The organism is Paenibacillus sp., assembly GCF_031177825.1.
In the GTDB taxonomy this organism is placed as follows: Bacteria; Bacillota; Bacilli; order Paenibacillales; family YIM-B00363; genus Paenibacillus_AE.
The window spans coordinates 115,344-230,686 of the sequence record NZ_JAPSKE010000007.1 but is presented as its reverse complement, the minus strand read 5'-3'; the positions used below and the strand labels follow the sequence as shown (position 1 = coordinate 230,686).

General features: G+C 56.9%; 98 protein-coding genes and 1 other RNA gene (2 of these 99 cut by a window edge). 28 read left to right on the top strand and 71 right to left on the bottom strand.

Annotation, left to right across the window (positions count from 1 at the left end):
- From RIN49_RS11190 to RIN49_RS11170, 5 genes are all read right to left on the bottom strand, one after another.
- Positions 1-2,483, bottom strand: the 5' portion of a protein-coding gene (locus RIN49_RS11190; RefSeq protein WP_309120251.1) for a dockerin type I domain-containing protein. It extends 700 nt beyond the left edge of the window; 2,483 of the gene's 3,183 nt are visible here — the first part of the coding sequence; it begins with the start codon at positions 2,481-2,483; its stop codon lies off the left edge, out of view.
- Positions 2,484-2,499: 16 nt separating this feature from the next.
- On the bottom strand, positions 2,500-5,640 hold the full coding sequence (locus tag RIN49_RS11185) for a cohesin domain-containing protein (protein WP_309120250.1): 3,141 nt from the start codon (positions 5,638-5,640) through the stop codon (positions 2,500-2,502).
- 13 nt (positions 5,641-5,653) lie between these two features.
- Complete coding sequence (locus RIN49_RS11180) at positions 5,654-6,226, bottom strand: cohesin domain-containing protein (protein ID WP_309120249.1); 573 nt, start codon at positions 6,224-6,226, stop codon at positions 5,654-5,656.
- Between the two features lie 311 nt (positions 6,227-6,537).
- Positions 6,538-7,161, bottom strand: coding sequence for a TetR/AcrR family transcriptional regulator (locus tag RIN49_RS11175; RefSeq protein WP_309120248.1), 624 nt, complete (start codon positions 7,159-7,161; stop codon positions 6,538-6,540).
- The gene (locus tag RIN49_RS11170) at positions 7,158-7,763 is read right to left on the bottom strand and encodes a hypothetical protein (RefSeq protein WP_309120247.1); all 606 of its coding nucleotides are present in this window, start codon (positions 7,761-7,763) and stop codon (positions 7,158-7,160) included. The genes RIN49_RS11175 and RIN49_RS11170 overlap by 4 nt, the downstream gene beginning before the upstream one ends.
- 139 nt (positions 7,764-7,902) lie before the next feature.
- Here RIN49_RS11170 and RIN49_RS11165 point away from each other — a divergent pair, with 139 nt between their 5' ends.
- Positions 7,903-8,052 (top strand): hypothetical protein, encoded by a 150-nt coding sequence (locus RIN49_RS11165; RefSeq protein WP_309120246.1) that lies wholly within the window; start codon positions 7,903-7,905, stop codon positions 8,050-8,052.
- A 356-nt stretch (positions 8,053-8,408) separates the two neighbouring features.
- Here the strand turns inward: RIN49_RS11165 and RIN49_RS11160 are convergent, their stop codons facing one another.
- The 8 genes from RIN49_RS11160 to RIN49_RS11125 form a co-directional block, all read right to left on the bottom strand.
- The gene (locus tag RIN49_RS11160) at positions 8,409-9,407 is read right to left on the bottom strand and encodes a phosphotransferase enzyme family protein (RefSeq protein ID WP_309120245.1); all 999 of its coding nucleotides are present in this window, start codon (positions 9,405-9,407) and stop codon (positions 8,409-8,411) included.
- On the bottom strand, positions 9,385-9,858 hold the full coding sequence (locus tag RIN49_RS11155) for a P-loop nucleotide/nucleoside kinase family protein (RefSeq protein ID WP_309120244.1): 474 nt from the start codon (positions 9,856-9,858) through the stop codon (positions 9,385-9,387). The genes RIN49_RS11160 and RIN49_RS11155 overlap by 23 nt, the downstream gene beginning before the upstream one ends.
- 17 nt (positions 9,859-9,875) lie before the next feature.
- Complete coding sequence (locus tag RIN49_RS11150; RefSeq protein ID WP_309120243.1) at positions 9,876-10,343, bottom strand: SRPBCC family protein; 468 nt, start codon at positions 10,341-10,343, stop codon at positions 9,876-9,878.
- A gap of 151 nt (positions 10,344-10,494) precedes the next feature.
- Positions 10,495-12,198, bottom strand: coding sequence for an ABC transporter permease (locus RIN49_RS11145; protein ID WP_309120319.1), 1,704 nt, complete (start codon positions 12,196-12,198; stop codon positions 10,495-10,497).
- Positions 12,199-12,216: 18 nt separating this feature from the next.
- Complete coding sequence (locus RIN49_RS11140; RefSeq protein ID WP_309120242.1) at positions 12,217-13,227, bottom strand: ABC transporter ATP-binding protein; 1,011 nt, start codon at positions 13,225-13,227, stop codon at positions 12,217-12,219.
- Positions 13,228-13,326: 99 nt separating this feature from the next.
- Positions 13,327-14,451, bottom strand: a complete 1,125-nt coding sequence (locus RIN49_RS11135) for an extracellular solute-binding protein (RefSeq protein ID WP_309120241.1) — start codon at positions 14,449-14,451, stop codon at positions 13,327-13,329.
- 45 nt (positions 14,452-14,496) lie between these two features.
- Positions 14,497-15,315 carry an MBL fold metallo-hydrolase gene (locus RIN49_RS11130; protein ID WP_309120240.1) on the bottom strand — a complete coding sequence of 273 codons (819 nt, stop codon included), beginning with the start codon at positions 15,313-15,315 and terminating at the stop codon, positions 14,497-14,499.
- Complete coding sequence (locus RIN49_RS11125) at positions 15,312-16,466, bottom strand: GntR family transcriptional regulator (RefSeq protein ID WP_309120239.1); 1,155 nt, start codon at positions 16,464-16,466, stop codon at positions 15,312-15,314. Before RIN49_RS11125 ends, RIN49_RS11130 begins: the two co-directional genes overlap by 4 nt.
- 238 nt (positions 16,467-16,704) lie before the next feature.
- On the opposite strand from RIN49_RS11125, the gene RIN49_RS11120 reads away from it, so the two are divergent.
- Positions 16,705-17,250: a hypothetical protein gene (locus tag RIN49_RS11120; RefSeq protein WP_309120238.1), complete on the top strand. Its 546-nt coding sequence runs from the start codon at positions 16,705-16,707 to the stop codon at positions 17,248-17,250.
- Between the two features lie 80 nt (positions 17,251-17,330).
- Here RIN49_RS11120 and RIN49_RS11115 read toward each other — a convergent pair whose 3' ends face one another.
- The 6 genes from RIN49_RS11115 to RIN49_RS11090 all read right to left on the bottom strand — a co-directional run bounded on the left by RIN49_RS11115 (position 17,331) and on the right by RIN49_RS11090 (position 21,089).
- On the bottom strand, positions 17,331-18,164 hold the full coding sequence (locus RIN49_RS11115) for an alpha/beta hydrolase (RefSeq protein ID WP_309120237.1): 834 nt from the start codon (positions 18,162-18,164) through the stop codon (positions 17,331-17,333).
- A gap of 119 nt (positions 18,165-18,283) precedes the next feature.
- Complete coding sequence (locus RIN49_RS11110) at positions 18,284-19,078, bottom strand: C40 family peptidase (protein WP_309120236.1); 795 nt, start codon at positions 19,076-19,078, stop codon at positions 18,284-18,286.
- A 295-nt stretch (positions 19,079-19,373) separates the two neighbouring features.
- Complete coding sequence (locus tag RIN49_RS11105) at positions 19,374-19,475, bottom strand: sporulation protein YjcZ (protein WP_138192075.1); 102 nt, start codon at positions 19,473-19,475, stop codon at positions 19,374-19,376.
- Between the two features lie 78 nt (positions 19,476-19,553).
- Positions 19,554-20,102: a thermonuclease family protein gene (locus RIN49_RS11100; protein ID WP_309120235.1), complete on the bottom strand. Its 549-nt coding sequence runs from the start codon at positions 20,100-20,102 to the stop codon at positions 19,554-19,556.
- A 5-nt stretch (positions 20,103-20,107) separates the two neighbouring features.
- The gene (locus RIN49_RS11095; RefSeq protein WP_309120234.1) at positions 20,108-20,596 is read right to left on the bottom strand and encodes a hypothetical protein; all 489 of its coding nucleotides are present in this window, start codon (positions 20,594-20,596) and stop codon (positions 20,108-20,110) included.
- Between the two features lies 1 nt (position 20,597).
- Positions 20,598-21,089, bottom strand: coding sequence for a hypothetical protein (locus tag RIN49_RS11090; RefSeq protein ID WP_309120233.1), 492 nt, complete (start codon positions 21,087-21,089; stop codon positions 20,598-20,600).
- A 146-nt stretch (positions 21,090-21,235) separates the two neighbouring features.
- Between RIN49_RS11090 and RIN49_RS11085 the strand changes: the two genes are divergently transcribed.
- Complete coding sequence (locus tag RIN49_RS11085) at positions 21,236-22,792, top strand: ABC-F family ATP-binding cassette domain-containing protein (RefSeq protein WP_309120232.1); 1,557 nt, start codon at positions 21,236-21,238, stop codon at positions 22,790-22,792.
- Positions 22,792-23,562 (top strand): GNAT family N-acetyltransferase, encoded by a 771-nt coding sequence (locus RIN49_RS11080; RefSeq protein ID WP_309120231.1) that lies wholly within the window; start codon positions 22,792-22,794, stop codon positions 23,560-23,562. The genes RIN49_RS11085 and RIN49_RS11080 overlap by 1 nt, the downstream gene beginning before the upstream one ends.
- A gap of 99 nt (positions 23,563-23,661) precedes the next feature.
- Here the strand turns inward: RIN49_RS11080 and RIN49_RS11075 are convergent, their stop codons facing one another.
- The 6 genes from RIN49_RS11075 to recQ form a co-directional block, all read right to left on the bottom strand.
- Entirely contained in the window at positions 23,662-23,931 is a 270-nt protein-coding gene (locus tag RIN49_RS11075) for a hypothetical protein (RefSeq protein WP_309120230.1), read from the bottom strand.
- Positions 23,928-25,583, bottom strand: coding sequence for an ATP-binding protein (locus tag RIN49_RS11070; protein WP_309120229.1), 1,656 nt, complete (start codon positions 25,581-25,583; stop codon positions 23,928-23,930). The genes RIN49_RS11075 and RIN49_RS11070 overlap by 4 nt, the downstream gene beginning before the upstream one ends.
- A gap of 41 nt (positions 25,584-25,624) precedes the next feature.
- Positions 25,625-26,470, bottom strand: coding sequence for a CheR family methyltransferase (locus RIN49_RS11065; protein ID WP_309120228.1), 846 nt, complete (start codon positions 26,468-26,470; stop codon positions 25,625-25,627).
- Complete coding sequence (locus RIN49_RS11060; RefSeq protein WP_309120227.1) at positions 26,467-29,184, bottom strand: response regulator; 2,718 nt, start codon at positions 29,182-29,184, stop codon at positions 26,467-26,469. Before RIN49_RS11060 ends, RIN49_RS11065 begins: the two co-directional genes overlap by 4 nt.
- An 82-nt stretch (positions 29,185-29,266) precedes the next feature.
- Entirely contained in the window at positions 29,267-30,349 is a 1,083-nt protein-coding gene (locus tag RIN49_RS11055) for a DNA alkylation repair protein (protein ID WP_309120226.1), read from the bottom strand.
- Positions 30,350-30,365: 16 nt separating this feature from the next.
- Positions 30,366-32,159: a DNA helicase RecQ gene (gene recQ, locus RIN49_RS11050; protein WP_309120225.1), complete on the bottom strand. Its 1,794-nt coding sequence runs from the start codon at positions 32,157-32,159 to the stop codon at positions 30,366-30,368.
- Between the two features lie 237 nt (positions 32,160-32,396).
- On the opposite strand from recQ, the gene RIN49_RS11045 reads away from it, so the two are divergent.
- Positions 32,397-32,732, top strand: coding sequence for a winged helix-turn-helix transcriptional regulator (locus tag RIN49_RS11045; RefSeq protein WP_309120224.1), 336 nt, complete (start codon positions 32,397-32,399; stop codon positions 32,730-32,732).
- On the opposite strand, the gene RIN49_RS11040 is transcribed toward RIN49_RS11045, so the two are convergent.
- Entirely contained in the window at positions 32,720-33,670 is a 951-nt protein-coding gene (locus RIN49_RS11040) for a helix-turn-helix transcriptional regulator (RefSeq protein ID WP_309120223.1), read from the bottom strand. The genes RIN49_RS11045 and RIN49_RS11040 overlap by 13 nt on opposite strands.
- Before the next feature lie 124 nt (positions 33,671-33,794).
- On the opposite strand from RIN49_RS11040, the gene RIN49_RS11035 reads away from it, so the two are divergent.
- Positions 33,795-34,682 carry an SDR family oxidoreductase gene (locus RIN49_RS11035; RefSeq protein WP_309120222.1) on the top strand — a complete coding sequence of 296 codons (888 nt, stop codon included), beginning with the start codon at positions 33,795-33,797 and terminating at the stop codon, positions 34,680-34,682.
- Here RIN49_RS11035 and RIN49_RS11030 read toward each other — a convergent pair.
- Positions 34,657-35,532, bottom strand: a complete 876-nt coding sequence (locus RIN49_RS11030; protein ID WP_309120221.1) for a hypothetical protein — start codon at positions 35,530-35,532, stop codon at positions 34,657-34,659. The genes RIN49_RS11035 and RIN49_RS11030 overlap by 26 nt on opposite strands.
- A 122-nt stretch (positions 35,533-35,654) precedes the next feature.
- Here RIN49_RS11030 and RIN49_RS11025 point away from each other — a divergent pair, with 122 nt between their 5' ends.
- From RIN49_RS11025 to RIN49_RS11015, 3 genes are all read left to right on the top strand, one after another.
- Positions 35,655-35,861 (top strand): hypothetical protein, encoded by a 207-nt coding sequence (locus RIN49_RS11025; protein ID WP_309120220.1) that lies wholly within the window; start codon positions 35,655-35,657, stop codon positions 35,859-35,861.
- Positions 35,862-35,976: 115 nt separating this feature from the next.
- Positions 35,977-37,665, top strand: a complete 1,689-nt coding sequence (gene ilvD, locus RIN49_RS11020) for a dihydroxy-acid dehydratase (RefSeq protein ID WP_309120219.1) — start codon at positions 35,977-35,979, stop codon at positions 37,663-37,665.
- Positions 37,666-38,157: 492 nt separating this feature from the next.
- Complete coding sequence (locus RIN49_RS11015; RefSeq protein ID WP_309120218.1) at positions 38,158-39,072, top strand: helix-turn-helix domain-containing protein; 915 nt, start codon at positions 38,158-38,160, stop codon at positions 39,070-39,072.
- 109 nt (positions 39,073-39,181) lie between these two features.
- Here the strand turns inward: RIN49_RS11015 and RIN49_RS11010 are convergent, their stop codons facing one another.
- Entirely contained in the window at positions 39,182-42,376 is a 3,195-nt protein-coding gene (locus tag RIN49_RS11010; RefSeq protein WP_309120217.1) for a discoidin domain-containing protein, read from the bottom strand.
- Positions 42,377-42,854: 478 nt separating this feature from the next.
- Between RIN49_RS11010 and RIN49_RS11005 the strand changes: the two genes are divergently transcribed.
- The gene (locus RIN49_RS11005) at positions 42,855-45,386 is read left to right on the top strand and encodes a discoidin domain-containing protein (RefSeq protein ID WP_309120216.1); all 2,532 of its coding nucleotides are present in this window, start codon (positions 42,855-42,857) and stop codon (positions 45,384-45,386) included.
- Positions 45,387-45,470: 84 nt separating this feature from the next.
- On the opposite strand, the gene RIN49_RS11000 is transcribed toward RIN49_RS11005, so the two are convergent.
- From RIN49_RS11000 to RIN49_RS10950, 11 genes are all read right to left on the bottom strand, one after another.
- On the bottom strand, positions 45,471-46,853 hold the full coding sequence (locus RIN49_RS11000) for an ABC transporter substrate-binding protein (protein ID WP_309120215.1): 1,383 nt from the start codon (positions 46,851-46,853) through the stop codon (positions 45,471-45,473).
- A gap of 139 nt (positions 46,854-46,992) precedes the next feature.
- Positions 46,993-47,925 carry a carbohydrate ABC transporter permease gene (locus RIN49_RS10995; protein WP_309120214.1) on the bottom strand — a complete coding sequence of 311 codons (933 nt, stop codon included), beginning with the start codon at positions 47,923-47,925 and terminating at the stop codon, positions 46,993-46,995.
- Positions 47,922-48,839 (bottom strand): carbohydrate ABC transporter permease, encoded by a 918-nt coding sequence (locus tag RIN49_RS10990; RefSeq protein WP_309120213.1) that lies wholly within the window; start codon positions 48,837-48,839, stop codon positions 47,922-47,924. The genes RIN49_RS10995 and RIN49_RS10990 overlap by 4 nt, the downstream gene beginning before the upstream one ends.
- Positions 48,836-51,112 carry a DUF5696 domain-containing protein gene (locus RIN49_RS10985; RefSeq protein WP_309120212.1) on the bottom strand — a complete coding sequence of 759 codons (2,277 nt, stop codon included), beginning with the start codon at positions 51,110-51,112 and terminating at the stop codon, positions 48,836-48,838. The genes RIN49_RS10990 and RIN49_RS10985 overlap by 4 nt, the downstream gene beginning before the upstream one ends.
- Positions 51,105-53,183 (bottom strand): YIP1 family protein, encoded by a 2,079-nt coding sequence (locus tag RIN49_RS10980; protein WP_309120211.1) that lies wholly within the window; start codon positions 53,181-53,183, stop codon positions 51,105-51,107. The genes RIN49_RS10985 and RIN49_RS10980 overlap by 8 nt, the downstream gene beginning before the upstream one ends.
- Positions 53,184-53,194: 11 nt before the next feature.
- Positions 53,195-54,061, bottom strand: coding sequence for a carbohydrate ABC transporter permease (locus RIN49_RS10975; protein ID WP_309120210.1), 867 nt, complete (start codon positions 54,059-54,061; stop codon positions 53,195-53,197).
- A gap of 3 nt (positions 54,062-54,064) precedes the next feature.
- A complete protein-coding gene (locus tag RIN49_RS10970) occupies positions 54,065-54,985 on the bottom strand; it encodes a carbohydrate ABC transporter permease (RefSeq protein ID WP_309120209.1) in 921 nt (306 codons plus the stop codon).
- A 26-nt stretch (positions 54,986-55,011) separates the two neighbouring features.
- Positions 55,012-57,972 (bottom strand): extracellular solute-binding protein, encoded by a 2,961-nt coding sequence (locus RIN49_RS10965; RefSeq protein ID WP_309120208.1) that lies wholly within the window; start codon positions 57,970-57,972, stop codon positions 55,012-55,014.
- Positions 57,969-59,093, bottom strand: coding sequence for an ABC transporter ATP-binding protein (locus tag RIN49_RS10960; protein ID WP_309120207.1), 1,125 nt, complete (start codon positions 59,091-59,093; stop codon positions 57,969-57,971). The genes RIN49_RS10965 and RIN49_RS10960 overlap by 4 nt, the downstream gene beginning before the upstream one ends.
- An 85-nt stretch (positions 59,094-59,178) precedes the next feature.
- Positions 59,179-61,068, bottom strand: a complete 1,890-nt coding sequence (locus RIN49_RS10955) for a beta-N-acetylhexosaminidase (protein WP_309120206.1) — start codon at positions 61,066-61,068, stop codon at positions 59,179-59,181.
- A gap of 75 nt (positions 61,069-61,143) precedes the next feature.
- Entirely contained in the window at positions 61,144-62,154 is a 1,011-nt protein-coding gene (locus RIN49_RS10950; RefSeq protein ID WP_309120205.1) for a glycoside hydrolase family protein, read from the bottom strand.
- A gap of 142 nt (positions 62,155-62,296) precedes the next feature.
- Here RIN49_RS10950 and RIN49_RS10945 point away from each other — a divergent pair, with 142 nt between their 5' ends.
- Positions 62,297-63,193, top strand: coding sequence for an AraC family transcriptional regulator (locus RIN49_RS10945; RefSeq protein ID WP_309120204.1), 897 nt, complete (start codon positions 62,297-62,299; stop codon positions 63,191-63,193).
- Between the two features lie 58 nt (positions 63,194-63,251).
- Here the strand turns inward: RIN49_RS10945 and RIN49_RS10940 are convergent, their stop codons facing one another.
- From RIN49_RS10940 to RIN49_RS10890, 11 genes are all read right to left on the bottom strand, one after another.
- Positions 63,252-65,900 carry a family 78 glycoside hydrolase catalytic domain gene (locus RIN49_RS10940; protein ID WP_309120203.1) on the bottom strand — a complete coding sequence of 883 codons (2,649 nt, stop codon included), beginning with the start codon at positions 65,898-65,900 and terminating at the stop codon, positions 63,252-63,254.
- A 52-nt stretch (positions 65,901-65,952) separates the two neighbouring features.
- The gene (locus tag RIN49_RS10935) at positions 65,953-67,731 is read right to left on the bottom strand and encodes a glycoside hydrolase family 2 protein (protein ID WP_309120202.1); all 1,779 of its coding nucleotides are present in this window, start codon (positions 67,729-67,731) and stop codon (positions 65,953-65,955) included.
- 87 nt (positions 67,732-67,818) lie between these two features.
- Positions 67,819-69,393 (bottom strand): ABC transporter substrate-binding protein, encoded by a 1,575-nt coding sequence (locus RIN49_RS10930; protein ID WP_309120201.1) that lies wholly within the window; start codon positions 69,391-69,393, stop codon positions 67,819-67,821.
- 54 nt (positions 69,394-69,447) lie between these two features.
- Positions 69,448-70,335: a carbohydrate ABC transporter permease gene (locus RIN49_RS10925; RefSeq protein ID WP_309120200.1), complete on the bottom strand. Its 888-nt coding sequence runs from the start codon at positions 70,333-70,335 to the stop codon at positions 69,448-69,450.
- A gap of 31 nt (positions 70,336-70,366) precedes the next feature.
- Positions 70,367-71,299, bottom strand: a complete 933-nt coding sequence (locus RIN49_RS10920; protein ID WP_309120199.1) for an ABC transporter permease — start codon at positions 71,297-71,299, stop codon at positions 70,367-70,369.
- A gap of 112 nt (positions 71,300-71,411) precedes the next feature.
- Positions 71,412-73,211, bottom strand: a complete 1,800-nt coding sequence (locus RIN49_RS10915) for a sensor histidine kinase (RefSeq protein ID WP_309120198.1) — start codon at positions 73,209-73,211, stop codon at positions 71,412-71,414.
- Positions 73,192-74,766: a response regulator transcription factor gene (locus tag RIN49_RS10910; protein ID WP_309120197.1), complete on the bottom strand. Its 1,575-nt coding sequence runs from the start codon at positions 74,764-74,766 to the stop codon at positions 73,192-73,194. Before RIN49_RS10910 ends, RIN49_RS10915 begins: the two co-directional genes overlap by 20 nt.
- A 544-nt stretch (positions 74,767-75,310) precedes the next feature.
- Complete coding sequence (locus RIN49_RS10905) at positions 75,311-76,120, bottom strand: pyruvate, water dikinase regulatory protein (RefSeq protein WP_309120196.1); 810 nt, start codon at positions 76,118-76,120, stop codon at positions 75,311-75,313.
- Positions 76,121-76,144: 24 nt separating this feature from the next.
- On the bottom strand, positions 76,145-76,423 hold the full coding sequence (locus RIN49_RS10900) for a YciI family protein (protein WP_309120195.1): 279 nt from the start codon (positions 76,421-76,423) through the stop codon (positions 76,145-76,147).
- A 153-nt stretch (positions 76,424-76,576) separates the two neighbouring features.
- Positions 76,577-77,680 (bottom strand): P-loop NTPase family protein, encoded by a 1,104-nt coding sequence (locus tag RIN49_RS10895; protein ID WP_309120194.1) that lies wholly within the window; start codon positions 77,678-77,680, stop codon positions 76,577-76,579.
- A gap of 48 nt (positions 77,681-77,728) precedes the next feature.
- Positions 77,729-78,478, bottom strand: coding sequence for a pseudouridine synthase (locus RIN49_RS10890; RefSeq protein ID WP_309120193.1), 750 nt, complete (start codon positions 78,476-78,478; stop codon positions 77,729-77,731).
- Between the two features lie 105 nt (positions 78,479-78,583).
- On the opposite strand from RIN49_RS10890, the gene RIN49_RS10885 reads away from it, so the two are divergent.
- Both RIN49_RS10885 and RIN49_RS10880 read left to right on the top strand, forming a co-directional pair.
- Positions 78,584-79,132, top strand: coding sequence for a thioredoxin family protein (locus RIN49_RS10885; protein WP_309120192.1), 549 nt, complete (start codon positions 78,584-78,586; stop codon positions 79,130-79,132).
- Positions 79,129-79,638, top strand: coding sequence for a PCYCGC motif-containing (lipo)protein (locus RIN49_RS10880; RefSeq protein WP_309120191.1), 510 nt, complete (start codon positions 79,129-79,131; stop codon positions 79,636-79,638). The genes RIN49_RS10885 and RIN49_RS10880 overlap by 4 nt, the downstream gene beginning before the upstream one ends.
- A gap of 62 nt (positions 79,639-79,700) precedes the next feature.
- Here RIN49_RS10880 and RIN49_RS10875 read toward each other — a convergent pair whose 3' ends face one another.
- The 3 genes from RIN49_RS10875 to RIN49_RS10865 are packed head-to-tail and all read right to left on the bottom strand — an operon-like array spanning position 79,701 to position 82,084.
- Positions 79,701-80,147 (bottom strand): DUF309 domain-containing protein, encoded by a 447-nt coding sequence (locus RIN49_RS10875; protein ID WP_309120190.1) that lies wholly within the window; start codon positions 80,145-80,147, stop codon positions 79,701-79,703.
- Positions 80,144-80,950 (bottom strand): GTP diphosphokinase, encoded by an 807-nt coding sequence (gene yjbM, locus RIN49_RS10870; RefSeq protein ID WP_309120189.1) that lies wholly within the window; start codon positions 80,948-80,950, stop codon positions 80,144-80,146. The genes RIN49_RS10875 and yjbM overlap by 4 nt, the downstream gene beginning before the upstream one ends.
- Before the next feature lie 45 nt (positions 80,951-80,995).
- Entirely contained in the window at positions 80,996-82,084 is a 1,089-nt protein-coding gene (locus RIN49_RS10865) for a quinone-dependent dihydroorotate dehydrogenase (RefSeq protein ID WP_309120188.1), read from the bottom strand.
- 162 nt (positions 82,085-82,246) lie between these two features.
- Between RIN49_RS10865 and RIN49_RS10860 the strand changes: the two genes are divergently transcribed.
- Positions 82,247-82,387: a hypothetical protein gene (locus RIN49_RS10860; RefSeq protein ID WP_309120187.1), complete on the top strand. Its 141-nt coding sequence runs from the start codon at positions 82,247-82,249 to the stop codon at positions 82,385-82,387.
- A 208-nt stretch (positions 82,388-82,595) separates the two neighbouring features.
- Here RIN49_RS10860 and RIN49_RS10855 read toward each other — a convergent pair whose 3' ends face one another.
- The 5 genes from RIN49_RS10855 to RIN49_RS10835 all read right to left on the bottom strand — a co-directional run bounded on the left by RIN49_RS10855 (position 82,596) and on the right by RIN49_RS10835 (position 88,784).
- Positions 82,596-84,158 (bottom strand): stalk domain-containing protein, encoded by a 1,563-nt coding sequence (locus RIN49_RS10855; protein WP_309120186.1) that lies wholly within the window; start codon positions 84,156-84,158, stop codon positions 82,596-82,598.
- A 19-nt stretch (positions 84,159-84,177) separates the two neighbouring features.
- Complete coding sequence (locus tag RIN49_RS10850) at positions 84,178-86,547, bottom strand: Ig-like domain repeat protein (protein WP_309120185.1); 2,370 nt, start codon at positions 86,545-86,547, stop codon at positions 84,178-84,180.
- A gap of 155 nt (positions 86,548-86,702) precedes the next feature.
- Positions 86,703-86,939, bottom strand: coding sequence for a ferredoxin (locus tag RIN49_RS10845; protein WP_309120184.1), 237 nt, complete (start codon positions 86,937-86,939; stop codon positions 86,703-86,705).
- Between the two features lie 73 nt (positions 86,940-87,012).
- Entirely contained in the window at positions 87,013-87,501 is a 489-nt protein-coding gene (locus RIN49_RS10840; RefSeq protein WP_309120183.1) for a molybdopterin-guanine dinucleotide biosynthesis protein B, read from the bottom strand.
- The gene (locus RIN49_RS10835; protein ID WP_309120182.1) at positions 87,498-88,784 is read right to left on the bottom strand and encodes a DNA polymerase IV; all 1,287 of its coding nucleotides are present in this window, start codon (positions 88,782-88,784) and stop codon (positions 87,498-87,500) included. Before RIN49_RS10835 ends, RIN49_RS10840 begins: the two co-directional genes overlap by 4 nt.
- Positions 88,785-88,965: 181 nt before the next feature.
- Here RIN49_RS10835 and cimA point away from each other — a divergent pair, with 181 nt between their 5' ends.
- Complete coding sequence (gene cimA, locus RIN49_RS10830; RefSeq protein WP_309120181.1) at positions 88,966-90,588, top strand: citramalate synthase; 1,623 nt, start codon at positions 88,966-88,968, stop codon at positions 90,586-90,588.
- Between the two features lie 65 nt (positions 90,589-90,653).
- Here the strand turns inward: cimA and RIN49_RS10825 are convergent, their stop codons facing one another.
- The gene (locus RIN49_RS10825) at positions 90,654-91,190 is read right to left on the bottom strand and encodes a TlpA family protein disulfide reductase (protein ID WP_309120180.1); all 537 of its coding nucleotides are present in this window, start codon (positions 91,188-91,190) and stop codon (positions 90,654-90,656) included.
- A 154-nt stretch (positions 91,191-91,344) separates the two neighbouring features.
- Between RIN49_RS10825 and RIN49_RS10820 the strand changes: the two genes are divergently transcribed.
- Positions 91,345-92,670, top strand: a complete 1,326-nt coding sequence (locus tag RIN49_RS10820; protein WP_309120179.1) for an MFS transporter — start codon at positions 91,345-91,347, stop codon at positions 92,668-92,670.
- A gap of 68 nt (positions 92,671-92,738) precedes the next feature.
- Here RIN49_RS10820 and RIN49_RS10815 read toward each other — a convergent pair whose 3' ends face one another.
- The 3 genes from RIN49_RS10815 to RIN49_RS10805 are packed head-to-tail and all read right to left on the bottom strand — an operon-like array spanning position 92,739 to position 95,937.
- The gene (locus RIN49_RS10815; protein WP_309120178.1) at positions 92,739-93,476 is read right to left on the bottom strand and encodes an exonuclease domain-containing protein; all 738 of its coding nucleotides are present in this window, start codon (positions 93,474-93,476) and stop codon (positions 92,739-92,741) included.
- Entirely contained in the window at positions 93,473-94,540 is a 1,068-nt protein-coding gene (locus tag RIN49_RS10810) for a DUF294 nucleotidyltransferase-like domain-containing protein (protein WP_309120177.1), read from the bottom strand. The genes RIN49_RS10815 and RIN49_RS10810 overlap by 4 nt, the downstream gene beginning before the upstream one ends.
- A gap of 50 nt (positions 94,541-94,590) precedes the next feature.
- The gene (locus RIN49_RS10805) at positions 94,591-95,937 is read right to left on the bottom strand and encodes an ammonium transporter (protein WP_309120176.1); all 1,347 of its coding nucleotides are present in this window, start codon (positions 95,935-95,937) and stop codon (positions 94,591-94,593) included.
- 296 nt (positions 95,938-96,233) lie between these two features.
- Here RIN49_RS10805 and RIN49_RS10800 point away from each other — a divergent pair, with 296 nt between their 5' ends.
- Positions 96,234-96,689, top strand: a complete 456-nt coding sequence (locus tag RIN49_RS10800) for a MerR family transcriptional regulator (RefSeq protein WP_138192169.1) — start codon at positions 96,234-96,236, stop codon at positions 96,687-96,689.
- A gap of 65 nt (positions 96,690-96,754) precedes the next feature.
- Complete coding sequence (locus RIN49_RS10795) at positions 96,755-97,441, top strand: zinc metallopeptidase (RefSeq protein ID WP_309120175.1); 687 nt, start codon at positions 96,755-96,757, stop codon at positions 97,439-97,441.
- Between the two features lie 52 nt (positions 97,442-97,493).
- On the opposite strand, the gene gltC is transcribed toward RIN49_RS10795, so the two are convergent.
- Positions 97,494-98,396, bottom strand: a complete 903-nt coding sequence (gene gltC, locus RIN49_RS10790; protein ID WP_309120174.1) for a glutamate biosynthesis transcriptional regulator GltC — start codon at positions 98,394-98,396, stop codon at positions 97,494-97,496.
- A 1-nt stretch (position 98,397) separates the two neighbouring features.
- The gene (locus RIN49_RS10785; protein WP_309120173.1) at positions 98,398-99,018 is read right to left on the bottom strand and encodes a rhomboid family intramembrane serine protease; all 621 of its coding nucleotides are present in this window, start codon (positions 99,016-99,018) and stop codon (positions 98,398-98,400) included.
- Positions 99,019-99,119: 101 nt separating this feature from the next.
- Here RIN49_RS10785 and tpx point away from each other — a divergent pair, with 101 nt between their 5' ends.
- Complete coding sequence (tpx, locus tag RIN49_RS10780; RefSeq protein ID WP_309120172.1) at positions 99,120-99,638, top strand: thiol peroxidase; 519 nt, start codon at positions 99,120-99,122, stop codon at positions 99,636-99,638.
- A gap of 70 nt (positions 99,639-99,708) precedes the next feature.
- Here the strand turns inward: tpx and RIN49_RS10775 are convergent, their stop codons facing one another.
- The 5 genes from RIN49_RS10775 to cshA all read right to left on the bottom strand — a co-directional run bounded on the left by RIN49_RS10775 (position 99,709) and on the right by cshA (position 103,902).
- Complete coding sequence (locus RIN49_RS10775) at positions 99,709-100,098, bottom strand: DUF1499 domain-containing protein (protein WP_309120171.1); 390 nt, start codon at positions 100,096-100,098, stop codon at positions 99,709-99,711.
- A gap of 127 nt (positions 100,099-100,225) precedes the next feature.
- On the bottom strand, positions 100,226-101,020 hold the full coding sequence (gene sleB, locus RIN49_RS10770) for a spore cortex-lytic enzyme (RefSeq protein ID WP_375295234.1): 795 nt from the start codon (positions 101,018-101,020) through the stop codon (positions 100,226-100,228).
- Between the two features lie 78 nt (positions 101,021-101,098).
- Positions 101,099-101,277, bottom strand: a non-coding RNA gene (ssrS, locus tag RIN49_RS10765) — 6S RNA.
- A gap of 70 nt (positions 101,278-101,347) precedes the next feature.
- Positions 101,348-102,121 (bottom strand): YesL family protein, encoded by a 774-nt coding sequence (locus RIN49_RS10760; RefSeq protein ID WP_309120170.1) that lies wholly within the window; start codon positions 102,119-102,121, stop codon positions 101,348-101,350.
- Between the two features lie 128 nt (positions 102,122-102,249).
- Positions 102,250-103,902, bottom strand: a complete 1,653-nt coding sequence (gene cshA, locus RIN49_RS10755) for a degradosome RNA helicase CshA (RefSeq protein WP_309120169.1) — start codon at positions 103,900-103,902, stop codon at positions 102,250-102,252.
- 257 nt (positions 103,903-104,159) lie between these two features.
- Here cshA and RIN49_RS10750 point away from each other — a divergent pair, with 257 nt between their 5' ends.
- From RIN49_RS10750 to RIN49_RS10725, 6 genes are all read left to right on the top strand, one after another.
- Positions 104,160-104,990 (top strand): YitT family protein, encoded by an 831-nt coding sequence (locus RIN49_RS10750; protein WP_309120168.1) that lies wholly within the window; start codon positions 104,160-104,162, stop codon positions 104,988-104,990.
- A gap of 408 nt (positions 104,991-105,398) precedes the next feature.
- Positions 105,399-106,466: a BMP family lipoprotein gene (locus RIN49_RS10745; RefSeq protein WP_309120167.1), complete on the top strand. Its 1,068-nt coding sequence runs from the start codon at positions 105,399-105,401 to the stop codon at positions 106,464-106,466.
- Positions 106,467-106,602: 136 nt separating this feature from the next.
- On the top strand, positions 106,603-108,144 hold the full coding sequence (locus RIN49_RS10740; RefSeq protein WP_309120166.1) for an ABC transporter ATP-binding protein: 1,542 nt from the start codon (positions 106,603-106,605) through the stop codon (positions 108,142-108,144).
- Positions 108,141-109,214, top strand: coding sequence for an ABC transporter permease (locus tag RIN49_RS10735; protein ID WP_309120165.1), 1,074 nt, complete (start codon positions 108,141-108,143; stop codon positions 109,212-109,214). Before RIN49_RS10740 ends, RIN49_RS10735 begins: the two co-directional genes overlap by 4 nt.
- Complete coding sequence (locus RIN49_RS10730) at positions 109,215-110,168, top strand: ABC transporter permease (RefSeq protein ID WP_309120164.1); 954 nt, start codon at positions 109,215-109,217, stop codon at positions 110,166-110,168. It begins immediately after the preceding gene.
- 109 nt (positions 110,169-110,277) lie between these two features.
- Positions 110,278-110,625, top strand: a complete 348-nt coding sequence (locus tag RIN49_RS10725) for a DUF2512 family protein (RefSeq protein WP_309120163.1) — start codon at positions 110,278-110,280, stop codon at positions 110,623-110,625.
- A 49-nt stretch (positions 110,626-110,674) separates the two neighbouring features.
- On the opposite strand, the gene RIN49_RS10720 is transcribed toward RIN49_RS10725, so the two are convergent.
- Entirely contained in the window at positions 110,675-111,847 is a 1,173-nt protein-coding gene (locus RIN49_RS10720) for an MFS transporter (RefSeq protein WP_309120162.1), read from the bottom strand.
- Positions 111,848-112,022: 175 nt separating this feature from the next.
- On the opposite strand from RIN49_RS10720, the gene RIN49_RS10715 reads away from it, so the two are divergent.
- The 3 genes from RIN49_RS10715 to RIN49_RS10705 all read left to right on the top strand — a co-directional run bounded on the left by RIN49_RS10715 (position 112,023) and on the right by RIN49_RS10705 (position 115,115).
- A complete protein-coding gene (locus RIN49_RS10715; RefSeq protein WP_309120161.1) occupies positions 112,023-113,195 on the top strand; it encodes a putative glycoside hydrolase in 1,173 nt (390 codons plus the stop codon).
- A 299-nt stretch (positions 113,196-113,494) separates the two neighbouring features.
- The gene (locus RIN49_RS10710; RefSeq protein ID WP_309120160.1) at positions 113,495-114,865 is read left to right on the top strand and encodes a multi antimicrobial extrusion protein MatE; all 1,371 of its coding nucleotides are present in this window, start codon (positions 113,495-113,497) and stop codon (positions 114,863-114,865) included.
- Positions 114,866-114,917: 52 nt separating this feature from the next.
- Positions 114,918-115,115 carry a hypothetical protein gene (locus RIN49_RS10705; protein ID WP_309120159.1) on the top strand — a complete coding sequence of 66 codons (198 nt, stop codon included), beginning with the start codon at positions 114,918-114,920 and terminating at the stop codon, positions 115,113-115,115.
- A 150-nt stretch (positions 115,116-115,265) separates the two neighbouring features.
- Here the strand turns inward: RIN49_RS10705 and pfkA are convergent, their stop codons facing one another.
- A protein-coding gene (gene pfkA / locus RIN49_RS10700) for a 6-phosphofructokinase (RefSeq protein WP_309120158.1) crosses the window boundary here: on the bottom strand, positions 115,266-115,343 show its end. Its footprint extends 888 nt past the window's final position; 78 of the gene's 966 nt are visible here — the last part of the coding sequence; its start codon lies beyond the right edge, outside the window; the stop codon is at positions 115,266-115,268.

The following is a 115,343-nucleotide window of genomic DNA, read 5'->3' as shown; positions in this document are numbered from 1 at the left end:
GCGGCCTCCGCCGGCGCAACGCCCGTCACCTCGACGTTGTGCCACTGGTTCGGGACGTCGCTGCCGAGCAAGCTGAACGCATACCCGAGCTCCTTGCCGGCCGCGTCGTAGAAATACAGCATCAGCGCCGCATCGTCCGGATCGCCTTCCGTCATATTGATATTAACACTAGCGGTATACGTTTTTCCAGATTTTACTGCAATCGGATCGCTCAACAATCCGCCCGAAGCCTCCCGGGACGCATCCGCGATTTTCGCGCTGCGCGCGCCCGAACGACTCTTCTCGTCCGTTACGCCGAAGGCGAGGCCGTTCGGATACGGATTCGTCCAGCCGGGAATCGTTCCGCCGCCGGTCGTCTCGAAGCCGCCGTTCGTCACCGGGATGTCCCGTTCGACCGGATCGGTCGGGCCGCCGCCGTCGTTCGCCACCGGAATTTTCATCAGATGCGCGCCCGCCGTGTAGTAGATCTGCTCTATGCCGCTTGCGTCCGCAGCGATCGCCATAAAGTTGATTTCCTGCCCGTTCGGCGTCAGCTGCACGAAGTCCATCGTCTCCGGATCGACGACCGTCATCCGGTCCGCGAGATCGACGTACAGGAGGCCGTCCTCGCCCCAGCGCGGGTGGTACGGACGCCAGAAGCCGTAGTTTTTCACGTCCGGATAAATATTTTTGTAGTCGACGATTTCATAAGTGGAAGGATCCATCTTGAAAACGACCCCGTCCGCATTGCCCCACACCATGCCGTCCGGACCGATCGTAAGGCCGGTAATCATCGGCGGCTTGTCGAGCTCCGGGATGTCGAGCGTGAACTCCGCCACCTTCTTTTCCGCGGCGACGTCCCACACGAACAGCTTCGCTTCCGTCTCCGTCGGCGTTACGCCGAGGCCGCCGTAGATGTTGGACCCGCCGTAGATGAGGCCGTCCCGATAGACGAGACCCGTGATGCTCTGATTGTGGATGACGTTCGCGTACACCTTCTTCTCGCCGGTCGCCGGATCGTATATCGTCAGCGCGCCGCCCAGCTTGCCGTACGTCGGGATCGTCCCGATCATCAGCTTGCCGGCCCCCGTCGTCATCATGTACGGACGGTCTTGGTCCGAGCCGATGGTGAACAGCTGCTGAGCGACCGGCGCCCCCGGGCCGATCTTGCTGCGATACATCAATCCGCCCGGATACACGCCGTAGTACATGTAGTCGCCGAGCGCGACGATGCCTTCGGCCTGGCCGATCGAGAAGTTGACCTTACTGTCCGTCACCGGGTCGTACACGGCCCCGAGGCCGCCCGGGTAGCCGCTCATATACAGCTTGCCGTCCGGTCCCGGCTCCAGCTGATGCAGCGGATTCGGCGCGCCCGCGACGACGGAAGGCCGTTCCTTCCGTACCCCGGTCGCCGGGTTCATGACGACCGTCTTGCCGTCGCTCGTCATCGTGACGATCGACTCGCCCGGGAGCTGCGGGTCGTCCGGGAACGCGATCCACTCCGCGCCGCGCAGCGAGCTGCCGAAGCTGATGCCGGTGGAACGCGCTTGGAACGTCGTCAGGTCGATTTCCGCCAGCTGGCGGTTCACGATCAAGTACAGCTTGCCGTCCCTAGACTCCAGCTCGTTCCAGCCGAACACCGCGCCGCCGAGCTGCCGGCCGATTCTGTGGGGGAGCCAGGTTTCATTTGCCAAATCGTAAATGAGCAGCTCGTTCACGTTGCCGGCGAAACGCACCAGCAAGTAGCCGTCCACCTCGGCCATATCGTACGCGAACGGCACGTCGGCCGGCGCGACGCCGAGAATGCCCGCCACCGGGTCCGAGATGACCGTCTTCTCGCCGGTGTCGACGTTCAGCTTTACGACCGCTCCGGTCGTCCCGATGCCCGCGTAGACGTGCCCTTCGTAGTACGCCATCGAACGCACGTATTCTTGACCCGCCACCATCGAGCCGTAATCCCGGAACGTCTTCGCGACCGGGTCGAACTTGAACACCTTGCCGCTCTGGAACGTGCCCCCGTACACATTGCCGCGCTCGTCCGTCGTCATCGCCCAGAGCGATTTCTCGCCGGGCGCCGGATCGCCGTGATTCGTCGCCTGCTTCGTGACCGGAGAGTAGCTCCACAGCACCGGCGTATTGCCGGACGTCGTGCCCGCGATATACACCGTACCGTCGGGCGCGATCGCATGGCGCCACGTCGTGTGCATTCCGGTCAGCTCGATGGCGCGCAGCAGCGTATTGGACCGAACGTCGATCACGTTGAAAATGGCGTTCTCCGACGTCACCGTCGTATAAGCCGTCTCCTTCCCGTCCTCCATGCCGAAGACTGCGTCGTTGATCGACACTCTCGTAATCGGAACGCTTACGCTGACCGGCTCGCCGAACCGCTTCCCGCCCAAGGACCCGGCGGCCTGAGCCGCCGGAGCCGCGGACGGAAGCAGCGAGGTCGCGAGCAGCGCGCCGGCGACGAACGCCGCCGCGAATCGAATCTTGTTTCGCGTCATGCCGCTTCCTCCTTCGTTATTCGAGCGTTCCCATCGCGACGAGCGCGACGTCCGCGACGTCGATCTTCCCGTCGCGATTGACGTCGTACTTCGCATCGTAGGCGCCGCCGACGCGCTTCGCCACGGCCACCAAGTCGGCGAGGTCGACCTTGCCGTCTTGATCGACGTCGCGGAAGTCCTTCACGATCTTCACCTGCGCGGCGATCGGCTGCTCCGGCGACACCGTCTCGCCCGTCTCGTCGGCGTCGATCTTCGCCAGCTCCGAGGCCGTCGTCAGCGTAATCGCCGAGTCGCCCTCCGTCAGCGCGCGGAGGCGGATCGTCGCGATGTCGACGAGGTCGCCGCTCACGGAGCGGTCGCCCGTGTGCGTCGCGATCAGCCGCACGACGCCCGGCGTCTCCGCGTCGAATTGGAAGAACGTCTCTTGGCCGTTCTTGAAGCCGTCGCCGATCGATGCGTCCTCCGCCGCGAAGCGCGCGGGGTCGTACGTGACGACCGCTTTGGCCGCGTACAGCTCGTTCGCGTGCTCCGCCTGCACCGTCACCGGCAGGATGGCGCCTTCCTGCACCGTATCCGTCGGAACGGCGAGCCGGAACGCGCCGGCGGCGGCGTCTTCGCCCGGGAACTTGCCCGTCACGTCGAAGTGATCGTAATACGACGTCGTCGTGTACAACAGCGATACCGAGGCGAACACTCGGATCGTCGCCGCGTTCGCCGGCGCCGTACCCGTCAGCTTGATCTCTTGCCACTGATCGAGCCCCGTCGTCACGTGCTGAATCAGGTCGCCTCCCGTCTGGACGCCGTTCGCGTCGTAGAAGCGCGCGAGGAAGCTGGTCCGTCCGGCGTCGATGTACAGCTGCACGGACGCGGTGTATGCCTCGTTCGGCAGCACCGGAATCGGCTCGCTGCCGACGGCGATCGATTCGTTCGTCATCGTATCCGTCACCTTGAGGCTGTGGCTGCCGCTGAACGCTTGCTCTTCGCTTAGCGAGAACGAAGTGTTCGCCGAAGGCGCCAAAATATTGCTCCAGCCCGGAATCGCTCCGCCCGAGAGCGGTCGCTCGAAGCTGCCGTTGAAGACGTTCAGCGCCGGCTCCGCCGGCGGCTCGGCGCTTCGCTGCGTGACCGGAATTTTCATCAGCTTCGTCGAGCTTGCGTAATAGATGTCGTTATCGTCGCCGATCGTAAACAGCGGCGTGTTGATCCCTAACGAGTCGAATTCCAGCGTATCCGGGTCGACGACCGTCAGCTTGCCGTACAAATCCGTGTACAGCAATCCGTCGGTGCCCCAACGAAGATGAATCGGACGCCACATGCCGTAATCGACGACGTTCGGATAAATCTCCTTGCTCTTTACGACTTGCTGCGTATCCGGATTCACCGCGAAGATCGTCCCGTTCGCCGCGGCCCAGAGCAAGCCGTCCGGCCCGAACGTCAGGCCGCTGATCATCGTCGGCGCCTTGCCGGGAAGGCTCGGCGAAAACTCGGCGAGCTTCTGCTTCGTCGCCGCGTCCCATACGAACACCTTGGCCGCCGCAGACGTCGGATCGGAGTCGAGTCCGCCCAAGATGCTCGTCGATCCGTAAATCTTGCCGTCCTTATGCGCCAAGCCTACGATGCTCTGGTCTTGCACGACGTTGCGGAACACTCGGTATTCCTTCGTCGCGGCGTCGTATTCGACGAGCGCGCCGCCGAGCTTGCCGTAGTCCGGGATCGTGCCCAAATACATCTTGTCGCCTACCGTAATATTGACGTACGGACGGTCCTGCTCCTCTCCGATCGCGAACAGCTTCGTCGGATTGGAGGCGTCGATCGGCTTCGTAACGTCCAGTCCGTAGATGTTCGCCTTCGGGTACGTATTGAACATGACGATGTCGCCGACTTGCCCGATGCTTTCCGCCTGACCCATCGGGAGGACGGTCGTTCGTCCCGTCGCGGGGTCGTAGATCGCCGCGGAGCCGCCCGGATAGCCGCTCATGTAGAGGCGTCCGTCGGAGCCCTTTTCCAGCGCGTGAATCGGAATCGCCCGGCCCTCCACGATGGCCGGCTTCTCGTAGTACTTCTCCGTCTCGATATTGAAGAAGCCGACCTTGCCGTCGAAACGCATGTTGACGAGCGTCGGTCCCGGCAGGAGCGGATCGTTCGGAATCGACGCCCAGCCGCCGCCCTTCATCGAGAAGTCCTGCACCATGGCCGTGTCCCGCGTCTGGAACGTCGCGAGATCGAGCTCGACCAGCCTGTTGCCGCCCGACGCGTTCCGCTTGAAATACGCCTTGCCGTTCATCGGCGGCGAGACGCGGTTGCCGTGGAAGCCCGGGAACTGCTCCGGTCGCCACGTCTGCTGGACCGTGTCGTAAGCGATCAACGTGCTGATGCCGCCGCCGCTCAGATGCGCGAACAAATAATCGTCCACGACGTCCAGCTGATAGACGAACGGATAATTGCCGTACGTGACGCCCGTGACGGTCGGCAGCGGAATGTCCGTCTTCTCGCCCGTCGCCGGGTTCAGCTTCAACAGCTTGCCGGACGCGCCGAGCCCCGCGTACAGCGAGCCGTCGTGGTACGCGAGCGAGCGCACGTAGTTCGCCGTCTCGGACATGCGCCCGTAGTCGCTGAACAACTTCGTCGCCGGATCGTATTTCCATACGATCGCGTTCGGATACGTGCCTCCGTAGACGTTGCCCGCTTCATCGACGCTAAGACCGTAGATCGCGGTTTCGCCGGCGCGAATGACGCCGAGCTCCTCGATCGCCTTCGTCTGCGGCGAATACCGGTACAGTCTGCCGCCGCTCGATGCGGCGTAGACGCTGCCGTCCGGCGCGATGACGTGAGACCAGACGTCCTTGCCTTCCGGCAACGGCAACGCTCTGACGACCTCGTACGTATCCAGGTCGATGACGGCGAACTGCGCCGGCTCGCCCGACAGCGTCGTATAGATCACGTTGGCCCCGTCCTCCGTACCGACGACGCTGTCGTAAATCGCGATGGACGTCGCCGATTGAATCGGCGTCGCAACTTCGACCGGCGCGCCGTATTCGGTCCCGGTCCCCGTGGCCGCCTTCGCCTTCGGGACGTACAGGACGGAGAGCAGCATGGCGGCGGTCAGAACGATCGCGGAAAATCTAGAAATTCGAAATGAGTTCATCGTTGCGTTCATCGTCGCGCTCCTTTCATTTTCCATTCCCTTTGCCATTGCCGTTTCCATTGCGATTGCCGCCTTTTGTCACCTCGATCGTCAGCGGTTCGACCTCTTGCATCGCGACCGGCACGAGATCGTTGTACCCGGCCGCGTTCACGTACGTCGCTGTGGACACGCCTTTCAAGCTCCGCAGCTCGATTCGCGCGTCTCCTTCCTCCTTCGCTTCGAAGACGAACGTCATCAATGGAACCCGAGCCTTGTACTCGGTGTCCGCCATCTTCTTGCGAAGCAGCGGATAGATCGGAGTTTCCCCTTCCTCGCAAGATTCGCATCCATTCTGAAAATGACTATACGCATCCGACACCTTGCTCGACTGAAGCTCCAGCTTCTCGGGATCGTACGACAACGCGAACTGCACGCCGTACAAGTCGGCGACGCGCTTGACCGCGACCGTCACCGTCACGGCGTCCCCCGCCTTGACCTTGTCCTTCGATGCCGTCAGCACCGCCTCCGCCGTCTCGGTACGGGCCGAAGCGACGGCCGCGAACAGCGCAAGGCCGATCGCGATCCATAGAAGCAGCGCGGGCCATGCCTTTTTCGCCAAGGAAATCCCTCCTTTCGTATTCGTTTATCCGTTCGAAGCCATTGCCGTCGATCGATTCCCCTTCCTCGATCACCTCCGTTGGTTTCCTTCTGGTTCTCAACTCGTGGAACATAACACCACAAAAACATTAATACTATAAATTGGTTCACATCTGGTTCATAATTATATTACGAATCATTGAAAACGCAGTCAATAACCTAGGATTAATAGACTTATTATGGATCTTGGGAAAAATATGGGGAATCCTGTCGTAATTTCGGATAGTTTGTCGAATCGGGGAGGGGGGCTATCGGAGAAGCGAGCCGCTGGAGTCAGCGGCCGCCCGGTACATGTCCGACGAGGACGAATTCGAATTGACGGCGCAATTCGTTCAGCATCTCCGGGTACGATCTTGTATCGTCCATAAGGAAGACGGAGTACGCCGCGAGCGTCAGCCCGCAGACGCATTCCGCCGCAAGCGCGGCGTCGAACGTCCGCAGCTCGGCGGGGAGTTCCGCCTTCCGCTTCGCGAAGAACGCCCCGACCTGGTCCGCCAGGCGCCGGTCGAACGCCGTCAAGCCCGCGACCTCCGCGGGGCGCGCGCCGTAAAACAGCGCCAGGAACTCCCGCTGCAGCGGCTTCTCCATCTCCGCGAGCCCCCGCAAATTCGCGCCGACGATGGCCGCCGCCGCCGCCGCCCACCCGGCAGGGTCCGGGTCCGGCTCCGGCGGCGGCGCGGGCGTCACCTGAGCCTCGGACGGAGGCGGCAGCATCGCCGCGAGGAACAGCTCCGCCTTCGTCGGGAAGTAGTTAAACAGCGTCCCTTCCGCGATGCCGACCGCCTTCGCGATGTCCGATGTTTTCGCGGCCGCATAGCCTCGCTCTGCGAACGCCGTTCGCGCCGCCGCCAGCAGTCTCGTTTTCGTCTCTTCCTTCTTCTTCTCGCGTAAGCTCATGTCGGTCGATAAGGCTCCTCTCTCACCATGTGTCCGTATACGATCTTAATAAACAGCAGCGGCACCAGCCACTCGAAGCCCTGTACCGGTTCGATCACGTAGAAGTTCATCAGCGTCGCCAGCAGAATCGCCAGGAACGACGCCGGCCGCTGCAAGTAAAGCGGCGTTCGCAGGACGACGGCGACCGACAGCATCAGCAGCGCATACCAGACAAGGCCGTACGTTGCCCATCGATCCGCGTCGAACAGCAGCGCGACTAGAATCGTGTGCACATGCGCAGAGCCGAACCATACGGGATGCTTCAATACGGCGCCCAGCTTCCCTTCGCTCGGCTTCGGCGGCGTGTGATAGAACCGCTTGCATGAATTCAGCGTATTCGAGACGAGCCCGCCGCCGATGTCGAAGGCGAGCGCCAGCGCGACCGCCAGCTGCAGCCAGTTCCACCCGTAATCCCGGGTCGATGCCAACAAAAGCGCGACGGCCGGAACGACGCAGGCCGAGCCGAGCGCCAGCGCCCGCTCCGCGCGGGTCGCCCCCGTCCCGGAAGAAAAGTCCGGCTTCCCCTCGTATTCCCATTCGATGCGCGATGGCGCGTTACGCATCCGCTGTCCCCCCCAAATAAATGAGTTAACTCATTTATGAGTATACTCAATTTTTATTCGGCAATCTACCCCTGCTTGCCGGGACGACCCGTCTGGGGATACAATAAAGTTCGAAATTCCATTTAGGAGGCAATCCCATATGAAGAAGCAGATCCGACTGGACCCGCATCGCGGCCAATGGCGCCGCAAGCCGATCACGCAAGTGCAACCGAATAAGAAAAAGGAACAGCGCCGCACGTTTTGCCGAAAGAGAGGCAATGACGACGGCGCTGTTCGTTTGTTCGCATAGCATTACGATCGAGGAAACTTCCGCTGAACTTGCGAATAACCCATGGGACCGACGGTTAGGGAACATGAAAGTTCCTTATTTTCAACGAACACGGCCAAAAGGGGCTAATAGGGAACATGAAAGTTCCTTATTCGCAGTAGGACCGGTTCGAAGCGACACTTTCGAGCGAAATAGGGAGATTTCATATTCCTTATTCAGGCGAATGTAAGGAAAGGAGCGAAAATAGAGAACATTGACGTTCCCTAAATTCGGGCGCGTAATGGCTGAAGCGTAGCTTGGACAGGTGTGGCTAAACGGAAACGGAATTAGCGGTGCATACAACCTCCGCCTCCAGGCCCGCATCATCCCCGCTTGATTCATTCCGCTTCCAATTCGTCGGACAACGTCTCCCAATGCGCTTCGATCCAATGCATCTCCTCGATGAACCGCCCTAAGAGCTGCCGCAGCTCGCTCTGGACGCGAATTTCGGTCCGATACCACCAAGCGGATTCGATCAAATAAATCATGCGCATCGCGCGGGGGAGCATGCCGCGGGGCGCCGCCGTTCGCTCCCGGTACCCATCCAGGAACGCCCGCACGGCGTCCGTCCGCATCCGCCCGTCCGACAACGCGCCGGACAACACCGCGCGGGCCGCGTCGATCTCCGGGTAGGCGAACGTCATCCGGTCGAAATCGACGATGCCGGCGAGCTTCGGTCCCCGATACAATAAGTTATCCGTCCATAAGTCCCAATGCAGCCAGCCGATCGGCGCCTCGTCGAACGAGCGGAAATCCAGTCGTTCCACGACGGATCGGGATCGGCTCAGCCACTCCAGCACCGCCTCGTCTCCCGCCGCCGACGCGTTCTCCCGATTCGATTCCCACGAGGTCAGGTACGCCAACTTGTCCGGCGTCCAAACCGGCTGCTCGAGCGGCGCCGCGGACCGCAGCCACTCGTGCATCCGCCCGGTCGCTAGGCCGAGCTCGTACATCTGCGCTTCGCTCATGCATCCGGCCCGCACGGTGGCGCCGTCCGTCCAATCGTGCACCGCGAAGAGCAGACCGGACGGCGTCTCCAGCAGCAGCCGTCCCTCATGCGCATATACCGCCGGGCACGCCGCTCCGGCTTCGTGCAAGCCGCGCTGCAGCCGCAGCGTCGTCTCGATCGCGCGTCTCCGCTCGGGTCGCTCGTGCAGCCTATACCGGTCCGGGTGGTACACCTTCACGAACAGCGGACCTTCGCTCGTCTCGGCTTTCCATTTGGCGTTGAGCCAGCCCAAATCGATCTCCGTCAGCTCCGTCACCGCGCGGCCGAAGCGCCGGTTCAGCTCCGCGGCCACCTCCTCGGCCCATCTACGCTTCGTCGCTTCCGTCATCGGATGAACCCCCCTCCAATTCCTCCGGCGTCGGGGGCTCGAACATCGGGATCCACGACTTCAACATCGCCTCGGGCAAGGCGAACGTAGCCGGAGGGAGCGCGGCGTTCCTCGCCGCCAGACGCGCCAGCAGCGTCTCCTCGGACGCCTCGGCGTAATGGATGCGGAAGTCGGCCCCCAGCGCGGCCGCGCGTCGCCGCATCTCGTCCCGCTGCTCGCGCGCCCAAAACCCGAAGTCCAAGATGACGTCCACGCCCAACGTCAAGACGCGCTCCGCGACGTTCCATTGCAGCGCTTCGACCGTATCGTGCCTGACGTCATGATCCTTGTCGTCGAGATCTTGTCCGAATAAGCGCGTGTGCCATTCGTCGGGCGTGAGGCGAAGCGCCGAGTAGGTTCGTTCCAGCTGCCGCGCCAACGTCGTCTTCCCGCTGCACGGAAGGCCGACCATAAGATATAGGGTCGCCATCACTTCCGAACGTGAGCGTCCGGCGCTTTGTCCGCCACCAAATTCAAGACGACGCCGTGCTCCAGCAGCGCCTTCAGCCCGCAGAGCACCATCGTATATCCGCCCATGGAATCGATCGCTTGGTTCGCGATCTCGTCCCCGTTCCCCGTAAATCCCGAATTCGTGATCGTGACGAACGTCTCCTGTTCCGACCGCGGCGCGAACGTCCACTCGGTCGTCGTGCCGTCCGACGATTCGATCAAGATGCGCCGATTCGGCTCGAGCGCCTTCACCAGAACGTCGTCTCCGACGCCGTACATCTCCCAATCCCACCGGATGCGCTTGCCTTCTTCCAGTCTCCCGCTGCTCTTCGTGAACCAGAACCGGGTCGTCACGTTCGGATCGACGAACGCTTCGAACACCTCTTCCGCCGATCGCCGAATCAACATCTCCGCCTTCGCGACGGGGTCTTGAATGAGAATAATCATGATCCGTTCTCCTTTCCGACGATACGTATCGCCGCGCCGATCTAATACCAAAATACCCCATATCGCCGCAGGTAGCAAAGCAAAAAAACAGCCGCCGCTTGTCCTTTCGGGACAGGCGGGGCTGCTTCGCTTCTCTTCCGACGAATCGGGACTACCTCTTGCTTTTTCTCCCGTACACGAAATACAGCGTCGCCGCGGACATGATCATCAGCACGACGGAATAGACGAGCGTCAACGCCTTCGTATCGCCGAGCGCCTGCGCGTCCGTGCTGTTCTTGATCACGATGCCGAGCGGCTGGTACAACGGGTGGTACAAGAAGACGGTCAGGTCGTAATCCGCCAAGATGCCGTTGAAGTTCAGCGCCAGCACCGCGAGCGTCGAGGGCAGGATGATCGGCAGCAGCACTCTACGGAACGTATAGAACGCCTTCGCGCCCAGGTTCTTCGCCGCATCCTCCAAATTGCCGTCGATGCTGAAGAAGGACGCCTTCACCATGCGCAGCGTGAACGGGATATGGACGATGACGTACGCGATGAACAGCAGCCAGACCGAACCGACCAAGACGGAATTGCCGATCACCCAGCGCGGCACGCCGAAGGTGACGATCAGACCGATCGCGATCAGCGTGGACGGCAGCATCCATGGAATCAGCAGCGAATATTCGAGCAGATTCGTCCAGAAGTTTTTGTATTTATGCAAGATTCTCGAGGCGATGAGCGCCACCGCCACGACGCCGACGGATGCGGCCGCCGCGTAGCAGATGCTGACCAAATAAGGCTTGAACGCGGCCATGCTCGAGAAGACGGTGATGTAATTGTCGAGCGTGAACTTGTCGATCGACAGCGTCCCGGTCGAGATGCTCTTCGCGTCCGTGAACGAGAAGAGCACGATAAGCACGACCGGAATGACGTAGACCAAAAACAACGCATAGGCCAGAACATGCATGACGACGTTCGCCGCCTTGTTGTCGATCTTCTGCTTGACCATCTCCGACTTTACCTTGGACACCGACATGAAGTTGCCGTTGTTTTCGAATTTGATCATGACGGACAGCAAGACGAGCGTCGCTAATCCGAGAATGAGCGCAAGCAGCGCGGCCAAATCTCGGGAGGTCATGCTTTTGGAAAAGGTCAGGATCATCGGCGTAATCGTCTGGAACTCGGTTCCGCCTAAGATGAGCGGGGCCGACGTAGCGGCTAACCCCGTCAAGAACAAGAGGATCGCCAAGGCGAAGATCGTCGGCTTCAATACCGGCAGCACGACGCGCCGCAAAATGTAGAAAGACGACGCCCCCATATTTCTGGCGGCTTCGATCGTTTGGAAATCCACCTTCCGAATCGCGTTGCTCAGGAACAGCACGTGATTGGACGTACACGCGAACGTCATGACGAACAAGACGGCCCAATAGCCATGGAACCAGGTCGGATCGAAGGACGGAAACACCGCCGACAACACCTTCGTCATAAAGCCGGTTTCGCCGTAAATCAGCTTATAACCGGATACCAAGACGACGCCGCTGTAGATCAAGGTCGTGAAGTACCCGAGTCTCAGCAGCTTGGCTCCCTTGATGTCGAAGTATTCCACGATCAACACGAGGAAGACGCCGACGATGTTGACCGTGAAGATCAACGATACCGCCAAAATAAAGCTGTTATATAAGCTCCTCATCGCGCGCTGCGAGGATAGCAGCTTCTCGATCGGCTCCAAGGAAAATTTGCCGTCTCCGAAGAAAATCTCGTAATAGACGTTCAAATTCGGATAGATCAAGAACGCTACGACGAACCAAGCGATGACGCCGTATAATATCACTGTCGACGCACGGACGGACGATATAGCTTTTTTCATGTTCTGCATCACGCTCGACGCTTCCTCCTAGTACTGCAAAATATCTCTAGTGTTTATGAAGAGGTCGACCTCATCACCCGCCTTGTGTTGATCCAACCCGCTTTCCGTCCGAACGGTCTTCAGCATCCCGCCGCCGGCGATTTCAATCGAATACTTGGTGTACAAGCCGTAAAACTCCTGATCCGCGATCTTGCCCTTCAGCCGCACCTCGCGGCTCTTCTCCGGAATCGGCGAGAGGCTCACCTTCTCGTTCCGGATGTAGGCCTTCTTTCCGGGTACGACGAAATCTTTCAGTTCGCTGTTCTCGACGACTTCCGCCGGGATGCGGTTAATGTCGCCGATGAAGTTGCAGACGAACTCCGTCTTCGACTCGTTATAAATTTCGCGCGGCGTGCCGACCTGCTCGACGACGCCCTTGTTGAAGACGGCGATGCGGTCGGACAGCGTCAACGCTTCCTCCTGGTCGTGCGTCACGTAGATCGTCGTAATGCCGAACTTCTTCTGGAGCTCCTTCAGCTCGTTGCGCAGCTGGACTCTCAGCTTGGCGTCCAGGTTGGATAACGGCTCGTCCAATGCGAGAATGCTCGGCTTCAGCACGAGCGCGCGCGCGATCGCGACGCGCTGCTGCTGCCCGCCGGACAGCTCGGACACCTTCTTCCTCAGCTGCTCGTCGCTCAAGTCCACCTTCCGGGCGATCTCCTTCACCTGCTCGTCGATCTCGATCTTCGACGCCTTCTTGACCCGGAGGCCGAAGGCGATGTTCTCGTACACGTTGAGCGTCGGGAACAACGCATAGCTTTGGAACACCATGCTGATATCCCGCTTCTCGATGGGGACGTTGGTAATGTCCTTCTCGTTCAAGAAGATGCTGCCGTCCGTCGGCTTGATGAATCCGACCAGGCTGCGAAGGATCGTCGTCTTTCCGCAGCCGGACGGGCCGAGGAACGTAAAGAACTCCCCTTCTTTAATGTTCAGATTCAAGTTTTTGATGGCGTGGAAGTCCCCGAACTTGATTTGAATATCTTTGAATGTAATCATGTTTGCTCCTAGAGGAATAGTATTTTGGATTCCTTAATGTAACAGACTGCGGACCGGGAGCAACCCCGATCCAGCAGTCTGTTGATGGCTAGCGCATGATTATTTCATGATCTCGAGCTCGATCTTCTCGACCCAGCTGCCCACGTTGTCCGAAATGAAGCCCCAATCGAGCGCTTGCGCCTTCAACGAGGAGTACAGCGCTTTAACTTCTTCGTTCGCTTGCTCCGCCGCTTTCGTGTTGGCCGGCATCGCGTTGAACTGAGCGGCGAATTCGCCTTGCACTTCCGCCGTGCCCATCCACTCGACGAACCGCTGCGCCGTGTCGATCTTCTTCGTGCCGTTGACGATGGCCGCGTGCTCGACGATCATCGGTACGCCGACTTCCGGGCTTACCGTGCCGGCCGCTACGCCGTACTGCTCCGTCTTCTTCTTGAGCGTGCCGGAGACGATCGTTCCGAGCGGGGTTTTGCCGCTGGCGATGTTCGCATACGTATCTTCGCCTTCGACCGCGCCTACGCCGTTGTCATACAGCTTCTTGATTTCGTCCCAGCCCGCTTGCGAGATGCCGTATTCGCCGTTCGCGTCTTGGTAGCGCGTCAGGATGCCCGCGACGACGAGCTGCGGCGTAATCTGACCGAGCATCGTAGGCGCTTCGTATTTGCCTTGGAATTCCGGGTTGTTGCCGAGATCCAACCAATCCTTCGGCGCCTTGTCCGCCGAGATGATGTCCGGGTTGTACCCGAGCAGGATCGCTTGCTTCACGAGACCGTGGTAGTAGCCTTCCGGATCGTTCAGGCCCGCTTCCACGTCGGCCGCCCATGCCGGCACGTATTGGATCAGGACGTTTTCCTTCTTGAGATTTTCGTACAGCATGTTGTTAAGGCCGAATACGACGTCCGCCACCGGGTTGTTCTTCTCGGCGATCAACCGGTTCGTCAGGTCCGCGCCGCCCGCGCCGACGATCTCGATTTCGAAACCTGCCGCTTTCGCTTTCTCGACGAGCCATTCGCCCCGTCCGTCCGAATTGGCGTTCGTGTATACGATCAGCTTTTCGTTCTTTACCGGCTCTTCGGCTTGCTCCGCCGGTTGTTCGGCCGGTTGTTCGGTCGGCTGCTCCGCCGTCGCGTTGTTCGTGTTTTGCTCTTCGTTTGCATTGCCGCCTCCGCAAGCTGCGAGTACGAGGCTAAGAATCAAAAGGAATGCCGTTACTACGGATTTTTTCATGATTGTTTTCTCTCCTTTAGTTTTTTGTTCGTTTCCATAGGCGTACTATATATGTAAAATCAATCCGTCATAGGCCGGAATGATCCCGGCGGGATTGAAGATTTCCTCGAACTCTTCATGAAGCAGCTTAGAATTATGGCTGAAGTGCGTGACGACGATTTTCCCGTCCTGCCGCAAGATGTCGTGCTTTCGGAACTCGCGCTGCGCCTCCAGCACCGTCTCGATGCACATATGGTTCCGGTCGCGCGCGTTTCCGGTGTAGCCGTGCGTACAATCGAGAATCGCGCAATCCATTTGTTTCTCCTTCAACCATGTCCATGTCGCATCCGGAAACCAGCCGGAATCATGTCCGTACAGCAGCTTCTTTCCCTTCTTTTCGACCGCGTACAAATAACAAGTTTCCATTTTGTCGTGATCCGCGAGCAGCGGCGTAACCGATGCGTCTCCTACCGCAATCGTCTCGAACGGGCGAAGCAAATGGAAAGCATACCTTGCGCCTTCGAAGCGGCCGATGGCCTTTCGCGTATGGTACATGACCGCATCGTTCCCGTAGATGTGCATCGGATGCTGCAGGCCGTGCGCGATGCCCTCTCTTCGACATTCCAGATCGGCCGCATTCAGGTGATCGGAGTGCGTGTGGGTCACCAGCATATGCTCGATCAAGCTGTAATCGACGTTGTCTCTTAGCGCTTGCATGTACGAATCGGGCGAGTAGTCGAATTTGATCGTATCGTCGATGATGGCCGAGCTGCGCGTGCGGATGTTTTTTCCGCCCAGCTCCCTCGCTTTGTTGCAATGCTGGCAGCGGCAGAACGCATTCGGAAACCCTTCGGCGGCTGCAGTTCCGAGAAAATGAATCTTCATATCGAATCTCCTTGTCTTCCGGCACGAGCGGTCGTCGTACGTAAGCGTACCGACTTCCGCTCTACGATCGTCGTCTGTATTTTTATGGTAAGCGGTTTCTCGTTCGAATGGTGAATGCGCTTCATCAGGAGATCCGTCGCCGCGCGGGCGAGTTTCTCCGTATCTTGTCTAACGGTCGTGAGCGGAATCGGCGTTAGCGCCGATAACCGGATATCGGAGAACCCGACGATGGACAGCTTGTCCGGAACCGAAATCCCCATATGCAAAGCCGTATATAGGGTTGAGATCGCCAAATGGTCGTCTCCGCACATCACGGCCGTCATTTGCGGATTTTCATGAATGAAACGCTCCTGCTCAGTGTCGCTCTCGTTGATCCGGTTAGGGTCGCAGGATACGCTTCTAAAGTGAATGAACTGGGTTTTCACAGGGATCGCGTGATCGAGCAGCGCCTGGATATAGCCTTGATAGCGCTCCTCCCTGCTGGTGATATTATCGATCGAGTTGGACGTGTAACCGATTTCACGATGCCCTTTTTCAATCAAATATTTGGCCATCTGGTATGATCCCTGATAATGATCGTGGTACACGCAATCAATCTGAACCTCGCGGAAAATTCGATCGATAATGACGATCGGAATGTTCTGAAGCTTCAATCGCAGCACATGATCGCTGCAAGTTTTGCGCCCCTGCGGAAACAAAACGATGCCGCCTATACCGCCTTCGACAAGCTTCTGCAGGCTGCGATCTTCATCGTCCTTATCCTTGCTGATGATCAGAATCAGATCGAAACCGTGCTTCCTCACTTCCATCTCCGTAGCCGTTATAATTTTTGAAGTATAATCGGAGATATGAGGCAAGATGAGAGCGATCTGACCGTTTAATTTCCCCTCTACCGGTGCATCCGGTTCCGCCGCCTTCGCCTGTTCCTCGGCGTAAGTCGCCTCGTCCTGCCGTCCGGAGAGGAAGGTCCCCCTTCTAGGCAGGCGGTACACAAGACCCTGCTCGGCTAACCGTTCCAGCGCCAGCTTGCTTGTCATCCGGCTTACGCCGAACAGCTTTGCGAGCTCTCCTTCCGAAGGGATCGGATCATGCGGCTGAAGTTTACGGCTCTTAATGATGCCGATGACCTCATCGGCAACCTTCAAGTACATTTGATTGGTTTTCTTAGGCGGATGGTTATCCTTTATGTAGACCACCTCTCTTACAACGAATGTAATCTATGTCACTGACATATTCAATGACATATTATATTTAGTTTATGTAAAGGCAGGACTGATCGTCATTACTCGCCCATGCGTATGTTAGTGATATGCTCAGCTTTGCGGTACGGAAGCGAGACGCGGCGGAGTTACGATATTCGCAGAAAATTAGATGGGGAGGAAACGGACCATGTTCGATCCGACGATATTCGATAATTGGAAGGTCGTGTTCGAGGGGGCGCTGTACGACTTGGATCGGGAAGGAGCGGTGGAGGTGATCGGTCGGGAGGATCTCGTCGACCTCGCGTCGATGTCCCGCTCGTTCCGGATCGGCGCGCGCCGTACCGGGGGCGGCTGCCGCGCGGAGATACGGTTGACGTCGGGGCTCGCCGACTTCGCCGCGGAGCGATACGAGCTGCGGCTGACGGAGCTCGGGGCTCCCGGCATCCGCCTGGAGCTGCGGTTCACGCTGCCGGGCGAGCGCATCTGCGAGGCGAGGGCGCTGCACGACGCCTTGGTTCCGCTCTGGGGCGCGGAGGCGGAAGTGTGCCACCGCGTCCGCATCGAGCTCGATCCGGCCGCGCCGCCGGACGCCGCCGCCTCCTCCGGCGGCAGCGCCTACGAGATCGATATTCTCTTCCATGAGAAGCGCGACGAGGAACGCATCGGCGACGTGGACGAATGGCTCGAGCGGCTGCTCGCCTCGCTCGACGCCCTGGAGGACGGCGGAGCGTGACGCGCCGTTATGCGCTTGGATAAAGCCGAATGTCCGAGCAGCGCGTTTCGCCGCCGCGGTCGACCGGCCGACCGCGGAAATTATTTCGCCGAGAAGCCGATGTTGCGCAGCCAATCCGCGCAAGCGCCGGTCCAACCGCGCGCGTACGGATGGTCCGCCGCGAGGCCGAGGCCGTGATGGCCTTTCGCGTAGACGTGCAGATCGAACGGCACCTTGTGTTTATGCAGCGCCGACGCGAACAGCAAACTGTTCTCGACCGGCACGGCGTCTTCGTCGGACGTATGCCAGAGGAACGTCTGCGGCGTGTCGTCCGTCACCTGCTCGTCGTTGCAGAGCGAGTCGAGCAGCGCCGGGTCCGGGTCGTCTCCGAGCAGATTGCGGCGGGAGCCCGTATGCGCGGACGGCTCCTTCAACGTAATGACCGCGTAGCAGAGCACGAGCGCGTCCGGGCGGCTCGACATCCGCTCGATCGGATCCGCCGCATCCGGCCGGCCGCGGTCGTAATGCGTTCCCGCCGTCGCGGTCAGGTGGCCGCCGGCGGAGAAGCCGAGGATGCCGACTCGGTTCGGATCGATGCCGTACGCGTCGGCGTCGTGGCGGATCGTGCGGATCGCCCGCTGGGCGTCCAGCAGCGCCGCCGGATACCGATACGGGGCGACCCGGTACCGAAGCACGAACGCCGAGATGCCGAGGCCGTTCAGCCATCGCGCGATCGGGTCTCCTTCATGCTCCGCGCGCATGCCGTAGCCGCCGCCCGGGGCGACGACGACGGCCGCGTTCCCCTTGCCTTCTACGAGGTATGGCGTGATCGCCGGCTTATCCTCGTCCGTCTCGCCCGCCGCGAGCGGCGCGCCTTCCGGCCATAACCATCTGATTTCCAACGGTTCCTGCGTCTGATTCGTTGCTTCTCCCATGCACGGTTCCCCCTGTCGACATGCAATCGCTTTCCCTTCACCTTACCAGAAGACCGACGCCCGTTTCAACGAAAAAAAGGAGGGACGCGCGGCGCCCCTCCTACAAACCAATAAGCTTCCTACAAGGCGCTTCCGCCGAACATGAACCGGTATTCCCAATGCTTATTATCGATGCTGTCGACCCGGACGCCGCCGGAATCTTTGGAATATGTATGCAGCATCTTCCCATTGCCCAGGTAGATGCTTACGTGCGTGATGCGCTGCTTGCTTTTCGTCAACCCTTTGTAATCCGATGCGCTAGAGCCTCTGTACGACATGAAGAACATGAGATCGCCCGGCTTCAGCCTGCTCCAGTTCGTCGTCGTCTCGCCTCGATCCTTCACGTAATCGCCCTGAGCCCGCGAATTCGACGGGAGCGTGATGCGCGCGCCGTCCTTGAAGGCTTGTCTGACGAAGTCGGAGCAATCGAACGTCCTCGTCGACGACCGACTCGAGCTGAACTCGTATGGCGTGCCGAGATAATCTTTGCCCGCGTCGATGATCCGCTGCGCCAGCTTGCTCGCCGAGACGGACGGGGCGGGAGCGCTCGGCGCCGAGCCGTTCGACGTTCTCATGGCCGTCGAGGACGAATCGATGATATCGACATATTCGTCGGACGACGAGACGTAACCGACTCGACCGTCTTCGTCTCTCACCTTATACCAGTAATCGTTCGGCTCGGACAAGATGTCGAGCCGCTCCCCCTCGTCTACGTAGCGAATTCGGTCCGAAGACGTCGACGGGCTTTCTCTCAGCGAGACGGAGCTGACCGCTTCCGCCGTCGCCGCATTCGCGAGACCTGCCGATCCGACCGTCCCGCCGACGACCAACCCTGCCGATAAGAGCGCTTGCATTGCAATATGCAGTTTTTTCATGGTATGTATGTACCTCCCGTATTATCTAGTTGCTGCTACTGCATGATTTCATGATATACGGTAAGGTTGCACCTTGTATGCCTGTAAATGTTGGAAGTTTGGATGGTACCATTTGATACATTGCAATCTGCGATATCGTTTGCGCGTAAAAAATAACTTTACCCTCCAAACCTCCGAACGAGGCAGCCGGTCAACTCACAGTCGGAGTTTGTCCGACTATCCGGCCCAAACCGGCCCACACACACCAAAAAAAGGCCCCGAGACGCGGGCGTCCCGAGGCTTCGGCGGGCGGGGATTAGTATGCCCCGCCTACGATCGTACGGCTGATGATAACCAACAAAATGAACAAGACCAAGATCGCGCCCGTGGAAGTGAATGCACCGCCAACTGCTGTCATGATCGCCTCACCTCCTTCTGCTTACCCCTTCAGGGTATGCATCCAGAGGAGGCGCCGCACCGGACATTCGCCCGACTTTCACGGGGCGGGCGAAGCGTCGGCCTCGCCGCCGCGTCCCCACAGCCCGAGCCCCGCCTCCCGCGCCCGTCGCTCCGCGGCGAGAAGCGCGTCCGCGTGACGCACGTTCGGCGGAATCGTCAGCACTGTCGCGTACCCCTCCGCCACGAGCTTTTCATTCACGAACGTGCCGTCCTCGAGATAGACGTACGCGAGCAGCCGGTCGTATCGATCCCGCTCGCCCGCGTCCAGCTCGAGGCACGCGTTCGCGCCGGTCAGCAGCCGCTTCGCGTACTCGCTCGCTTCCTTCCCGTACGGCTCCACCGGCGAGTCCGGCTTCACCGTCTCGGGCGTGTCGATCCCGAGCATCCGCACGGTATCGTCCCGTTTCGCGCCGACGTCGATCTTGAACGTATCGCCGTCGACGACCCGCGACACGGGATAACACGCCCGCTCCGCGGAAGCGTCCGTGCCCGCGTCCTCGGCGCAGCCGCCAAGCGCCGAACCCAGCGCGGCGAAGGCGGCCGCGAGGGCGGTCCCCTTTTTCCAAAAACCGAAATCCTTCCCCATCGTCGCTACCCCATCTCGCTTCTCCGGTCGATGTTTTGAATATAATGATACAACGCTAAGGTCAACAGCTGAAGCGTGAAATAGACGATCGAGGAGTAGTCGAAGTCGTACCCGTTCTTATACTCGAATACGCCTATCCGCGCGCCGACGCCTTCGAGAAGCATCCCGAACACAGTCCATAGGAGCACGTAGAACGGGGCGAATCGCCTAGGGACGCGCAGCCAGTCGTACAAATACAAGAACAAGTAGCCGAACGGACCATACATAATGTAGGTGACGAAATCGATGAACTCGAAGCCTTTCGTATCGTTGATATCGTAGAAGTCGATGGGCACGCCCGCCAGCGCATGGTCGAACACGACGCCGAAATACGCCCCGAACAATACAAACAAGATCGTGGAGCTCCGGTCGAACCGTCGGGGCAGCCGCCACGTCAGAAGGACGCCCGCGGTCGTCACTAAGACGACGAACCATTCGTTCGCGCTCCAGTTCATGCTACGAAACCTCCCTCTTCGACCGCGTATAACGCAAGAACCACTGCGCCGCGAGGCAGGCGAAGACGACCAACGCGACGTCCATTCCGAACATATGCCACGCGTTGACGCGGACCAGCTCGAGCCACCCTTGCGACATCGCGATTTGCAGCAGAACGACGCGGGCGAGAACGACGATAACGACGCCGCTCCACTTCGTCAGACGACTCCGGCCGAAGATCCACCACGTCGCGGCGATCAAGTAGAGGACGGGCCTCAAGACGGTACGGATGAAAATATGATGCATAAACGGTTCCATCCGCTTCGGCAGCGAAATCCAGTCGAACGCCATCGACGCGGTCGTAAACATCAGCGACTCCAGAATCGACATGAGCAGGAAGACGAAGAGGATCACGTCCGCAGGCAGCCGCCGCTTCTGCGACCAGACGACGGCAAAGACGGTCCAGGAGCCCAGCAACAAGATCGTAAAGTGCATCGTTTCAAGCCACTGCACCGGCTATGCCTCGCTTTCCCAGAAATTTCTCCATTATCATGCCCACATCCAAGATTCGACAAACGTAATATTCGTTGTGCTGCGGGGGCGCGCCGTTTTATAATCAAGGAATGACTGCGAAACTATGAAAAAAAAAGGTGCGATCCATGAGCATATTGACCGTAACGAATTTATCCCACGGCTTCGGGGACCGGGCGATCTTCAACGACGTCTCGTTCCGACTGTTGAAGGGAGAGCATATCGGCCTCATCGGCGCGAACGGCGAAGGCAAGTCGACGTTCATGAACATCGTGACGGGCAAGCTCGAGCCGGACGCCGGCAAGGTCGAGTGGGCGCGCAACGTCCGCGTCGGCTATCTCGACCAGCACGCCGCGCTCACTAAGGGCGCGACGATCCGCGACGTGCTGAAGACCGCGTTCAAGTACTTGTTCGACATGGAGGCGGAGATCAACCGGCTGTACGAGGCGATGGCCGAAGCGACGCCGGAAGAGATGGAGCGAATGCTCGAGGACGTCGGCACGTTCCAAGACACGCTGACGACGAACGACTTCTACGTCATCGACGCGAAGATCGAAGAGATCGCCCGCGGTCTCGGCCTCGACGATATCGGTCTCGACCGCGACGTGCACGATCTGTCCGGCGGACAGCGGACGAAGGTGCTGCTGGCGAAGCTGCTGCTCGAGAAGCCGGACATCCTGCTGCTCGACGAGCCGACGAACTACCTGGACGAGAAGCATATCGAATGGTTGAAGCGATACCTGCAAGAGTACGAGAATGCCTTCGTGCTCATCTCCCACGACATTCCGTTCCTTAACAGCGTCGTCAACCTGATCTATCATATGGCGAATCAGGAGCTGACCCGCTACGTCGGCGACTACGACCACTTCGTCTCCGTCTACGAGGCGAAGCAGCAGCAGCTCGAGTCGGCGTACAAGCGGCAGCAGCAGGAGATCGAGGATCTTAAGGACTTCGTCGCGCGCAACAAGGCGCGGGTGTCGACGCGGAACATGGCGATGTCGCGCCAGAAGAAGCTCGACAAGATGGACGTGATCGAGCTCGCCAAGGAGAAGCCGAAGCCGCAGTTCAACTTCAAGGAAGCCCGTACGTCGGGAAAATTGATTTTCGAGACGCGCGCCCTCGTCATCGGATACGAAGAGCCGCTGTCGCGGCCGCTCGACCTGCGCATGGAGCGCGGGCAGAAGGTCGCCCTCGTCGGCGCGAACGGCATCGGGAAGACGACGCTGCTGCGCAGCATTCTCGGCGAAATCCGCCCGCTGTCCGGCGACGTCGAGAAGGGGGACTACCTGCACATCGGTTATTTCGAGCAGGAGGTCAAATCGTCGAACGGCAATACGTGCATCGACGAGGTGTGGAGCGAGTTTCCGGCGATGTCTCAGTTCGAGGTGCGCGCGGCGCTGGCGAAGTGCGGCTTGACGACGAAGCATATCGAGAGCAAGATCGACGTCTTAAGCGGCGGGGAGAAGGCGAAAGTCCGATTGTGCAAGCTGATCAACCGGGAGACGAACGTGCTCGTGCTCGACGAGCCGACGAACCATCTGGACGTCGACGCGAAGGAAGAGCTGAAGCGCGCGTTGATCGCTTATAAGGGCAGCATCCTGCTCATTTCGCACGAACCGGAATTTTACCGCGACGTCGCGACGGACGTCTGGAATTGCGAGTCGTGGACGACGAAGGTGTTCTAATGGAGGCGGGAGGGGTTCGACGCAACGTCGTGCGGCTCGTGGAGGAGCTCGCGGCGAACGCCTGGGCGCCGTATACGGCGCAGGCGCTAGGCGGCTGGCGGCTTCGAGCGACGTTCGGCGTCACGAAGCGGGCCAACAGCGCATGGACGGTCGGCGCGACGCCGGACGGCGACTGGCTCGACGCCGTCGAGCGGTTTTATCGCCGGCGGGGGATGCCGTCCTGCTTTTATCTGAGCGACGCGACGCCGGACGGCGTCGACGACGCGCTCGCGGCGGCCGGATACGAGAAGCTGTTCCCCTGCTTCTTCATGACGGGCTCCGCTCGCGAGACGTTGGAGCGCTTACCGGCGGACGACCGCTACGAAGCGCGGCACGCGGACGAGGCCGGCGACGATTGGATCGCCGACTTCATCCGATTCGAGGACTTAGAGCCGGCCCGCGCCGCCGCGTACGCCCATATCTTCCGTGCGATCGGTCCGGCGAAGACGTTCCTGCGCCTGACGAACCGAGACGGCGACACCGTCGCCCTCGCCACGGCCGTCGCCGAGCGCGGGTACGCCGGCCTCAGCAATGTCATCGTCTCCCCCCCCTTCCGGCGGCAGGGCGCCGCGGCGCAGCTGCTGCGCGCGCTCGCCGCTTGGGCGGACGCCGAGGGCGCGCGAACGCTGTGGCTCCAGGTGCTCGAAGACAACGCCCCCGCGGTCGCCCTGTACCGCAAGGCCGGCTTCGACGTCCTGTCGCGCTGCCACTACCGACAAAAAAAGCTATGATCGATGATTTCGATCATAGCTTTTTTGCGTACCTATGCGCCCTGTACTTTTACATTCCACCGTCCGTGCACAAAGGCCGGTTCCCCCCGCGCTGCGAGGTCAAACCTTGTTTTCCGCGTCCAGGGCCGCCCGGATCAGAGCGTCGAACGCGTCGTCGTCCTCCTCGAGGAACGCTTCGATTGCGTCGATTCTCTCCTCGCTGCCCGACTCCGCCGCGAAATGAAGCCCATACTCCCATTCCTTGCCTTTCTTGCTGAACAACGTAATCTCGTATTCCTCCGGATGCCCTTCCACGCGGAAGCGCACGTTGCCGACGTACCCTTCCTCCGGGTCGTGACGCAGCTCGGCCGCGCCGATATCGATTTTCATTCGTCGTTTCCTCCTCGTTCTTCGTCGGATGCATTCGCCGATTCCGGCTTCGGCACGATCGGCAGCCGCACGCTGAACATCGTGCCGAGCGGGCCGGACGTGACGCCGATGCTCCCTTGGTGCCGCTCCATAATGCTATAGCATAACGCCAGCCCCAGCCCCGTTCCGTGATCCTTCGTCGTGAAGAACGGCGTTCCGAGCCGCTCGAGCACCTCGTCCGGGATGCCCGGGCCCTCGTCGATGACGTCGATGACGGCCACGCCGTCGTCGGCATGCGTTCGAATCGTCAACCGGCCGCCGGGCTCCATCGCTTCCAGCCCGTTCTTGGCGAGATTGAGGATGACCTGCCGCATCTCGTTCGCGTCCGCGCGGAGCCAGACGTCGGCCGCATCGTGCCGCACCTCCACCTGCTTCTCCGCCATGACGGCCACCGCCTGCAGCAGCGGGGACAACGAATCGACGAGCTCCTGCACGGCCAGCACGTCGAAGTGGCTCGTCTTGTTGCCGGCCAGCGACAAGTACTCCGTAATGATCGTGTTCGCGCGCAGCAGCTCCGACAGCATCAGATCGATATGCTCCTTCGACATCGGCGTCTCGCTCTTGCGCCAAATTTGCAAGAACCCCTGAATCGTCGTCATCGGATTGCGGATTTCATGCGCGATGCCGGCCGCCATCTCCCCGATCAGATTGAGCCGGTCGAGCCGGTTCAGGTGCCGCTGCAGCGCGACCCGCTCCGAGATGTCCGTAATGACGATCAGCTCGCACGCTTCCTCGTTCACCTCGAGCACCTGGGACGACAGCAGCCCGAAGCGCTGCTCTCCGTCGCGCGTCGTGAACTCGATCTGCACGGAATCGCTCTCGCGGCTTTCCGTCGTCCGGATCCGGATCGCTTCGTCCCGCAGCGCGTTCATCCGCTCCACGCCGTAGCCCGTCGCCTTCTCCCAAGCGTTGTTCACGTCGAGATACTTGCCGTCGTGCAGGCGACGGATGGCGATCAAATTCGGGTTCGTATAGAAAATGGTCCGAAACCGCCGGTGCGACCGGTAAATTTCCTGATTCGCGTCGCGAAGCTGCGCGGTCCGCTCCTCGACTGTCTGCTCCAGCACCCTCTGATGCTGCAGCAGCTTCCGCTCCGCCTCGACGAGACGTTGATTGACGCGTTCGATCTCCAGGTTGCGGCGCTGCAGCAGCGCGTGCTTCCGCTTCAGCTCCCGTTGGTATCGATGCATGCGAACGAAATTTTCGACCTTCCAGCGCAGGACGTCCGGATCGAACGGCTTGAATACGTAATCGATCGAGCCCGTTAAATACCCTTGTTTCACATTGGACTTAGATTTATACGTCGCGGTGATGAAGATGATCGGCACCTCGCGGAGTTCCTTCCGCTCTCGCATCAGCATCGCCGTTTCGTACCCGTCCATGCCCGGCATATGCACGTCCATCAAGACGAGGGCCAGCCGGCTCAGGTCCGAATGCAGCACGTGCCGCAGCGCGTCCTCGCCCGACGTTTTGCCGACCAGGCAATACTCGGACGAAGCGAGCGCGGCTTCCAGCGCCAATAAATTTTCCTGCCGATCGTCAACCATCAAGATATCGACCCGGTCGTTCGCGGGGGCGATGTCGTCGTAGTCGTATATTCCTCGTTCGTTCATGCGATTCGTCCCTCAGATCCCTTCCGTAAGGTCGCGTTCCCTCACACTGCCTTATATAATCGATGGGCCGCGTCCAGCTCCTCCCAATCGGTTCGTTGGAGCACCGCTTCCTTCATGCCCAGCGCCAGCGTGCCGCCCGTCGTCATGCTTTCGCGGAACAGCCGCAGCGCGCGGGCTTGCAGCTGCGAATTGAAATAAATCAAGACGTTCCGGCACAGAATCAAGTGAAATTCGTTAAACGAATGGTCCGTCGCCAAGTTATGTCTCGCGAAGACGATATACTTCCGAAGCGACGGATCGAAGCAGGCGTCGTCTCCGTCCACGGCGTAATATTCGGAGAACGGCTGGCGTCCTTCCGCACGCAAGTAATTGCTCGTATATTGCTTCATCCGGCCGACCGGATACGCGCCGAGGCGGGCCTGCTCCAGCAGTTCCTCGTTCATGTCGGTCGCATAGATCGTGCCGCGTCCTTCGAGGCCTTCCTCCCGTAGCATGATGGCCATCGAATACGCCTCCTCCCCCGTGGCGCAGCCCGCATGCCAGATCCGGAAGCTCGGCAGCCTCGCGAGCTGCGGCAGCACGCGGCGGCGCAGCTCGCGGAACACGTCCGGGTCGCGGAACATCTCCGTCACCGGGATGCTGAAATCTTGGAGCAACCGGTCCATCGCGCCTGCGTCGCGCAGCACGAGCGATTGAAGCGCCGAGATCGTACCGAGCCGCTCCGCCTCCATGCGATGCCTCGCCCGCCTTCGGATGGAGGCGAGCGCGTATTGGCGGAAGTCGTAACCGTACACCCGATAGATGCCCTCGAGCAGCAGCTCGACCTCCACCTTCTCCAGCGCGTCGGCCGCCGATCCGGGAGCGGCGCGTTCGTCCCGGGCGATCATGCCGTCCCCTCGTCCGAGCCGTCCATCCATACGCGAAGCAGGGATAACAGCTTGTCCAGCTTGACGGGCTTGCTCAGGTAATCGTTCGCGCCGGCATCGAGACACAGCTCCCGGTCTTGCTTCATCGCCTTCGCCGTCAGCGCGATGACGGGCAGCTTCTCGAACCGGGCGTCGGCCCGAATCGCCCGCGTCGCCTCGTAGCCGTCGATGCCCGGCATCATCATATCCATCAGCACGAGATCGATGTCCGGTTCCTCGTTCAGCTTGGCCAGCGCGGCGCCGCCGTCTTCGGCGAACGTCACTTGGTATCGCTGCTCCAACAGCGCGGCGGAGAGCGCGTAGACGTTCCGAATATCGTCGTCGACGAGCAAAATCTTGCCGCGGCAGTTCTCGGCGCCGTCTTCCTCGGCGTTCCCCGTCGGGGCGCGCGGCGCGGCCGGAGCCGTCGCGGCGGCCGCCTCCGGCCGCGCCGTCCGGTCCAGCCGCTTCATCGGGATCGTCGCCGTGAACGCGCTTCCGCTTCCTTCGACGCTCTCCAGACGGATCGCGCCACCGAGAATCGTCGCCAGCTCCTTCGAGATCGACAACCCCAGTCCCGTGCCTCCGTATTTGCGGGTCGTCTTGCCGTCCGCTTGCCGGAACGCTTCGAAGATGAGACCGTGCTTGTCGACCGGAATGCCGATCCCCGTATCGCGCACTTGGAACGAGACGTTCACGGCCGCCGCGCCGTTCGACGCCTCCCCTGCGGACGGCGCTTCCGCGAAGACGCGAAGCGACACGGCGCCGGTCTCCGTGAATTTGAACGCGTTCGAGAGCAGATTGTTCACGATCTGCTGCAGCATTCTCGGATCCCCGACGAATACGGCGTCGGCTAACGTCGGGTCCGTTCGCACGTCGAACGCGAGCCCCTTCTTCTCGGCGACGCCGCGGAACTGCCGCTCCGCGGCGATCGCGAATTCACACAGCGAGAACGATTCCATGGACGGCTCCATCTGCCCGGCTTCGATCTTCGACAAGTCGAGCACGTCGTTGATCAATCCGAGCAGCTCGTTGCCCGAATATAGAATCGTCTGCGCGTATTCCCGCTGCTTCTCGGACAGTCTTCCCTCCGCGTCGTCCGCGAGCATCTGCGCCAAGATCAGCAAGCTGTTCATCGGCGTCCGCAGCTCGTGCGAGATGTTGGCCAGGAATTCCGACTTGAATTGAGAGCTCGCCTGCAGCTCTCCCGCTTGCTTCTCCAGCTCCATGCGGATTTGTTCGAGCTCCGCGCTGCGCTGCTCCGAATACCGGAATTGCTCGGCGAGCTTCTCGTTGAGCGAGCGCAGCTCCTCTTGCTGCTGCTGCAGCTCCTCCGACTGCGTCTGAAGCTCCTCGACGTACGTCTGGGATTCGGACAGCAGCGCTTGCACGCGCATGTTGCTGGAGATGGCGCGCAGCGAGACGCCGATCCCGCCGCTCGTCAGCTCCGTCAGGAATTCGCGGGCGATTCGCTCGAGCGGCGCGAAGGCGCCGAGCTCCAGCACCGCGATCACCCGTTCCTCGAATCGGATCGGCAGCAGCGTGACGTACGCGACGTCGCCCTCGCCGAGGCCGGAGACGACCTTCAGGTAGTGCGGCGGCGCCGTCCGATCGATGACCGCGCCGTCGACGGCGCATTGTCCGACGAGCCCCTGTCCTCGCTCGAAGACGCGCTCCGACGCGGCTTCCGCGGGGTCGAGCGCGTACCCCGCGATGCGCGCGAACCGGTCGGGCGTGCCGTCCGGATCCGCGTAATAGAGCGCGCCCGCCACGGCGCCGGTCGTCGGCACGACGTGGGCCAAGAACCGTTCCCCGAACGCCTTGATCTCCCTCGCGCCTTGCGTGGCGTTCATGACGTCGGCGACGTTCGATTTGACCCAGTTCTGCTCTTCCAGCCATCGGCTGTTCGCCGCTTCTTGCCTCGTGTGTTCCTCGAGCGCATCCGCCATCCGGTTATACGAAGCCGCGATCACCCCCATCTCGTCGGAGGCGCTCGCGTGCATCCGCGGCAGCGCGGCCGCCGAGTCCAGCGCTTGCACCTCGTTCATGACGTCCGAGATTTTGCGAATGCTGCGCACCGAGCTGCGGACGACGCCGAGCGCCGTCACGCCGCACAGAATCAATAGCATCGCCACGCCGCCCCACATGACGGCTTGTCCTTGGCGATGCTGCTCGCCCGTCGTCTCCACGCGGCTCATCATAAGCTCTTCTTGGTAGTCGATGAATTGCGACAAGCTGGCTTGCAGCTCGTCGCCCTTCGGCCGGATATCGGCGCGCAGCATCGCCTCCGCGGCCGACGCATCGCCTTCGGAAGCGAGCCGGATATACCGGTCCGTCATCGCTTCGTACTCCGTATAGTGACGTGCGGTCTCCCCATAATACTGCTTCCCTAGCGGCGTCACGATCAATGGGGCAAGACGCTCGTTAAGGGACCGCAGCGTCTCGCGGGCGCCGCGGATCGCCCGCAGCGCCTCGTCCGGCTCCTCGTCCATGAGAAGATTCATTAACCCATCGTTCATGGCGCCGAGCGTAAATTGAACTTCATGGGTGAGCTGCACCTTCGTATATAGCTCGTTCCCGACCTCGTTCGTATTGTCGTTCATTTCCATCATAATGCTCGCGATCGCCCCTACGAACAGGGCGATAAAGACGAAGATCGATGCGAAGCCCAAATAAATGCGCTGTCGTATATTCAACCGAAGTCCTCCAACACGTTCATATTTCGCCCTTCGTTTCATTGACTACCATATCACATCTTTCGGACGGTCGGGAGTTCGTTCACAGGTTGACTCGGAAGGTCTTCGACGCGAGCTCCGAGCCGTTCGCGACGATCGCCGCGACGTGCTCTCCGGGGTAATGCTTGCGCGTCGTCATGTCGCGGAACGACTGGCGGAACGACATGGACGTCTCTCCCGGGGGAAACTCCCGCTCGGACAGCTTGAACAGCTTCCGCGAGCGGGAGCCGTTCGCCTTGACATACTCGATGGCGTATTCGACGCGCAGCTTCCGCGGCGCGGCTCCTTCGACCGCGAGGACGAAGGACGCTTCGAAGACGCCCCCCGCGGCGACGCCCGGCGACGTCTCGAACCGCTCGACGCGAACGCCGCCCGCGTCGCCGACGCCGAACAGCGCGAGCGCCTCCGGGACGCATTTCTTCAGCAGCGTCCGGCAGGCGTGCTTCGCGATCCAATCCGTATGCGGATGCTCCCCCATCCATCTTCTCGCGATGTCGAGCGCCAGCGCCGGATGATCTTTCGAGACGTCGTTCAGGTTGTTCGCCACGCTGCGGCGCACGTATTCCGACGGGTCGCGCTTCAGCGCCTCCAGTATCGGCACGATCGGCGACGGATCGCGCTTGAACGCCGCGAGCGCCATGCCCCACGGCAGCCGCGGTCGGCAGCCCTCGCTGGCGAGCCTCCGCACGTGTTCGTCGTCGCTCTTCGCCCATTCGCGCATCGCCGCCAGCGTCCGTTCCGGGTACTTGACGAGATAGGGCCGAACCGCGAACTCGCTGCTCGAATACTTCGTCAGCCGCGCGAGCGCCGGAATCGACCGCTCCGGGTCGTCCAGCCCGTATACCTCGACGAAATCCGGGAACATCATATACGGAAACCCGTTGCCGCACCGCTCCGCCGCGCCCAAGACGACGTCCAGCGCGTCCCCGTACGCCGCCGGCAGACCGGGACGCAGCGCCTCCGCGCCGCGCCGCATCCGCTGCTTCAGCGCAAGGGACTCCCAATCGGGGGCGAACACCCGGCCGAGGAACGCCTCGACGTCGAACGGCGGGTACGCCTCCGCCACCTTCGCGGCCAACCCTTCGAAAAATTCCCGCGAATACATCTCCTTCAGCGCATCCGCCATTCGCCAGACGCCTCCTCTACTCTTCGTACGCGCGTATACAATCCAGGAACGCGCTGCCGTATTTCGCGACTTTGTTTTCCCCGACGCCCTTGATGCCGAGCAGCGCCTCCTCGGTCCGCGGCAGCTTGGCGCACATCTCGCGCAGCGTCGCGTCGTGGAAAATCGTGAACGGCGGCACCTTCGCCTTGTCCGCAAGCGCCTTGCGCACGCGGCGCAGCTCGTCGAACAGATCGCCGCGACCTTCGAACGACTCGTCGTCGCTCGACGCGGAGGCGGCGTCGACTTTCGTTATTTTCTGGAACACCCGCTCCTGCCCTTCGAGCACCGCGACGGCGCGATTCGTCAGCGCGATCGTCGGGTACTGCCCGTCCGACATGACGAGGTAGCCGTCCGCCACGAACACGTTCAGCAGGTTCACGAGATCCTTCTCTTTATATTGCTTCAGCGCGCCGTACGTCGGCAGCCGGTCGAAGCCGAACTGGCGCACCTTCGCGTCGTTCGCGCCGCGCAGCACCTTCACGGTCAGATTGATGCCGAACCGCTGCCGCATCCGGGCGACGCAGGAGAACGTCTTCTGCGCCTCCTCCGTCACGTCGACCGCCTCGCGGTCGTCCGTGCAGACGCCGCACCGGCCGCAGGCCGGGACGTCCTCGCCGCCGAAGTAGCGCACGATATGCCGCTGTAGGCAATCCGTCGTATGGCAGTAGTCGATCATCGCTTTCAGGTTGGAATATTCGATGCGCTTGCGCTCTTCGTCGAATTCGTTCTGCTCGATGAGAAACTTCTGCGTCACGATGTCTTGCGGCCCGTACAGCAGCACGCATTCGCTCGGTTCGCCGTCCCGCCCGGCGCGTCCCGCCTCCTGGTAGTACGACTCTATATTCTTAGGCAAATTATAGTGAACGACGTACCGGACGTTCGACTTGTCGATGCCCATGCCGAACGCGTTCGTCGCGACCATCCATTTGAGATCGTCGTATTGGAACAGCTCCTGATTCCGCTGCCGCTCCTCGTCCGACAAGCCCGCATGATACCGGCCGACCTTCAGGCCCAGCCGTTCGAGGAAGCGCTGCGTCTCCTCGACCTCCTTGCGCGTAGAAGCGTAGACGATGCCGGACTCGTTCTTCCGGCTCCGCACGTACCGCTCCAGATACTCCTTCTTATTGACGCCTTTGACGACCGAGAAGGTGAGGTTGTCCCGCGAATATCCCGTCGTCACCCGGAACGGATCGTTCATATGCAGATGCGTCACGATGTCCGCCTTGACGGCGTCGGTCGCCGTCGCGGTGAACGCCGCCACGACCGGCCGCTTCCGGAGCCGCCCGACGAGCCGGCCGACGTTCATGTAGCTCGGGCGGAAGTCGTGGCCCCACTGCGATACGCAATGCGCCTCGTCGACGGCGAGCAGCGGGATGGGCAGCTCTTCGAGCAGCGATAAGAACCGTTCCGACTCGAGCCGTTCCGGCGCGACATAGACGAGCGTATATTTGCCGGCCTTGATGTCCCGGAACCGCTCCCGCAGCTCCTCCGCGTTCAGCGTGCTGTTGATGAACGTCGTCGGAATGCCGATCTGCTGCAGCGTGTCGACCTGATCCTTCATCAGCGAGATGAGCGGCGACACGACGAGCGTCACGCCGGGCAGCATCGCCGCGGGAATCTGATAGCAGACCGACTTCCCCGCGCCGGTCGGCATGACGCCGAGAACGTCCCGGCCTTGCAGGATGCTCGAGATCAGCTCTTCCTGACCGCTCTTGAACGAGTCGTAGCCGAAATATTTCTTCAGAAATACAGTCGATTGCGTAGCGATCATAATGTCTCCTTATTTAACAGATCCGGCTCGAGACGCGCAGCCCCGGCCCGATCCGCCACTAGCGGTTGATTTCGTACGAATGCCGTCACTTCTATCCGTTCGTCCGACTCCTTGCATTATACCGTCCGAACGTATGTGCCGTAAATCGTTCCCCCGAATTTCCCCGGCCGGGGCATCGGATTGGGTTACCCATAGGGCCCGCTTTGCGTTATAATAACGGGTAACGAGGTGAGGTTGATGGAAGAGCGAGAGCTTTGTCCGAGATTCGAGCGCGGCATGCAAATCATCAGCAAGCGATGGTCCGGACTGATCGTCCATCGGCTGATGCAAGGACCGCAGCGCTTCTGCAACATCGAGTCGGGATTGCCCAGTTTAAGCGGCCGAGTGCTGTCCGAACGGTTGAAGGAGCTGGAACAGGAGGGTATCGTGCATCGGGCCGTGTATCCGGAGACGCCGGTGCGCATCGAATATTCGCTGACGCCGAAGGGACGGGCGCTCGAGCCCATCTTCCGCGAAATCGAGAAGTGGGCCGGCGAATGGGTGGAAGAAGCGCCGAACGACTACGAGCCGTAGGCTTCGGCCAACCGGCGCGTCGCCGTCCGCATCGCTTCGCGCAGCTCGGCCGGTTCGAGCAGCTCCACGCCTTCTCCCCCGAGTCGAAGCAAGCACTCCACGGCGTATTCCATCGTTTCCAGATTCATCGCGACCGCGATGCGTTCCCCCGCCGGTTCGGCTTCCTCCACGCTCGCGTACCGCATCGCCTTCAGCCGTTCGTACGCCGACCGCGTCAACAGCAGCCGCGCCGTATATTTCGGCAGCCGCTCCCGGAACGTTCGAATCGAAGACGTCCAATACGTCTCCAAGTCGAAGTCCGGCGGACGCTCGAACGTCTCCCCCGTCTCCCGCAGCGACTCCACCCGCGACACCCGATACGTTCTTAGCGCCCCGCCCGTCGATCCGACGACGTACCATGCGTTCCCCTTCGCCACGAGCCCGTACGGCAGCAGCTCTCGTTCCGCGGCGTCCCGTCCGTACCGAATGCGCAGCGCCCCTCCGTTCCACACGGCGTCGTACAACGCCGGCAGATGCGGCAGCGATTCGAACGATTCGCGCCAGCCCGCGCCGTCGATATGAATCCGCTCCCGCACCGTCGACGCGTGCGATCCGCTCCCCGCGCTCGCCGCGTGCAGCAACCGATCCCACGTCTCCCGAAATTCCCGCTCCCGTCCGAGCTCCGCGAACAGACGCGCCGAGCCCGACTGCGACAAGAGCAGCCGCTCGACGTCGTCCCGCTTCAGCCCGTTGAACCGCGCGCGGAATCCTTCCGCCAGCCGCCAGCCGCCGCCGTAGCCGCGTTCCGCGTATACCGGCACGCCCGAGCCCGCGAGCGCTTCGAGATCCCGCGTCACCGTCCGGGTCGACACCTCCAGCTTCGCCGCCAGCTCCCGCACCGTCATCGTGGCTCCCTGCTGCAACGCGAACAAGATCGACAGCATGCGATCCGCTCTCATGACGCGCCTCCCTTTCGATTTTCTTTTTATTGTACCACAGGAATAAGACAGAGGTTGACATATTCGTGGCGGTATCCTAACGATCGTAGGATCCATCATTAGAACGAAGGAGTCGATTCGGAACATGAACACCCAACCGCTGCAAGGACGCGTCGCCGTCGTCGCCGGCGCGACGAGAGGCGCCGGACGCGGCATCGCGATCAAGCTGGGAGAGGCGGGCGCCATCGTCTACGTGACGGGACGTTCGTCCAGGGAAGGAAGCTCCGACGTCGGACGGTCGGAGACGATCGAAGAGACGGCGGAGCTCGTCGCCGCCGCAGGGGGCGTCGGCATCGCGGTCCGGACGGACCATACCGTGCCGGAGCAAGTGGAGGCGCTGTTCCGGCGCGTGGGGAAGGAGCAGGAGGGACGGCTCGACCTGCTCGTGAACGATGTGTGGGGATGCGAGCAATATATCGACTTCGAGCGCAAATTTTGGGAGCAGCCGTTGTCGAACGCGCTGATCATGCAGGAGCGCGCCGTTCGATCGCATCTGATCACGAGCTACTACGGCGTTCCGCTCATGGTCGCGCGCCGAAGCGGTCTCGTCATCGAAATCACGGACGGCGACGATTATTCGGTCCGCGAAGGCGCCGGCGTCGGGTACAGCGTGGCGAAGGTCGGGAACATCCACTTGGCTGCGGCGCTCGCCTCGGAATTGAAGCCGTACGGCGTGACGTCGATCTCGCTGACGCCCGGCTTCCTCCGCTCCGAGCAGATGCTCGACCATTTCGGCGTGACGGCCGAGACGTGGCGCGACGCGTCGGACCCGCACTTCCGGGCCGTCTCCGAGACGCCGGCGTACATCGGCGCCGCCGTCGTCGCGCTCGCGAGCGATCCCGCCTTGTTCGAGAAGACGGGGCAGGCGTTCAGCACGTGGCGCTGCGCCGACGAATACGGCATCCGCGACGCGGACGGCTCCCGGCCGCATTGGGGAAACTACTACGCTAACATTCGTGATAATACGAAATAAGACCTTTCAACCAACCTAGATCGATCGCCTCGCCCGTATCCGACTGCATCGCTCGGCGAAGCTCCTCGGCTTCGCCGGGCGGGCGGCGGCCCTCCCGTTTGCCCAGCCAATCGTGGTAGTACAGCAGCCGCTCGTACTGCCCGATATGCTTCTCCTTAAGATGGTCATCGATCGCGGCCGTCACTTCCTCCACCATCCGAAGCCAGAAGCCGAACCGGTCCTCCGAGAGACGCATCATCGGCTTCAGCTCGATCTGAAGCCCCGTATCGTATTCGTCGGTGCTCCGTCCGAACGCGTGTCCGACGCCGTTGCGCATCTTCCGCAGCTCGTTCAGCTCCTTCGCGTACTCCTTCAGCTTCGCCGGCGCCGTTCCGAACAGCCGCTCGTAATGCTGAATGCGGGTATTCCAATCCCCCTTGGTGAAATGCACCGCATACTCCGAATAATTGTACCCGGGACGCGACTTGAGCAGCGTCACGCCGTCGATGGCGCCCGGCGCCCCGATAATGAGTCCCGGGTTCGACTCGATCGCGAGGGCGCTGATCTTCCGAAGATAGATTTCCATATACGAGTTCACCGCGACCGAGGCGGACAAGCGGACCCAGTTGTTGAAGTCCTTGAAATCCTTCGCCCAACGTTCCAACGTCGGCGCGATTCGCTTCTGATGCTTGCGCGGCACGGTAAACACCGTCGTCGGGCGGAGTCGCTTATCCGCCTTCTTCACGATGTCCGTCGTTCGCTTCGCCGCGAGCATGTGCGACCAATACAAGCTGTTGATTTCGCTATGATGCTTCGTGAACAACCGATGCGATAACGTGCCGCCCGGAGCGCTTTGCCATCTGGAGAACATAACCGAATCCTCATATCCCAGTTAGAAGTGTGTTTTCCAGTATGCCCCGGATTCGTCCGCGTTATTTCCGGCAAGTCGGGCGGACAAGCGGAATATATATGTAAGAGAAAGGAGGGAGAAGCATGGAACGCAACTTGACCTTCTATGTGCTGCTCGTCGCGATCGGCGGCGTGTTCGCGTTTTTGCCGCGCAGCGCGTTCGGCTTGTTCGAGCTGTTTTTCGGTTCGGGGGCGGGATTGTTCGTATCGTTCCTCGACTACGGCGTCGGCCTGCTCGGCGTCGGCCTCATCGGCTATGTGCTTTACAAGCTCCTGAAGAAGCGCGCTTAAGGGCTTTGCCATATCTTTTTTCCGATTCCTCATGTCGCAACGTACATAAATATGTTACACTCGAATGTAATATGCCACTTTTTTTCGAAGACAAGGACGGAGGAGAGATATAAGCATGGCTAAAGCTAAGATGCGCTCGGACATGATCAAGCGCGGGTTCGACCGTGCACCGCATAGAAGCTTGCTTCGGGCGGCAGGCGTGAAGGAAGAAGATTTCGACAAACCGTTCATCGCGGTGTGCAATTCATATATCGACATCGTCCCGGGTCACGTCCACCTGCAGGAATTCGGCAAGATCGTGAAGGAAGCGATTCGCGAAGCGGGCGGCGTCCCGTTCGAATTCAACACGATCGGCGTCGACGACGGCATCGCGATGGGCCATATCGGCATGCGGTACTCGCTGCCGTCCCGTGAAATCATCGCCGACTCGCTCGAGACGGTCGTCTCGGCGCACTGGTTCGACGGTATGGTATGCATCCCGAACTGCGACAAAATCACGCCCGGAATGATGATGGGCGCGCTTCGCGTCAACATTCCGACCGTGTTCGTCTCCGGCGGCCCGATGAAGGCCGGCAAGACGTCCGACGGCCGCTCGATCTCGCTGTCGTCCGTCTTCGAAGGCGTCGGCGCTTATCAAGCGGGCAAGATCGACGAGAAGAGCCTTACCGAGCTCGAGCAGTACGGCTGCCCGACGTGCGGCTCCTGCTCCGGCATGTTCACGGCGAACTCCATGAACTGCCTCGCGGAAGCGCTGGGCCTCGCGCTCCCGGGCAACGGCACGATCCTCGCGATCGCGCCGGAGCGACGCGAGTTCGTACGGAAGTCCGCTATGCAGCTCATGGAGCTCATCAAGATGGACCTCAAGCCGCGCGATATCGTTACGATCGAGACGATCGACAACGCGTTCGCGCTCGACATGGCGCTCGGCGGCTCCACGAACACCGTGCTACACACGCTCGCGCTCGCGCAAGAAGCTGGCTTCGACTACCCGATCGAACGCATCAACGAAGTCGCCGAGCGCGTGCCGCATCTGGCGAAGATCGCGCCGGCGTCCGACTGGCACATCGAAGACGTGCATCTGGCCGGAGGCGTCAGTGCCGTGCTGAACGAGCTGCTGAAGAAGGAAGGCGCGCTGCATCCGGATCAGATGACGGTTACGGGCAAGACGCTGCGCGAGAGCGTCGCGGGCTGCGACATCCTGAATAAGGAAGTCATTCGCCCGATCGACAACCCGCACAGCGAGCGCGGCGGCCTCGCCGTCTTGTTCGGCAACCTCGCTCCGGAAGGCGCGATCATCAAGGTCGGCGCGGTCGATAAGTCCGTCGGCGGTTACCACCGCGGTCCGGCGATCTGCTTCGACTCGCAGGAAGAGGCGCTGAGCGGCATCGCGAACGGCAAGGTGAAGGAAGGCCATGTCGTCGTCATCCGCTACGAAGGACCGAAGGGCGGACCCGGCATGCCGGAGATGCTCGCCCCGACGTCGCAGATCGTCGGCATGGGCCTCGGCGCGAAGGTCGGCCTTATCACCGACGGCCGCTTCTCCGGCGCGTCGCGCGGCATCTCGATCGGTCACATCTCGCCGGAAGCGGCCGAAGGCGGCCCGATCGCGTTCGTGCACGACGGCGACATGATCGAGCTCGACCTGAACAACCGTTCGATCAAGCTCGAAGTGAGCGACGAAGAGCTCGAGCAGCGCCGCAAGACCGAGTGGAAGGAATTCGAGCCGAAAGTGCGCACCGGCTACCTGGCGCGCTACTCCAAGCTCGTTACCAACGCTTCCATGGGCGGCGTCATGAAAATCTAATTTTTTGCAGCGCTCCGCGCTTGCATATGCTTCGCCCAGAACCGCCGACGGCTCCTCGCCTCGGCGGTTCTTTTTGCGCGTTCCTCCAAACTCGCTTTGTTTCGCCCGATGCCCTTCGCCGCCCCGCCACCATCGCCCCTGGCTTTTCTCTGCACCTCTCCCTACTCTCCCTACGCTTCTTTCAAAGCTGATTCCTTCTGTTCAGGAACTCGTTTATTCCACTTATTCTCTCGTCATTCCCCGCTCCGCTGCGACTTTACCTACTCTCTCCACTAGAGGAAATCACCTTAGAAAGGAGCCGCGAACCCTCTACCTCCCCCGGCGCTCCAATCACGCAATTGGTTGAATTGATCCTGGAGAAACTCGTACTGGCGACTGAGGGATAGCCCTATTTATCATAATGGCGATCAATTACTCATCTATTTGTGTATCCGCTTTCATTGTATAATAATACTAACTTTACATGAGACGCCATTCAAAGGGGTTGTATTTATGACGTATACCTTGCAATCCAGTTTGTACCTTAAGGATCCCCGAAATTTCCCCGTCTATATCGAGCGTAAAATTCATTTTTTACAAGATCTCCCTCCCGTACACGATCATGAATTTTATGAACTCGTATACGTCGTTCATGGACACACCACTCATTATTACGAAAACAAGTATTATCCCCTTCATGCAGGCGACATGATCCTAATCCGTCCCGGTCATTTCCACACCTATATACTCGATGAAGGGGCATCCTTCGAATTGATAAACTGCCTTTTCGTACCTGAACTACTTGATCCGCCGTGGAAGAGAGCAATCGACGCTCAAGATCAAATCGAAACTTTTTTGCTGCACCCTTTCTTCAATAGAGAGGATGAATTTCACCCCCGATTGAAGCTTGGGCTATCCGACGCGAGACGTATCGAAATATTGCTGGTAGCAATGCTCGAGGAACAGACGCAAAACAGAGAGTTCGCAAGCACCGTCCTGCGGCTTAAACTGTTCGAGCTCTTCCATTTGTTGATCCGGTTTCAAGATGAAGCCAGTCAAAAAAAGAAATCCGTACACGCGCAACAACACCATCCAAGGTCGGTCCTAATCAGCAAAATCTATCAGTATATCGAAGAAAATTCGGAGCAAAAGAAATGCATCGACCAATTGGCTGCACTCCTGGGAGTCAGTAGTCGGCACCTGAACCGCTTATTCAAGCAGGAAACGGGCAAGACCGTCTTGGAGATGCTGCACTACGTCCGGATCGAAAGAGCGAAGCAACTCTTACTGCATACTCATGACAGGGTCGTAGACATCGCAGCTAAAGTCGGATATGAGGATCCGTCATTTTTCACGAAACTTTTTGTTCGCAAGGTTACATGTTCTCCAAGCAAGTACAGGGAAGAAATGCATTCCCGAAAAGCTTAGCTATTATCGATCGCAACCGCCCGATGCGGGTCATTACATCCGGGGGTTATCCCCGAAAGAGGAAGTGCGTATCCTGATGCAGGATACGCACTTTTTTAAGTTTCCCGATTCAGTTCGAGTACACGTTAAAGCTGTATAAGGAATATCCCCATCCGGTGCCTCTCTCCATACCGTACATTCGTACGTACCTCGCGTTCACGGTCGGGAAGCGAATGGTATCGAGGCCTCCATCCCCGGATATCGTCTGATACACATCGGTCCAGCTTGTCGCATTATCGGAAACCTGAATTTTATAGGTTTTGCCATATGCGGATTCCCAATAAAGCTTAACACTATTCAAGCTCTGTACCGAGCCAAGGTCAACGTAGATCCATTGGGGATCGACGCCTTCCGGACTCGACCATCTTGTCGCCATGCTGCTATCGGTTGCGTTGCCGGCTACGTTTCCTGCGGGGTACGTCCCGGACGCGGTTGCCGCCTTATCAAGCGCCAAATTCGTCTGTGCGGGACTATCGTAATAAACGCCAAATTCGTATAGCGAGTACCCAAAGACCGTCCCTCGCTCCGTTCCGTACATTCTCACGTATCTTGCGCTTGCTTCCGCAAACTCGATATCGTCGATGCCGCCGTTTCCGTTCGTTGTGGAGTAGACGTCCGTCCAATTCACGGCATCCGTCGACAATTGGATTTTGTAGGACTTGGCATAGGCCGCTTCCCAATTCAGCCTGACTCTGTTTACAGTTCTGTTCTGACCGAGATCGATGTTGATCCATTGCGGATCTTCGCCTTCATCGCTGGACCATCGGGTCGCTTCGTTCCCGTCGAGCACATGGGAGGGATTCGTCCATGCCGGGTATACGGAGGACGCAGTTGCCGTCTTGTTCCATGCATAATTGTTGCCGACGGTCAGGTCGTAATAGACGCCTAATTCTCTAATCGAATACCCCCAATCCGTCCCTCTCTGCGTACCGTGCATTCTTACGTATCTCGCGGAAACGGTGGGGAAGCTGACTTCGTCGATCCCGCCGTCTCCGGAAGTTGTCTGGTAGACGGTCGTCCAGTTCGATGCATCGTCGGATACGGAAATCGTATACGAACGCGCGTAGGCCGTTTCCCAATTCAGCTTCACTCGGTTGAAATTCGAAGGCGCGCCTAAATCCACGTAAATCCATTGCGGATCGATGCCTTCGGCGCTGGACCACCTTGTCGCCACCGCTCCGTCCACGGCATACATGCCTGCAAGATTGCCATTCGCGTCGGAAGAAGTCGCTACGGATCTTGTCAATGCCAGGTTGATCGGCGCATTCCCTCCCGTCGTAATGAGTCCCGGAGGTTCTCCCGCAAGCGCCGAACGGTTCAGAAATGCTCGATAGCCTTCAACCGATTTGGGACCTCCCCATGTGGTTTCGGCAACGATTCTCAAGGGTTGCGCCACGACTTTGGCGACTTCTTGCTCCGTAAAACCAAGGGCCAGCGAGATGTCATTCCAGTTGTTGAATTTGACTCCGAGAATGTTCGGATCTGCAGCTGACAACTGTTCGGACGTATTGAAAGAGTCGAACATGTGCGGTTTCCACGTCTGATACAGATAGACAGGATCGGTTTGCCACCCTGTGCCTGGAACACTATACAGGTACCTGGCAGACGAGTTGATAATGCCAAAGCCTCTCTGGGATACAGATTGGATCCCGTCCGCCATCCAGGCGTCGTATACGATGTCGTTGCTGATCGGAATATTGCCCGGTAGAGTGTCGAACCAGGCCCATACCCTTGTCTTCTTTCCTTTGCTCTTCAGAACGCTGTTGTAATCATTGATAAACTTGCGGTACAGCTCGCCTGCCGTCGAGTACCCTTGGGAAAGCGCATAATTATATGTGCGGGCATCATCATCCACGTGACGCTCGAAATACGGGAATCCTCGGGCATCATTTGGCGTTTCGTCCGTGCCCAGATGGAAATCGGGCGCCTCGAATAAAGGGACGAACTCATCGAGAATGTTGTTCACGAAGGTAAACGTATCCGGAAGCGAGAGGTCTACCACGTCGCTCCAAGTCTGATTCTTGATGGAGGGCATATAGTTGGTGATGGAAGTTGCGTGTCCGGGCAGATCGATTTCCGGCGTTATCGTGACATGATACTTGCGGGCGAAATCTTGGATATCCTGCAAATCCGCATGGGTATAACTTTGGGCGGCAGCGAGTCCCGGGTAGGTCGTACTGACGAGTCGGAAAGCTTCGTTATCCGAAAAATGGATGTGCAGGTCATTCATTTTATGCCATGAAAGAAACCTAATGAAATCTTTTATGCTGTCAACCGAAAAATATTTGCGCGCCACGTCAAGCATGAATGCGCGTTCCTGATATTTCGGATAATCCCTTGTCGTGCCTTTCGGGATTGCGCTCTTGTCCGGGCTCTGATTCAGGAGCTGAAGAGCCGTACGCGTACCATAAAAAACGCCTTTGGCGCTATTGGCCTTGATCGTAACGTAATCGGCCGCTTGCATAATATAACCTTCGCTGCCGATACCTGAATCCGTATTATTGAGCGTAAGATAGAAATCTCCTGCCGCGGGACTAGTTGTCGTCACGATGTTGAGCGTGCGGCCGGTAAGCGCCAGGATGTCTTCCTTGAACGTGTTGGCCGTATCGGCAAGAACGGTGTTATATGCACTGTCGATTGCGATCCGAGAACCGGTCGTAAGCGTAAAATCACCTATGTCGCTTTGCCATTCTCGTAAACTGGGAACGACATTCGGGGCTGTTCCGAGATCGAATATTTCAGAGGCATAATCATATCCGGCAAGACCCGAGGTGCTCCCATTCAAGTAAGCGGTCGAGGGATGTGTGCTCGACGTAAACGTCCATACGCCTACGGTTTCGACCGGATTACTGAGCACCCATAAATAACTTCCCGAGGCTTGAGGTGTGAAATTCAATTGCAGCCAGCTATTGTCCGCGAAATTCGTATAGGTCTGAGAAGCAATGGACGTTCCCGCAACCGTCGTCGCGTAATCTGTATTCCATCGGTACAACGTCAGCGTCAGACTGCCAATATTGTTTGCATAACTGGGGCACAAGACTCTAAGTGAATTAAATGTATTGGCGGAGAAGAACTGCTCGCCCCTTGTTTCACCGGCGGAAATCATGGAATCCGTGGGTGCCTCGTTACTGAAGTAAAGCTTAGTCCAACCACCGCCGCCCACGGCATGTCCAGAATTCGGCAGAAGGAAGAAGCAACCCAAAATCAAGAAAAAGAAAGCAACGTGATACTTGGATGACCATAATCCGTTGGTATTACCTTTCATTATCAATCCCTCCCTTATTATGATGGAATGCCAACTTACTGAATCGTAACCGGCGACTTCCTGCTTGCTCCGATGACAAAGAAGAAGTTTCACCTCCTATGACTTCTGCTTCTTTATTTTACCTGTTACAAATCTTTAGAGAATGACAGGAACCGACCAACGATTGGCATTATCCGATATTGAATGAACGGCATCGCGGGAGTCCGATCGACAATGAATAACGTCTTATTCGACCATCTTCTATCAAAGCCGGAACATTGTTTTTATTTCATTCGTCATATGTCACGGGCAGATCACCTTGTTCCAAGCAAAAATACGGAGTGCTGATCCAACGCATATCTCGTCTGAATCAACGTTGAAAATGAGAGCGCCTTCATTTTAGACTGATCTGGTAAGGAGGTAACCTGCCAGTACTCTACTTTAAGGTGGGATCAAAAGGCCTTGTAATGTCACAATACGAATTAAAGGAGGTTTGTTTATGTTCAGAAACTTTTGTGCCCTGCTTGTTGCCTGCCTGGTGGTTTCTCTAATAACCCCGACAGCAGGCGCGATGAAGATTCGGCCTTGGAGCGCCTATTCCTCCAGCTATGCTTCAACAGGCACTCAGGCCGACAAAGCCATTAACGGCAAGATCTTTGACTTCTTCTCCAGCGCGGCGCATACAGGACCTTCATTTGCCGAACATGTAACGCTGCACCTCGGACAGAAACATTTCGGAATAACACGCGTGAAGATTTATCCTCGTGAGAAAGGATTCGGATTCCCGGTAGATTTCAGCATTCAATATAGCGACTCCGCCAGCGGTCCCTGGACAACCGCACCGGGCTCTTCGAGAACGGCTTTTCCGAATCCCGGATCCAACATGGTCGTGTTGGACTTCACTTCGCCGATTGACGCCCTTTACATTCAGCTGAAGGCGACGAAGCTCGCACCGGACAATTATAACAATTTTTATCTTCAGGTTTCGGAAATAACCGTCGAACAGGCGACTGTTGCAAGCGACCGGCGGGTAACGGCCAGCGCGCTGAACGCTTCCAGCCACCTACCGGGATATGCTCCGGAATTGCTGGTCAATAACCTAACGACGGACATGTGGTCTTCGGTCAATCATGCAACGAACGGTTTTACGGAATATTTTACGCTCGTCTATCCCAAGAAATATACTTTTACCAATCTCGTGCTCACGCCAAGAACCGACGGATGGGGCTTTCCGGTCGACTTCCATCTGCAATACAGCACAGATGGAACGACCTTCATCAATATCCCCGGCCAAAGCTACACGAACTATCCGAACCCGGGTTCATCGGTGCAAACCTTCACCTTCTCGCCTGTGAAGGCCAAAGCGCTCCGGGCGGTAGCGACGAAACTCGGGCCGGATAATTTCAACAATTATTACTTCCAGCTGGCAGAGGCAGCCGGTCTATCCGGGTCTCCGTTCGCTACCGATGCAGGCGGCGACTTCGATCAAAACTGGAATAACATGTGGCTGCAATTCGGGGCAGTCGACGATGGCACCGATGCTGTCTTTAAATTCGGAAATGAACCTACCTATTTTGAATGGGTCGCTCGGAAAATCATGTGGACCAACGATACGGCCTATAAAAACGAATTGAAAACGAAAGTGCGAAACCATGCGCAAAGCTCTGATGGCTTCCTATGGTCCTGGGTCGATAATCCACGCTGGCCGAGCGGCAACTCGCTGCATATTGCTAACAACCCGCTGTATATTCTGTCCGCTTGGCGGATTGCAGTATGGGACGACCCCAGTTATCTCGATACAGTAGATGACAACCCGAACTATTCGGGCGGCGACATCTCTAACGGAAAGACCGTATGGCAGAAAGTACAGGACGCGATGGCCTTTATGGAATCATCAAGCATGAACGGAGCCAACGGCCTCATTATCATTAACAACGGCGAAAGCGACGGCACGACGTCACCGGAGACCGGCCATCCGACGAATTATTGGGACAATCTCCGATTTGGCTGGAAGGATCCTTATACCAATCTTTACTTTTATGCTTCATGCAAAGCGATGAGCGAGTTATACGCGATAAAAGGAAATCCGACACAGGCGGCTTACTATTCCAATCTTGCCGCGACGGTCAAGACTAACTTCAACGCTACATTCTGGGACAGCACGAAGAAACGATACGTATCCACAATTGACATCAACAACGTCACAAGGGACTTTGGCCTGACCTTCCTCAATCTCGAGGCACTTGCTTATGGCCTGGCCGACTCGACGACGAAGGCCAACGATATTTTCGATTGGCTCGACGGCGTCCGTACGATCAGCGGCGATACATCGACGGGCAGCGATATCTATGCCTATTCGGTCGCTCCCCGTGCCAACACGTTGAAGATAGAAAGCACCGGCAGTCCGTTTTGGTGGCAGGACCCGGGCGGCATCATTGTAGACTCGACGGCAAGCTGGGATGAGCATCTGGAAAATGGCGGCTTCATTTTCTACACTGAATTTTACGACATCCTGGCGCGTGCGGCATATAAGGGAATTGATAACGCTTATGCCCGAATGAAGATCGTAGCGAACGAATATAGCGTTGACGAGCTGCGACGCGACCCGAATAATTCATACGGGTATGCATTCCGAATTGGAGTAACCGGCGAATTTCCGGAATCCGGACTCGTTCCAACCTCATTCCTGTATACGGTGGCGGGAATCGACGCTTCCAAGGACGGCCTGACGATCGCCCCGAACATTCCGACCGGCATGACGACGGCAACCGTCAGTACGTTAGCTTACAAGGGTCGGGATTACACCATTCAGGTTTGGGACGATCGAGTGGAAATCACAACTCCGAATGCCGGCAGTCCTACGGTGACCTACTTGATCGGCAATCTGGCTCCAAACACGTCGTATACGATCGATAAACTGAACATTTCAACCGGCACGACGACTTCACGGACCGCAACCAGCAACGCAAGCGGCATGCTGACCGTAACCGAGACGCTGACGAACGGTACAAAAATCACGATTCGGCGATAAGATGTAAAGAAAAGGTTGAGCAGCATACGCTGCTCAACCTTTTCTCATGTACGCCCAACATGGGCATCTTTATCTGCTTACCCGTTATTGCGCAGCTAGATCGTTGTTCAATTTCTCAGTTGCGGCCGGGAAATAGTCATAAGCCGACATACTCTCGTTAATCAACTTGTTCGCAACCCATTCATTAAACGAAGCGGTAACAAGATTGCCTCCCTTCATGTAGCTGGACGGATCCGGTACGGCATGATCTACTGCATATAGAATCGCATTGACGTCATATTTCGCGTAGAACGGCAATGATGTCAACACTTCCTTCATATTGGCATCCTTCGAGTTCGGCAGCAGCGTTGCTCTTTCCATGAAAATCTGCTGCGCTTCCGGAGAGGTGGTGTAAAATTTCATGAATTTCCAAACCGCATCTTTATGCTTGCTCGCCTTGGTCATCATGAGAGGCTGGTTCCACATGATACCGACTTGCTTGCTTGTTCCGGCTGGGAAAGGGAGAACATCCCAATTGAATTCCAGCGACTTATCCCAAGTTTCCATCAGCGGGCTGACGTGGATGGTAAAGAGCGCATTACCTGTGGACCAACGATCTTCTTTAATGTTATTGGCTTCGGAGGTTGCTTTGTTCAAGAGAACTTTGTCCTTAAGCGCGAGGTCTGCAAACCATTGCAGATCGTCCATGACATCCGGTTGATCTGCCAGGCTCTTGGTTTTCGTCTCATCGAGCGCATATAAATTAGGAGCATGTCCGTTCGCCATCGGCAATACCGGAGAACCGAACATGTAGAAGATTCCGTCTCCACCCAAACCGAAACGCCCTTTGGCAGGATCCGTCGCTTTCATCGCCATCTCTCTCATTTGTTCCCAAGTCCAGTCGTTAGAGGGCTTCTCTAAGCCATATTCCTCAAGCAAGTCTTTATTGTAAAATACCAAGAATGCTTCCGTTCCGCGAGGCAATGCCCACTGCTTTCCATCCACATTGAACTGCTCCATGATGCCTTCAAGGAACGGGTAATTTTTAAATTCCTCATCCTTCTCAATATATGGGGTTAGATCCTCCGCCAAATTGCTTTTCAGGTTACCGGAGAGAGAACCGTCGAAATACACGTCGATTGGGTCGCCCGCGGCAATGCTTGCTTCGACTGTGCCTTGCGGGCCCTTTTCCCCGGAGTAGACGAACTCTACTGTAATCCAAGGGTATTTTTTCATGAAAGCTTCATTGACTTTGTTGTAGGTCTCGCTGTTCGCCCAATTTGTAAATTTAATCGTTACAGGCGTCTTGTCTTCTTCAACCACAGGCTCTTCATCGGTTGTCGGAGCCGATTCATCTGCGATATTCGTATCCTGATCGGCCGGAGCAGGTTCGTTTCCTGTTGAATTCGAGCTGCAAGCCGATACAACCAACAATGCCAACACGAGCGTAAGAATGAATATTACCTTTGATGACTTTGCTTTCTTCATGTTCATGTCCCTCCCAATTTTGATTCCTGCTTGTATACCGCCATGTTGACTGTCTTGCCTGATGTACGAACAGACGTAAAGCTTGCCGCGCAAGCCTGGAAACCACCTCCCCTCATAGTGGGTTCACGCCGGGGCTAGCTTATTCGACAAGGCCGGAACGTTCAATACCGCGAACAAAGTAATTCTGCAAAATCATATACAGCAGCAACGGCGGGAGGATAATCAAACTCGAAGCAGCCATCTTGATCGGCTCGTTCAAGTCGATTGAACTGATATAGCCGGTGCCGGTCATGTCGCCCGACAACACATTGAGATTGTTCTGCAGCATCTCCAACTGTACTGACAATGCCATGAATTCTTGTCCCCGCAAAAACAAGGTCGCATGGAAATAGTCGTTCCAATGCCAGACAAAGGAGAGGATGAACACGACAAGCATCGACGGTTTCGCCAGAGGTAACATAATGGTGAAATACGTGCGGAAGGCTCCCGCTCCATCCATGCGGGCCGATTCCTCTAGTTCGTGCGGTAGTCTTAAGAAGAACTGGCGGAAGATCAAAATGAACAGCGGCGCCTTCAATCCTTGCGCGAAGAAGGTCGGAATAATAAAAGGAAGGATGGTGTTATACCAACCGAGCTTCGCGTACCACATGATCAAAGGAATGACCAGAATCTCCTGCGGGATCAGAAACGTGAGCAGGATCAGCCCGAGCCAGAGGCTTTTGCCCGGGATGTGCATTCTCGCAAAAGCGTATCCCGTTAGGGCGCATGAAAATACCTGAATCACGGCGGCGCAAGTGGACATCAGGATGGTATCCTGGAAGGCTTGCCTATAGTGCAGGCCTTCGAAAGCCAGTTTATAGTTATTAAATTCCAGTACGGAAGGAATCCAATTTACAGCAGGGTCGATCAGATCGGTAATCGTCTGCAGCGATGTCGCAAACATATACAACAATGGATTCAGATAAAGGATGGAAGTAGCGGCCAGTATGGTGTATATGCAGCTTTTGACAAGCAGACCGTCATTCTTATGCTGACCCATGACAACTCGACGCAGCTTCTTGCCGGTTCTCATCGTCTCACCTTCTTCCTATACAATCGACTCGCTGGCAGAATAAACACAATCACGAGTAGAAAGAGTATGGCCGAGTAAATCCAACCGATTGCGCTGACATAACCGTAACCTGTCTCGGGTTTAAGCATATTCCCCTTGAAGTGAGCCAGAATCGGGTTAAACGGATTGGAAGACAAGTCGATTGTGGTGTATACAAAGGTAAGCAGGATAAACGGCGTCACGGCCGGGAAAGTGATTTTCCAGAAAATCTCCCACGGCGTCGCGCCATCGATTCTCGCCGCTTCATAAGTCGAGACGGGAATGGTCTGGAAAGCAGCAATAAAGATGACGATCTGAACGCCGGAGAACCAGAAGATTAGAATGAGTTTCCCGAGTACTCCCAGCAGCGGCTCAACCAGCGTCGCCGGAAGCACGTCCGCAATCATTCCTTGAACGTTATAAAGCTCCAACGGTGCCTTTCCCTGTCCCTGTGCGAACAGCTCCTTAATCACCTCTCCGGAAGCGAAGATGACGGGAAGGAAGAAAATGGTCCGAAACAGGAACCGCCCGTAGAACTGTTGATTGAGCAGAATCGCGATCAGGAAAGCGAAGATAACGGTTACAGGAACGACAAGGATTGCCTCGAGTATGAAATTGATCATGTCGATGGGAAACACATTGTCCACTAGAAAAGCGTATGTAAAGTTCTCCAAGCCGATAAACTTGTAAGAAAACCCTGCTCCGTCGGGACGGATTCCGACCTTGTGGAAACTAAGGAACAAGGAGAATAACAACGGAAAAGCTACGAAAGCGGCAAATCCGAATAGCCACGGGAGTAAGAATAAGTATCCGTCCTTCGCATTCCGGAGAGAACGCAGCTTCCGCAGCTTGGCATGCTCATCGGCTGTCATCGGTTTCAGGCTTTGATCGCTCATCGCTGCCTTCCTTCGGTCGTGACCGCAAACGACATCGGGGCGATCTTTACACCTTCGTAGTTTACGGCCACATCGTTGTAATTGGTCCAGACCGACTTTCCTGTCTCATAGGCGGTTTCATAAACCCCTTCCGCCACCTCCCGATGACCGGTGATCGCCTTGTCCCATACGTCTCCCAAAGCTTGATGGATTGCATCGTATTCCTTCGAGATCTGCTTCTCCATATTGTCGAAACGGGTTTGATAAAAGTTTGAGAAGATCGTCCGCGTCATGGCCGAGGAATCGATATGACTCACAATGAAGCTTGGAAGCGCCCCGTACTCGATTCCCTTAAGAAAGTCGGTTGTCGGATTGGCTCGTTGATTGGAAGGTACCGAAGAGTACGTCAGTAGCCCATGTAAGGCAATCGCATAGAACGGAACCGTCGTATCGACGAGAAAGTCGCCATTCCCCATCAGCGGGAAATTCGTAAGATGATCGGCGTGTCCGATAGCGAACGCATCCGGACCGACCATCGTGTATCCGATTGTACGCTCGGCCTGATCCATCATCTTAATAAATTCCTGGGCCGTTTCCTTGCGCGTCATATGATTCTTGGGATGAAAATCGCTGAATACGAAATCCGCCACGCCCCCCAACGCAATCCCTTCTATGTTCAGCTTGTCGTACGTTTCAAGTGCTTGACGGAAGTATCTCGCATTCATAATTCGCGGGTTGATTAGATTGAAATCACTGCCTTCCGCATACCAATCCGAAGCCAACTTGCCTTGGAATTGTCTGCCGCTGATATCGTATACCCCGTCCCTTGAAGAGGAGAACCCGCCTCCTTTAGCAAAAGCCTTCTGATAATCGTCATTTAGATACAACTGTATTCCTTCCTGTTTTAGCTTGTCTCTTGCCGCTATGAAGCCCTCATTCCCGCCAATGGCAGATTCCATCGGAAACCGGACCGGCAGTTTCCCGGGGTACCCGCCCTTATTCCAACCGGTGATGCCGATCTTCAAATTCTTCACGCCTGCTTCCTTCAGTTTTATTGCCATGTCCTCCAGTTGTTTGAAGGTTGTCGCCACAATGAGCCGATCCCCCATCATCGTAGGCTCCGCAGCGCTCATCAGCGCCTCCAGGAAAAGCGGAGGCTCTTCCTGATGATGCGCCAAGGGAGCAACGCCGGTATTTGAGATCAAATAATTGCGATAGGCGTGCGCCATGGTTACATAATCCGCTTGGCCTTCATCTAAGAGTACGTATTGGATTTTTACACTCTCGGCCAGCATATCGTTTTCGTACGTTTGAACCCAGTTGCTCATACTGCTCGGCCTTTCATACAAGCGCCTTAGCGGTATTTTTACATTGACGCGATAGAAACCCGTAGTAACGCCTGCCGGTGACGCTGTGATCGTCGCATGGAATTGACCGTCTTCCATAATGCCGATAAACCCATCGTTCCCTCGTTTCATCCCGAATACCGGATATAGAATATTCGTACGCATGGAGTTGCTGGAATGGGTAAGCGCCGCACGATCATCGCCATATATCGGATAGCTGTAAGGTTGAATATTTTTGATCGTGTCCTTATTGAAGGTAATCAAACCTCCCGGACCGTCGGGAACGAAGAGGTACCCGTCCGACTTCCCCTTCAATACTGCGCCGAAAAACGGAAGGATTTCATAATTCGTCAGCTTGTTTTCTTTCGATTCCAATATCCCGTGCTCCGGAATGTGGACTGAGAAGCCGTCAGGCGTGAGTGCATATTCCACATAAAACTGAAAGCCGAGTTCGTCCATCATATAGGAAACGCCGAAGCCTTGATCCATCCGCTCCCATGAAACCACAGCCTCCTCGCCTACAGGGCTGGAGAGCATCTCGTTGACTTGATCTTTTTTCACATAGCTGAAGATGAATGGAGATTGCAAGTTACTGCTCCAGGTGCCTTTCGTTGCATCCTCCGATAATTCACTGGCCGTCGGCGAACCGCTCCATATTCGACCCGTCTCTTTATTCAGGATTGCGATTTGACCGGTCTTGGGTTCAAGCAATAGAGAAGCGTTGTTGCTAGTGAAGCCTACTTGCCAAATCGTTCCTCCGTATTTCACGGTCTCGGGGAATAACGTATTGTCCAGATGCCGGCTATTCATAAACTGTACGGCGAGGGCCCTATTCACGCCAACGTCGTCGACGGGCTTCGTCCGACTGTATAACCAGAGGAAGGCAGTCATGATGATGAGGACAACGGCTATGGTTACCGCTTTCTTTCGCAGCCATCTGCTAAACATTTGCCTTCCACTCCCGTCCCACCTGGTATACGAAATCGTAGGCCTGATAAAATATCAGAATTAGAAAAAATCCGAACAGCCATATGCAGGCAACCGTAAAGATAGATACCGTGGTCATACTCAACGCTTCTTTCAAATTGTAATTTTGTGCGTTGATCAAACCGGAGAACATCAGGAGAAGCACCCAACCCAGCAACAGGTTGGTACAAGAGCTGTATATGATGCTTTCTTGCAACGTCAACATATTCGACAGCAACTGGACCGGCAACGTGAACGCTATCATCGGCATGAGCGCATAGCAGTTGACGATCACAACCTTCTTGAAGGTCGCTTCCCCCTTCATAATCGAGCCGATCAAGTAGCTTCCCAGTATCCAAGTGAGAATCGGCAGAAAATATTGCATCGCTTCCCACGTTACACTCATTTCGTCCACACGAGTCGTTTCGAATAAGAAGCCTACAACATATTTTCCGGTGATGGAGACTGCATATCCGACAAGCAACAACAGCACAGCCGCTTGCCATTTCACGTTCCGGCTGTTCGCCAGATCATACATTCCATTCACGGGATGGCGAATGACCCTCCATGTGAATGTCAGTGATTCGAGCCAGCCATTCTTATGAGTGCGTTGAGATGGCGCGACGATTCCTTCCTTATCTAATGTCTTCGCCCTTTCTTTGCGCTTCTTCCGACTGCGATGTCTGAGGAACGACCATAGTGCACATATGGCGAGCATCACGCTGACCGACGGACCGAAATAGTTGACCAGGCCGTTCATTCGAACCTGCCAATAGGAGTCTGAATAACCGCTCTTATCCCGGGCAGTCTTGAAGTATTCCATCGCGTCGATATATTGCCCTTCCTTGTATTCAGCCTTCCCGATCCCTTGGAAAGCTTTACTGAATTTTCCGTTCAACGCTCTGATCCGGTTCCATAACGGCACGGCATCCGTGTATCTGCCGTCGCCATACATCGCGAGCGCCTCATGAACGGTTGCGCCAAACTCCGTCGGCTCGAAAATCTGAATCATGTTTAAATCCCGATCCGCCACATACAGGCGGTTTCTTGAATCTATTACAAGGCTCGTCGGGCTGCGAAATAATCCTAATCGCAGAGAGATCGTATCTCTGTTGCCGAACCGGAAGATCATTTTGCCGTTCGCATCATATTGATAGATTCGGCCGCTGGAGGCGATCGCCGTCATCATTCCGTTTGAATTGACGTAAACATCCAGGAAAGACAGCTTGTTCGTTGCAGTCGCCCACGGAGCAAAGTTGATATTCCCCAGCAGATCAACGCCCCCAGAGTTCAAGCGTTTCAACTGCCCCTCCAGCAAATCCCGGTTCACGGTATAGATGAAGCCTTCGCGGTCGATGAACATGTTGGTAACGGCGCCAGGCTGCTTCCTGTCCTCTTCTTTCAGCTGCTCCTCCGTGTAAAACTTCCGTTTCAGCATATCCAAGAAGTTTCGGGGCGCTTTGTTGGCGCCGTAGAAGGAGTTGAAATCCCCTTCGGGAGTCAGGAGCAGCAATCCTTGATAGCCGCCTTTGTTGGCGACGTACATATACCCACGATGATCAAGTACCACTTTGGAAGGAAGAAACACATAATTGTTCGGCAGAAGTTCGGTGTTCGGCTGCTTGAACTGGCCCTTGTAATGACCGTCCGCGTCATAGACAGCAATTCTGCGATGACCCGTATCGGCAACGACGATTTCGCCTTCATCCGTCACGAAGACACCTTCGGGTGAACGCAACGAGCCCTCCCCTTCGAGCTCAGACTCCAAAGGGATCGAACGAATCAGCGCTCCATGGCGGTCCAGATGTCGGATCCGGTCGGCACCCGTATCGGCCACGTATATTTCATCTTTAGCACTTATGAATAAATCCTCCGGGGCGTTAAACCCTTCAATCACCGATGTAGGTATATAAGCATCCTGAGTCAAGATCAACCGGTCATCCGCATCGGTTGACAGTGTATTGTAAGGAAGTTGAGCATGTACGGCCGGCGCAAGAGTCAGGAAACAAAACAAGCTTACTACCAACGGAAGCCCAAGTCTGGCGTACTTCATGTCAAACCTCCTCACTTGATTCCCGAATGGGCCATGGTAGCGATGACTTTACGTTGGAAGACTAAAAAAATAATGAGGTTCGGTACGAACAAAATCAATGTCGTTGCAGCTGCAACGCCTTGCCCCACCACATTGTTAGCCAAACCGTTCGTCAACGTCATGATGTAATAAGGCAGCGTCTTCATGGATTCCACTTGCGTGAACATGACCGAGGATTCCGTCTGCAGCCATGCACCCTGGAAGGTCAGAATCGCGATTGTCGATATCGCCGGAGCGCAGACCGGTATGACGATTCGGCTGAAAATCCTCAATTCGCTCGCGCCATCGATCTTTGCCGCTTCAATTAACTCCTTGGGAATCTGATCGATGAACTGCTTCATTAGGAACACGCTGACCGGGGCGGCGATGAACGGCAAGATATGAACGAAATAGGTGTTCATAATGCCAAGATTCGCGATGACGAGATACCTCGGAATCACGACCGCTTCCGGCGCAAACATCAGTGCAAATATAGTCAATGAGAAGAAAACGTTCTTGCCCGGAAATCGATGCTTGGAAAATGCGTAAGCCGCGATCGCGCTGACGAATACGACGCTGATGACCGTCAGCGTGGTAATCAGCAAACTATTGAACAAATAGCGCGTGAAGGGGATCACCATCGAATGCGAGCGCAAGAAAAGCTGATCGAAATTTTCCATCGTCGGTTGACGGACGAAAAAAGTAGGCGGGTAAGCGAACAATTCCGTGATCGGCTTGAACGCATGGTTCATGATAAAGACGATCGGCAGCGCCATGAAGACGGCCAGCAGTACTAAGAACATGAATGCGATTTTCTGAAACGTATCGATCTTTCCCCACGAACGCATCATTCTTTGCATAAATTATTCCTCCTCATCAGAGCCGAACAATTGGAATGAAAAGTTGGTCGCTCCATATACGATGAGAAGCAAGAGCACGGATAATGCCGCGGCATAGCCCAATTCATAGCGGACAAGCGCGAAATCATCAATATGATTGATGATCAAATGGCCGGAGTATTGGGGGGTAATGGGATTTCCTGATACGGAGATAGACAGCATAGAGCCGATTAACCCCGCCTTCAGCGTGCCCACTACGGCCATGACCGCTCCGAATAACATTTGCGGCTTCATCGACGGAATCGTAATAAACAGAATCTCCTGCAGCCGGTTCGAAATACCGTCGATTTTGCCGGCTTCGTACAACTCCTTGTTGACGGTTTGAAGTCCCGCAAGCATGGCGAGAAATCCGACTCCCATACTCGCCCAAAGTGAAATGACGATCATGATGTTCATGAAAAGCTTGGGGTTCTGGAGCCATAAAATCGGCTGGTCGATCACCCCGATCCCCAGAAGGAAACTGTTCATATACCCTACGCGGTCACCGCTGAAGATTACTAGCCATACCACGGTTAGTGCCGTCCCCGATACGAGCGAAGGCGCATAGATCGCCAGCGTGAAGTAGTCCCGAATCTTATTGGACAGCTGATTGATCAGCCAAGCGAGCGCGAAGGAGAGCGCATATCCGCCCGGACCCACAATGAGGGCGAATTTAAATGTATTCGGTATGGCATATTGCAGAAATATTTTATCCCTGGCCAGGATGTCGAGAAAATTGCTCCAGCCGACAAAGACGGGCGGCGAAATCGCATTGTACCGGAAGAAAGACAGCCCAGCCGCCATAAATACCGGAACTAAGATAAAGGCAAAGAAGGATAGAAGAAACGGCGTTATAAAGAGATAGGATAGTCGGCTGCTCCATATTTCCTTGCCCAGCTCTGTCATTCGGTCAGTAAACCTTATACGCACATTCACGGCTTGTTGCTCCCATCCAACGAATCCGGGCTTTTCGTTTGGTTGATGATTTGTCCTCTCTCATCCCGCAAATGGAATTCCACCTGTTTACGGTACATCTCGCGCTTGATCTCTTCCGCCGCAAGCTCGAGAGATTCCCTGACGTTTTTACCTTCGATCACGACACGGTTCCAGGCAAAGTCCAGCTGTCTCGCGGTGAAGTAGCCACCTGGAACCTGCGGGGCTTCCTTATACCACTTCTTCTGTTCAAGAAGCGCCGACAGCTCTTCTTCCGGCCATGGAATTCGCTTGAACGCCTCTACATTGGCTGTGTTCCATCGATATTCAGGACCGTAAATCGCTTCGAGATCCTCGCCAAAGCGCGATTGCGTCTGAGAGGACGTCCACCATTTCAGAAATTCCCAAGCCTGTTCCTTCTTGTCCGACTTGTTGAAGATGACGCCTGCCTGCATGCTGCCGCCAGACCATCTGACAACAGAACCGTCCTCCTGCTTCATACCGGGAATGGGCAACATTCCCCATTTGCCCGCTAATTCGGGTGCCGCAAATTGGATTAACAAATACGTGTTGTAATCCGCGATGCCCATTGGGATATCCCCTAATCTAAAATGATTAAAGAAGCTTGGCACTTCGCGCGGCAACCGATATAAGGAGAATAAATTGGTCCATTGACGAAATCCCGCGAGCGCCTTCTCACTGTCCAACTCGGTATCCATGCCGTCCGGGGAATAGAGTTCGCTGCCGTTCTGATAAATAAAGGTCAAGTAGTCCTTGGGATTTATATAAAAGTCGTATCCGTTCTGCTGTAATGTCGGCAGAAGACGATACACTTCCTGCCAAGTACTAGGCGGATTCATCTTCAATTGCGCCAATATATCCTTCCGATAAAAGAACATATTGAACGATTGCACCTCAGGCAGCGCATAGTTTCCGCCCTGATATTCGAACACCCGCAATGATTCCGTCTGAAATTGCTGCGCAGCTTCGTTATAGTCCTTAAAGCTCGTCAAATCGGCCAAGGCGCCTCTCGAAGCGAAATCGACGGGAACGGCTTGGTCGACGCCGAGCGCAACGTCCGGTTGGATGTCGGCCGCATTACCCAGGATGAGCAGCTGAGGGTCCGGAACAATGTTGACATTGACCGCAATGCCGGTGGTTGCACTAAAGTCCTCATCAGCAAGCTGTTGAATGAGATTCACATAATCCCGGCCGCGATTGACCCAAACATCTATTGCATTCTCATCCTTCCTTCTGAAGTCGTAATCGATCGTAAACGTCCGGTAGAACGCTTTGACCGCATATGCGGCACGCTGGATCCAGCTCGGTGCAGCATCAGGCAGGTCCGCTTTCTCCTGCGCTACCCAGAGATAATCCAGCATCAACGGCTGATAGAGCATTTGGTAGGTCCGCAGACTCAATTTATTCTGAATATTGACGAACACATTCAGTCGGTTTGGAATCTCGCGCGTTTTATCCCGCAGCTTGACGAGATCCGCCGACGCAGTACGTATATCGCTTTCAATTTCTGATTTCCCCGTCGTCATGCCCGACAATTCGTCCGCAAGCAGACCAAAGTTTACGATAACGCCGTTCAAGTCTTCCCTTAGATGCGGCATATATTTTTCCAAGTCCCAATCCCGGTTCGCGTCGCTGTTGCCCCGGCCGGTCAAGCTTTTCTCAAAGTTCCCGGTAATCTTACGGATGTCATGCTCCAACCGGGACAGAACGCTCATCTGGGCCAGCAACCGCTCTTGCAAAACTTTGATCGGAGCTGCCGTAATGGTCATCCGAATCGTATGCCTGCCCTTTGCGAGCGGTATCAATAATGTGTCGCCCTTCGCATTCGACAAGCTGTATCCATTCCAATGATTTGCATAGTTGAATTTGAAGGGGCTTCCGTCCTGCGTAATCAGTTTGCCGTCTACCGTAATCTGCCGATAGGAAGGAAAATCATTCACGTAAGACTGCAAGTATTTGAACCCAATCTGGTACTTGCCGTCCTCGGGGACCTCCACGACCCACTCGACCCATTGTCCGCTTTCTCTTAACAACGGACCGCCTAAAGCGTTGTAGCGGACCATACCCTTGGAATCCGGAGACATGCCGGCATCGTTAACAGATTGGAGTTGTATCCCGGAATTGGACTTTCGGGCAATGTTCTCCGCTTCAATGATCTGAATCCAGTCCTGCTTTCCGCCGGTTCCCTGCAGCGCATTCCCGCTATCCAACATTACCGGCGGCAGGAGAGACAGCTCCTTGATGCGAATCGGCTGTCTTACGCCAATAAACCGGATCACATGCTTTCCTTTGGTTAAGTGCCACAGCAGAGGCAATGCGTCCGTATCGTAGTTGGCCAGCCGTTCGCTCTTCCAACCCTCTTCCTCCCTGGAAGGCGGTCGGATATCGTTGCCGAAACGATCTATCTTCGGCGGGTAGGATGCATGAACGAAACTGCGCCTGAGTCGTATGCCCTCGGCCTCGGCATATGGAAGTGCACCGTCGATCATGATCGTTCTGAATATATCTACACCCTCGTCATTCAAGGAGTCGTATACAAGGCCTAAATTATAAAGCCCTTCCATCGGGATCTCGAATTCCCATTCTACCCAGCCCCGATGCGAATTCCATGACAAAGCGCCCTCTTCCCCCTGAGTGAATGCGGCCGGATCGGATAATGCCGTATAATCGCTCCCCTTAATCACAAGAGGAGCTGCTGTCGCCGGGATCGGGGACGTCTGCCGCAGCGCGTGGAGCTTCCACTGCGAATAAAGAGGCGGAACATTCTCAGCCGTTCCGATGAAGGGCTGCGCGGACGCTTCTGCCGGAGTATTCCCGTTCTCGCCTTCCGCTTGGCTGTCCGGAGACGAATCGGCATTCATCGCCTGAGATTCGACGGACCCGAGGGTTAGGAAGAGCGCAAGCAGCAGTTTGATTATTAACGTCATTTGCCGTCTCATTGCAACAATTCCTCCGTCAATGAATCAAAGAACAGCACTTTATTCATGTTGACGGCAATTACGATGTCCGCTCCAACTTGGTAAGAACGATCGACCGCAGCCGTCCTGACCGTCAGCTTGTAATGCGTCAGGTCGGCATGTACGTATACGTCGGCTCCCATGAATTCCAAAAAGTCCACTTTGCCCTTGATATAGTTGCCGCCGTTCATGTCGGCGTCGATTTCTTCTTCCGTCAAGCATTGCAACGACTCCGCCCGAACGCCCATCTTGATCGGCTTATCGATATAACGGCGGCGCAGCAACTCATGCCTCAGATGCTCGGGAATCAGCAACGAGCTCTGTCTCGTTTCGAAGTAAAGCTTACCGTCGCGCTGCTGCACGACGCCCGCGATGAAGTTAATCGGCGGGGAGCCGATGAAGGCTGCGACAAACATATTGGCAGGCTTGGAGTAAATCTCCCGGGGGGTACCTACCTGCTGCATGATTCCATCCTTCATCACGACAATCCGTGTTCCCATTGTCATCGCTTCGATCTGATCGTGCGTTACATAGATGAATGTCGTGTTCAACCGATGATGGAGCTTCATGATTTCCTCCCTCATCGTCACTCTAAGCTTGGCATCGAGGTTGGATAACGGTTCGTCCATCAGGAATACTTCCGGTTCGCGGACGATCGCCCGCCCTAATGCGACACGCTGCCTTTGCCCTCCCGACAGTTGATTTGGAAGCTTCTCCAACAAAGGTGTAATCTCCAGGATTTTGGCAGCATTCCTGACCCGTTCATGTATGCTTGGCTTGGGCATTTTGCGCATGCGAAGACTGAAGGCTATATTCTCATAAACGCTCATCTGCGGATAAAGCGCGTAGTTCTGAAAGACCATGGCGATATTGCGATCGCTCGACGGCTTGTAATTGACCAATTCGTTGCCAATGATAATTTCCCCGTCGGAGATATCCTCCAGACCCGCTATCATGCGAAGTATGGTGGATTTGCCGCAGCCCGAAGGACCGACCAAAACCAGGAATTCGCCATCCTCTACCTGCAGATTGAAATCTGCTACCGAATAGCGGTTTTCTCCGGCATATTTCTTCTTTACGCTTCGGAATAATAGGCTTCCCATAGTCTAAAACCCCTCGTTCGATTTGGTTTACGTTTGAGAACTCTTCCGCGCGCGGGTTGGCTTGTTTCTAAGAGCGATCAATCGCTTACATGCTGGCAGATAGGATGCGGGCATAGGAATTCATACAGCCGAATTGAAAGGCTCCCTCGGCATGCGGGTCGAATGGCAATCGTTCGGCTTCCAACTCCTCGATGCAGTCGATCGTGTCTGCGACATAATCATTCAGGCGGGATACTGCAGTTCGAATACGCGCCGCGAGTCCGCCGTATCGAACGTCAATGACTTCCCACCCGAACGGCTTGCTGGTCGAAAACCATTGACGGGCATGCGATACGCGCAGAGCTTCTACCCTCTGCTGCAAGTCGGGCAAGACAATTCCGGCGATAACCGCCAGCTGCTCCCGATCGCCGCGCAAATAGCTTTGCCTTATCCGGAAGCCAAGCTCCCCCTTCAATTCCAGCACATGGCATAATTGTGCCGCCGTTTCGAATAGGAATCTCCATTCCGAATAACGCACAGCGCTGTCTTCCATCTTTGCCAGCAACCTGCCGTAATGCAGGGGCGTCTCTGCCCCTTCCACGCATCCGTCGAATAACCCGATAAGCAGATCCTGCCATAACAATATTTTGGACGTAGTAGCCGGAATGAGATTGGGTCGCTTCACATTACTCACAATATCGATCTCGGATAAATCCATGAAAGACTGCCAGGACGCGCCGGTGCACGCTTTGAACCGGTCGGCCAACTTTCTTTCTCCGACCGTGCCCGCATAGGCATGCTCCGCGTATAGCTGCATCCCCGGAAGCGCCGCGAAATAATTGGTTTCGGTTCCGTCATCGCCCCACATGGCAGCGAACACCTCTTCTACCTGCTCCGCTTTGCAGGCTGACAATGCAGCTTCGGACGTTGCATATGTCTTATCGTAATTGAAATGAAGCCCGGCGAAGGTCCAGAGTCCGCCCGCAAACATACTCCGGGAACCGAGGCCTCTATGCTTCCTCAGCATGGAACGGTAATGCTCCTCGTCGTCGTGATAATAATCCCAATATACAAGGTCGACGTCCTTGGGCATCACCGACAAAACCTCTTCCGGCAATACGGTGTCGCGCTCGTAGTAACCGCCATTCTTGGAAGCGAATTTGAAATACATATCGCTCCAAATCATCGGCTCGAGGTTGAAAGATGCTGCGATGTCTATCACTGCCTTCAGATGCTCGGTCATCAGCTCAAAGCGATTCCGATAACCGTGCTTCTTGAGGTAGTGCCCTAGACCCACATACTCCGCTTCGTCCATTCCAAGATGAATACGTTTCGAACGAAGAGGGGCGGACACGGATTGAATCATTAACCGGATCAGTTCATAGGTTTGGGGATGGCCTACCAGCAGAATGTCGCCGTTATCCGCGATACCGGGATCTTCATTCCATTTCAGCACCTGTCTTACATGTCCCAATGTCTGAATGACCGGAACGATTTCGATGCCCAGCATATCCGCGTAATCGTCACATGCCTTCAACTCGTCAAAGCTGTATCTCCCCCGCATATACCCGAAATAAGGGCGCTCCGGAATTTCATAAGTATCCTCAAGATACAACAGCATCCGGTCCAATCCCATCCACGCCATATACCGCAGCATACGTTGGATACTATCCACCTTGAACACGGCATTTCGCGAAAAGTCGAACATGATTCCCATGGATGCAAACTGGCTTTCCTCGGTGATTGTAAAGTTGCTCGATCCCGCAAACGCTTCCAAAAACAAACCGAGCATTCGAAAAAACTGATGCTTACGTTCGTATACGATTCGCCCGCTCTCTTCCGTGCATGACACGCTTAGATGCCCTTGCGCGACTTCGACTTGAATCGGAAATCCATCGTCCGCGATTTCGAAGGGTCTATCCCGTAATAATTCCTTGGCTGCGATCACCACGTCCGCCGGCGCATGGTTAAGATGAATTCTCTGTATTCTCGCCATTCGGCTGTCCAACCACCTTCCATTTGCTGTACTTACTGTACGGTATTGCAGAACGTAGTAGGCGTAAAACCCTCTTCACAAGGGGCGGGAAGAGGCCAGCGTGATACACCGGAATTCATTTGTCTCTCCTCCGGTGATATCGCCTTCGCAATAAGTCCGTACAGCACAATAAAAATGATATAAAACGCCATCGTAGTGAATGATGCTGGCTTTGTGGGCATGCGTTTCATCCAGCGATCCTGTATTGCCGTGCGGAATGATAGGGTGTTCAAATTTATTCCAATGAACCAGGTCGGTAGAATAAGCCAATCCTTGCTGGGAATGACGCTTGTCATAACCGAAATAAAAATTTAACCAATATCCGTTATCTTGCGCAATGAATGGATCCGAAACGAAAAAACTGTCCCAGCGTCCCGGAGAAACCGAAAGAATTGGATTATTCTTCAGGCGTTGCCAGTTCATCAGGTCCGTGGATACGGCAGCGCCTGTTTGCTCCGACCATTGTCCCTGTATATTGTCTTTGGCATTATAAAACAGGTAGTAGGATTTTTCGTGTTCGATTAGGCAGGCCTTGTACAAACCGCCCCTCTCCCAATCCTCCCCATCCTTCCAACTAAACACGGGATGCTCAAGCTTGTTCCATTGCAGCAAGCTTTCATCTTCGCACCAAGCCAGTCCGATCTCCGCAGGTCCGGATTCATACCCGAATCCGGGATAGGAGTGGTATACCATCCAATAACGCCCGTTTACTTTCTTGAGAACAGGTATGTCAAAGAGGTTATCGGACTCCTTCAATATCCAATTTCCGGCGCTTCCGATATGATCCCAACGAGAAGATTGCTCTTCTCGCTTCAAAATAACGGCTGCATGTTTCCAATGGAGCAGATCGTCGCTGCAGGCTAAAGCAGTTTGATACCCCAGCCCGTCAAAGCCGATATACATCATATAAAATTGATCATTGTGCCTAAAGACAAACGGGCAATCTACAGAATGGCTGTCGAAGGCTCCGCTTACTCCGGAGCCGGCCAATATCGGCTTTCCCCATTTATAAGGAGTCAAATACTTGTCTAACTGCGGTTCTTTCACTCTCGTCTTCCCTCCAATAGGTTTAACAAAATCAGTACTGCATATGATAGCGCTTACTGTTATAATATCAGTAAAAATACGATTTTAAATTAACAACTTCAGTTCAATTCTTGACATAATCCGTTTTATCGGAGGCTGAGTCATGAACCTTTCCGACCGTTTTCTTCATCTCACGACCCCCTCATTCCCTTGCTTTATATATGCCGGAAAATCCGTCTTCCAGCTGGGTGAAAAGCATGTCGATCGCATTTTCCCTTCCTTCGTCGCCATGTTCGTTACGGAGGGCACGCTTTTTTTCACCGAAAATGACAAGGTCTATGAAATCCATAAGGGAGAATGGTTTATCCAGACTCCGGGATGGAGGCACTTCGGGCATAAAGGGGCAACCGAAACGGTTGTCTACTACTGGATCCATTTTATGACCCCGGGTCCTTGGGAGATCCGAAGCAGCGAGCAAGCGGAATGTCCAGGCACTTATGAACTAACGAAACCCGGAGAAGGGATATGGATTCCGGAAAGCTCGTTCTCGCTATCCATGCATTACGCTCAATTTCCTATCGATAAATGGGAGCCGCTGTTGGAAGAATTGATCGATCCCGATCTCCACAAGCATTTGTTCGGAGCGCAGAGCCGCTTTTTACAGCTGTTGTATGAGATGAATACACTTCAATCCGCAGCCGCCGTTTCCAGTAGCCATCTATTGGCCGATCGCATGTACCATTACTTAAAAAATCACTTTCACGAAAACATTACGATGAAATTATTGTCGGATTCATTTCATTTTAGCGCCGATTATTTGACCAAGTGTTTCCGGAGCAAATATGGGATTCCCCCGTCGGTATGTATTACCCAGTTTAGAATGGAGCATGCCAAACAGCTCCTTCTCAATTCCAACCGGTCGATCCATGAAATCGCTAATGAAGTAGGCTTTAATGATTTATCTATTTTTAGCCGGGCTTTCAAAAACTATCAGGGCGATTCACCGCAAAATTATCGAAAGAAGGTTTTCTCTGGCGACTTCGGTAAGCATAGGGGGTAAGATAGAGAGTTAAAAAGGGGAACGGGGAGAGTGTCCTCTCCCCGTTAAGAGGTGGCGATCAATGGCGAACGAAGGAATACGTGCCGGAGCCAACGGTCACCAAATATCCGTCGTCGGTTTCCGCCACATCGATGACGCCTTCCTCCCGATGTTCTGCGCCTCCCGGCCCGGACATTCCCTGCCAGCCTGCTCCGCGCAGAACGATATCGGCGGTGGTATTGGGCGGAATAGCCGCCTGTAGCTCAATTGTTCCGTCCGGCTGTTTCCGCCATGCAGATCGGACCTCTCCATACACCGTGTTCACCCTGCCGGTCGCCCAGGTCAGTCCATCCTGCGGAATATGAGGATGTATTTTGATCTTCTTATAGCCGGGGTTCTCTTCATCCGGTTCGATTCCGGCTACGCAACGGAACAGCCAATCGCCGATTGCGCCGTAGGCATAGTGGTTGAAGGAGTTCATCTCCGGATTCCGGAAGCTTCCGTCCTTCCTTATGCCATCCCAATGTTCCCAGACGGTCGACGCGCCTTGCCCGATTTGATAAAGCCAGGATGGACTTTCCTTCTGAAGAAGGAGCCTGTATGCCGCCTCCGCATTGCCGTTATCCGCAAGCACATGGTTGATGTAAGGGGTGCCCAGGAATCCCGTCGTTACATGATACCCGCTCTCTTCTACCAGTTCCGAAAGCTTGCGAACCGCCCGCTTCTTTGCGTCTCCTCGGAGCAGCCCGAACATCAATGCAAGTACATGTGCCGTTTGAGTCGGTACCGCCAGTCTACCGGTAGTTGTGACGAATTCCTTGTGGAAAGCATCGACAATATGATCGTAGAGCAAACGGTAGACCGCCTCGTCTTCCTTCCGGTTCAGAACAGCAGCAGCCTTCTGTAAAATCGATACGGAATATCCATAAAACGCCGTCGCAATGATGTCCTTGTCCGTGCCTCCGGAATAGGAACCCGGCCTGCCGTCCGACGCGAGCCAATCTCCGAAGTGAATGCCGGTATTCCAGAGGTGTTCATCCTCGCCGTCGGATCTCATATATTCTACCCATGCCTTCATGCTCTCGTACTGTTCCTCCAGAATCCGAACGTCGCCGTAGTATAGAAACAATGTCCAGGGACAAATCACCGCCGCATCTCCCCAGCCGGCGGAGGAAAATGCGGTCTGCTCCATCACGTTCGGAACGACGTAAGGCACACCTCCATCAGCCGCTTGGTCAGCTCTCAAATCCCGGAGCCACTTGGTGAAAAACGGGTTGACATTCCGCAGATAAGCGGCAGTCCTAATAAACACTTGCGCATCTCCCGTCCAGCCCAGCCGCTCGTCCCGCTGCGGGCAGTCGGTTGGCACATCCAGGAAGTTCCCCCTCAGACTCCATTCGATATTTTGATAAAGCCGGTTAATCAACGGCTCGGAGCATTCAAAAAAACCGGTCTCCTCCATATTGGAATGCAGCACCATTCCGCGAAAATCATCCAGGGTAACCGTCTCCGGAAACCCTTCTATCATGACATAACGAAATCCCTGGAACGAAAAGCGCGGTTCGAAGGTTTCATCTCCATCGCCTTTAAGCACATAACGAACGGTTTGTTTGGCTCTTCGCAAATTTTCGGTATACAGGTTGCCTTCCCGATCCAGCACCTCCGCATGCCGCAAAACCACCTCGTCTCCCGCGTTACCCTTTACTGTGAAGTTAACCCACCCAACCATGTTTTGCCCGAAATCAATGATTCTGTCGCCGTTCGGGGCTGTAAGGATCTCGACCGGGCGAACGGTCAGGACACGCTGGACTGGATCGCTCTCGTCGGCAACGAGCGTTTCCTTGGTTTGAATGAGTATGTCCGCTTTTCGCCAGTGACGGTCATCGAATCCCGCTTCCCCCCAACCCGGCTGCTCCAGCCTGGCATCGTAGGTTTCGCCGTGATAGATTTCCGACATCCGTATCGGACTCTCCGACACTTTCCAAGTTGCATCCGATACCAGAACAAACTTCTCCCCGTTCTCGAGCAAGACATGTAGTTGTAACAACAAGGCGAGGCGGTCGCCATACTTGGGGTCTCCCCAGCCTATCTCGCTCATGTACCAGCCCTTTCCGAGAACGGCCCCGATGACATTGTCACCCTGCTGCAATTGTTCGGTTACATCATAGGTCTGATATTGGATACGATGGCGGTAGCTGGTCCATCCCGGCGTAAAAAACCGGTCTCCAACCTTCTGACCGTTCAACGTCAATTCATATACACCCAGAGCCGTTGCATATATTCTCGCTTCCCGGACAGCCCCGCCCAACGCGAAAGCTTTCCGCAGCATCGGACAGACCTCGCCGGAAGCAGACGTATCCCGGGGTTCGGAGATCCACGACGCCGTCCACTCCTTATCGCTCATCAATCCTGTTTCCCAAAATGCAGTCTCAGACCATCCTGTCGTTTCCTCTCGCTGATTCCAGACCTGGATCCGATAATAATAACGTTTGCATGAATATACAGGCAGCCCGGTCAGTTCCACATGGACGCTGATATCCGATATCACTTTACCAGAATCCCAGAGCATGTCGGCGAAGGATACCTGGTCGGATACCTGAATGCGATATGCGCTTTGCAATATCGCGCGTTCATCCGTTTCAAGACGCCAACTGATGCGAGGACAAGCTACATCAATTCCTAAAGGATTCTTTTTATATTCGCAACGCAAATCCTTTACCGCAAACATGACATATCCCTCCGTTGATTACATATCGCGTGCGTTGTCTACTCCTGCGGTCTTAGACAGGCCTGCCTTCCATGACCTCCCTGATCTTCTCAATCGGCAGCTTAGGTTTCCGATCATAGGTTAGCAGACCGTTGACCTCCTGTTCGACGTCTGTCAGCTGCGTGTAGCAGAAACCTTGAACGATCGGCGAGCGCAGCATGGGTCGGATGACCGCGGCCAATCTCTGCAGTAGATCCTCTTCATTCCGGGCAGCCGAATAATTAATAGCGAACTCCTCATGGTTCGAATCATAGCTGATGCCTCCAAATTCAGAGACGATAATCGGCTGTCCCTCGTAGGTTTGCCCCTTCGCAAGCAGCAGCCTTGCAGCCGGCCGAGAGGAGAGCACCGTCTCCAGGCTTCCGTATCGTTGCTCCAAGATACTCTCATTCCAAGCATAGTCATGAATCGTCATAAGGTCCGTTTTCACTTGCTCCCAGCCGTCGTTGGAGACGACCAATCGGCTCGGATCCATCGATTTGGTCAAGTAGTATAAGCTCGTGGCATAGTTTTGCTCGCGTTCATCCGACACGATATTCGGAACGCCCCAACTTTCGTTAATTGGCACCCAGGCTACGATACAAGGGTGATTGTAGTCCCGGTCGATCGCGCTTTTCCATTCCGCCGTGAATCTACCGGAGTTCGTATCGCTCCAATCGTGGCCGTTAGCCATTTCTCCCCAAACGAGCAGACCCAACCGGTCACACCAATACAGATAACGGGGATCCTCCACCTTCTGATGCTTCCGCGCTCCGTTAAAGCCCATTGCTTTCGTCATTTCCACGTCGCGCCGAATAGCATCGTCTGACGGAAATGTCAGGATACCGTCCGGATGATAGCCTTGATCAAGCACCAACTTCATGAAATAGGGCCAGTTGTTTAAATAGATCTGCCCGTCGACTATCGAAATTTTCCGCATGCCGAAATAACTCGACACACGATCGATCGTCTCGGCCTCTTGGATCAGTTCATATTCGATATCGTATAAATTGGGAGTATGCGGCGACCACCATCGCTCGTGAGTGCTTTGATGGATATGAAAGTCGTTAAGATCCACCGTATAGGATCCGATTTCCTGGGTTAGTTGAAAAACAGCCTTGGTTACGTGTTGTCCCCTTATTCCGATCGTAACGGAGAACTCCGTCTTGACTTGCTTCTCAGGACGGCCGCCCCTTAGAAAAACCTTCAATTCGATTCGGTTCCGATCAAGGTCAGGCGTACACATTACTTTCTGCAGGCTGATTGTGGAAACCGGTTCCAACCATACCGACTGCCAAATACCGGTTGTACGAGTATAAAAGATAGATTCGGATTTTTCCTTCCAGTACTGTTTGCCCCTGGGCAGAGACGTATCCAAGTGATCGTCTTCCGCCCGGACCGTAAGTACATTGTCCTCATCCTGAATCGTATGGGTAATATCCAGCGTGAAAGGGGTATGTCCCCCCTCATGCGAACCCACGAAAATTCCGTTTACCCATACCGAGGCTCTGTAGTCGACTGCGCCAAAATGAAGCAGCGTCCTTTTCCCCCGAAAAAACGGCGCGAGCGCGAAAGTACGTCGATACCACACGACGTCATGAATCGAAGTGTCGCCTATTCCGCTTAGCTTGCTTTCAAAGCAGAACGGCACCTGAATCTGCCGATCGAACGGCACTTCGGACATATACCATCTCTCTGTCTCTCCGCGGCGTGCATCGTCAAAAGCGAATTGCCAAATTCCGTTTAAATTCAGCCAGTCGTTCCTGACGAACTGCGGCCTCGGATACTCATCCCTGATTACATTTTCTTTCATGTCTGCGTCCCCTCGCTTTCGCGCTCTCGATCATAATAGTAGGGAATGCACCGCTTTCGGAAGCATCCCCTACCCATGCAATTACATTCAGTTGATTTGCTTCGATTTGATAAATTCAGCTATTTGCTTATGGACTTCGTCCACAACTTTTTGCGCGCCCGCTTTTTGATATTTCTCGATCAGCTCGGCAACCGCAACATCCACGTCTTTCACAACGCCGAGCTCAATCGGAATCGCGTACTGCTTATATACATTGGAGATATTGGCCATTTCCGTTTTGATATTGCTTTCGTCCACGTTAAAACCATTAAGCAAGTAAGGCTTTGCTACCTCTAGCAACGCTTTCTTCGTGTCGATATATTGCTGCGTATAGCTTTCAAGCGGCGGCCATTGGTCACGGTTGTTGGACCACCAGCCAGCTCCATACATCGGGTACGGATTCGGATCGGCACTAATGATGGCCAGCTTGCCGTCCACCATGTTGTAATGTTTCCCTTCGATCCCGAAGGCTAGCAACAAATTGTAGGATGGTTCTTGGTGAAGAAGATCGATGGCCATTAATGCTCTTTCATAATTATCCGTTTTCGGAGAGAATGAGAAGCCGTTGCCGTTCGCAGGTCGGATCATCGCCGTTCCGCCCGGAGGAAGACTGTTTACTGCCCCAAGCTCCCAACCCTTCGCGATCATATCGTTACTGTACTGGGCATAGTTCTCAAAGGCGTTCGCCCAGTAGCCTGATACTCCAACCTTTGCCAACTCGGCCGCAGTCGTTTTCTGAGCAAAGGCGTTCTTCGGAAGATAGCCCTTATCCATCCAATCCTTCATTGTCTTTGCAGCTTCCGTATAGATGGCAACGAATTCCGGGTCGAGAAGTCCCGTCGTCTTGTATTCTTTATTCTCGGCATTGAAATGCACCAGATTCTGGACTTTGAAACCACCCCATCCTTGAAGCATACCGCCGAAGAGGGCTTTAACGTCGTCAGGCGTGCCTTCAACCGGCCTCATATCTGGTTCATTGTCTTTAATCGCTTGGAAGTAAGGGCCGAAATCTTGATACGTTTTGATTTCAGGAACATCGTATTTCTTTCTCAGATCCTCGCGGTAGAAGGCCGTACCTACATCCAGCTCCTTGAACGTTTGGGGGATCATATACACTTTCCCATTTACGGCAACATCGGACCACATGCTTTCGGACGTTGCCTTGTGAGTTAAAGGCATATATTTCTCGACATCCGTCAGCAAGATTTCACGGTAACCGCCTTTTACAGCGTTGGAGACGTAGTTCACGTTTCCAAAAATAACATCCCAGTCATGGGGAGAAGTAAGCACCAACGGGTATTTCGTGCTGATGTCGGCAAAAGGAATGTAAGTCAGCTCGATCGTCGCGTTGATGTCCGCCTCGAGCTTTTTATTGACCTCGGCCATTACCGCTTCATTGTCCTTAGGCGCTTCTCCGAGGAGGACGAATTTAAGCGTCACCTTGTCGAGCGGCGGCGTAGACGATTCATTAGGCGCTTCCGAATTGGATTCGGAAGCCGTCGGGCTCTTGGTATTGGAGTTGTTGGAGTTGTTGGAGCTGTCTTGATTGGCACAGGCTGATAATGTCATGACTCCCAATAAGATTGCTAGCGTAAAGCTAAGTATTTTGTTTTTTTGAACCATTTTTTTTATAACCTCCCGATTTTTTATATAGACCGCTAATTAGCGGATATAACCTTAGCCTTTGACGGAACCGAGCGTAAGACCGGCAACGAAGTACCGCTGAACGAAAGGGTATACCAGCACGATCGGACCTGTTGCAACAACGGTTAAGGCCAGTTTGACCGTGTGCTGCGGCAACTCGATCGTCGAAACCGCTCCGTTGCCTTCCAGCAGCTGCTTCGCAAACGTTGTGGAGCTTAGAATCTTGTAGAGGGTGTACTGAAGTGGAAAGAGCTTCTCTTCCGTAATGAACAAGGTTGCGGTATACCAGTCATTCCAATATCCAAGGGCCACGAACAAGCCGATAGACGCAAGAGCGGGGCTTAGCAACGGCAGAATGATCTTGATGAAAATGGAGAAGTCGTCGGCCCCATCGATCTTGGCGGATTCAGATATGGAGTCAGGAATACTGTTCGCGATATACGTTCGTAGGATCAAGATATATAGAACGTTGAACATCCCGGACAACAGCAGAATCGTTATCGTATTTCTTAACATCAAATAATTGGCGATCAGCATGAAATATGGGACGAGACCGGCGCTGAAGAGGGTCGTAAAGAACAGGTAAAACGCCATAGGGTTGCGATACTTTACATCTTTTCTAGCAAGCACGTACGCTGCCATGGAAGAGAAAAAGAGGGATAGGACCGTACCCACGACTGTAATGAATATGGTTATTCCGTAGCTGCGAACGATTTTGCCCGGTTGATTGAAAATAAACGTATAAGCGCCAAGATCGAAGGTTCTGGGGATGAGGGAATATCCGTATCGCAAGATGGAAGACTCCGATTGAAAGGAACCCACCAGCAGCATGATAAACGGTACAATCGCCGCTCCCGCAACGATGCCAACGGTAATAAATGCTATGATATTGAAGAGTAAAACGTCTTTTCCCCTGTCCATGCTATGGGACCACCTTTCTTACACCGACTTCCTAATATAACGCGTAATCGCTATTCCTTTTTTTCACTGCCCAATTCACCGCATAGATAAGTGCAAAGCTGAATACGGATTGATAAAGTCCCGCAGCGGAAGCCATCCCGAAATCGTTCGAGAAGACCAAGGACCTGAATACGAGCGTATCGATAATGTCCGTTCTGTCGGCAAGTAGTCCATTGTCGCCGACAAGCTGATAAAACATGTCGAACTCTCCGCGCATAATTCTGGAAAGACCGAGGAGAACAAGGACGATAATGGTCGGCTTCAGCGCCGGCAACGTAATATGCCGGATTCTTTGGAAAATATTGGCGCCATCGATCTTAGCCGATTCATGGCTTTCTTGATCGGTCCCCATAATGGCCGAGAGGTAAAGCACACTTGAAAATCCGATCCCTTTCCAAACATAGAAGATCGGAAGAAGAAACATCCATATCGTCGGATTCGAATAAATATCGATTGGTTCCGCTCCAATCGATCTTAACAGCGTGTTCAGGGTCCCATAGTCAAAGTTGAAAATGTTATAAAAGAAAGCCGATACCGTAACCCAAGATACAAAGAACGGAAGAAACATAAACGTTTGAGCCGTTTTCTTGAAAAAATTCCCGGCCATTTCAGCTACGAATACGGCGACCAGCACGGATATGACCGTATTCGAGAAGAGAAATACCAGATTATAAATGATCGTGTTGCTCGTTACCAGCCAAAGCTTGCCGGACTCGAAGAAATACCGGAAGTTTTCCATGCCGTTCCATTCGCTGCCGAATACTCCGCCGGCATAGGTATACTCCTTGAATGCTATTACAATACCCGGCATGGGAAGATAAGCCAGCACCAGAAAGTACAAACCGACGGGTAAAAACATCAAGTAAAGGATTTTGTTCTTCTTTATCTCGTACAGAAGTCCTTTATCCCTTCTTGCATTATCCATGCCGCACCTCAATCCCTCATGTGTATGCCCCCATATTAAAGCGTTTACAAATATGCCGCTACAGGTGTAATTTACGAAACCTTTTTTATCTTACGCAATATTCGATAGATTTTTAGGCAGGCAACGCAGGCAATAAGATAGCCACCGTCACTCCCGGACCGTTATTCTTTCTGTAACTCAATCCGTATTCTTCGCCATAAAGCAGCTTGATCCGTTTGTTGATGTTGTTGGCCCCGAATCCATGGAACGGATCGTTGCTGCTCAGGTTGAATATGGCGCTCAGCTTCTCGGCCGAGATGCCGACACCATCGTCGATAACCTCCAACGTAAACTTTCCGTCCTCTATTTTGCCTTTAATCATAATAGTTCCTGTTTCGCTTTCCGTTTCGAGAATCCCGTGAATGATCGAATTTTCAACTAATGGCTGCAGTGTAATTTTCGGCATGTTACACGCGTATAGTTCATCGGGAATATCAAGTTCAAGGCGGATTCCATTCTTAAATCGGGCATTTTGAATGTCGATATAGGCCTGAATATGTTCGATTTCGTTCCTTAGCGTAACGATGTCTTCGCCTTTGCTTAAGCTGAGCTTATAGAACCTCGACAGCGATTGCACGAGGTCATAGATGCCTTGCTCCTGAATGCGCTTCGCTTTCCAGTAAATCAGATCCAGCGTATTGTAGAGGAAATGCGGATGAATCTGGGCTTGCAACGCTTTAAGTTCCATGGATTTAACCTCTTGACCCAATGCGTACTTTTCCTCTAGCAGTTGGGATACCTTAGAAATCATTGTTTTGAAATTGCGGGACAACTCCCCTATCTCGTCTTTGCCTTCGTGCAGGATCCCGACGTTGAAATTCCCCTGCTTGACGCTTTTCATTTGAGAGATTAAGCTGCGAATCCTGCGGGTACCCGAGGAGGCGACGAGGAATGCCAACGGAAGCGAAAAAATGGCGATCAGCAAAGTAATGAACAGCATCTGCTTCATCAACTTTTTCTGAGAGCCCAAAATATCTTGATAAGGAATAAGGATGCTCAAGTACCAGTCCGAATCGTCTACGTTTTGAATGCCGACCAAATATTCCGTATTCCCGATCGTTTCTCTGTTCCAGACGCCCTCTTTGAATGTATTCGCTTTATTTGCATGAAGGGTGTCGGAAACGAACGAAATGCCGGACGGATCGGCTTTGGAGGATTGACTTATGATTTGGCCATTTCCGTTGATGAGGTACACGGAAGACCGCTCCGTGTAGGCTACTCTGTCAAGGATCAAGGAGAACACCGCTTCTGGAATATCAACGCGCAAAATGCCTATTACTTCCTGCAGACTTTCGAAGTCATATACGTTTCTGGCAAAAGTAATGGTTTTGATGTTTTTTTCTTTTTCTCCATCTGAAGCTATGACGCTTGGGAACATTTCGAACGTATAGCTGCTTCTCATTAAATTTTTATACCAGTCTGTAGCCATTATGGCGTCCATTCGAATGATATCATCGGTATCGTGATCGAAGGTGATCGCTTTCGGGGTATATAGGCTCGTCTTTATAATGTCATTGCTGGGCTTCGTGAGATAAAACTGCTTGTGAATGTCTTCGATGTCAAAGTTCCACACGCCTAAGTTGTCTTTGTAATATTCAGGGCCGCGATCGAGTATTTCCTGAATTTCTCCGTTCGTGGATAAGACGTTCAAATAGGTTTTGACGATATAAAGCTTGTACTCTATATAGGACCGGCTCTGCTCGAATGCCTGACGGGATGAATAGAGCGTCTGCTCTTCCATATCTTTCGAGGTAATTTTGTAATTAACGGCGATAAACAGCGTTAAAGGGATCGCCAGCAACAGCAGGTACTGGATGAACAGCTTGTAGCGCAGATTCAGATCACTGTAAGCTCTATTCAATTTTTTCATCATAGCGTTGATTCACCCTATATTCTGAAGGAGTCAGACCCGTACACCTTTTGAATAACGTGGAGAAATAGTTGGTATCCGTCAGTCCGACTTCGTTCGTGATTTCATAAAGCTTATGATTCCCGTTGCGAAGCAGCTCTTTTGCTTTCTCAATGCGAAGCTCGGTAATATACTCATTCAGTGTACGCCCCGTTGATTTCTTGAAATACGCACACAAATACGTATGACTCAGGAAGGTATGCTCGGCAATATTCTGAATCGATAGCTGATTGCTGGAATAATGATCTGCGATATATTTCTTGATTTCGTCAAGTTTCTCTACAACACACGCTTTTGTATTCGATTGATCAAACACAAGTCGTATGTTATCGACAAGAAATTGAGCCAGTTCTTTCAATGAAACACATGTATCGATTTCTCTCCACATGTAGATCATCTCTTTATCGTCGCCCGATTCGGCCGCATCCCACTGCATCGTCACCTCGAACAGCACTCGCAGAAAGTTGAAAAATAAATTTCGGATCTTGTTCGTGTCGGGATCTCCGGTTTTGGCAATTTCGTCCGTCGTTACCAGGATCAGTTGAACAGCTTCCGCGGCTGATCCTTGTCTAAGCGTCTTTTTAAACCGCATATATAGAGATTTGTCGATTTCGTATTTCCTCGCAGGAACCGGGTCCGGAAAAAATACTTTATTGGGGTCTCCATAAAACTGTTTTTTTGCGGCTTCCAGAGAACTCTTATACAGATGCGAATACTCTTCGGGACTTAAGCTCGGAGAACTGCACCCTATAGAGAGGCTATATTTGCCGGGAGCTGCTTCCAACAGCCGCTTTACCAAGCGCTCAGCAAACTCCTTGCATTTGACTTCTCTATAGTCCGGAAAATTAGCGGCAATGGACAGGCAGTTATCGTTAAGGAACCCCGAAATATAACGGATATCGTCGGTAAGGTCCCGATCGTTAAGCAGCTTTAGCAGCTCGTGCTTGATTACCGTTTTCTCATCGTCGGCAATCGTAGAAGACCAATTCAGCAACACCGTATACATGTTGAACATGCCTTGATCGGAAAGCTGTACGACGTCTTGGGTGGAATTCTTCAGCCATTCGGACAAGCTGGTTGTCTGGCTGATTAGGTCGATTACAATCTTCTGGCGCTGATAAAGGAGGCTTTCCGTTCTACCGGCAAGATCCCTCTGCTTCTGGACGACTTTAACAAACAAAGATCGTAATTCCTCCATGTCAACAGGCTTATCGAGGTAGTCCACAGCGCTGAGCTGAATGGCCGATTTCAAATAATCCTTATCCGAGAATCCGCTGAGAAAGATGATCTCGCATTCCGGGTAGAGCTTCCTGATATTCTGGGCCAGTTCGATCCCATTCATCTTCGGCATACGGATATCGGTAAGGATGACGGAGGGCTTGAAGCTTGTCGCAAGCGCGAGCGCGGCGATGCCATTCTCCGCGGTTCTCACCTCCGTCACACCCATTTCGGACCAGGGTACGAGCTCCATCAAGCTGTTTCGTGTCGTTTCTTCGTCATCAATAATTATTAAGTTCATCTTTGTCAGCCCCTTTACTCCTATGTCATCCCTTTCAAAATCCATGAAAGGGCTTCCATAACCTTTACTAGATACACTATCAACGTTTATATTCAGTTGCAATCCTATTTCCCGGTCGATCAATAAAAACGCCACCCGATGTCTTCATAGAGAACGACTGCCCGAAAGTAATGACCCTCCCGAGTAGGTCGCTATAGACTCAAGGGGGGTCAAGAATAACGTTTCGAATGTTCGACGGATACTGCTCTTTACGTAGAACGTGATTTAAGCAATGCTATTGGAAAATTCATCGAACAACTCGTCTCCCGTGGGTGCCTGAATTTCGGAGCGAAGCTTTCCTTCTTGGTCCAGATGTCAATAAACCGAGATCGGACCATTCGGCGTATTCAGGTTGCCACAGCATTCGCGGATGCCGCCGACGGGAACGGGGCAGAACCGGACGGATGCAAATCGGCCTCAATCGTGTAATAGGACAACCGGAACTCGGGAAGGGCGAAGATAAAAAAAAAGACCGCCGGTCGGCGATCCTTGGAATGAATAGGGATTAACGGTTGATATAGTCCATGATCAGCCCGGCGGTTTCCTCGATCGCCCGATTCGAGACGTCGATAATATGGCAGCCGTAGTGCCGCATGACGTCGTTCGCGTAGCGCAGCTCCGCCTCGACCCGGGCGGGATCCGCGTACAGCGCGCCGAACGGCAGCCCGACGACCTTCAGCCGCTCCTGCCGGATCTTCGCGATCGCTTCGGCTTCCATCGTCAGCCCGATCAATCGGCCCGGCGGCACCCGGCGCAGCTCGTCGGGCAGCCGCGCCTCGGGCACGAGCGGCAAATTCGCCACCTTATAGCCCTTATGCGCAAGGTAGATGCTGAGCGGCGTCTTGGACGTGCGGGAGACGCCGAGAATGACGATGTCCGCCGCGCGCATCGACTCCGGCTCCCGGCCGTCGTCGCACCGGACGGCGAACTCGATCGCTTCGACGCGCCTGAAATATTCGTCGTCGAGGACGTGCAGAAGACCCGGCACCCGCTTCGGCGCGTCGTTGAACGTGTCGACGTACGCTTGAATCATCGGCCCCATAATGTCGACCGTCCGCACGCCGAGGCGCAGCGATTCGGTCCGCATCGCCTCCCGCAGCTCCGGCTGTACGAGCGTGTAGGCGACGAACCCTCGCGCCGCCGCCGCTTCCGCCAGCAAGGCCACGATCTCGCCTTCCGTCCGGACGTTGCCGACCCGCTTGATCTTCGCCTGCTCCCGTTGGAATTGACGGAACGTCGCGCGGGCGACCGCCTCCGCCGTCTCCCCGACGGAATCCGAGCAGACGTATACCCAGCCTTCGTTCTGTTCGTTCAACCGGACTCCCCCCGCTTATGTAGGTTACCGCTGCAAATTCGCCTTGGCGACGGCCCACTCGTGAATTTCGTACGTGCGGGCGTTGTGTACGATATACGGGTCGTTAACGGCCCATGCCTTCACCTCTTCTTCGGACTCCGCCTCGTACACGAGCATGCCGCCCCAGCCGTCCACGAACCGGCCGTACGCCGTCAATACGCCTTCGTTATACTTCTGTTCCAAGTAATCGAGATGCGCCTGGCGGTGCTCCGCGCTCTTCTCCGCGTCCAGCATCGGCAAAAATACGACGTACAGCTTCTTCATCAGTCGAATCTTCCTTTCGTTATATAAGCTATTCTCGTTCCTAATTGGACTATACCTGAACCCGCGACGAAAAAAAAGACGAACCGCGGAACGCATCGCATCGGCGGCGCGTTCCGCGGTTCGTTCGGCGGTTCGTTCGGCGGTTCGTTATCGTTAATGGACCGGATCGGTTTCGAACAGAAGCTCGTCGATCTTCACGTTCTCGTGCATCACGGACAAGTTGAGGGATTTGTACTCCTTCTCCTTGTCCAGCTCGCGCATGAGCAGCGTCGCGACGATCTCGCGTTCCTCTTCGTCCACCGGATCGCGGAAGTCGATGAAGCCGGACAGCTGTCGGTTCGCGATGTCGACCGTGGCGGTGCCGATCGGCAGTCCGCCGTGACGCTGGTTATAAATTTCGTACGTCAGCATGTCGCCGTCGTCTCTCGCGAGCGTCACGGTATAGTCGCTTTCGTCGTCCCGCATCGCGACGTCGTCTACGAACGCATCGTCGTCGGTCAAATCCTCGTGCGTCAGCTCGATGCGCTCCAGCTCCTCGCCGGCGTGCAGCACCCGGATATCGAACGAGTCGATCTCGTCCTCGTCGAAATCCGACACGATCAGGTCGGTGACCGCTTCGATCTCGTCCTCGCCGGGAAGGAACATGAACCGGATTTCTCCGAAGCAGTCCGTTCCGTGCGTGCTGAACACCGCCTCGGCCAACCATTCCATCTCTTGATCGTACACATGGTACTCTATTTTATTGCGGGTTTCGCTGACGACGACGAGCTCGTAATACGCAGCCTTCCGACCGTCCGGCGTCCGCATCTCGATATGATCGAGATTGTCCGCGTCCTCGTCGCCTAACGTCTCGTATTCGTCGGCGTCGAACCCTGCGACGTCTTCGTACGCATCCTCGTCTTCCTCGGCGTCCGCAAGCAGGTCGTAATCCTCGGCGTCGTCCATCTCTTTCCAGCGTCCCGCCTCGTCGCGGTTCGTCGCGATAATATGATCGTAGGCGCTGTTCGTAACGACGACGTCGCAGTCGACGGCGCGTACCGCGAGAATGAGGTCCTGGATGTAATTCCGGACGAACTGCACCACCTCGCGCTTGTCCGATTCGGTCATGGACGCTCGGTCGAGCTGCACGGCCCCGCCGATGCGATCACGCTCGCGGTAGACGAGGGTCATATTGCCGGCGTACCGTCCGTTCAATAATATGTCGTGGATCTCTCCTCCCGACGTCTTCAGATCGGGCCTAAGCATGATCGTGGTCATGGCGCATTCCCTCCGGGGTACAGGTATTGGCAGCGACTGCTTATGCAATCATTGTGTAGATTGTCCTGTTTGCGGCAACCCCATACGGAGATTTTCCAATTCTTCGTCCGTCAGCTCCCGAACCGCCCCGAGCGGCAGCTCCGGATCGAGCGACAGACTTCCCATCGATAGTCGCTTGAGGTATGTAACTTTCTTGCCAACCGCTTCGAACATCCGCTTCACCTGATGGAATTTCCCTTCGGTAATCGTCAGCTCGATGCGCGACGTCGGCCCGCTCTCCAGCACGGACAGCTTCGCCGGCAGCGTGACGTAGCCGTCGTCGAGCGTTACCCCGCGGGCGAACGCCTCGCCGTCCTCGGCCGTGACGACGCCCGCAATGTCCGCGTAATACGTCTTCGGCACGTGCTTCTTCGGCGACAACAGCCGGTGCGCCAGCTGGCCGTCGTTCGTGAGGAGCAGCAGCCCTTCCGTATCCTTGTCGAGCCGACCGACCGGGAACGGCTCGAACGCGGCCTGTTCGGGGGATAGCAGGTCGACCACCGTTCGATCTCGATTGTCCTCCGTCGCGGAGACGACGCCCGCCGGCTTGTGCAGCATCAGGTAGATGAACTCCCGGTAACGAACGACGGCGCCGTCGAAGGCGACTTCGTCCTTCCCCGGATCCACGGTTTCCCCGCTGTCCTTCGCCTTCCTTCCGTTGACCGCGATGCGTCCTTCCTTCGCGTATTTCCGGATTTCGCTTCTCGAGCCGTATCCGAGATGGCTTAACATTTTATCCAGCCGCAGCTTCGCGCCCATAGTTTCTCGTTCCCTTCTTTTGTCACCGAACGGTCGATAGTGGTCCGTCCACGAATGTAGTATAATGGTTTCTAAATAACTCTCAAATTTGAAGAGGTGACGGTAATGAGCAAGAAAGCATCCGCTTCCCGAGGGGGCGGTCCGAAGCAGAAGAACGTATCTCGCAAGCTGATTTTGTACTTTACGGTATTCGCGATCCTGATTGTGGCGCTCGTCGTCGTCAATCAGCAAGCGAACAAGGCGAGCAGCGACAACGTGTACGGCATTCCGACGTCGCAGCTGTCGCCGCAGACGGTCGATCTGTTGGATGACCCGAATTACCAGAACATCATCCTGCCGGACGAGTTGGATCGGAAGATCGCCGATAAGGAATCGTTCTTCCTTTATTATTTCTCTTCCACGTGCCCGTATTGCATGCAGACGACGCCGGTGCTCAACCCGATCATCGAGGATGCCGGGGTGGACGTACCGCAGTTCAACCTCGACGTATACAACGACGGCTTCGGCAAGTATCACATCGTCTATACGCCGACATTGATCTATTACGAGAACGGCGTGGAGAAGGAACGTATCGAAGGCGGCTTCGGCGCCGAAAACGACGAAGCCAAGTTCGCCGACTTCTTCGCTCGGAATAAAGGCGCGGCGCAGTCATGACGACGCGGCTGCGCTCGGTCTTCCGGCTGCCCCGGCGGGCGCTCCCGCTGACGGCGCTCGCGCTGCTCCTATTCATCGTCTTGTCCGGCTGCGCGTCGACGGCGGGCGAGGAGCACGCGGATCATAGCGGCGGACATGCCGCTCACGGCCTCCCGGACAATATCGAGGTTACCGCGTCGCCGGACGTGCTTCCGGCGTTCCTCGACAATTATACCGATACGACAAGGGACTTCTACTCGCAGGTATACGACCACATGGACGTCCTGAAGGAACTGAATTGCTATTGCGGATGCATGGAATATAACGACCCGCACGACTCGTTGTTCCGCTGCTTCATCGCCGGCGTCGACGACGACGGCGTGCATTGGACCGACCACGGCGGTTCCTGCGGCATCTGCCTCATGGAAGTCCGCGACGCCATCAAGCTGGCCGACGAAGGCAAGTCGATCGACGAGATCCGCCAGTTTATCGATTCGACGTACGGCGAAACCGCCGCCTCCACGTAAGAAGAGAGCCCCCGTAGCGCTGCTGGAAAGCGGCGACGGGGGCTTTTTCCATATCCGATCCGTTAAGCGTGCTCCTCTTCCTCGCCCGGCACGAACGCTTCGACCGCCGCGACGAGCGCGGGATCGACGATATCGATATCGAGGTCTTGGAAAGGGAACGGCGTCTCCTCATGCCGCAGCAGCCTCTCCAAGTGCGATTTCGCGTCCGTCAGGAGCCGATCGAGACGAATGCCGAGTACGATCGCTTCGTTGCCTTCCAACTTGCGAATCGCCGCCGACAGCAGCTTGACGCCGCCGTCGATATTGCCGTTGCGGTGATGGTATAAGCCGACCGCGACCTGCAGCAGTCCTTGGTACAACGGGTCCCGCGCCTCCTCGAGCCACAGCTGCTCCATGACCTCGTGGCACTCGAAGTAGTCCCGCTCCCGGTTGAAGTACGCGACGAAGGCGACGTACAACGGGTCGTAAGCCGGGGGAGCGCCACTTCCGGCTCTTGTCCCCGCCGTCACGATCGATTCTCCTTCTTCGCCAGCAGCAGCGCGGCCTCGACTTGCTCCGACAGCTCCCGCAGCCGCCAAGGGTCGTCCTCGACGCCCCACAGCTCGCTGAAGCGGTTTTGGAATTGCTGCGCTTCCTTCGCCCGGTTATAGAAGTACAACTGCTGGATGTCGTTCAACACCTGGCTGACGCGCGACGACTGATCCTCGAACAGCTTCTGCGCTTCGACGATTTCCTCGCGGATTTGCGACATCTCTTCGTCCAGCTTGAACGCCGCTTCGGCGGCGCTCTGCAGCCGGTCACGAATGTGCTCGGGCAGGTTGCCCCGGAACTTGTAGCTGAGCGAATGCTCGATCGTCGCCCAGAAATTCATCGCGAGCGTGCGGATTTGCAGCTCCGCCAAGATCGCCTTCATGCCGAGCGCCGTCTGCACCGGGTATTCGACGATGATATGGTAGCTGCGGTATCCGCTCGGCTTATTGTTCTTAATGTAATCCTTCTCGTAGAGCACCCGCATATCCTTGCGAGCTCGAATCAACTCCGCCATCTGATCGATGTCGGCGACGAACTGGCACATGATGCGGATGCCCGCGATATCCTCGATGCCCGTCTCCAGCTTATCCATCGGCACGCTCAGCCGCTTCGCCTTCTCCAAGATGCTGGAGACCCGCTTCACGCGTCCCGTCACGAATTCGATCGGCGAATATTCCTCGCGCTTCTTCATCTCGACGCGCATCGTCTTGAACTTCACTTTCAATTCTTCCACGGCTTGATCGTAGGGGATCAGGAATTTTCCCCAGTCTCTTCCGTCCATCCGTCGCCACCTCCTATCGCCGTCCGGGCAACCGTCCGCCCCTCGTTATCGGCCTACCGCTTCGGAGACGCTTCGAAACCCGTCCGCCAGCGCCAGCGTCCGCACGCCTTCGGCCAACCGGCGAACCAAGCCCGGGCCTTCGTATATCAGCGCCGTGTACACTTGCACCAACGAGGCGCCCGCCCGTATCTTTTCATATGCGTCCTCGGGGGTAAAAATGCCGCCAGACCCGATGATCGGGAGTCCGCCCCGCGTCTCGCGATAGACGTCCCGGATGACTTCGGTGGAGCGCTGCTTGAGGGGTTTGCCGCTGAGGCCTCCCGCTTCGCTCGCATGCCGATGCGAGGCGACCGGTTCGCGGGCCAGCGTCGTATTCGTCGCGACCAAGCCGTCGACGCTAGACGCGACGACCGCCGCCACCGTATCGGCGAGCTGCTCGTCCGTCAGGTCGGGCGCGATCTTAACGAGTACCGGCTTCTTCGCCGCGCCGGGCCGCGCCGTCGACAGCGTATCGCGGGCCGCCGCCACCGCCTGCAGCAGCGCGCGCATCTCGTCGCCCTGCTGCAAGCTGCGCAGCCCGGGCGTATTCGGCGAGCTGACGTTCACTACGAATGCGTGGCCATGCTCGTACAACGTCTTCAGATTGCTGACGTAATCGTCCGCCGCCATCTCGTTCGGCGTCGTCTTGTTCTTGCCGATATTGACGAACAGCGGCACCGGCATCCGGGCGCGAGCGAGACTCGCCGCCATCGCCTCCGCGCCGACGTTATTGAAGCCCATCCGATTGATGAGCGCTTCGTGCTCCTTCAGACGGAACAACCGCGGTTGTTCGTTGCCGGGTTGTCCGACGGGCGTCACCGTCCCGACCTCCACGAAGCCGAAGCCCATGGCCGCGAACGCTTCCGCCGCGGTGCCGTTCTTATCGAGTCCGGCGGACAAGCCGATCGGATTCGGAAATTTCAGACCGCATACTTCGGTCGCTAGCTCGGCGTATTTCGGCACGCCGTACATCGCGCGCAGCGCCTCCAAGGCGCCCGGCACGCGCGTCGCCGCCGTCAGTCCGCCGATAGTCAGATGATGCGCCCGCTCCGGATCGAGACGAAACAGCACCGATTTGGCGATGGAATACAACATATGGCTTCTACCTGCTTTCTCCGACTCTTTTCCCTATCTCCTTAGTGTAAAAGTTTTTCCAAGAAAAAGAAAGCGGCGCGTTCCTCTCGTTGAAAAGGTTGTCGAAACCGTTTACAATGAGAGTACAATACAACCTACCCCATCCGAAGGAGAGAAGAGGCTATGGCCAAGCGCAAGACGCTCCAGCCGCTGCGGAAACCGAAGAAAGATGAAGGCAATCCCAAGGCGCTTAAGATTGCCGGCATCTCGCTCGGCGTACTGCTCGTACTCTTGATTGCGCTCGTCATCTTCGTGAACAATTAATCTCGGCTATATAGAGCCGCCGCCATGCGGGGCACGGTCCGTCGAACGGGTTTCGTTCGACGGACTTTTTTCGTTGGCGGCGCATCGGTGCCGACCTGCCGCGTTCGGTCGCAAGGCGCTGCGCGTTCGGCCCCCGTTTTGCGCCCGCCGCCTCCCCCCGAACAACAAAAAAAAGGTCGCCCCATCCGCTGGAGCGACCTTCCCGCTGCTACTCTCTCAGAATGACCGTCGTCGACGCGCCGTGCCAATCGACGTCGACGCCGACCTGCTCGGCGAAAAATCGAACCGGCACGTACGTACGGCCGTCCGCGACGTACGGCGCCGCGTCGATCTCCGTCGTCGTCGTCACGCCGTCCGCCGTCTGTCTCACTTCGTGAGCGCCGATCGTAAGTCGAATCGTGCCGCTCGCGCCGGACAAGACGATATCGTTGCCCTCGAACGCGACTTCATAGCCCATCGCCTCCGCGATCGCCCGCACCGGCACCATCGTCCGGTTCGAACGCAGCTCCGGCTTCGCATCGAACGAGACCGCATTGTTGTTGAACAATACGCGGATCTCGCCGTTCGCCGCCCACCCGTTCGGAAGCTCGTAAAACTCGACTCTACGAATCTTGTTATTATACGTGTCCGAGACGTACAAGCTGCCGTCCGCGCCGATCGCGACGTCGGACGGATAATCGACCATCGCTCTCTGATCGATGCCGTTCGCGATGCCGTACTCCCCGTCGACGTTGCCGACGACCGTGACGACCTTGCCGTCCTTCAAATACCGGATGCTGTGGTTTAAGCTGTCCGCGATGTACAGACCGCCTTCCGCGTCTACCGCCAGCCCCTTCGGGCTGTAAAATCTTGCGTCGGCGGCCGCTCCGTCGACGTAGAAGCCTTCTACGTACAACGCATCCTTCGCGTACCGGCCGCCGCCGGCGACCGTCGTCACCGTGCCCGCGGCGAAGTCGATATATCGAATGCGCTGATTGCCGGTGTCGCTTACGTATAGATTCCCTTCGGCATCCAACGCCAGTCCCGTCGGTTCGTTAAACAACGCTTCCGCGATCGGTCCGTCCTTGAAGTCGCCCGCTTCCTCGACGACGCCTTCGAACGCCTCGACCGCCCGCTTGGACAACGCGTTCAGCGTCGTCACGTTGCCTGCCGCGTCGATCTTGCGGATCGCGTGATTCAACGTATCCGCTACATAGACGGTGCCGTCTCTCGCGACCGCGACGTCCGACGGCGAATCGAACGCCGCTTCCGCTCCCGCGCCGTCTTTGTAGCCGAGCACGCCATTGCCCGCGATGGTCGACACCGCGCCGTTCGCGGCGATCTTGCGAATGGCGTGATTGCCCTTGTCCGCCACGTAGACGTTGCCGCTCGCATCGGCGGCCAGGCCCGCCGGACTCCAGAAGAAGCTCAGTTCGCGAACACCGTCCTGCAGCGCGCCCGCCGGCAAGCCCGCGTCGTCGAACAAGACCGTAACCTCCACGCCGGCATAGCCGGACACGTTCCCGCCTTTCATCTGGCGGATGCGGTGGTTGCCGGTATCCGCGACGAGCAGAGATCCGTCCCTCAGCGCCAATACCGCGCCCGGATGCCGGAACGACGCTTCCGCCGCCGCTCCGTTCAGCTCGTCGAACTCCCCGCTGCCCGCGACGTCGAACGACTCGATCAAGGGCCGGCCTTCCGGCGAATAGATCGCCGCGTTCGCGCCGGCCGCTCCCCCGAAGAGAAGCGCCGCCGCGAGGGTGCTAAGACTTAAGGTTCGAATGATTTTCATATAATCTCCTTATGAGTCCTTAGTAGGTCCAAGAATACGTTGCTGCCGGCACATAAGACGTCCCGTCTTCGAACACGAATTGCGCATAGACGTACTGGAACAACTCCGGGTCGCCGATGCCGGACGGTTTCGTAAACTTGAGCGTCGCCATCGTCTCGTCCTCGTCGAACGCGACCGCGGTTCCGCTGCCGTACAATGTCAAGGAGTAGATTTGCTCGCGCAGCTCCTGCCCGCTTTCGTTCACGCCGTCGACGTATCGGAGCACCTCGGCCGTCTGCTCCGGGAACTTATCCGCCGTGTAATACGTCGAGTTCGTCGGAAGCGCCGGGCTCACCGTTCTTCCGCTGACGAAATGAAGCTGCATGCCGTACAGCTTCTTCGCGCCCGTGAAGTTATCGAGCTTCACCGCGATATCGAAGCCGTTCGTCGTATCCGTCTTCGCCAGCGTCAACTCCGGTGAAGCCGGCGTCGGCGACACGATGTCGTGCGTAAACGTCTTTTCGTTCCCGACATATAGAGCCGTATCGCTAGGTTTATAGACCGCTCTATACGTCTTCGTCGTCGGCGCCGTCGCGTTCGGCTTCAGTTCGAACGAAGTCGCCCCCGAAACTAGCGTCTTCTCGCCGATCTTTAAGGAGCTATCGTACAGCTCGACCGTGCCGACCGGCGTGCCGGTGCCCGGCGAAGTCGCGGCGACCGTAACGCCGAGCGTGAACGTCGCGCCGATCGCGGACGAAGTCGGTCCTTCGACGGTCATCGTCGTCGCGCTCTTCACCTTCAGCGACTGCGAGAAGGACGTGCTGCTTTCAAGAGAACCCATCCCCGGATAGATGGCGTTCACTGCATGCGTGCCCATCGGGAACGTCGTCAAGCTTTGCGCCGCCGTCAGGCTCAGTACGGCCTTGCCGCCGGACGTCGTCGCCGTGCCGATCGAAGTCGCGCCTTTGCGGAACGTCACCGTGGCGCCGTCCGGAACCGCGTTGCCGGTGATGTTATTTTTCACGCTGGCGGTGATCGTAATCGCTTCCCCTACGACCAGCTCGCTCTTGCTCAGCTCGACCGTCGTCGTCGTCGCGGTCCGGTCGTCCGACGACGAATCAGGCTGCTGGGTAGGCTGCGTCGGCGTCGTCGGGGCTTTCCCGGTTTCCTGCTGCTGCTTCTCTTGCTCCTTCTGCTCTACCCGCTGCTGAAGCGCGTCGCGCTGCTGCTGGGACAGCTGCTGTAGGAGGCGGTCCGTCGCTTCCTGCTTCTTCTGCTCTTGCGCTTGTTGGTTCGCTTGCTGCTGCTGCTGCGCCGCTTGTTGAATTTGTTGAATCAATGACGCGTTATTGTTCGTGACTTCCGACTTCTTCTCTTCCTTCTGCTGCACCTGCTGCTGCTTTCTCTCTTCCGCCCGCTGCCGCTGCTGCTCGCGCTGCCGCTCCGCCGAGGGATCGACCCCCGCCGTCCGGTCGATCGGCGGCACGTCCCGGTTCAAGTCGTATTGCCGATCCTGATCCGAAATCCCTTGGTTGGCGGCTTCGATAATGTCTTGCGTTTCTTCCTCGTCGATCGTTCCGGTGTCCACGGCCGTCTTCAAGATGTTGAACAACGCATTCTCGACGTTAGATCTATATCGGTCTAGAGCTTCCTGCTCTTCCAATCTCAACGTGCCTTCTTGACTCGCGTCGCCGGTTTCCGAGAGATCGTTCAAGATTTCTTCGTTCTCCTCGTCGATCAACGTCTTGTTCTTCAACAGCGCCTCGATGACGCTCTTGTCCGCTTGCTTGACGATTTCCGACGGATCCACGTACGATACGCCGGCCTCCGGCGGTGCGTCCGGATATATAGTAATCTGCTGCGCAGGAAGCAGCAGCGTCGAATCCTCTTGTCCCGGACTTGCCGCCTCGACCTTGCCGGCGCTGACGAACATCGTCGGAAGACCGGTGATCGGATCGATCGAAACCGTAAAGTGCGTGCCTCGCACGCCCATGACCGCCGTCGGCGTCTCTACCTTATATGTACTGCTGGAGCCCGTAATTTTCTCTACCTTACTGTACATCGAGCCGGCCCACGTCTTCACGGCCGTATCGCTGCCGCCCGCCTTGTCCTTCAGCTTGGACAGCGTACCGTTCCAAGTATCCCCTAATACCACTTCGTCGTCCCGGTCGGCGACCTTCAGCGTCACGCTGCCGCCCTTCTCGACCTTCAGCTTATCGCCTTCGTTCAGGCCCATACCGTCGAATACCCGAATCTCCTTCGTCCCGCCGGCCTTCGTCACCTTCACGGTTCCGGTCACGTCGGTTACCAAGGCGAATCGCGTAGACGCGCCGAGGGCCGTACCGCCGAACATGCCGAACACAAGGGTGAAAACCAATAACGTTATTGCCCATTGCTTCGCTCTTCTCACAGTTTCGTCCTCCTACCCTATCGGCGTTGAGTATGAAACGCCCATCTTTCATTTTACGGTGTTAAAGACAAGTCCGCAATACAATCTTTGCACGCAAAAAACCTCCCCCCGCTTGATCGGAGGAAGGTCTGACTTCCATATGGAACTTGGAAAAATCAGTTGTCGAACGGGTTGTCTTGGACCTTGATCGAGTCCGTCGGGCAACCGTCGGATGCGTCTTGAAGATCGTCGTACAGGTCTTCCGGAATTTCCGTAACGCCGCGGTTGTTATCGCCGTCGTAGATGACTTCGGCCAACCCTTCGTCGTCGTAATCGTAAATGTCCGGGGCAGTCGCACCGCAAGCGCCGCACGCGATGCAGGTTTCTTTATCTACCCACGTGTACTTTGCCATGAATAATTCCTCCCTATTCTCATCCCTTGGTTGCAAGCCTCATTTGTCATCATAATACAACCCGGCCCAAAATTCAAACGATATCGGACGAATCCCCTCGCAGGAACCGGCGTTCCAGCTCGTCGACTAAGTCGTCGAGTTCATGGAAGTAGTATACCGGTAAGCCTGCGTCGTTATCTTTGGAAAACGACCCCTTCGTCACGGCGGCGACGACCGGCGCGAGCGCGTCCGTCAGCAGCGCGGCTTGTTCTTCCGTGCGGAACACGAACACCTTCGGCGCGCCGGAACGGATCAGGCCGTCGGCGACGACGACGTCGAACCGCCGGTCCGGATCGAAATCCCCGCCCGCCGGACCTTCCGCCCCGGCGACGAATCGGACGTCGGCGGCGCCGGCGATCGAGAACTTCTCGCGAATCGCTTCGTCTTCCTCGTCCGCTTCCGCGACCGACAGAACCTTCAATCCTCTAGTATGAAAATAACGCGTCACCTGCGAGGCCAACGTCGTCTTCCCGCTGTCCGGATGTCCGACGAACGCGATGACCGGGGTCTCCTTTACGCTCATTCCTCTTCGTTCCCTTCTAGATGATCCATCTGCAGCGAGGTGCCTCGTTCCTTCTTATTTCGGATGCGGGAAGCCGGATCGTCGCCGAGCATGCCCGCCGTCAAGATGGCGCTCTCTCCGTACTTGTCCCGAATGCGGTCCATCACGGTAGTGAGTTCCGCTTTCTTCGGCTGCTCCCGATACTCGAACAGATCGAGCTGCATCGGGACGTCGTCCTTCTCCCGCAAGTTCTGACAGGCGACGCCGAGCAGCCGCACCGGCGCGCGATCGGGCCAATGCTTCTCGAACAACGCGCATGCCGCGCGATGCACGACCGCCGCCTCGTCCGTAGGGGCCGGCAGCGTGACGGCTCTCGTGATCGTCTTCATGTCCGGCCGGCGAATCGTGATCTGGACCGTGGAGGCGATCAACCCCTTGCGCCGGAGCCGCCGCGTCACCTGATCCGCCAAATTCAGCAGCACCCTCCGCGCCTCGCCCGGCTCCGTGACGTCCTCCGGCAGCGTCACCGTGTGGCCGACCGACTTCGCCTGCTCCCGCTCGGCGTTCACCGGCGCGTCGTCCCGTCCGTTCGCGGCGCGCTTCAGCCATCGGCCGACGGTGCCGAAATGCGCGACGAGGAACCCTTCCTCGGCTTCGGCCAGCGCGCCGAGCGTCCGGATGCCGAGCCGTTCCAACTTCGCGGCCGTCTTCGAGCCGATGCCGTGCAGCTCGTCGCAGGGCCGAGGCCAGAGCACCCTCGGCACGTCCCGCAGCCGCAGCACCGTCAGCCCGTTCGGCTTCTTCATGTCGGACGCCGTCTTCGCCAGCAGCTTGTTCGGCGCGACGCCGATCGAGCACGGCAGGCCGAGCTCCTCGCGAATGCGCCGCTGCAGCTCGCCCGCGATCGCGAGCGGCGGGCCGAACTGCTTGGAGCCGGTAATATCGACGTAGCATTCGTCGATCGACACCGGCTCCACGAGCGGCGACACGCTCTCCACGATGCGCAGGAACGCAAGCGAGTAGCTGCGGTACAAGTCGAAGTCGGGCTTCAGCAGAATCAGCCCGGGGCACAGGCGCGTCGCCTCCCGTACGGTCATGCCCGTCTTGACGCCTCTCGCCCGCGCCGGGTACGACGACGTCACGACGATGCCCTTGCGCGCCTCCGCGCTGCCCGCGACCGCCGTCGGCTTGCCGCGGTACAGCTCCGGCTCCGCCGCCTCGTGCACGGAGCAGTAGAAGGCGTTCATGTCGATATGCAATATGACTCTCCCGCTCTTGGGATATGCGTCTTCGTTGACCATCATCTCACCCTAACCTGCAAAAAACGACTCTTCCAGGCTGCTGATTTCAGCATACTCGCGAGCCCGCCGCCCGGTCAAGCGCGCGCCCTTCGAGGAAAAAGGATATTCCAACCTTGCAAACCGTGCTATAATATTCGAAATCGCTGCAATACGGAAACTTGGATACGCAAGGGAGGACGCCGGAATGCCGCAACAAGTAACGATCTTCGACACGACGTTACGCGATGGGACCCAAGGCGAGGGAGTCAGTCTTACCGTCGAAGACAAATTGAAAATCGCCGCCAAGTTGGACGACTTGGGCATTCATTATATTGAAGGCGGATGGCCGGGAAGCAACGGGAAAGACATCGAATTTTTCAAACGGGTCGCTTCGCTGTCCCTGAAGCACGCGAAGGTGACCGCGTTCGGCAGCACGCGCCGCAAGGGCGTCAAGCCCGAAGAGGACGGCAACCTGAACGCCATCCTCGAGTCGGGCGTCCGCGTCGCCACGATCTTCGGCAAGTCTTGGGACTTCCAAGTGACGACGGCGCTGCAGACGACGCTCGAAGAAAACGAAGCGATGATATACGATTCCGTCCGCTACTTGAAGGAGCAAGGGCTCGAAGTCATCTACGACGCCGAGCACTTCTTCGACGGCTACAAGAACAATAGAGATTACGCGCTCGCGACGATCCGCAAGGCGGAGGCGGCCGGCGCCGACTGGATCGTGCTGTGCGACACGAACGGCGGCTCGATGCCCGGCGAAATTTCGGCGATCGTCCAAGACGTCGTCGCCTCGGTGAGGACGGCGATCGGCATCCACGCTCATAACGACTGCGAGCTCGGCGTCGCCAATTCGCTCGCGGCGGTGCAAGCCGGCGCCCGGCAAGTTCAAGGCACGTTCAACGGCCTCGGCGAGCGGTGCGGGAACGCGAACCTCGTGTCCGTCATCCCGAACTTACAGCTCAAGCTCGGCGGCTTCCGCTGCGTCTCCGACGAACAGCTCGCGACGCTGACCAGCGCCGCGCGGTACGTCAGCGAGATCGCCAACGTCAGCATGCCGGTCAATCAGCCGTACGTCGGCAGCGCGGCGTTCGCGCACAAGGGCGGCATCCACGTCTCGGCGGTGCTGCGGCACTCGAAGACGTATGAGCACATCGAGCCGGAGCTCGTCGGCAATCGCCAACGGGTGCTCGTCTCGGAGCTCGCCGGCCAGAGCAATCTCGTGTTCAAGGCGCAGGAGATGAACCTCGACTTCGACCTCGAGAACGAATCGACGAAGCGGCTCATCCAGACGATCAAAGACATGGAGCATCGCGGGTATCAATTCGAAGGAGCCGACGCTTCGCTCGAGCTGCTCATCCGCAAAGCCTACGACAAGCAGGAGAACGTCTTTACGATCGAGTCGTTCAAGCTGCTCGTCGAGAAGACCGGCGACAATCCGGTCGCGTCCGAAGCGATCGTCAAGGTAAAGGTCCACGGCGAGACGGTGTATACGGCGGCGGAAGGCAACGGGCCGGTCAACGCGCTCGACAATGCGCTGCGCAAGGCGCTGGAGACGTATTACCCGGACATCCGCGACATTCACCTGACGGATTATAAGGTGCGCGTCATCAACGAGAAGGATGCGACCGCGGCGAAGGTGCGCGTCTTGATCGAATCGTCCGACTTCGACGCGAGCTGGAACACGGTCGGCGTCAGCGAGAACGTCATCGAAGCGAGCTGGGAAGCGATTCTCGACAGCATCCGGTACGCGTTGATCGGACGTACGGTCGTACTGGACAATCGCGAAGGGAAGCACGAACGCATCGGCATCGTCAATCATTGACCGCATAGACACGAGAAGGCCGTCCTTCGGAGCGCGAATCGCTTCGCGAAGGACGGCCTTCTTGTTTAGCTTTCCAGCAGTTTCTTCAATCTCCGTTCGAATTCCTCGTGCCCCGGCAGACCGATCACGATATCCCGCACGACGCCGTGCCGATCGACGAAGAACGACGTCGGATACCCCGGCACTTGGTACAGCTTGAACGCGACGCTCTTCTCGTCGAGCAGCGTCGGGAATTCGTATTTGTATTGTTTCACGAACGCTTGCACGCTCGCCATTTCGTCGTATTCGAGTCCGTTCACGCCATAGATGTCGAGTCGGTCCTTGTACTTCTCGTACAAATCCGACAAGATCGGCGCCTCCATCCGGCACGGATCGCACCAAGACGCCCAGAAGTTGACGATGACGGGCTTCTCCCGTTCGCCTCTGCCGATGCCGAGCGTCCCGCCGTCGAGCGTCTTCAGCTCGAACGAAGGGGCCAAATAACCGATCTTCGGCGCTTCTTCCGTCGGCAGCGCGGCCGTCTCCGCCGTCGCGAACTGCTGAATGATCGCGAGCCCCGCGAGCAGGAGGACGATCGCAAGCGCGAGCACCGTTTTCCTCATGTGATCCCACCCTTTCCTTCCATATATATTACCCGTTTCCTCGGAAAACTTCCAACCCCCCGCTCCGCTCGGATTGCCAACGGTTTCCCCGAATGTCACCTTCCCGCGGCGGGTACATTAGGATCATTCTTCTTTCAGAGGAGTCGATTCGACGTTGGAAAAGACGAAGACGCGCAAGCTGAACATCACGTTCCAGAGCGATATGGAAGCGGAAGAACATCCGCGCGAAGCCGCGTCCGAAGGCGGAGGAGGCAAGGCGGGCGCCAAAGGCAAGATCTGGGAATTCATCGCGATCGCCAGCATCCCGCTGGTGCTCGTTCTGGGCAACTCGATGCTGGTGCCGATTCTGCCCGACATGCAGCGCGAGATGAATATCAGCGATTTCAAGAGCAGCTTGGTCATTACGCTGTTCTCCGTCACCGCCGGCGTCTTCATTCCCGTGGTCGGTTATTTGTCCGACCGCTTCGGACGGAAGGCCATCATTATCCCGGCGCTGATCGTGTACGGAGCCGCGGGCGTTCTTGCCGGCTTCGGCGCGGTGTGGGGTTCATACAGCGTGGTGATCTGGGCGCGGGCGCTGCAAGGACTCGGAGCGGCCGGGACGGCGCCGATCGCGATGGCGCTCGTCGGAGACATGTATAACGGCGCGACGGAATCGAAGGTGCTCGGATTAACGGAAGCGTCCAACGGATTCGGCAAGGTTATCAGTCCGATTCTCGGCGCCGCGTTGGCGTTGATCGTATGGCACGCGCCGTTCTTCGCGTTCCCGATCTTCTGCGTCCTGTCGCTGCTCGCCGTGATGTTCCTGATCAAGGAGCCGAAGGAGAAGACGAGCAAGAAGGAACCGGTCGGACAATATTTGCGCACGGTCGGACATATTATTAAGGAGAAGGGTCGTTGGCTCGTGACGTCGTTCTTCGCGGGAAGCCTCGCCTTGTTTACCTTGTTCGGCATTCTGTTTTATTTGTCCGAAATTTTGGAAGAGAAGCCGTATAATCTCGACGGCGTCATCAAGGGGCTTGTGCTCGCCATCCCGCTCGCGGGACTCGTCATCACTTCGTACACGACGGGCGCCGTCATTAAGAAGAACGGGACGTTGATGCGCTGGCTCATGAATATCGGTCTGACGCTGTCCACCGTGTCGCTCGGACTAACGCTCGTTTGGAACAAGGAGCACCTGATCGCGTTCATGAGCCTTATTACCCTAAGCAGCGTGGGAACCGGCTTGTTGCTTCCGTGTCTCAATACGATGATCACCGGTTCCGTCCAGAAGAGCCAGCGGGGGATGATCACCTCGATTTACAACAGCCTCCGGTTTCTCGGGGTCGCCGCAGGCCCGCCGTTAATCGGATACTTAATGGAAGAGAACGAAAACATCGTCTTCATCATGCTTTCGGCGTTGGCGCTGATCGCGCTCTGCCTCGTGTTTTTCCTCGTCAGGCCGGAGCCGAACATCGCTCGCAAGCCGCAGAAAACATGAAATGCGAAACAGAGCCCTTCCTCGGCCGAGATCGACGTGGAGGGGCTCCGTTTTCGTTATCGAACATCTTACGTTTGGCTCAAATACGCGTATAATTCCCCGAGCGTATGGATGTTCCGGTCCCGCACGCGACTTAGAAACGACACCCACAGCTGCGCGGTCATGCGGGAATCCTCCAACGCGTGGTGGCGGGTCGTAACCGGGATGCCATGCTCCTCGAGCAGCGCGTCCAGCGAGTAGTCCTGGCGCTTCGGCTCCAGCCACTTCGCGATCATGATCGTGTCCAGCACGCGATGCGTCATGTGCACCTTCGAGGTTCGCCACAACGCAGCATTCAAGAACTGCTTGTCGTGCGCAGACGCATGCGCCACGAGAATGCGCCGATCCACGAATTCGAAAAACCGTCGCAGTCCTTCCATCACGCTCGGCGCTTCGCGCACGTCGTCCGCCGTAATGCCCGTCAGCGTCTCGATGTTCGGCGGAATCGAGCGCTCCGGGTTGACGAGCGTATAGAACGTCTCCTGCTCCCGGATTTCGGCGCCCTTCACCGCGATCGCCCCGAACGATAAAATTTCGTCGCCGCCGCCCGCATGGAACCCCGTCGTCTCGAGGTCGAACACGACGACCTCGACCTCGGATAACGGCGTCTCCATAATGAAGTCCTTCCGCTGCCGCTTCATGACCTGCCGAAGGAACGCCATCTGCTGCGCGTTCTGCGGGTTAAAGACGGAGTTGATCGCCGGCGTGATGCCGCCCATCTTATACAGAGACCACATGCCCGTCGGGGGTCGATTCTGATCCTTCATAGATGCCCCTCCGTACCGAACGTCTTCTTCACCTTGCGCTGCAGCTCCGCGCCGACGCGCAAGGCGTCCTTCAACTCTCGCTTCACGTCTTTCGTGAGCAGCTTCGCGGATAAGACGCCTCTCGTCGTATACTTGCCGTCCTCGATGCGGAACGGCGTCAACGCCCGGAACTTCAGCACCGTGCGGAACGCCTCCTTCCAATCCCGAACCGAATCGGGCCGCATCCCTTCGCACTTCGCGAGCGCGTCGATTCGCTCCAGCGTCGACGTCGCCGGAATGCGATGCGCGAGGGAAAGCAGCCGGATCGCATTCACCATCGGGATGTAAGCGCCGTATTTGATGTCGATGCCGCCGGCGTCCTCCCCATACGGCTCCGTCAGCAGATTGCCCAAGAACCCGACCAGTACCTTATAACGCAGCGTGTTCTGCACCATGCGCGGCAATATCGTCGAACGATGCGCCTCGATCCGGCTCGCGAGTTCGGTTCGCAGCGCGGACGCGAGAAATTCGTTGCCGTAGATCGGTCGCGCGTCGGCCAAGATCAACAGATGCCTCACCGTCTCGAACTCCGGCGTCTCGATCCAAGAATGCAGCGTCTCCCGCCAGGCGGTCGTCGTGCGGCGCCAGGCCGGATTCGTAACGAGCACGTCGCCTTCGCAAGGCGGGTATCCGACCGTCTCGAGCGAAGCGCGGAACGCCGCGCCGAGCTCGTCCATGTATCGTTCCGCCTCCGCGGGATCGGCGCCCGACTTCGGCTCGTAGACGATCCCGTTATCCTGATCGCTCCACAGCGTCTGCTCTTTCCTTCCTCCGCTCCCGAAGAGCAATACCGCAAACGAAGAAACGGGCGGAACGCCCGGATAGGACGCTCGAACCCGTTCTTCGGCAATGGCTAACGTTCTGCGGATGAAGGCGTCGTGCAGCCGGTTGATCGTCTCCGCCGCTTCGACGCCGCCCGTCGGAGCGGCGCCGAATGCATCGTGGACGTCGTCTCTGAGCGATCGCAGGTCGGCCAAAGCCATCGCTTGCGACGCTTCGCGCTCTTTTTCCAACCATTGATGCATGCAGGCGCCAGCTCCTTGTCGTGGAAATCGTCGCGTACCTTCCCGGCGAATCAGCCGTTAAGGGACGTCTTCTTCATTTGCTCAGGATAACCGTACACGCCGTGTTCGCTGAGGTCAAGACCGACGATCTCTTGCTCTTCCGTGACGCGGAGGCCGACGATCGCTTTAATGATGAGGAGCAAAATGTAAGATACTATGAATGCGAATGCGCCGGATGCGACGACGCCGTACAATTGCACCCACAGCTGGTTGAAGCTGCCCGAATAAATCAGACCCGCTTCGCCGATGCCGACGCGCTCGACGAGCGCCGGGGAGGCGAAGATGCCGTTGGAGAGCGTGCCCCAGATGCCGACGACGCCGTGTACGGACAACGCGTAGATCGGATCGTCGATCTTCAGCTTCTCGAACATCTTCATGCTGCCGTATACCAATACGCCTGCGATCAAGCCGATGACGACCGCCGCCCAAGGATCGACGAACGCGCAAGACGCGGTGATGGCGACCAAGCCGGCGAGCGTACCGTTCAGCGTCGTAGTGATGTCCGCTTTCCCCGTGGACAGCCAGGAGATGAACATGGCCGCAACGGCGCCTGCGCCCGTCGCGATGATCGTCGTGAAGCCGACATAACCGAGGAAGCCGTCGCCTACGGACAACGTCGAACCCGCGTTAAATCCGAACCAACCTACCCACAGGAGCAATACGCCGAGGGCCGTGAACACTTGGTTGTGTCCGTGAATTTCGTTGGCCGTACCGTCTTTGTTGAACTTGCCGATCCGCGGCTTGAGCAGCATCGTCGCGGCGAGCGCGGCCGCGGCGCCCGTCAAGTGAACGACCGTCGAACCCGCGAAGTCTTGCTTGTGACCCGTCAACCAGCCGCCGCCCCAGATCCAATGCGCGATGATCGGATACACCAACGCCGTGAACAAGATCGAGAACAAGACGTACACCGACAGCTTGGCGCGTTCCGCGAAGCCGCCGAAGGCGATCGTCAAGGAGATCATCGCGAACGCGAGCTGGAACAGGAAGTCGATGGAGGCCGGATATCCTTCTTCGGCGCCGATCGGCGGAGAGAAGAAGAAGCTGCCGGTGGCGAAGAAGGCGTTGGAGTTTTCGCCCCAGATGAAGCCGTAGCCGACCGCCCAGAATACCAGCGTGCCGAGGCCGACCGTGAAGATCGTCTTGCCTGCGACGTGGCCGGCGTTCTTCATTCGAGTGGAGCCCGTCTCAAGAAGAATAAACCCGCCCTGCATCAGAAGCACTAAGATGAAAGATAACATCAACCAGATCGTGTTGAGACCCATGTCAAGCATCGTGCTCGACGGCCCCTCGGACGCGAAAGCGAGCGTCGGGAACAATACGCTCATCGCGCCAACTGCAGTCAGTACCTTTTTCAACACAGCGACCACTCCTCGTTTGTGTTAATTAATCTAACACGTTTTGAAAACCTTAATGTCATTATAAGCAGGAAGCACTACAATGACAATAGTTTTTTTCAAAATCACAAAAAACTTAACATGGATAGCATAAGCGCTAATTTGATGCCCTGTTAACTAATTTATGTGTGAGGTAAATTTACATTTCGAGCTTGGCCGGGTCGTTCACAAATTTGTCCCGCCTTTTCGAAACCATAACGTTTGACTGTATGCTTTCGGGTTCGTTATCATAGAAATAATGTAAGATAACCTTTTCTCTAGTGCGAGGTGATGCAGGTGGGGATAAGAAGCTTTTCAAAATCGGGGAATTGGCTGCGCTCTGCGAGGTAAGCCCTCGTACGATCGATTACTACACGAAGATCGGTCTGATCGAACCGACCGAACGCTCCACGACCAATTATCGCCTGTACGGAAACGAAACCTTGCAGCAGTTGAAACGTATCGAATGGTTGAAGCAGCAGAAGCTTTCATTAGAAGAGATTAAAGATCTGCTGCTGAAGAACGGGAAGGTGTCGTCCGAGGAAGCCGTGACCGATCGTCTAACGGCGCTTCAGCTGCACATGATGCAGCTCGAACGCGAAGCGAAGGCGATCGCGCCGATTCTCGAGCAGCTGAAGCCCAAGCAAGCGCGCAACCTGTTGAAGTCGTTGTCGCCCCAGACGGCCGCATGCATCGAAGCTTTGCTGTTGTTGATCGGCAAGGGTCCGTTGATGTAACCGGCGATTCCGCGTCCCGTCGTCGTCAGTCTACTGTATATTTTAGAAACGGAGGGTTTCACGTCATGTTCTTCCACCCCATGGATTTCCTGATCATCATCGCGTTCTTCGTCTCGATCTGGGCGCAGTTCCGCGTGAAGGGCACGTTCAAGAAGTGGTCGTCCGTCGGCATCAGCAGCGGCATGACCGGATACGAAGCGGCTCGGCGCATGCTCGACAACAACGGCTTGCACGACGTTCCGATCGAACCGGTCCGCGGCGTGCTGTCGGATCACTACGACCCGATCCACCGCGTCGTCCGGTTGTCCGAGCCGGTGTATTACGAGAGCTCCGTATCCGCCGTATCCGTCGCCTGCCACGAGGTCGGCCACGCGATCCAGCACCAGCACTCTTATCCGGCCTTGGTGCTTCGCCATCGCATGTTCCCGCTCGTGAATTTCACGTCGGGCGTCGCGCCGCTGCTGCTGATCGCCGGCTTCCTCTTAGGAGCCATGAATCTCGTGCTGGTGGGCATCATCTTCTTCTCGGCCGCCGTCGCGTTCCAGCTCGTCACGCTGCCGGTCGAATTTAACGCCAGCTCCCGAGCCCGCGAACTGATGGTATCCGAAGGGTTCATCTCGAACGAAGAGGAACGCGGCGTCGCGAAGGTGCTGAACGCCGCCGCGCTGACGTACGTCGCCGCTGCGCTGATTTCCTTGCTCGAGCTGTTGAAGTTCGTCATGATCTTCCTCGGCGGCAACAACGACGAATAAAAGCCGCCTCGCTAAAAAACGGTGACCCCGATCGGGTCACCGTTCTTTTTTATTAAGGAAGACGGCTTTTGGTATCCATATGTCGGATGACGAAATTGCGGAACGCTTCGGCGACGAGCGGCAGCTTCTCCCCGCGCCTGCGAATCAGTCCGATCGTGCGCAGCACCTGCGGCTCCGTCACCCGCACGCTCACCGGCATCATGGGGCTCGTCTCGATGAGCGCCATCTCGGGCAGCAGACTGACGCCGAGGCCGGCGGCCACGAGTCCGCGGATCGTATCCATCTCTTCGCCCTCGAAGCCTACGCGGGGTGTGAACCCTGCTTTCCGGCACGCTTCCAGCACGATCGAACGCAGCGAATAGCTCTCGCTGAACATGACGAACGAGTCGTCCTTCAGCTGCTCCAGTCGAATCGTCGTGTGACGCGACAGCAGGTGACTGCTCGGCAGAATGACCTTCAGCTCCTCCGTCAGCAGCAGCTCCCCTTCCACGTCCTCGCGCTCCTTCGGGAACGGGGAGATGAAGGCGAGGTCGATCTCTCCCTCGAGCAGTTCCCGAATGAGCACGTGATACGTGCCTTGCTTCAGCACGAATTTCACGTTCGGATGCTCCGCTCGATATTCCGCGATGACGCTCGGCAGCAGATGGATGCCGAGGCTGTGCGGGAAGCCGATGCGGATTTCGCCCGCCTCCGGGTTCATGAACTCCTGCAAATCGAGCACCGCCCGATCGAGATCGGTTAGAATCGTCTCCGCGCGGCTCATGAACAGCTTGCCGGCCGGCGTCAGCTGCAGGTTCCGCCCCTTCGGCGTGAACAGCGCCACGCCGAGCTCCTCCTCGAGCTGATGGATCTGCCGGCTGACCGCGGACTGCGCGACGCGCAGCGACTCCGCGGCGTGCGTCACGTGCTCGAGGCGCGCCACCGTAATGAAGTATTGCAATTGTCGTAGCTCCATGTCAGCGATACCGTCCTTGCAACACCTTGGTGTACAACCCGTTCAGTAGCAGCCCGCCGACGAATCCGCCCAAGTGCGCGTACAGATTCACGTGAGGCACGACGATGGAGTAGACGACGCCAACGATCAGGATCGTCTGGATCGTCTTCTTCGACTGCGGATCCATCGCTCTGCGATGGAAGATCATGTAGTAAACGTATGCGCCGAAGATGCCGTAGACGGCGCCGCTGGCGCCGAGGGAAAACACTTCGCCGGCGTACAAGTTCGTGAAGATGTTGCCCATGACCGCGGAAAATAAAAACAACACCGCGTACCGCATCGGTCCGAGCGCCCGTTCCAGCGGCGGAGCGAAGACGAAAATCGCGAAGCCGTTGAACAGAAGATGGCCGAAGTCGGCATGCAGGAACGCCGACGACACGTATCGCCAGTATTCAGGCACGACGCCCTCCGCCGGAATCTTCAAAAATCCGCCGAAAATTTGCTTCAAGATGGACGCCGGAACGCCGTACGCCGACGCTGCGACGGCGAATCCGACATGCGCCGCGACGCAAATCGCCAGTATGATCGTGTTTACGGGATAAAACCGAATATATTCGCGAAAGCTCTCGTACCTAAGAAACATAAGGCGTATCGGCTCCTCTCCCGTCGTTGGACTTTGCCTTTCCCACCATTATATAATATAAAAGGTGTTTACAAGAAATGTCGATGAGGAGGAATTATGAAATGGCAATCGAAAGAACCGGAGTAGCTACGCTGAAGGGCAACCCGCTGACGTTGGTGGGTCCCGAATTGAAAGCGGGCGAACAAGCTCCCGATTTCACCGTAAATAAAAGTCTCGTCGAATCTGCATCCCTGAAGGATTTCGCGGGTAAAATCAAGCTCATCAGCGTCGTTCCTTCGATCGACACCGGCGTGTGCGACGCGCAGACGCGCCGCTTCAACGAAGAAGCGTCGAAGCTCGGCGACAATGTCGTCGTCATTACGATCTCCAACGACCTGCCGATGGCGCAAGGCCGCTGGTGCGGCAGCGCCGGCATCGATAAAGTGACGATGCTGTCGGATTACAAGAACGTCTCCTTCGGCGACGCGTACGGCGTACATATCAAGGAGCTGCGCCTCTTGATGCGTTCGATCTTCGTCATCGACCAGAACGACAAGATCGCTTACGTCGAATACTTGTCCGAGATGACCGAGCATCCGAATTACGAAGCGGCGTTGGAAGCCGTTCGCGCGCTGCAATAAAGCAAACCGAAACCGTCCCGTTCGCGGGGCGGTTTTTTGGTGCGCAAAAAAAAGAAGGGCCGCAGCCCTCTTACTGGTTGATTTTATGTTCCTTCAGCTTCGCGTCGATCGACTTGAAGATGTCCAGGATCGTACGGTAGTTCGAGCCGAGATCGCCGAGCGAGCCGCGCGACGCCGAATAGATGTCGATGGCGGATTTCAGCGGGTTGAGCGAAAATACCGTCAACGTGATATCCTGCACCCGTCCGGTGACCGTTCGCTTCTCGAGCACGATCTCCCCGACGTTCTTCACCTCATGCAGCAGTTTATACCCCGGTTTCTTCTTGAGGATCGAGATGACCTCTTCCCACAGCTTATCGCGAGACAGCTTATAGTACCTCGTCTTCAGTTCCGGCCGGGTCGCTTTCTCCCCCGTCTGCTCGTGACTGCGGATCAGTCCGATGAGCGTTCTCTTTAACAAAACCGTTCCCCCCTTGGTTCTCCGCACCCGTTGCCAAACTACTCTAACCATCTTACCACTACTTGGCACGATCCGGCAAACCGGAATCCGGAAAAAATTCGGCGACGAACGTCGACAAGAGACAGCGCTACATGCAGAAAATGTGTTTGCCGATCTGCTTAATCTGCGGGCGGCTCCAAATCCACTTCGACGTCGCGGTCACCGGATTGAAATAATACAACGCGCCGCCGGACGGATCCCAGCCGTTCAGCGCGTCATTCACCGCCTTGAACGCCGACTCGTTCGGCTCGAGCCAAATTTGTCCGTCGTCGACCGCGGTGAACGCCCCGGGCTGGAAGACGACGCCCGAGATCGTGTTCGGGAACGCGGCATTGCCGATGCGGTTGAGCACGACGGCGGCGACGGCGACCTGCCCTTCGTACGGCTCCCCGCGCGCTTCCCCGTGGACCGTTCGCGCGAGAATCATCAAGTCCTCCCGGCTGAAACCGGACGTCGACCTCGTCAGCGACCCGGCGCTCGCATTGCGCTTCGGCGCCCCGCCCCCGGCGGCGTATTCGGCGAGGTACGAAGAGTTCCACCCCTTCGTCGCGTTGCCGAGCTTCAACTTCGTCTGCGGGCCGACGCGTCCGTCCGCCGGCAAGCCGAACTCCCGTTGGAACCCGACGACCGCCCTGCGCGTACCGCTGCCGAAGCTGCCGTCGACGATCCCTCCATAAAATCCCAGGAACCGCAGCCGGGACTGCAGCTCTGCGACATCGTCCCCGGTATCGCCCTGTTCCATGATCCAATACCATTCCGCGAACGAAAGAATCGGCTGCGGAGCGACGGCGACGCCGGTCGCGAGCAGCGCGGCGCACATCGCCGCCTTCGCCAACCAAAAAAGGCGGCCTCTCGGCCGCCGCGAACGTTCCTGTTCCTTCATCAGTTCCGCCTCCCGAGTCATGCTGTCGTCCCCTTAGTATGTAAAAATCGGACGAACGTATGCATGATTTCGGGTACAAAAAAACCCGCCTATGCCGTTGGAAATCTGTTTCGAAACCTGCTATCGCAGGTGGGTGTCCGCAGCGCGCTTTTGACGTCCCTTCGCGAGGGCATGCCAGCCACGACGACCATATGAGACTCCCGGGAAACAATCATTGGTTCAAAACAAATATTCCGTAACGTACATCGCAGGCTGTTTTGTTGTAGCTTTATTATATCCCTATCCGAAGGGAAAGTAAACGGAACATCCCGGTACTTTCGCTCGAATTTACCGGCTGGCTTGACCGTCCTCTGCATCGGCTTCCGCAGCCGCTTGTTCCGCCTGTTCCGCGCGCTTCGCCTCGAGCTCTTCCTGCTTCGTCATGATCTTGCGGAAGCCGTTGTGGAAGTGCCAGAACGTCACGATGGCGATCAGGCTGCCCGTGAAGAACGGCAACAGGAACGTGAATTGGAAAATGCTGATGTACAACACGACGACGTTCGAGACGCCGATCAGTATCGTGCGAACCGGTTGACCGATCGTAATAAGCAGCGCGTTCTTGATTAATTGAAGCGTCTTCATATGCAGATGCACGATGATGCAGAAGAAGTTGAACACCGCGAGGAACGCCATGACCGTCAGCGCGATGAACAAGTACGCCAACAGTCCGGTATACCCGGTCTGTCCCGCATAGAAGCGGAAATTGAAAAACAGGACGGTGAGCAGCACCATAAAAAACAAGCCGCCGATCATGCTCTGCAGGTAATTCTCTTTATACGACCGGAAGAACGTCTTCAGCAGCGGCACGTCTCCGTCCCCCGTCACCCACTTGCGCGCGAGCGCGAACATCGCGGACGTCGACGGAAACAGCGTGAACGGCGCGAGAACGGCGATCGCCAGCAAGAACGCCTGAACCTGCTGCTCGTCCGTCGCGACGAACAAGTTCAGCACGAAGAAAAATACAGGGAACGCCGTTACAATCCACAATACGTTGGTCACCGACAAGCGCATGATCCACTCCGAGATGCGATAAAACCCGCCCATCAGTCCGCGAAATTCCACGTAGCAACCTCTCCTGCCAAGTTTTCTTCTATCATACACTTCGTGAAGGGCGAGTCACAAGGGAATGTCCGAAAAAGCGGAAAAGAAACCGCCCCGGACAACCCCGGAGCGGTTTCGTTCGCTGCTTCTTACTGATCCCCGCCGCCGTCGTCGCTGCGGGAACGCGTGCCTGCGCCGACCGGACGACGGCCGCCGTAGTTCGGACGGTCGCCGTACCCGCCGTTGCCGCTGTTCCGGCTGCTGCCGCCGCCATAGCCGCCGCGATCGCCGCCGCCGCTGCCGCCGCCGTACCCGCCGCGGTCGCCGCCGTAACGACGCTCGCCGCCACCGCCGCCGCCACCACCGCTGCCGTAGCGACGCTCGCCGCCGCTTCGACCGCCATAACCGCCGCCGCCGTACCCGCCGCCTACGCGGCGACCGGAGCCGCGAACGTCCGGCTTGCGCTTCTTCGCGCGAATCGGATCTTCCGGCGTAAGCGCGACTTCGACGTCTTTCTTCTCGCCGCCCGTGAGCAGCTTCATCGCCGCCGCGATCAAGTGCACGCTGTCGAATTGCTCCAGCATTTGAATCGCCGTGCCCTTGAACTCGTTGAAGTCTTCGTTTTGCACGATTTCAAGGATGCGCTCCGCGACGATCTTCTGCTTGCCCTCGATCGCCTCGGCGATCGTCGGCACGTTCCGCTTCGGAATCTTATGGCGCGTAATCTTCTCGATGAAGTGCAGGTGGTCGATCTCGCGAGGCGTGACGAACGACCAAGCGGTGCCTTCCTTGCCGGCGCGGCCCGTACGGCCGATCCGGTGCACATACGATTCAGGATCCTGCGGCAAATCGAAATTGATGACGTGCGTCACGCCCGAGACGTCGAGGCCTCGCGCCGCGACGTCCGTCGCCACGAGCACGTCGATGCTGCCGTCGCGGAACTTCCGCATGACCGCGTCGCGCATGTTCTGGGACAGGTCGCCGTGCAGGCCGTCCGCGGAGTAACCGCGCTTCTGCAGCGCCTCGGACAACTCGTCGACGCGGCGCTTCGTCCGGCCGAAGATGATCGCGAGCTCCGGCGACTCCATGTCGAGCAAGCGGCACAGCGCGTCGAATTTACCGCGCTCGTGCACCTCGATGTAAGACTGCTGGATGAGCGGCGCGCTCACTTGCTTCGGAACGACCGAGACGTGCTCCGGATTTTTCAGGAACTGCTGCGCGAGTCGCTGAATGTTCGACGGCATCGTCGCCGAAAACAGCATCGTATGACGCTCTTCAGGAACGGACGTAAGGATCGCTTGGATGTCCTCCAAGAAGCCCATGTCGAGCATCTCGTCGGCTTCGTCGAGCACGACGAATCGGACGTCGTCGAGCTTGAGCGTTTTCCGATTAATATGGTCCTGCAGACGACCCGGCGTACCGATGACGATCTGCGGTCCCGGCCGCTTCTTGAGCGCCCGGATTTGCCGGCCGATGTCTTGACCGCCGTAGATCGGCAGCGTGTTAATTCCCTTGAATCGCGCCAGCTTGCCGATTTCGTCGGCGACCTGGATGGCGAGCTCCCGCGTCGGGCACATGATGAGCGCGGCGACCTTCTCTTCGGACGGGTCGATGGACTGGATGAGCGGGATGGCGAACGCCGCCGTCTTCCCCGTACCGGTTTGCGCTTGACCGATCAAGTCGCGGCCTTCGAGCGCGATCGGGATCGCCTTCTCCTGGATCGGGGTCGACTCCTCGAACCCCATCTCCGTGATGGCCCTAAGGACTTTCGCCTCCAGGCCGAATTCGCTGAACGTTTTCAAATTTGCTTCAAACTCCTTTACCAATATGGTCTGCGAACGATACTCTTAAGCCGCTTCAGACCAGACACGCAGGTACTTCTCCCTCGAGCCGAATTTCCATTAGACCGGGCACACTACCCGAAAAAAAAGCATTTTCCCTATGCGGAAAATACTAGCGCACTTAAGAATATAACCCCTATTATAGCATATGAAAAGTTTTCATTTCCAGTTTGGCGAAATGGGAAACGTCTCATAATAATTCTAGAGGTGACATTCAAGTGACGACACGGGCAAGAACGGTGCGGGAGTGCCTCTCCATCATCGGCGGGGCCGTCCTGATCGCGGCAGGTTTCAACGGATTCCTGATCCCCCACCAGCTGCTAAGCGGCGGAGTGTCCGGCATCTCCATGCTGATCGGATACGTTGCGCATTGGAATATCGGATGGTTATATCTTGTGTTAAATCTGCCCCTTTTTATTTGGGGGTGGGTGCTCATCGGCAAGCGCTTCGTCGTCCTCAGCTTCCTCTCCGTCGTCGCGACGGTCGTCGCGATGCAGCTGATCCCCGAGGCCCGGTTCAATCAGGACCCGACGATCGCATCCGTCTTCGGCGGCGTCCTCGTCGGCATCGGCACGGGCTTGTCGTTCCGCGCGGGAGGTTCGACGGGCGGCTTCGATATCATCGGCTCTATCGTGCTGCGCAAGTACGATTTCCCGTTAGGCGAATTTCTATTCGGACTCAACGGGGTCGTCATCGTCGCGCTAGGGCTCATGGAACGCAATTGGGATTTGGCATTATATTCGACCGTCTCGATCTTTGTCACCGGCAAGGTGATCGACGTCGTGCATACGAGGCATGTGAAAATTACGGCGTTCATCGTCTCGACCAAGAAAGACGAGATGCTCGCGAAGCTGCTGTCCGTCCCGCGCGGCGTCACCGTCATCAAGACGCAGGGCGGATATTCCCAGAGCGAGAACCATATGCTCATGACGGTTACGACGCGTTACGAGCTCCAAGGATTGCTCAAGACGGTGCGGGACATCGACCCGAACGCGTTCGTCAATATGGTCGAGACGGTAGGCGTCATGGGCTTGTTCCGCAGAGAATAACGTTCACGAATCCGCCTTGAATGACATGCGCCTGACGTGAACGCGTAGGCTTTCCGGGGCGTTTTTTGCGCCGCCGAGACTAACCACAGGTCAATTGCGAGTCGAAAATAGGGAAAAGGCGAACGTTCCTGAAAGTTTAACGATGATTGTACGTATTTTCCCTTATTTTTTTCTCGAATGCTGTCGACTTTCCGTTCTTGTAAAAGAAAAAATGTATAGTATAATAACCACTGTACAAATCATTGTTGTTCCCATTGCATTACCATCGAATCAGGAGGTGTGAACCACTCTTTTTCGCATAATTGCTTACATAGCGGCGAATCATGTAGGTAGCTTTTCCGAGAACGACTCCAACTCATGTGCTTAACCAAAATTTTCATATTTTCTAAAACGGGGGTAATGGTTTCAATGAAAAAATGGCTATCGCTTACGATGATTTTCACGCTCGCGGCGACGATGCTCGCGGCTTGCGGCGGCGGCAACGCCGAACCGCCGGCGGACGAAACGCCTGCGGCCGAAACGCCGGCAGCCGAAGCTCCTGCAGCCGAAGAACCGGCGAAGAGCGACGTAAAGATCGGCATGGTTACGGACTTCGGCGGCGTCAACGACAACTCGTTCAACCAGTCCGCTTGGGAAGGCTTGAAGGCGTTCGGGGACGCATCCGGCGTTGAATACAACTACTTGCAGTCCGCGCAAGATTCGGACTACATCCCGAACCTGAACCAATTCGTGCAAGAAGGCTGGGACCTGATCTGGGGGATCGGCTTCCTGCTTCAAGACGCGATGCTCGAAGTCGCGAACCAAAACCCGGACGCGAAATTCGCGATCATCGACGGCGTCGTCGACGCTCCGAACGTCGCATCCGTAACGTTCAAAGAGCATGAGGGCGCCTTCCTCGTCGGCGTCGTCGCGGGTCTCATGACCGAGTCGAACAAGATCGGCTTCGTCGGCGGCATCGACATCCCGGTCATCCAGCGTTTCGAAGCGGGCTTCCGCGCAGGAATCGAAGCCGTCAATCCGGACGCGGAAGTCATCGAGAACTACACGGGCTCCTTCGCGGCGGCCGACCAAGGGAAAGCCGCTGCAGCGACGATGTATAACCAAGGCGCGGACATCATCTTCCACGCGGCCGGCGCGACGGGCGACGGCGTATTTAACGAAGCGCAAGAGCAAAAGGCCGCAGGCAAGAACGTCTGGGTTATCGGCGTAGACAAAGATCAGTCGATCACGTTCGGCAACGAAATTACGCTGACGTCGATGATGAAGCGCGTCGACCAAGCGATGCAGACGGTATCCCAATCGCTCGTAGACGGCACTTTCGCGCCGGGCATCGTGAACCTCGGCATCGCGGAGAACGGCGTGGGCCTTCCGGAGAACAACCCGAACGTTCCGGCGGACGTGCTCGCGAAGGTGCAAGAGTTCAGCGACAAGATCAAGAACGGCGAAATCGTCGTACCGGAAACGCCGGCCGAATAATCGGCTCCGGCACGCAATTCCATAAGAATCCATTTGGCAAAAAGGCTAGTTTGCGCTAGCCTTTTTGTTTGTTACAATGGCTTCACAGGTAACGCGCAACGAATCGATTCTTGTATGTTCTAGGGGTGAAACTCGAATGACCCAAACGCCGAATTTCGTAGTCGAGATGATCGGCATTACGAAGCGGTTTCCCGGAATCGTCGCGAACGACGATATCCATCTGCGCGTGAAGAAGGGCAGCATCCACGCGCTGCTCGGCGAGAACGGCGCCGGCAAGTCGACGCTGATGAACATCTTGTTCGGTTTGTATCAGCCCGACGAAGGCGAAATCCGGATTCACGAGAAGCCGGTCGCCATTGCGAATCCGAACGTCGCCGGCGAGCTCGGCATCGGCATGGTCCATCAGCACTTCATGCTCGTCCATAACTTTACCGTCACGGAAAACATCATGTTAGGCGCGGAGAAGACGAAGAACGGCATTCAGCTCGACCAGCGCAAAGCCGCCGAGGAAGTGCGGGCGCTGTCGCAGAAATACGGCCTCGCCGTCGATCCCGACGCCCTGATCGAGGACATCTCCGTCGGACAGCAGCAACGCGTGGAAATTTTGAAAACGTTGTATCGCGGCGCCGACATTCTCATTTTCGACGAACCGACCGCCGTCCTTACCCCGCAAGAAATCCAGGAACTGCTGGCGATCATGAAGTCGCTGGTCGCTTCGGGCAAGACGATTATCCTCATTACGCATAAGCTCAAGGAAATCATGCAGGTTTGCGACACGGTGACGATCATTCGCCGCGGCAAGGTCATCGACTCGCTGCCCGTCGCGGGAAGCAATCCCGACGAACTGGCCGAGAAGATGGTCGGTCGCGAAGTCAGCTTCCAGGTTCAGAAGAAGGAGACGGTTTACTCCGAGACGATGCTCGAGGTGCGGAACGTCACGCTCGCCGACGCCCGCGGCGTCAAAGCGTTGGACGGGCTGTCGTTCGAGCTGCGCGCGGGCGAAATTTTCGGCATCGCGGGCGTCGACGGCAACGGCCAGAAGGAGCTCGTCGAAGTGCTCACGGGACTCTCGAAGCCGACCCGCGGCGAAGTGCTTCTGAAGGGGAAGCCGATCGCCGGCGCCTCCCCTCGCTCGATCTCCGAAGCGGGCGTAGGGTACATTCCGGAGGACCGCCACAAGCGCGGCCTCGTGCTCGACTTCGACATCGGGGAAAACATGGCGCTGAAGGATTATTACGCCCCGAAGTTCTTGAAGTCCGGCCTGCTCCAGTACGGCCGAATTTACGAGAAGGCGCGGGAACTCATCCGCCAGTTCGACGTGCGTACGCCCGACGAACGGACGAAGGCGCGCGCGCTCTCCGGCGGCAATCAGCAGAAGATCATCATCGCCCGCGAGGTCGACGCGAATCCGGACGTGCTGATCGCGGCGCAGCCGACGCGGGGACTCGACGTCGGCGCGATCGAATTCATTCATCGCCGGCTCGTCGAGCAGCGGGATCAAGGCAAGGCGGTATTGCTGATCTCGCTCGAATTGGAAGAGATCATGTCGCTGTCCGACCGGATCGGCGTCATCTATGAAGGAAAGCTGGTCGGCATCGTCGAGCCGTCGAAGACGGACGAGAAGGAGCTCGGTCTCATGATGGCCGGCGCGAACGCGAAGGAGGGAGCGGCGCGATGAACTCGAAAGAACGAAATACCGACGTCTTCTTCCTGCCGCTGATCGCCATCGTTCTCGGCCTCGCGCTCGGCGCGATCATCATGCTGCTCGGCGGCTACGATCCGATCGCCGCTTACCTCGCGCTGCTCAATAAGGCGTTCGGCAGCATGTACAACTTCGGAGAGACGATTCGCCAAATTACGCCGCTCATCCTGACGGGTCTCGCCGTCGCCTTCGCGTTCCGGACGGGCCTGTTCAACATCGGCGCCGAAGGGCAGTTTCTCGTCGGCTCGTTGGCGTCGCTCTACGTCGGCGTCGAATGGACGTTCCTGCCGACGGTGCTGCACGCCGCCGCGGCCGTCGCCGCCGGCGCGCTGGCGGGCGCGTTCTGGGGCGCCCTCGTCGGCTACGCCAAGGCGAAGCGCGGCGTTCACGAAGTCATCACGTCGATCATGCTCAACTGGATCGCGCTCTTCTTCGTGAACTACATGGTCAAGACGTTCTTCCTGCCGGCCGGCCAGCAGCGTTCGGTCGCCGTCGCGGAGACGTCGTATTTGAACATTCCGTTCGTCACCGAGCTGTTCAGCAACGCGCGGCTCAGCTTCGGCTTCGTCATCGCGCTGCTCTGCGCCGTGTTCTTTCATTATTACTTGTTCCGGACGAAAGGCGGCTTCGAGCTGCGAGCGGTCGGCTTCAATCGGCATGCCGCGCAATACGCCGGCATGAACGTCAACGGCGGCATCGTCCGGGCGATGGCGATCAGCGGCGCGTTCGCCGGCATCGCCGGCGCCGTCGAAGTGCTCGGCGTGTTCCATTACCAATCCGTCCTTACGGTATCGCCGGGGTACGGCTTCCAAGGCATCGCCGTCGCCATGATCGGCGGCACGGCCGCGTTCGGCACCGTGCTAGGCGCCGTCCTGATGGGCATCCTAACGTTCGGAGCCGCCGGCATGAAGTTCGGCGCGAACGTGCCGCCGGAGCTCGTCAACATCGTCATCGCATTGATAATCTTCTTCCTGGCGGCGAGCGGCATCATTAAGCCGGTGACGCGCTGGTTTCGCGGCCGGAAGCAGCGGAAGGAGGCGGCCTAGATGAGCGGCTGGGATATCGGCAGCGACCTGATTCATATCACCCTCGTGTACGCTACGGCGCTTATGTTCGGCGCGCTCGGCGGCCTCTGGTCCGAGCGGTCCGGCGTCGTCAACATCGCCATCGAAGGCATGATGACGATCGGCGCCTTCACCGGCGCGGTCGTCACCTACTTCGCCGGCTCGCCATGGATCGGCTTCGTCGCCGCGGCCGTCGCGGGCGCGATCTTCGCCCTGCCGCATGCCGTCGCATCCGTCACGTATAAGGCCGACCAGACGATCAGCGGGGTGGCGCTCAACTTCCTCGCGGTCGGACTCGGCTTGTACCTTACCAAGCTGATCTTCGACGGCCAAGGCCAATCGCCGAACCTGGCGAGCGGCGGCACGAGTTTCATGATCTCGAAAGTGCAAATTCCGCTCCTTTCGGACATCCCGTTTTTCGGGCACGCGTTCTTCGAGGCGTATCCGACGACGTATATCGCGCTCGCGCTCATGCTCGTCACGTGGTACATCTTGTTCAAGACGCCGTGGGGCCTTCGGATCCGCGCCGTCGGGGAACACCCGAAGGCGGCCGATACGGCCGGCGTCAACGTCTACCTCGTCCGCTACATGGCCGTGCTGACGAGCGGCGCGTTCGCCGCCATGGGCGGCGCGACGCTGGCGCTCACGACGACGGCGAGCTTCTCGCATTCGACGGTGGCGGGCCAAGGCTACATCGCCCTGGCGGCGCTCATCTTCGGCAAGTGGCACCCGATCGGCGCCGTCGCGGCTGCGGCCTTCTTCGGCGTCGTGACCGCCGTCAAGTTTTTGCTTCCGTACATCGGGCTCGGCCACGTGCCGCTGGACATCATCTCCATGCTGCCGTATGCGCTGACCTTGATCGTGCTCGTGTCCTTCATCGGACGCGCTACGGCGCCGCTGGCGTCGGGCGTTCCGTACGAGAAGGGCTCCCGATAACCGCAAATTGGGCCGCTCCATGGGAGCGGCCCCTATTTTTTCCCGGCATAACGTCGGCTTCGGAGTGGAACATTGAAGATATGTCGAACACTCCAAGGAGGACGCTCGCATGTTGCTTCGATTTCTCTTGAAGGCTTTATTGAACGGCGTCATCGTCGTTCCGCTCTTGCTCTGGTTCGGCACGGTGACGTTCTGGGAAGCGGTCGCCGCGGCCGTCGTCTTGTCCGTCATCGCCTATTTCATCGGCGACCGCATCATCCTGCCGGCGACGAACAACTTGACGGCGACGATCGCGGACTTCGGACTGACGTACGTGTACGTCTGGATGGTAGGCGCGTTCCTCGACTGGAACGTGTCGCTCGGCGAGACGTTCTGGATCGCGCTCGGCGTCGCGGCCGTAGAGCTGCTGTTCCACACGATGCTGCCGCAGAACGATTCGCCGCGGGTTAAGGTGTAAGAAAGAGACCGTCAGGCTCGCCTGGCGGTCTCTTTTCTGTTCAAACCCGCTATGAAGTCCCCTGGCCGCCTCGCCGGAGCGAACCCCGCTGCGCCGCATGCGTGAGCAGGAAGGCGACGCCCGCGATTCCCGCGACGACGGCCCCGATCATATACGCGGATTCGTAACCGCCCCACCCTTCGATCCACCCTCCGAGCGTACCGCTCGCCAGTCCCGTCACGCCGACGAACATCGCCGATAGAATCGATTGGCCCGTCGAGCGGAACTCGTTCGGCACGATGCGGACGACGTAAGCGACCGCGGACACCCAGAACACCGCGTACGTGATCGAGTGGCTCGCCTGCATGACGAGCAGCAGCAGCGGATCGGTCGCCAGCGCGTAGACGATCCACCGGACGACGTACAACAGCCCAACGACGCCGATCAGCGCGAGCTCGTGCACCTTGTGCAAGTACCGGTGCAGCAGCGCGAACGTCGGCACCTCGCTTAGCGCGGCGATCGCCCACGCCATTCCGACCATCTGCTCGCTCGCGCCCAAATCGCTCATATGAAGCCCTAGGAAGCCGTCGTTCATCCGATGCGGCAGCATCATCACGAAGACGAGCAGAAGGAACCAGAGCAGCGGGCGGCTCCGGACGACGGTCGACAACGACCGCAGCGTAATCGGCGGAGCGGACGCCTTCACATCCTTCAGCAGCGCGGCCAGCATGAGCGGGAACAGCCAGACCCCCCAGTATATCCACTGCAGATTGTCGACGCCGCCGATCGCGACCAGCATCGCCCCGGACAACGCCGCGAATATCGAAAATCCGATCGACCCCCACATCCGCACCGTACCGTAGCTGACGCCGGCGTCGAACGCCGACCGAATCGTCAAGGAGTCTAACAACGGCGACGACGGCATAAGAAAGAAATACAGCAACGTCGTGAATAACAACGTGATCGGAAAGCCCGTCGCGGTGAACAAGCCGATGCTGCATAGAAGCTGAAGCGACCATAACAGCAGGAGCACCCATTTCACGGTTTGGAACCGGTCGCTGACGTATCCCCACACCGGCTGGGCGACGATCGCGACGAACGGCCCGACCATAAGCAACAGGCCGACTTCGACGGCGGTGTATCCTTTGAAGGCGAAATATAACGGCAAGTACGGCAGCAGCACGGCGTTCGAGCAATAATAGAGCGCATTGAGCGCCTTCACGATGGCTAGTTGTCTGTTCAAGTCGGTCCATCCTATCCGCTGGTCATTTTCTATACATCCCTACATCCTACTGCATTCTTGAAAAAAAGAGAAGTTGGGCCGCCTACCTTTCGACGCCATGGGACAAAAAACCTCTGTGCCCCGGTCGAACCGTGTCATATAATGGGGACAGCGAACAATGGGGGAGTGCGTTGACATGGAAACTATCGCAGCCGTATTGCTGCTGCTGCTCGGCGGAGCCGCCGCGCAGACGAACGCGTCGGAGCCGACGCTGGACGACTGGATCCGGGCGACGGAGCAAGCGAGACAAGCGGCCGTTCATGCGGAGATCGGCTCGTCCGGCATTCCGATGATCGAGAAGGACGACCCCCAGCCGGACGCCCCCGTCATAAGGGGAGTATACGCGACCGCCCACAGCGCCGGCGGATCGCGGCTTGAGACGCTGCTCCGGCTGCTCGACGACACCGAGCTCAACAGTCTCGTCATCGACGTGAAAGACGATTACGGATACATTACGTACCCGACGCAAGACCCTGCGCTGCTCGAGATCGGCACCGCGAAGAACATTATTCGCGACCCTTCCGCCCTGCTTTCCCGCCTGGCGGAGCATGAGGCGTATCCGATCGCGCGCATCGTCGTGTTCAAAGATTCGGTGTTGGCCGAGAAGCGGCCGGATTTGTCGTACGTGACGCCGGAAGGCGCCGTCTGGAAGAACGGACGCGGCGAGTCGTTCGTCAATCCGTACAGGAAAGAAGTATGGGAGTACAACGTGCAGGTGGCGAAGGAAGCCGCGAAGCTCGGATTTAAGGAAATTCAGTTCGACTATGTGCGGTTCCCGGAAGGGTTCGAGAACAAAGCGGACGTCCTCGCCTACCATAAGGACGAACGCAAGCGGATCGAAGTCGTCGCCGACTTCGTGAAATACGCGAGGGAACAGCTTACGCCGCTGGGCGTCCGCGTCTCCGTCGACATCTTCGGGTACGCCGCGTCGGTTCCGGCCGCCGAAGGGATCGGGCAGGATTTCGAGCTGATTTCGAAGTACGTGGACGTCATCTCCCCGATGGTATATCCAAGCCATTATTCCACCGGCTGGTTCGGCTCGAACGTTCCGGACGCGGCGCCGTACGTCACGATCGACGGCGCGATGAAGGATACGTTCAAGAAGCTGGAGCCGCTGGGTCCTTTCCAGCCGATCGTCCGTCCTTGGATTCAAGATTTCACCGCTTCGTGGGTGAAGGGCTACATTAAATACGGCAAGAAGGAAGTCGAAGATCAAATTCGGGCGCTGAAGGATAACGGCATCGAGGAATTTATGCTGTGGAACGCAGTCAACCGCTACACCGAAGGCGTCGACTACGACTTAGAATAACCATCGGAACGGCGTTTCCCCCGCTTTCGCGCGGCGAGGGGGGGCGCCCTTTTTTTGTCGCCGCCGGGGGGGTGACGAATCGGAAAACGTCCCGTTCCTCCGACCGAGGCGTCCGCTGCCGTATGCCGAAGAAGGCATGCCTCCCTCCATATCCGCAAATAACGCCCTAGTCTTCGGTTTCGAGCGAACAAGACGGAGGTTTTGCCGATCAAGCCCCCCGACCGGACCCGATTCTGCTATAATGGAGAAATTGTAAATTCGATATTCATACCAACCGCGTAAGGGAGCGAGACGTACCGATGGGAGAAGCCGCCGCAGCCGTAACGACACCGAATGCCTCCGCCCCGGGGACGAAGTCCGGCAACCCGACGATGAGCAGTCTCATGCGATTTTTCATCCCGCTCGGCTTCGCCGCCTGTCTCGTCAGCATTACCCACTCCATCATCCACTCCACGCTATCGAAGGCGTCGAATCCGGAGATCGCCATCGCGGCGTACGCGCTCGGCGCGAGCTTGTTCGGCTTAACCGAGCGGCCGGCGGTGCTCGTTCGCCAGACCTGCTCCGCGCTCGTGCGCGACCGCGTGTCGTTCCGGGCGATGTCGGGCGTGACGTGGATCTTGATCGGGGCGACCGTCGCGTTCGGCGCGCTGATCTGCTACACGCCGGTCGGCGCCTTCGTCTTTCGCGACGTGTACGGCGTCGACGTAAGCCTCGTGCCGGCGATCGTGTCCGGCTACCAGTTCTTCATGTGGGTCAGCGTCTTCTCGGCGCTCCGCTGCCTGTACCATGGCGTCATCATCAGCCAGATGCGGACGAAGTGGGTGACGATCGGCATGATCGTCCGGCTCGCCGGCATGTTCGCGCTGTCGCAATATTTCATTCGCACCGACACGGTCACCGGCGGGTGGGTCGGCGCGTTCATCTTCGCCGCCGGCATGCTGATCGAGGCCGGCGTCTGCTATTGGGAAGGCCGCTCGCTGACGCGGAAGCTGCCGGAACGCGTCGAGGATCATGGCATTACGTCTAAGCGCCATATTTTCGGCTTCTACCGGCCGCTGTTGTACTCGTCCTTCATCGTCATCGCCGTCGCCCCGGCGACGAACGCGCTGCTCGGCAAGACGCTCGACGTCGAGCTGTCCATCGCCTCGTTCGCCGTAGCCTCCAGCGTGTTCGGCGTCATCATGAGCGTATTCACGTATATTCATCAGATCGTGTTGAACTTCTATCCGACGTCCCCGCGGCTCGTCTTTCGCTTCCAACGGTTCGTCGGCTTCGCGCCGGGACTGCTGACGGCGGCGATCTTCTTCACCCCGGCCGGGGCCTTCCTGCTCGACGAGGTCATGGGATTGACCGGTCGTCTGCTGCCGGCGACCCTCGACGTCATGAAGGTGTACGCGCTGCTCGCGCTCGTCCTGCCGTGGGTCGACTTCGGCAACGGCTTCCTGATGCTGTTCCGCCGCACGCACGTCTTCATGTGGTCCCAAGCCGCCAACACCGCGGCCTCGCTGACCGTGCTCGTCTCGCTTGTCTTCTTCCTCCCGGAGTGGAACGGCGTCATCGGGCCGCTCGTGTTGACCGCCGGGTCCGCCGCCGAGCTGGCGGTCGTCGCGACCGCCCTGTACCGCGCCCGTTGGGACATCGGTTGGGCGCGCCCTGCGCGCGGCAAGTAACCGACATATTTCCCCCCGCTCTCTGGCAAAGCTAGTGTGGGGGGAATGCATCATGAGCAGACAGCTGCAGACGGACGCCCAGTTCGAGCGCGCGTTGCGTTCGCGGGCTTCCGTGTACGCGAAGGACAAGCTGGGAAGCAACCTCGACTTCGTCGGCGCGCTAGACGCGTTCAATCCGATTTACGTGACCGTATCCGGGTCGCGGTTGTTCCGCGGCGATTTCGAATTCGTGACGATCCATTCTCGGTGACGCCCCGCATGCCCCCGTTCTCCGCCGAGGACGGGGGCATTCGCCTGTCCGCGGGGCCGCTGTCTTCGAAAACGAATACCCCTCGGACGCTGGAGTCCGAGGGGTATGGATAAACAGCTTTCGTCGAACGGCCGCGAGGCCATCCTGCCGTTATTGCGATAATCGAAGCGCCAAATCGTACAAGTCCTTGTTGAACGGCTTCTTCGTGCTGACGACCTTCTCGATGTC

Bases quoted from the DNA above. Each gene is read 5' to 3' on its own strand.
- RIN49_RS11185 (WP_309120250.1), bottom strand. From the start codon at position 5,640: ATGAACGCAACGATGAACTCATTTCGAATTTCTAGATTTTCCGCGATC.
- RIN49_RS11175 (WP_309120248.1), bottom strand. From the start codon at position 7,161: ATGAGCTTACGCGAGAAGAAGAAGGAAGAGACGAAAACGAGACTGCTG.
- RIN49_RS11170 (WP_309120247.1), bottom strand. From the start codon at position 7,763: ATGCGTAACGCGCCATCGCGCATCGAATGGGAATACGAGGGGAAGCCG.
- RIN49_RS11165 (WP_309120246.1), top strand. From the start codon at position 7,903: ATGAAGAAGCAGATCCGACTGGACCCGCATCGCGGCCAATGGCGCCGC.
- RIN49_RS11160 (WP_309120245.1), bottom strand. From the start codon at position 9,407: ATGACGGAAGCGACGAAGCGTAGATGGGCCGAGGAGGTGGCCGCGGAG.
- RIN49_RS11155 (WP_309120244.1), bottom strand. From the start codon at position 9,858: ATGGTCGGCCTTCCGTGCAGCGGGAAGACGACGTTGGCGCGGCAGCTG.
- RIN49_RS11150 (WP_309120243.1), bottom strand. From the start codon at position 10,343: ATGATTATTCTCATTCAAGACCCCGTCGCGAAGGCGGAGATGTTGATT.
- RIN49_RS11145 (WP_309120319.1), bottom strand. From the start codon at position 12,198: ATGCAGAACATGAAAAAAGCTATATCGTCCGTCCGTGCGTCGACAGTG.
- RIN49_RS11140 (WP_309120242.1), bottom strand. From the start codon at position 13,227: ATGATTACATTCAAAGATATTCAAATCAAGTTCGGGGACTTCCACGCC.
- RIN49_RS11135 (WP_309120241.1), bottom strand. From the start codon at position 14,451: ATGAAAAAATCCGTAGTAACGGCATTCCTTTTGATTCTTAGCCTCGTA.
- RIN49_RS11130 (WP_309120240.1), bottom strand. From the start codon at position 15,315: ATGAAGATTCATTTTCTCGGAACTGCAGCCGCCGAAGGGTTTCCGAAT.
- RIN49_RS11125 (WP_309120239.1), bottom strand. From the start codon at position 16,466: ATGTACTTGAAGGTTGCCGATGAGGTCATCGGCATCATTAAGAGCCGT.
- RIN49_RS11120 (WP_309120238.1), top strand. From the start codon at position 16,705: ATGTTCGATCCGACGATATTCGATAATTGGAAGGTCGTGTTCGAGGGG.
- RIN49_RS11115 (WP_309120237.1), bottom strand. From the start codon at position 18,164: ATGGGAGAAGCAACGAATCAGACGCAGGAACCGTTGGAAATCAGATGG.
- RIN49_RS11110 (WP_309120236.1), bottom strand. From the start codon at position 19,078: ATGAAAAAACTGCATATTGCAATGCAAGCGCTCTTATCGGCAGGGTTG.
- RIN49_RS11105 (WP_138192075.1), bottom strand. From the start codon at position 19,475: ATGACAGCAGTTGGCGGTGCATTCACTTCCACGGGCGCGATCTTGGTC.
- RIN49_RS11100 (WP_309120235.1), bottom strand. From the start codon at position 20,102: ATGGGGAAGGATTTCGGTTTTTGGAAAAAGGGGACCGCCCTCGCGGCC.
- RIN49_RS11095 (WP_309120234.1), bottom strand. From the start codon at position 20,596: ATGAACTGGAGCGCGAACGAATGGTTCGTCGTCTTAGTGACGACCGCG.
- RIN49_RS11085 (WP_309120232.1), top strand. From the start codon at position 21,236: ATGAGCATATTGACCGTAACGAATTTATCCCACGGCTTCGGGGACCGG.
- RIN49_RS11080 (WP_309120231.1), top strand. From the start codon at position 22,792: ATGGAGGCGGGAGGGGTTCGACGCAACGTCGTGCGGCTCGTGGAGGAG.
- RIN49_RS11075 (WP_309120230.1), bottom strand. From the start codon at position 23,931: ATGAAAATCGATATCGGCGCGGCCGAGCTGCGTCACGACCCGGAGGAA.
- RIN49_RS11070 (WP_309120229.1), bottom strand. From the start codon at position 25,583: ATGAACGAACGAGGAATATACGACTACGACGACATCGCCCCCGCGAAC.
- RIN49_RS11065 (WP_309120228.1), bottom strand. From the start codon at position 26,470: ATGATCGCCCGGGACGAACGCGCCGCTCCCGGATCGGCGGCCGACGCG.
- RIN49_RS11055 (WP_309120226.1), bottom strand. From the start codon at position 30,349: ATGGCGGATGCGCTGAAGGAGATGTATTCGCGGGAATTTTTCGAAGGG.
- recQ (WP_309120225.1), bottom strand. From the start codon at position 32,159: ATGATCGCTACGCAATCGACTGTATTTCTGAAGAAATATTTCGGCTAC.
- RIN49_RS11045 (WP_309120224.1), top strand. From the start codon at position 32,397: ATGGAAGAGCGAGAGCTTTGTCCGAGATTCGAGCGCGGCATGCAAATC.
- RIN49_RS11040 (WP_309120223.1), bottom strand. From the start codon at position 33,670: ATGAGAGCGGATCGCATGCTGTCGATCTTGTTCGCGTTGCAGCAGGGA.
- RIN49_RS11035 (WP_309120222.1), top strand. From the start codon at position 33,795: ATGAACACCCAACCGCTGCAAGGACGCGTCGCCGTCGTCGCCGGCGCG.
- RIN49_RS11030 (WP_309120221.1), bottom strand. From the start codon at position 35,532: ATGTTCTCCAGATGGCAAAGCGCTCCGGGCGGCACGTTATCGCATCGG.
- RIN49_RS11025 (WP_309120220.1), top strand. From the start codon at position 35,655: ATGGAACGCAACTTGACCTTCTATGTGCTGCTCGTCGCGATCGGCGGC.
- ilvD (WP_309120219.1), top strand. From the start codon at position 35,977: ATGGCTAAAGCTAAGATGCGCTCGGACATGATCAAGCGCGGGTTCGAC.
- RIN49_RS11015 (WP_309120218.1), top strand. From the start codon at position 38,158: ATGACGTATACCTTGCAATCCAGTTTGTACCTTAAGGATCCCCGAAAT.
- RIN49_RS11010 (WP_309120217.1), bottom strand. From the start codon at position 42,376: ATGAAAGGTAATACCAACGGATTATGGTCATCCAAGTATCACGTTGCT.
- RIN49_RS11005 (WP_309120216.1), top strand. From the start codon at position 42,855: ATGTTCAGAAACTTTTGTGCCCTGCTTGTTGCCTGCCTGGTGGTTTCT.
- RIN49_RS11000 (WP_309120215.1), bottom strand. From the start codon at position 46,853: ATGAAGAAAGCAAAGTCATCAAAGGTAATATTCATTCTTACGCTCGTG.
- RIN49_RS10995 (WP_309120214.1), bottom strand. From the start codon at position 47,925: ATGAGAACCGGCAAGAAGCTGCGTCGAGTTGTCATGGGTCAGCATAAG.
- RIN49_RS10990 (WP_309120213.1), bottom strand. From the start codon at position 48,839: ATGAGCGATCAAAGCCTGAAACCGATGACAGCCGATGAGCATGCCAAG.
- RIN49_RS10985 (WP_309120212.1), bottom strand. From the start codon at position 51,112: ATGTTTAGCAGATGGCTGCGAAAGAAAGCGGTAACCATAGCCGTTGTC.
- RIN49_RS10980 (WP_309120211.1), bottom strand. From the start codon at position 53,183: ATGAAGTACGCCAGACTTGGGCTTCCGTTGGTAGTAAGCTTGTTTTGT.
- RIN49_RS10975 (WP_309120210.1), bottom strand. From the start codon at position 54,061: ATGCAAAGAATGATGCGTTCGTGGGGAAAGATCGATACGTTTCAGAAA.
- RIN49_RS10970 (WP_309120209.1), bottom strand. From the start codon at position 54,985: ATGACAGAGCTGGGCAAGGAAATATGGAGCAGCCGACTATCCTATCTC.
- RIN49_RS10965 (WP_309120208.1), bottom strand. From the start codon at position 57,972: ATGAGACGGCAAATGACGTTAATAATCAAACTGCTGCTTGCGCTCTTC.
- RIN49_RS10960 (WP_309120207.1), bottom strand. From the start codon at position 59,093: ATGGGAAGCCTATTATTCCGAAGCGTAAAGAAGAAATATGCCGGAGAA.
- RIN49_RS10955 (WP_309120206.1), bottom strand. From the start codon at position 61,068: ATGGCGAGAATACAGAGAATTCATCTTAACCATGCGCCGGCGGACGTG.
- RIN49_RS10945 (WP_309120204.1), top strand. From the start codon at position 62,297: ATGAACCTTTCCGACCGTTTTCTTCATCTCACGACCCCCTCATTCCCT.
- RIN49_RS10940 (WP_309120203.1), bottom strand. From the start codon at position 65,900: ATGTTTGCGGTAAAGGATTTGCGTTGCGAATATAAAAAGAATCCTTTA.
- RIN49_RS10935 (WP_309120202.1), bottom strand. From the start codon at position 67,731: ATGAAAGAAAATGTAATCAGGGATGAGTATCCGAGGCCGCAGTTCGTC.
- RIN49_RS10930 (WP_309120201.1), bottom strand. From the start codon at position 69,393: ATGGTTCAAAAAAACAAAATACTTAGCTTTACGCTAGCAATCTTATTG.
- RIN49_RS10925 (WP_309120200.1), bottom strand. From the start codon at position 70,335: ATGGACAGGGGAAAAGACGTTTTACTCTTCAATATCATAGCATTTATT.
- RIN49_RS10920 (WP_309120199.1), bottom strand. From the start codon at position 71,299: ATGGATAATGCAAGAAGGGATAAAGGACTTCTGTACGAGATAAAGAAG.
- RIN49_RS10915 (WP_309120198.1), bottom strand. From the start codon at position 73,211: ATGATGAAAAAATTGAATAGAGCTTACAGTGATCTGAATCTGCGCTAC.
- RIN49_RS10910 (WP_309120197.1), bottom strand. From the start codon at position 74,766: ATGAACTTAATAATTATTGATGACGAAGAAACGACACGAAACAGCTTG.
- RIN49_RS10900 (WP_309120195.1), bottom strand. From the start codon at position 76,423: ATGAAGAAGCTGTACGTCGTATTTTTGCCGATGCTGGACGCGGAGAAG.
- RIN49_RS10895 (WP_309120194.1), bottom strand. From the start codon at position 77,680: ATGACCACGATCATGCTTAGGCCCGATCTGAAGACGTCGGGAGGAGAG.
- RIN49_RS10890 (WP_309120193.1), bottom strand. From the start codon at position 78,478: ATGGGCGCGAAGCTGCGGCTGGATAAAATGTTAAGCCATCTCGGATAC.
- RIN49_RS10885 (WP_309120192.1), top strand. From the start codon at position 78,584: ATGAGCAAGAAAGCATCCGCTTCCCGAGGGGGCGGTCCGAAGCAGAAG.
- RIN49_RS10880 (WP_309120191.1), top strand. From the start codon at position 79,129: ATGACGACGCGGCTGCGCTCGGTCTTCCGGCTGCCCCGGCGGGCGCTC.
- yjbM (WP_309120189.1), bottom strand. From the start codon at position 80,950: ATGGACGGAAGAGACTGGGGAAAATTCCTGATCCCCTACGATCAAGCC.
- RIN49_RS10865 (WP_309120188.1), bottom strand. From the start codon at position 82,084: ATGTTGTATTCCATCGCCAAATCGGTGCTGTTTCGTCTCGATCCGGAG.
- RIN49_RS10860 (WP_309120187.1), top strand. From the start codon at position 82,247: ATGGCCAAGCGCAAGACGCTCCAGCCGCTGCGGAAACCGAAGAAAGAT.
- RIN49_RS10855 (WP_309120186.1), bottom strand. From the start codon at position 84,158: ATGAAAATCATTCGAACCTTAAGTCTTAGCACCCTCGCGGCGGCGCTT.
- RIN49_RS10845 (WP_309120184.1), bottom strand. From the start codon at position 86,939: ATGGCAAAGTACACGTGGGTAGATAAAGAAACCTGCATCGCGTGCGGC.
- RIN49_RS10840 (WP_309120183.1), bottom strand. From the start codon at position 87,501: ATGAGCGTAAAGGAGACCCCGGTCATCGCGTTCGTCGGACATCCGGAC.
- RIN49_RS10835 (WP_309120182.1), bottom strand. From the start codon at position 88,784: ATGATGGTCAACGAAGACGCATATCCCAAGAGCGGGAGAGTCATATTG.
- cimA (WP_309120181.1), top strand. From the start codon at position 88,966: ATGCCGCAACAAGTAACGATCTTCGACACGACGTTACGCGATGGGACC.
- RIN49_RS10825 (WP_309120180.1), bottom strand. From the start codon at position 91,190: ATGAGGAAAACGGTGCTCGCGCTTGCGATCGTCCTCCTGCTCGCGGGG.
- RIN49_RS10815 (WP_309120178.1), bottom strand. From the start codon at position 93,476: ATGAAGGATCAGAATCGACCCCCGACGGGCATGTGGTCTCTGTATAAG.
- RIN49_RS10810 (WP_309120177.1), bottom strand. From the start codon at position 94,540: ATGCATCAATGGTTGGAAAAAGAGCGCGAAGCGTCGCAAGCGATGGCT.
- RIN49_RS10795 (WP_309120175.1), top strand. From the start codon at position 96,755: ATGTTCTTCCACCCCATGGATTTCCTGATCATCATCGCGTTCTTCGTC.
- gltC (WP_309120174.1), bottom strand. From the start codon at position 98,396: ATGGAGCTACGACAATTGCAATACTTCATTACGGTGGCGCGCCTCGAG.
- RIN49_RS10785 (WP_309120173.1), bottom strand. From the start codon at position 99,018: ATGTTTCTTAGGTACGAGAGCTTTCGCGAATATATTCGGTTTTATCCC.
- tpx (WP_309120172.1), top strand. From the start codon at position 99,120: ATGGCAATCGAAAGAACCGGAGTAGCTACGCTGAAGGGCAACCCGCTG.
- sleB (WP_375295234.1), bottom strand. From the start codon at position 101,020: ATGAAGGAACAGGAACGTTCGCGGCGGCCGAGAGGCCGCCTTTTTTGG.
- RIN49_RS10745 (WP_309120167.1), top strand. From the start codon at position 105,399: ATGAAAAAATGGCTATCGCTTACGATGATTTTCACGCTCGCGGCGACG.
- RIN49_RS10740 (WP_309120166.1), top strand. From the start codon at position 106,603: ATGACCCAAACGCCGAATTTCGTAGTCGAGATGATCGGCATTACGAAG.
- RIN49_RS10735 (WP_309120165.1), top strand. From the start codon at position 108,141: ATGAACTCGAAAGAACGAAATACCGACGTCTTCTTCCTGCCGCTGATC.
- RIN49_RS10730 (WP_309120164.1), top strand. From the start codon at position 109,215: ATGAGCGGCTGGGATATCGGCAGCGACCTGATTCATATCACCCTCGTG.
- RIN49_RS10725 (WP_309120163.1), top strand. From the start codon at position 110,278: ATGTTGCTTCGATTTCTCTTGAAGGCTTTATTGAACGGCGTCATCGTC.
- RIN49_RS10715 (WP_309120161.1), top strand. From the start codon at position 112,023: ATGGAAACTATCGCAGCCGTATTGCTGCTGCTGCTCGGCGGAGCCGCC.
- RIN49_RS10710 (WP_309120160.1), top strand. From the start codon at position 113,495: ATGGGAGAAGCCGCCGCAGCCGTAACGACACCGAATGCCTCCGCCCCG.
- RIN49_RS10705 (WP_309120159.1), top strand. From the start codon at position 114,918: ATGAGCAGACAGCTGCAGACGGACGCCCAGTTCGAGCGCGCGTTGCGT.